General features: G+C 60.7%; 101 protein-coding genes and 7 tRNA genes (2 of these 108 running past the window's edge). 36 read left to right on the top strand and 72 right to left on the bottom strand.

The features are described 5' to 3' along the window. The 9 genes from rplB to rpsL all read right to left on the bottom strand — a co-directional run. Window positions 1-821, bottom strand: the 5' portion of a protein-coding gene (gene rplB, locus J3R84_RS05465; protein ID WP_025426667.1) for a 50S ribosomal protein L2. Its footprint begins 19 nt before the window's first position; the window shows 821 of its 840 coding nt (coding positions 1-821); it begins with the start codon at window positions 819-821; its stop codon lies beyond the left edge, outside the window. Window positions 822-864: 43 nt separating this feature from the next. After that, window positions 865-1,158 (bottom strand): 50S ribosomal protein L23, encoded by a 294-nt coding sequence (locus J3R84_RS05460; RefSeq protein WP_025426666.1) that lies wholly within the window; start codon window positions 1,156-1,158, stop codon window positions 865-867. Further along, window positions 1,155-1,775, bottom strand: a complete 621-nt coding sequence (rplD, locus tag J3R84_RS05455) for a 50S ribosomal protein L4 (RefSeq protein ID WP_025426665.1) — start codon at window positions 1,773-1,775, stop codon at window positions 1,155-1,157. Before rplD ends, J3R84_RS05460 begins: the two co-directional genes overlap by 4 nt. Window positions 1,776-1,787: 12 nt before the next feature. Next, window positions 1,788-2,474: a 50S ribosomal protein L3 gene (gene rplC, locus J3R84_RS05450; RefSeq protein WP_025426664.1), complete on the bottom strand. Its 687-nt coding sequence runs from the start codon at window positions 2,472-2,474 to the stop codon at window positions 1,788-1,790. 140 nt (window positions 2,475-2,614) lie between these two features. After that, a complete protein-coding gene (gene rpsJ, locus J3R84_RS05445) occupies window positions 2,615-2,923 on the bottom strand; it encodes a 30S ribosomal protein S10 (RefSeq protein WP_003507767.1) in 309 nt (102 codons plus the stop codon). A gap of 316 nt (window positions 2,924-3,239) precedes the next feature. Next, entirely contained in the window at window positions 3,240-4,415 is a 1,176-nt protein-coding gene (gene tuf, locus J3R84_RS05440) for an elongation factor Tu (protein ID WP_025426651.1), read from the bottom strand. Between the two features lie 72 nt (window positions 4,416-4,487). Then, window positions 4,488-6,587, bottom strand: a complete 2,100-nt coding sequence (gene fusA, locus J3R84_RS05435; protein ID WP_025426663.1) for an elongation factor G — start codon at window positions 6,585-6,587, stop codon at window positions 4,488-4,490. Window positions 6,588-6,616: 29 nt separating this feature from the next. Continuing rightward, a complete protein-coding gene (gene rpsG, locus J3R84_RS05430) occupies window positions 6,617-7,087 on the bottom strand; it encodes a 30S ribosomal protein S7 (RefSeq protein ID WP_025426662.1) in 471 nt (156 codons plus the stop codon). Between the two features lie 79 nt (window positions 7,088-7,166). After that, complete coding sequence (gene rpsL, locus J3R84_RS05425) at window positions 7,167-7,538, bottom strand: 30S ribosomal protein S12 (protein ID WP_003507760.1); 372 nt, start codon at window positions 7,536-7,538, stop codon at window positions 7,167-7,169. A 562-nt stretch (window positions 7,539-8,100) separates the two neighbouring features. Here rpsL and J3R84_RS05420 point away from each other — a divergent pair. Next, window positions 8,101-8,397, top strand: a complete 297-nt coding sequence (locus J3R84_RS05420) for a hypothetical protein (protein ID WP_025426661.1) — start codon at window positions 8,101-8,103, stop codon at window positions 8,395-8,397. A gap of 119 nt (window positions 8,398-8,516) precedes the next feature. Here J3R84_RS05420 and rpoC read toward each other — a convergent pair whose 3' ends face one another. The 9 genes from rpoC to J3R84_RS05375 all read right to left on the bottom strand — a co-directional run bounded on the left by rpoC (window position 8,517) and on the right by J3R84_RS05375 (window position 20,960). Further along, entirely contained in the window at window positions 8,517-12,722 is a 4,206-nt protein-coding gene (gene rpoC, locus J3R84_RS05415; RefSeq protein ID WP_025426660.1) for a DNA-directed RNA polymerase subunit beta', read from the bottom strand. A 186-nt stretch (window positions 12,723-12,908) separates the two neighbouring features. Further along, a complete protein-coding gene (gene rpoB, locus J3R84_RS05410) occupies window positions 12,909-17,048 on the bottom strand; it encodes a DNA-directed RNA polymerase subunit beta (protein ID WP_025426659.1) in 4,140 nt (1,379 codons plus the stop codon). Window positions 17,049-17,314: 266 nt separating this feature from the next. Next, a complete protein-coding gene (gene rplL / locus J3R84_RS05405; RefSeq protein WP_025426658.1) occupies window positions 17,315-17,692 on the bottom strand; it encodes a 50S ribosomal protein L7/L12 in 378 nt (125 codons plus the stop codon). A gap of 58 nt (window positions 17,693-17,750) precedes the next feature. Further along, window positions 17,751-18,269, bottom strand: a complete 519-nt coding sequence (gene rplJ / locus J3R84_RS05400; RefSeq protein ID WP_025426657.1) for a 50S ribosomal protein L10 — start codon at window positions 18,267-18,269, stop codon at window positions 17,751-17,753. A 332-nt stretch (window positions 18,270-18,601) separates the two neighbouring features. Continuing rightward, the gene (gene rplA / locus J3R84_RS05395; protein ID WP_025426656.1) at window positions 18,602-19,300 is read right to left on the bottom strand and encodes a 50S ribosomal protein L1; all 699 of its coding nucleotides are present in this window, start codon (window positions 19,298-19,300) and stop codon (window positions 18,602-18,604) included. Between the two features lie 4 nt (window positions 19,301-19,304). After that, the gene (rplK, locus tag J3R84_RS05390) at window positions 19,305-19,733 is read right to left on the bottom strand and encodes a 50S ribosomal protein L11 (RefSeq protein ID WP_025426655.1); all 429 of its coding nucleotides are present in this window, start codon (window positions 19,731-19,733) and stop codon (window positions 19,305-19,307) included. A 208-nt stretch (window positions 19,734-19,941) separates the two neighbouring features. Continuing rightward, window positions 19,942-20,472, bottom strand: a complete 531-nt coding sequence (gene nusG / locus J3R84_RS05385; protein ID WP_025426654.1) for a transcription termination/antitermination protein NusG — start codon at window positions 20,470-20,472, stop codon at window positions 19,942-19,944. Between the two features lie 16 nt (window positions 20,473-20,488). Further along, the gene (gene secE, locus J3R84_RS05380; protein ID WP_025426653.1) at window positions 20,489-20,689 is read right to left on the bottom strand and encodes a preprotein translocase subunit SecE; all 201 of its coding nucleotides are present in this window, start codon (window positions 20,687-20,689) and stop codon (window positions 20,489-20,491) included. Window positions 20,690-20,884: 195 nt separating this feature from the next. Continuing rightward, window positions 20,885-20,960: transfer RNA gene (locus tag J3R84_RS05375), tRNA-Trp, on the bottom strand. Window positions 20,961-21,236: 276 nt separating this feature from the next. Between J3R84_RS05375 and J3R84_RS05370 the strand changes: the two genes are divergently transcribed. After that, entirely contained in the window at window positions 21,237-21,779 is a 543-nt protein-coding gene (locus J3R84_RS05370; RefSeq protein WP_025426652.1) for a GrpB family protein, read from the top strand. Between the two features lie 8 nt (window positions 21,780-21,787). On the opposite strand, the gene tuf (J3R84_RS05365) is transcribed toward J3R84_RS05370, so the two are convergent. The 3 genes from tuf (J3R84_RS05365) to J3R84_RS05355 form a co-directional block, all read right to left on the bottom strand. After that, window positions 21,788-22,963 carry an elongation factor Tu gene (gene tuf / locus J3R84_RS05365; protein WP_025426651.1) on the bottom strand — a complete coding sequence of 392 codons (1,176 nt, stop codon included), beginning with the start codon at window positions 22,961-22,963 and terminating at the stop codon, window positions 21,788-21,790. Between the two features lie 272 nt (window positions 22,964-23,235). Beyond that, window positions 23,236-23,309: transfer RNA gene (locus J3R84_RS05360), tRNA-Gly, on the bottom strand. Window positions 23,310-23,332: 23 nt separating this feature from the next. Beyond that, window positions 23,333-23,417 (bottom strand) — tRNA-Tyr (locus J3R84_RS05355). A 218-nt stretch (window positions 23,418-23,635) separates the two neighbouring features. Between J3R84_RS05355 and J3R84_RS05350 the strand changes: the two genes are divergently transcribed. Next, window positions 23,636-24,511: a TrmH family RNA methyltransferase gene (locus J3R84_RS05350; protein WP_025426650.1), complete on the top strand. Its 876-nt coding sequence runs from the start codon at window positions 23,636-23,638 to the stop codon at window positions 24,509-24,511. A gap of 179 nt (window positions 24,512-24,690) precedes the next feature. On the opposite strand, the gene J3R84_RS05345 is transcribed toward J3R84_RS05350, so the two are convergent. Further along, window positions 24,691-24,987, bottom strand: a complete 297-nt coding sequence (locus J3R84_RS05345) for a hypothetical protein (protein WP_025426649.1) — start codon at window positions 24,985-24,987, stop codon at window positions 24,691-24,693. A 129-nt stretch (window positions 24,988-25,116) separates the two neighbouring features. Beyond that, complete coding sequence (locus J3R84_RS05340; protein ID WP_025426648.1) at window positions 25,117-25,737, bottom strand: FMN-dependent NADH-azoreductase; 621 nt, start codon at window positions 25,735-25,737, stop codon at window positions 25,117-25,119. Between the two features lie 138 nt (window positions 25,738-25,875). Between J3R84_RS05340 and J3R84_RS05335 the strand changes: the two genes are divergently transcribed. Then, a complete protein-coding gene (locus tag J3R84_RS05335) occupies window positions 25,876-26,817 on the top strand; it encodes a LysR family transcriptional regulator (RefSeq protein WP_025426647.1) in 942 nt (313 codons plus the stop codon). 119 nt (window positions 26,818-26,936) lie between these two features. Here J3R84_RS05335 and J3R84_RS05330 read toward each other — a convergent pair. After that, window positions 26,937-27,012 (bottom strand) — tRNA-Thr (locus tag J3R84_RS05330). Window positions 27,013-27,171: 159 nt separating this feature from the next. On the opposite strand from J3R84_RS05330, the gene J3R84_RS05325 reads away from it, so the two are divergent. Both J3R84_RS05325 and J3R84_RS05320 read left to right on the top strand, forming a co-directional pair. Next, complete coding sequence (locus tag J3R84_RS05325) at window positions 27,172-27,945, top strand: NAD kinase (RefSeq protein ID WP_057211412.1); 774 nt, start codon at window positions 27,172-27,174, stop codon at window positions 27,943-27,945. Window positions 27,946-28,058: 113 nt separating this feature from the next. Further along, window positions 28,059-28,568 carry a hypothetical protein gene (locus J3R84_RS05320; protein WP_025426645.1) on the top strand — a complete coding sequence of 170 codons (510 nt, stop codon included), beginning with the start codon at window positions 28,059-28,061 and terminating at the stop codon, window positions 28,566-28,568. Between the two features lie 142 nt (window positions 28,569-28,710). Here J3R84_RS05320 and prfB read toward each other — a convergent pair. From prfB to J3R84_RS05305, 3 genes are all read right to left on the bottom strand, one after another. Further along, a protein-coding gene (gene prfB / locus J3R84_RS05315; RefSeq protein ID WP_107027587.1) for a peptide chain release factor 2 occupies window positions 28,711-29,842 on the bottom strand; the annotation gives its coding sequence in 2 pieces (ribosomal slippage) (window positions 28,711-29,772 and window positions 29,774-29,842; 1,131 coding nt in all). 97 nt (window positions 29,843-29,939) lie between these two features. After that, window positions 29,940-32,393, bottom strand: a complete 2,454-nt coding sequence (locus J3R84_RS05310) for a penicillin-binding protein 1A (RefSeq protein WP_025426643.1) — start codon at window positions 32,391-32,393, stop codon at window positions 29,940-29,942. A gap of 357 nt (window positions 32,394-32,750) precedes the next feature. Beyond that, window positions 32,751-33,992 carry an N-acetylmuramoyl-L-alanine amidase gene (locus tag J3R84_RS05305; RefSeq protein WP_057211414.1) on the bottom strand — a complete coding sequence of 414 codons (1,242 nt, stop codon included), beginning with the start codon at window positions 33,990-33,992 and terminating at the stop codon, window positions 32,751-32,753. A 759-nt stretch (window positions 33,993-34,751) separates the two neighbouring features. Between J3R84_RS05305 and J3R84_RS05300 the strand changes: the two genes are divergently transcribed. Then, complete coding sequence (locus J3R84_RS05300) at window positions 34,752-37,562, top strand: Rne/Rng family ribonuclease (RefSeq protein WP_057211416.1); 2,811 nt, start codon at window positions 34,752-34,754, stop codon at window positions 37,560-37,562. A gap of 163 nt (window positions 37,563-37,725) precedes the next feature. Here the strand turns inward: J3R84_RS05300 and J3R84_RS05295 are convergent, their stop codons facing one another. Then, entirely contained in the window at window positions 37,726-38,838 is a 1,113-nt protein-coding gene (locus J3R84_RS05295; RefSeq protein WP_051509202.1) for a pyridoxal phosphate-dependent aminotransferase, read from the bottom strand. 536 nt (window positions 38,839-39,374) lie between these two features. Between J3R84_RS05295 and J3R84_RS05290 the strand changes: the two genes are divergently transcribed. The 5 genes from J3R84_RS05290 (at window position 39,375) to aat (ending at window position 43,175) form a co-directional block, all read left to right on the top strand. Beyond that, window positions 39,375-40,142, top strand: coding sequence for a DsbA family protein (locus tag J3R84_RS05290; RefSeq protein ID WP_025426639.1), 768 nt, complete (start codon window positions 39,375-39,377; stop codon window positions 40,140-40,142). 118 nt (window positions 40,143-40,260) lie between these two features. Further along, window positions 40,261-40,707 carry a type II 3-dehydroquinate dehydratase gene (gene aroQ / locus J3R84_RS05285; RefSeq protein WP_025426638.1) on the top strand — a complete coding sequence of 149 codons (447 nt, stop codon included), beginning with the start codon at window positions 40,261-40,263 and terminating at the stop codon, window positions 40,705-40,707. 23 nt (window positions 40,708-40,730) lie between these two features. After that, on the top strand, window positions 40,731-41,195 hold the full coding sequence (gene accB, locus J3R84_RS05280; RefSeq protein WP_025426637.1) for an acetyl-CoA carboxylase biotin carboxyl carrier protein: 465 nt from the start codon (window positions 40,731-40,733) through the stop codon (window positions 41,193-41,195). 12 nt (window positions 41,196-41,207) lie between these two features. Then, window positions 41,208-42,551, top strand: a complete 1,344-nt coding sequence (accC, locus tag J3R84_RS05275; RefSeq protein WP_025426636.1) for an acetyl-CoA carboxylase biotin carboxylase subunit — start codon at window positions 41,208-41,210, stop codon at window positions 42,549-42,551. Window positions 42,552-42,560: 9 nt separating this feature from the next. Next, on the top strand, window positions 42,561-43,175 hold the full coding sequence (aat, locus tag J3R84_RS05270) for a leucyl/phenylalanyl-tRNA--protein transferase (protein WP_025426635.1): 615 nt from the start codon (window positions 42,561-42,563) through the stop codon (window positions 43,173-43,175). Window positions 43,176-43,532: 357 nt separating this feature from the next. On the opposite strand, the gene J3R84_RS05265 is transcribed toward aat, so the two are convergent. The 5 genes from J3R84_RS05265 to gatB form a co-directional block, all read right to left on the bottom strand. Next, on the bottom strand, window positions 43,533-43,985 hold the full coding sequence (locus J3R84_RS05265; RefSeq protein WP_025426634.1) for a DUF2155 domain-containing protein: 453 nt from the start codon (window positions 43,983-43,985) through the stop codon (window positions 43,533-43,535). 127 nt (window positions 43,986-44,112) lie between these two features. Then, window positions 44,113-44,508: an NADH:ubiquinone oxidoreductase subunit NDUFA12 gene (locus tag J3R84_RS05260; protein WP_025426633.1), complete on the bottom strand. Its 396-nt coding sequence runs from the start codon at window positions 44,506-44,508 to the stop codon at window positions 44,113-44,115. A 108-nt stretch (window positions 44,509-44,616) separates the two neighbouring features. Beyond that, on the bottom strand, window positions 44,617-45,087 hold the full coding sequence (locus J3R84_RS05255) for a GNAT family N-acetyltransferase (protein ID WP_025426632.1): 471 nt from the start codon (window positions 45,085-45,087) through the stop codon (window positions 44,617-44,619). Window positions 45,088-45,220: 133 nt separating this feature from the next. Next, complete coding sequence (locus J3R84_RS05250; RefSeq protein ID WP_025426631.1) at window positions 45,221-45,718, bottom strand: GNAT family N-acetyltransferase; 498 nt, start codon at window positions 45,716-45,718, stop codon at window positions 45,221-45,223. Window positions 45,719-45,721: 3 nt separating this feature from the next. Then, entirely contained in the window at window positions 45,722-47,224 is a 1,503-nt protein-coding gene (gene gatB, locus J3R84_RS05245) for an Asp-tRNA(Asn)/Glu-tRNA(Gln) amidotransferase subunit GatB (protein WP_025426630.1), read from the bottom strand. Window positions 47,225-47,373: 149 nt separating this feature from the next. Between gatB and J3R84_RS05240 the strand changes: the two genes are divergently transcribed. Continuing rightward, window positions 47,374-47,685 (top strand): DUF1294 domain-containing protein, encoded by a 312-nt coding sequence (locus J3R84_RS05240; RefSeq protein ID WP_025426629.1) that lies wholly within the window; start codon window positions 47,374-47,376, stop codon window positions 47,683-47,685. Window positions 47,686-47,858: 173 nt separating this feature from the next. After that, the gene (locus J3R84_RS05235; protein ID WP_025426628.1) at window positions 47,859-48,113 is read left to right on the top strand and encodes a YjhX family toxin; all 255 of its coding nucleotides are present in this window, start codon (window positions 47,859-47,861) and stop codon (window positions 48,111-48,113) included. An 89-nt stretch (window positions 48,114-48,202) separates the two neighbouring features. Here the strand turns inward: J3R84_RS05235 and J3R84_RS05230 are convergent, their stop codons facing one another. The 4 genes from J3R84_RS05230 to J3R84_RS05215 all read right to left on the bottom strand — a co-directional run bounded on the left by J3R84_RS05230 (window position 48,203) and on the right by J3R84_RS05215 (window position 51,488). After that, window positions 48,203-48,706, bottom strand: a complete 504-nt coding sequence (locus J3R84_RS05230) for a GNAT family N-acetyltransferase (protein WP_025426627.1) — start codon at window positions 48,704-48,706, stop codon at window positions 48,203-48,205. 127 nt (window positions 48,707-48,833) lie between these two features. Further along, the gene (gatA, locus tag J3R84_RS05225) at window positions 48,834-50,315 is read right to left on the bottom strand and encodes an Asp-tRNA(Asn)/Glu-tRNA(Gln) amidotransferase subunit GatA (protein WP_025426626.1); all 1,482 of its coding nucleotides are present in this window, start codon (window positions 50,313-50,315) and stop codon (window positions 48,834-48,836) included. A gap of 70 nt (window positions 50,316-50,385) precedes the next feature. Next, window positions 50,386-50,673, bottom strand: coding sequence for an Asp-tRNA(Asn)/Glu-tRNA(Gln) amidotransferase subunit GatC (gene gatC, locus J3R84_RS05220; RefSeq protein ID WP_025426625.1), 288 nt, complete (start codon window positions 50,671-50,673; stop codon window positions 50,386-50,388). 110 nt (window positions 50,674-50,783) lie between these two features. Continuing rightward, complete coding sequence (locus J3R84_RS05215) at window positions 50,784-51,488, bottom strand: metal-dependent hydrolase (protein WP_025426624.1); 705 nt, start codon at window positions 51,486-51,488, stop codon at window positions 50,784-50,786. Window positions 51,489-51,570: 82 nt separating this feature from the next. On the opposite strand from J3R84_RS05215, the gene ruvX reads away from it, so the two are divergent. Then, on the top strand, window positions 51,571-52,059 hold the full coding sequence (gene ruvX, locus J3R84_RS05210; protein ID WP_025426623.1) for a Holliday junction resolvase RuvX: 489 nt from the start codon (window positions 51,571-51,573) through the stop codon (window positions 52,057-52,059). Here the strand turns inward: ruvX and J3R84_RS05205 are convergent. Continuing rightward, window positions 52,002-52,346, bottom strand: coding sequence for a DUF6105 family protein (locus tag J3R84_RS05205; protein ID WP_025426622.1), 345 nt, complete (start codon window positions 52,344-52,346; stop codon window positions 52,002-52,004). The genes ruvX and J3R84_RS05205 overlap by 58 nt on opposite strands. Then, window positions 52,343-52,498, bottom strand: a complete 156-nt coding sequence (locus J3R84_RS05200) for a hypothetical protein (protein ID WP_156407888.1) — start codon at window positions 52,496-52,498, stop codon at window positions 52,343-52,345. The genes J3R84_RS05205 and J3R84_RS05200 overlap by 4 nt, the downstream gene beginning before the upstream one ends. A 239-nt stretch (window positions 52,499-52,737) precedes the next feature. On the opposite strand from J3R84_RS05200, the gene J3R84_RS05195 reads away from it, so the two are divergent. Further along, window positions 52,738-53,673, top strand: a complete 936-nt coding sequence (locus tag J3R84_RS05195; RefSeq protein WP_203527276.1) for an AEC family transporter — start codon at window positions 52,738-52,740, stop codon at window positions 53,671-53,673. On the opposite strand, the gene J3R84_RS05190 is transcribed toward J3R84_RS05195, so the two are convergent. Next, entirely contained in the window at window positions 53,655-55,307 is a 1,653-nt protein-coding gene (locus J3R84_RS05190; protein WP_025426620.1) for an acyl-CoA dehydrogenase family protein, read from the bottom strand. The genes J3R84_RS05195 and J3R84_RS05190 overlap by 19 nt on opposite strands. Before the next feature lie 157 nt (window positions 55,308-55,464). Here J3R84_RS05190 and J3R84_RS05185 point away from each other — a divergent pair, with 157 nt between their 5' ends. The 10 genes from J3R84_RS05185 to rpmG all read left to right on the top strand — a co-directional run bounded on the left by J3R84_RS05185 (window position 55,465) and on the right by rpmG (window position 67,556). After that, window positions 55,465-56,406, top strand: coding sequence for an aspartate carbamoyltransferase catalytic subunit (locus tag J3R84_RS05185; protein WP_025426619.1), 942 nt, complete (start codon window positions 55,465-55,467; stop codon window positions 56,404-56,406). Continuing rightward, the gene (locus J3R84_RS05180) at window positions 56,403-57,695 is read left to right on the top strand and encodes a dihydroorotase (protein ID WP_025426618.1); all 1,293 of its coding nucleotides are present in this window, start codon (window positions 56,403-56,405) and stop codon (window positions 57,693-57,695) included. The genes J3R84_RS05185 and J3R84_RS05180 overlap by 4 nt, the downstream gene beginning before the upstream one ends. A 27-nt stretch (window positions 57,696-57,722) precedes the next feature. Next, window positions 57,723-58,334 carry a glycerol-3-phosphate 1-O-acyltransferase PlsY gene (gene plsY / locus J3R84_RS05175; RefSeq protein WP_025426617.1) on the top strand — a complete coding sequence of 204 codons (612 nt, stop codon included), beginning with the start codon at window positions 57,723-57,725 and terminating at the stop codon, window positions 58,332-58,334. Next, window positions 58,334-59,485, top strand: a complete 1,152-nt coding sequence (dprA, locus tag J3R84_RS05170; RefSeq protein ID WP_203527278.1) for a DNA-processing protein DprA — start codon at window positions 58,334-58,336, stop codon at window positions 59,483-59,485. The genes plsY and dprA overlap by 1 nt, the downstream gene beginning before the upstream one ends. A gap of 266 nt (window positions 59,486-59,751) precedes the next feature. Further along, window positions 59,752-62,421, top strand: a complete 2,670-nt coding sequence (topA, locus tag J3R84_RS05165; protein ID WP_203527280.1) for a type I DNA topoisomerase — start codon at window positions 59,752-59,754, stop codon at window positions 62,419-62,421. A gap of 2 nt (window positions 62,422-62,423) precedes the next feature. After that, on the top strand, window positions 62,424-64,793 hold the full coding sequence (rnr, locus tag J3R84_RS05160) for a ribonuclease R (protein ID WP_025426615.1): 2,370 nt from the start codon (window positions 62,424-62,426) through the stop codon (window positions 64,791-64,793). Between the two features lie 141 nt (window positions 64,794-64,934). Beyond that, window positions 64,935-65,396 carry a DUF983 domain-containing protein gene (locus J3R84_RS05155; protein WP_107027590.1) on the top strand — a complete coding sequence of 154 codons (462 nt, stop codon included), beginning with the start codon at window positions 64,935-64,937 and terminating at the stop codon, window positions 65,394-65,396. After that, a complete protein-coding gene (locus J3R84_RS05150; RefSeq protein ID WP_025426613.1) occupies window positions 65,393-66,097 on the top strand; it encodes an NUDIX hydrolase in 705 nt (234 codons plus the stop codon). Before J3R84_RS05155 ends, J3R84_RS05150 begins: the two co-directional genes overlap by 4 nt. A gap of 13 nt (window positions 66,098-66,110) precedes the next feature. Continuing rightward, a complete protein-coding gene (locus J3R84_RS05145) occupies window positions 66,111-67,295 on the top strand; it encodes an MFS transporter (protein WP_025426612.1) in 1,185 nt (394 codons plus the stop codon). Between the two features lie 93 nt (window positions 67,296-67,388). Further along, a complete protein-coding gene (gene rpmG / locus J3R84_RS05140; protein WP_007626161.1) occupies window positions 67,389-67,556 on the top strand; it encodes a 50S ribosomal protein L33 in 168 nt (55 codons plus the stop codon). Between the two features lie 543 nt (window positions 67,557-68,099). Here rpmG and J3R84_RS05135 read toward each other — a convergent pair. Both J3R84_RS05135 and J3R84_RS05130 read right to left on the bottom strand, forming a co-directional pair. Then, complete coding sequence (locus J3R84_RS05135) at window positions 68,100-69,467, bottom strand: PleD family two-component system response regulator (protein ID WP_025426611.1); 1,368 nt, start codon at window positions 69,465-69,467, stop codon at window positions 68,100-68,102. A 17-nt stretch (window positions 69,468-69,484) separates the two neighbouring features. Continuing rightward, window positions 69,485-69,856: a response regulator gene (locus J3R84_RS05130; RefSeq protein WP_025426610.1), complete on the bottom strand. Its 372-nt coding sequence runs from the start codon at window positions 69,854-69,856 to the stop codon at window positions 69,485-69,487. Window positions 69,857-70,012: 156 nt separating this feature from the next. Between J3R84_RS05130 and J3R84_RS05125 the strand changes: the two genes are divergently transcribed. The 4 genes from J3R84_RS05125 (at window position 70,013) to J3R84_RS05110 (ending at window position 73,800) form a co-directional block, all read left to right on the top strand. Next, window positions 70,013-70,285 carry a DUF3572 domain-containing protein gene (locus J3R84_RS05125; protein WP_025426609.1) on the top strand — a complete coding sequence of 91 codons (273 nt, stop codon included), beginning with the start codon at window positions 70,013-70,015 and terminating at the stop codon, window positions 70,283-70,285. A gap of 2 nt (window positions 70,286-70,287) precedes the next feature. After that, window positions 70,288-70,929 carry a hypothetical protein gene (locus J3R84_RS05120; protein ID WP_081788849.1) on the top strand — a complete coding sequence of 214 codons (642 nt, stop codon included), beginning with the start codon at window positions 70,288-70,290 and terminating at the stop codon, window positions 70,927-70,929. Between the two features lie 162 nt (window positions 70,930-71,091). Next, window positions 71,092-72,384, top strand: coding sequence for a DNA polymerase IV (locus tag J3R84_RS05115; RefSeq protein ID WP_057211418.1), 1,293 nt, complete (start codon window positions 71,092-71,094; stop codon window positions 72,382-72,384). A 183-nt stretch (window positions 72,385-72,567) separates the two neighbouring features. Continuing rightward, the gene (locus J3R84_RS05110) at window positions 72,568-73,800 is read left to right on the top strand and encodes a L,D-transpeptidase family protein (protein ID WP_057211517.1); all 1,233 of its coding nucleotides are present in this window, start codon (window positions 72,568-72,570) and stop codon (window positions 73,798-73,800) included. A 100-nt stretch (window positions 73,801-73,900) separates the two neighbouring features. Here the strand turns inward: J3R84_RS05110 and dnaE are convergent, their stop codons facing one another. Then, on the bottom strand, window positions 73,901-77,398 hold the full coding sequence (gene dnaE, locus J3R84_RS05105; RefSeq protein WP_057211420.1) for a DNA polymerase III subunit alpha: 3,498 nt from the start codon (window positions 77,396-77,398) through the stop codon (window positions 73,901-73,903). On the opposite strand from dnaE, the gene J3R84_RS05100 reads away from it, so the two are divergent. From J3R84_RS05100 to J3R84_RS05090, 3 genes are all read left to right on the top strand, one after another. Then, on the top strand, window positions 77,324-77,785 hold the full coding sequence (locus tag J3R84_RS05100) for a hypothetical protein (RefSeq protein WP_162174733.1): 462 nt from the start codon (window positions 77,324-77,326) through the stop codon (window positions 77,783-77,785). The genes dnaE and J3R84_RS05100 overlap by 75 nt on opposite strands. 73 nt (window positions 77,786-77,858) lie before the next feature. Next, entirely contained in the window at window positions 77,859-78,428 is a 570-nt protein-coding gene (locus J3R84_RS05095) for a hypothetical protein (protein ID WP_025426604.1), read from the top strand. Window positions 78,429-78,508: 80 nt separating this feature from the next. Further along, complete coding sequence (locus J3R84_RS05090) at window positions 78,509-78,976, top strand: DUF5680 domain-containing protein (RefSeq protein ID WP_025426603.1); 468 nt, start codon at window positions 78,509-78,511, stop codon at window positions 78,974-78,976. Window positions 78,977-79,039: 63 nt separating this feature from the next. On the opposite strand, the gene J3R84_RS05085 is transcribed toward J3R84_RS05090, so the two are convergent. From J3R84_RS05085 to J3R84_RS04965, 25 genes are all read right to left on the bottom strand, one after another. Continuing rightward, window positions 79,040-79,726 carry an ABC transporter ATP-binding protein gene (locus J3R84_RS05085; RefSeq protein WP_025426602.1) on the bottom strand — a complete coding sequence of 229 codons (687 nt, stop codon included), beginning with the start codon at window positions 79,724-79,726 and terminating at the stop codon, window positions 79,040-79,042. A gap of 16 nt (window positions 79,727-79,742) precedes the next feature. Then, window positions 79,743-81,053 carry a lipoprotein-releasing ABC transporter permease subunit gene (locus J3R84_RS05080; RefSeq protein WP_025426601.1) on the bottom strand — a complete coding sequence of 437 codons (1,311 nt, stop codon included), beginning with the start codon at window positions 81,051-81,053 and terminating at the stop codon, window positions 79,743-79,745. Window positions 81,054-81,073: 20 nt separating this feature from the next. After that, window positions 81,074-82,402 carry a proline--tRNA ligase gene (gene proS, locus J3R84_RS05075; protein WP_025426600.1) on the bottom strand — a complete coding sequence of 443 codons (1,329 nt, stop codon included), beginning with the start codon at window positions 82,400-82,402 and terminating at the stop codon, window positions 81,074-81,076. A gap of 780 nt (window positions 82,403-83,182) precedes the next feature. After that, the gene (locus J3R84_RS05070; protein WP_025426599.1) at window positions 83,183-83,452 is read right to left on the bottom strand and encodes a DUF1467 family protein; all 270 of its coding nucleotides are present in this window, start codon (window positions 83,450-83,452) and stop codon (window positions 83,183-83,185) included. Window positions 83,453-83,684: 232 nt separating this feature from the next. Then, window positions 83,685-84,089, bottom strand: a complete 405-nt coding sequence (mce, locus tag J3R84_RS05065) for a methylmalonyl-CoA epimerase (RefSeq protein WP_025426598.1) — start codon at window positions 84,087-84,089, stop codon at window positions 83,685-83,687. A 69-nt stretch (window positions 84,090-84,158) separates the two neighbouring features. Beyond that, window positions 84,159-85,826: a ribonuclease J gene (locus J3R84_RS05060; RefSeq protein ID WP_025426597.1), complete on the bottom strand. Its 1,668-nt coding sequence runs from the start codon at window positions 85,824-85,826 to the stop codon at window positions 84,159-84,161. Between the two features lie 24 nt (window positions 85,827-85,850). Beyond that, the gene (locus tag J3R84_RS05055) at window positions 85,851-86,615 is read right to left on the bottom strand and encodes a biotin--[acetyl-CoA-carboxylase] ligase (RefSeq protein WP_162249774.1); all 765 of its coding nucleotides are present in this window, start codon (window positions 86,613-86,615) and stop codon (window positions 85,851-85,853) included. Next, the gene (nuoN, locus tag J3R84_RS05050; protein ID WP_057211423.1) at window positions 86,615-88,060 is read right to left on the bottom strand and encodes an NADH-quinone oxidoreductase subunit NuoN; all 1,446 of its coding nucleotides are present in this window, start codon (window positions 88,058-88,060) and stop codon (window positions 86,615-86,617) included. The genes J3R84_RS05055 and nuoN overlap by 1 nt, the downstream gene beginning before the upstream one ends. Before the next feature lie 19 nt (window positions 88,061-88,079). Then, window positions 88,080-89,591, bottom strand: a complete 1,512-nt coding sequence (locus J3R84_RS05045; RefSeq protein WP_057211424.1) for an NADH-quinone oxidoreductase subunit M — start codon at window positions 89,589-89,591, stop codon at window positions 88,080-88,082. After that, window positions 89,591-91,585: an NADH-quinone oxidoreductase subunit L gene (nuoL, locus tag J3R84_RS05040; RefSeq protein WP_057211425.1), complete on the bottom strand. Its 1,995-nt coding sequence runs from the start codon at window positions 91,583-91,585 to the stop codon at window positions 89,591-89,593. Before nuoL ends, J3R84_RS05045 begins: the two co-directional genes overlap by 1 nt. 7 nt (window positions 91,586-91,592) lie before the next feature. Next, a complete protein-coding gene (gene nuoK / locus J3R84_RS05035) occupies window positions 91,593-91,901 on the bottom strand; it encodes an NADH-quinone oxidoreductase subunit NuoK (RefSeq protein WP_025426592.1) in 309 nt (102 codons plus the stop codon). A 28-nt stretch (window positions 91,902-91,929) separates the two neighbouring features. Beyond that, window positions 91,930-92,544 (bottom strand): NADH-quinone oxidoreductase subunit J, encoded by a 615-nt coding sequence (locus tag J3R84_RS05030; RefSeq protein WP_025426591.1) that lies wholly within the window; start codon window positions 92,542-92,544, stop codon window positions 91,930-91,932. 137 nt (window positions 92,545-92,681) lie between these two features. After that, window positions 92,682-93,173 (bottom strand): NADH-quinone oxidoreductase subunit NuoI, encoded by a 492-nt coding sequence (gene nuoI, locus J3R84_RS05025; protein WP_025426590.1) that lies wholly within the window; start codon window positions 93,171-93,173, stop codon window positions 92,682-92,684. A 64-nt stretch (window positions 93,174-93,237) separates the two neighbouring features. Next, the gene (gene nuoH, locus J3R84_RS05020; RefSeq protein ID WP_025426589.1) at window positions 93,238-94,281 is read right to left on the bottom strand and encodes an NADH-quinone oxidoreductase subunit NuoH; all 1,044 of its coding nucleotides are present in this window, start codon (window positions 94,279-94,281) and stop codon (window positions 93,238-93,240) included. A 20-nt stretch (window positions 94,282-94,301) separates the two neighbouring features. Then, window positions 94,302-96,374 carry an NADH-quinone oxidoreductase subunit NuoG gene (nuoG, locus tag J3R84_RS05015; protein ID WP_057211426.1) on the bottom strand — a complete coding sequence of 691 codons (2,073 nt, stop codon included), beginning with the start codon at window positions 96,372-96,374 and terminating at the stop codon, window positions 94,302-94,304. Between the two features lie 103 nt (window positions 96,375-96,477). Continuing rightward, window positions 96,478-97,152, bottom strand: a complete 675-nt coding sequence (locus tag J3R84_RS05010) for a helix-hairpin-helix domain-containing protein (RefSeq protein ID WP_057211427.1) — start codon at window positions 97,150-97,152, stop codon at window positions 96,478-96,480. Window positions 97,153-97,158: 6 nt separating this feature from the next. After that, window positions 97,159-98,463: an NADH-quinone oxidoreductase subunit NuoF gene (gene nuoF / locus J3R84_RS05005; RefSeq protein WP_025426586.1), complete on the bottom strand. Its 1,305-nt coding sequence runs from the start codon at window positions 98,461-98,463 to the stop codon at window positions 97,159-97,161. A gap of 11 nt (window positions 98,464-98,474) precedes the next feature. Continuing rightward, on the bottom strand, window positions 98,475-99,602 hold the full coding sequence (locus tag J3R84_RS05000) for an NADH-quinone oxidoreductase subunit E (protein WP_025426585.1): 1,128 nt from the start codon (window positions 99,600-99,602) through the stop codon (window positions 98,475-98,477). 16 nt (window positions 99,603-99,618) lie between these two features. Further along, entirely contained in the window at window positions 99,619-99,873 is a 255-nt protein-coding gene (locus tag J3R84_RS04995) for a hypothetical protein (RefSeq protein WP_025426584.1), read from the bottom strand. Then, a complete protein-coding gene (locus tag J3R84_RS04990) occupies window positions 99,873-101,063 on the bottom strand; it encodes an NADH-quinone oxidoreductase subunit D (protein ID WP_025426583.1) in 1,191 nt (396 codons plus the stop codon). The genes J3R84_RS04995 and J3R84_RS04990 overlap by 1 nt, the downstream gene beginning before the upstream one ends. Window positions 101,064-101,120: 57 nt before the next feature. Further along, the gene (locus tag J3R84_RS04985) at window positions 101,121-101,726 is read right to left on the bottom strand and encodes an NADH-quinone oxidoreductase subunit C (RefSeq protein ID WP_025426582.1); all 606 of its coding nucleotides are present in this window, start codon (window positions 101,724-101,726) and stop codon (window positions 101,121-101,123) included. A gap of 18 nt (window positions 101,727-101,744) precedes the next feature. Next, the gene (locus J3R84_RS04980; protein WP_025426581.1) at window positions 101,745-102,323 is read right to left on the bottom strand and encodes a NuoB/complex I 20 kDa subunit family protein; all 579 of its coding nucleotides are present in this window, start codon (window positions 102,321-102,323) and stop codon (window positions 101,745-101,747) included. Then, window positions 102,314-102,679, bottom strand: coding sequence for an NADH-quinone oxidoreductase subunit A (locus J3R84_RS04975; protein ID WP_025426580.1), 366 nt, complete (start codon window positions 102,677-102,679; stop codon window positions 102,314-102,316). Before J3R84_RS04975 ends, J3R84_RS04980 begins: the two co-directional genes overlap by 10 nt. A 295-nt stretch (window positions 102,680-102,974) precedes the next feature. Next, a tRNA-Asp gene (locus J3R84_RS04970) sits at window positions 102,975-103,051 on the bottom strand. A 75-nt stretch (window positions 103,052-103,126) separates the two neighbouring features. After that, window positions 103,127-103,203: transfer RNA gene (locus J3R84_RS04965), tRNA-Asp, on the bottom strand. A gap of 471 nt (window positions 103,204-103,674) precedes the next feature. Between J3R84_RS04965 and J3R84_RS04960 the strand changes: the two genes are divergently transcribed. Continuing rightward, window positions 103,675-103,750: transfer RNA gene (locus tag J3R84_RS04960), tRNA-Val, on the top strand. Window positions 103,751-104,048: 298 nt separating this feature from the next. Here J3R84_RS04960 and J3R84_RS04955 read toward each other — a convergent pair. The 3 genes from J3R84_RS04955 to J3R84_RS04945 are packed head-to-tail and all read right to left on the bottom strand — an operon-like array spanning window position 104,049 to window position 109,238. After that, window positions 104,049-104,447: a (R)-mandelonitrile lyase gene (locus tag J3R84_RS04955; RefSeq protein ID WP_025426579.1), complete on the bottom strand. Its 399-nt coding sequence runs from the start codon at window positions 104,445-104,447 to the stop codon at window positions 104,049-104,051. A gap of 52 nt (window positions 104,448-104,499) precedes the next feature. Continuing rightward, window positions 104,500-107,961, bottom strand: coding sequence for an ATP-binding protein (locus J3R84_RS04950; protein ID WP_203527282.1), 3,462 nt, complete (start codon window positions 107,959-107,961; stop codon window positions 104,500-104,502). Then, the gene (locus tag J3R84_RS04945) at window positions 107,961-109,238 is read right to left on the bottom strand and encodes a metallophosphoesterase family protein (protein ID WP_057211429.1); all 1,278 of its coding nucleotides are present in this window, start codon (window positions 109,236-109,238) and stop codon (window positions 107,961-107,963) included. Before J3R84_RS04945 ends, J3R84_RS04950 begins: the two co-directional genes overlap by 1 nt. 376 nt (window positions 109,239-109,614) lie before the next feature. On the opposite strand from J3R84_RS04945, the gene J3R84_RS04940 reads away from it, so the two are divergent. Further along, complete coding sequence (locus tag J3R84_RS04940; RefSeq protein ID WP_025426576.1) at window positions 109,615-111,453, top strand: HAMP domain-containing methyl-accepting chemotaxis protein; 1,839 nt, start codon at window positions 109,615-109,617, stop codon at window positions 111,451-111,453. Window positions 111,454-111,636: 183 nt separating this feature from the next. Continuing rightward, the gene (locus J3R84_RS04935) at window positions 111,637-112,110 is read left to right on the top strand and encodes a MarR family winged helix-turn-helix transcriptional regulator (RefSeq protein WP_025426575.1); all 474 of its coding nucleotides are present in this window, start codon (window positions 111,637-111,639) and stop codon (window positions 112,108-112,110) included. A gap of 94 nt (window positions 112,111-112,204) precedes the next feature. On the opposite strand, the gene J3R84_RS04930 is transcribed toward J3R84_RS04935, so the two are convergent. Then, on the bottom strand, window positions 112,205-113,951 hold the 3' portion of the coding sequence (locus J3R84_RS04930) for an esterase-like activity of phytase family protein (protein ID WP_057221474.1). It continues 449 nt past the right edge of the window; the window shows 1,747 of its 2,196 coding nt (coding positions 450-2,196); its start codon lies beyond the right edge, outside the window; it ends in the stop codon at window positions 112,205-112,207.

Raw genomic sequence — 113,951 nt, 5'->3', positions numbered from 1 at the left:
CGCGACCGCATGATGAACTTGTCGGTCGACTTGTTGGAGCGCGTCCGCTTGCCCTTCGTCGGCTTGCCCCAAGGGGTAACCGGGTGGCGACCACCGGACGTACGGCCTTCACCACCGCCGTGCGGGTGGTCAACCGGGTTCATGACGACGCCGCGAACGTGCGGCTTCTTACCGCGCCAGCGCGAACGACCAGCCTTACCGTCATTGATGTTGCCGTGATCGGGGTTCGATACAGCACCGATGGATGCGAGGCAAGAGCCGTGCACGAGGCGCTGTTCACCCGAGTTCAGGCGAAGGATTGCCATGCCCTGGTCACGACCAACGAGCTGCGCGTAGGTACCGGCCGAGCGAGCCAGCTGGCCGCCCTTACCCGGCTTCATTTCCACGTTGTGGATGATGGAGCCGACCGGGATGAACTGCAGCGGCATGGTGTTGCCGGGCTTGACGTCGACTGCTGCCTTTTCCGAAGCGATCACCTTGTCGCCGGCAGCGAGACGCTGCGGAGCGAGGATGTAGGCCTGTTCGCCATCGGCGTAGGTTACCAGCGCGATGAACGCGGTGCGGTTCGGGTCATATTCCAGACGCTCGACGGTGCCTTCTACGTCGAACTTGCGACGCTTGAAGTCGACCAGACGGTAGGTCCGCTTGTGACCGCCGCCCTGGAAGCGAACGGTGATACGGCCGAGGTTGTTGCGACCGCCCTTGGAGTGCAGACCTTCGGTCAGCGCCTTTACCGGCTTGCCCTTGTAGAGGCCGGACCGGTCAACGATGACCAGCTGGCGCTGGCTCGGGGTCGTCGGATTGAAACTTTTCAATGCCATTTTATTGTTCCCTTTTGGGTTTTTACCCTAATGGGCCTATCCGTTAGAGACCGGTGGAGACGTCGATGGACTGACCGTCGGCGAGCGTGATGATCGCCTTCTTCACGTCCTTCTGCTTTCCGGTAAAGCCGCGGAACCGCTTGGTCTTGCCCTTGCGGACGAGCGTGTTCACGGCCGTAACCTTGACGCCGAACAGAGCTTCGACAGCAGCCTTGATTTCAGGCTTCGAAGCACCCTTGGCGACGTTGAAGACGATCTGGTTCTGTTCGGAAACCAGCGTCGACTTTTCAGTGATCGAGGGAGACACGATCACGTCGTAGTGGCGAAGATCCGTCATTTGAACCGCTCCTCCAGAGCTTCCACGGCAGCCTTGGAAAGCACGAGCTTGCCACGGCGCAGAATGTCGTAAACGTTGATGCCCTGAACCGGCAGAACGTCCACATTCGGGATGTTCTGAGCGGCGAGCTTGAAGTTGTTCTCGATTTCAGCGCCGCCGATGATCAGAGCATTGGTCAGACCGAGCGAGGCGAATACGCCAGCCAGGGTCTTCGTCTTTGCTTCTGCGGCAACGAGATCATCGAGAACGATGATGTTTTCAGCCTTCAGCTTGGCAGACAGAGCGTGGCGAAGGCCGAGTGCACGAACCTTCTTCGGCAGGTCATGGGCGTGGCTGCGAACAACCGGGCCATGAGCCTTACCACCGCCACGGAACTGTGGAGCACGAGCGGAGTGGTGGCGGGCGCGGCCCGTACCCTTCTGCTTGTACATCTTGGCGCCGGTGCGCGAAACTTCCGCGCGGCCCTTGGCCTTGTGTGTGCCCTGCTGCTTCTTAGCGAGCTGCCAGCGAACGACGCGGGCGATGATGTCTTCACGGGGTTCGAGACCGAAAATGGCGTCCGAAAGGGAAACCTTTCCCGCGTCCTTGCCCTCGAGGGTTTTGACGGTGAGATCCATTATTCGGCTCCCTTACTTCGATGCTTCGGCGCGCACGGCCGCGGGGCGCGGTGCGCCTTCCGGGGTGCCCGACTTGATGGCGTCACGAACGACGATCCAGGCACCCTTGGAGCCGGGGACAGCGCCCTTGACCAGGATCAGACCGCGGTCTTCATCGGTCGATACGACTTCGAGGTTCTGCGTGGTGACGCGCGTCTGGCCCATGTGACCAGCCATGCGCTTGCCCTTCCAGACGCGGCCCGGATCCTGGTTGGAACCGGTCGAACCATGCGAACGGTGCGATACGGAAACGCCGTGCGTTGCACGCAGACCGCCGAAGTTGTGGCGCTTGATGGCGCCGGCAAAGCCCTTACCGATCGTGGTACCGGTGACGTCGACGAGCTGGCCCGCAACGAAATGGTTGGCGGTCAGTTCGGAGCCGATGTCGATCAGATTGTCCGCGGAAACGCGGAATTCGACGAGCTTCGCCTTCGGTTCGACGTTGGCGGCAGCAAAGTGGCCGCGCATCGCCTTCGGCGTGTTCTTGACCTTGGCAGTGCCGGCGCCCAACTGGACAGCGGTATAGCCGTTCTTGTCGTCCGTGCGCTGGGCTACCACCTGGCAGTTTTCCAGCCGCAATACTGTTACCGGGATATGCTCGCCGGCGTCGTTGTAGACGCGCGTCATTCCCACTTTCTGTGCAATCACACCTGAACGCATCGGTTCATTCCTCTTGAGAGTTAACGTCGGGGCGAACCCCTTCGCATCTCTTGTTTAAGGTCTCCCTCTGATCCTTGCGGAACGCCGGGTCGCCCGTTTCTGGAAGCCGTTGGACCGAAGCCCACGTACCTTCCTTGTTATTAAAGCTTAATTTCCACGTCGACGCCGGCAGCGAGGTCGAGCTTCATCAGCGCGTCAACGGTCTGCGGAGTCGGATCTACGATATCGAGAAGGCGCTTGTGGGTACGCATTTCGAACTGTTCGCGGCTCTTCTTGTCGACGTGCGGCGAACGGTTGACCGTAAATTTTTCAATGCGCGTCGGCAGCGGTACTGGACCGCGCACGCTGGCACCGGTGCGCTTGGCCGTCGAGACGATTTCGCGTGTCGAGGCATCGAGGATCCGGTGATCAAACGCCTTGAGGCGGATGCGGATGTTCTGGCCGTTCATACGACTTATCCTTGTTCATGTTAGTTGCGGTTTCCGTGGAGAAACGCGCATTGAACTTCGTTTGATGTTCGGCCAGTCCGCTAATTTTTCAAAGATCGGAGGGACAAGGTTTCCCCTGCCCCTTCCTATTTGAGCGGCCGTGGCCGGCCTGTACTTTCGCGATCGCACTATGCCGACGCACCATGCAAATCACGCTTGCGCGCCATTTGCACTATTTCGGCGTCGTCGGCAAGCCGTGCGACCAACTAAATCATGCTGGGCGGCTATGTCCGAGGCGCATAACAATGCGCCTCGCCTCATTCCGCCCGTTCGCCGATTACTCGACGATCGAAGCGACGATGCCGGCGCCGACGGTACGGCCACCTTCGCGGATAGCGAAGCGCAGCTTTTCTTCCATCGCGATCGGAACGATCAGCTCAACGGCAACCGTGACGTTGTCGCCAGGCATAACCATTTCCGTGCCTTCCGGAAGCGTAACGATACCCGTCACGTCCGTCGTGCGGAAGTAGAACTGCGGACGGTAGTTCGTGAAGAACGGCGTATGACGGCCGCCTTCTTCCTTCGTCAGGATGTAGGCTTCGGCCATGAACTTCTTGTGCGGCTTGACCGAACCCGGCTTGCACAGGATCTGGCCACGCTCAACGCCGTCACGGTTAACACCACGGATCAGCGCGCCGATGTTGTCGCCGGCCTGGCCCTGGTCGAGCAGCTTGCGGAACATTTCAACGCCGGTAACCGTCGTCTTCGACGTGTCGCGGATGCCGACGATTTCAACTTCTTCGCCAACCTTGACAATGCCGCGCTCAACGCGACCGGTCACAACCGTACCACGGCCCGAGATCGAGAACACGTCTTCGATCGGCATCAGGAACGGCAGGTCGATCGGACGCTCAGGCGTCGGGATGTAGGCGTCAACAGCGGCCATCAGCTCGCGGATCGCGTCTTCGCCGATCTTCTTGTCCGAATCTTCAAGAGCAGCAAGTGCCGAACCCTTGATGATCGGAATGTCGTCGCCCGGGAATTCGTAGGACGACAGCAGTTCGCGAACTTCAAGCTCGACGAGCTCGAGAAGCTCGGCGTCGTCAACCTGGTCGACCTTGTTGAGGAACACGACGATGGCCGGAACGCCAACCTGGCGAGCAAGCAGGATGTGCTCGCGGGTCTGCGGCATCGGGCCGTCAGCAGCCGAGCAAACCAGGATCGCGCCGTCCATCTGCGCTGCACCGGTGATCATGTTCTTGACGTAGTCGGCGTGGCCGGGGCAGTCGACGTGCGCGTAGTGACGGTTCGCCGTCTCATACTCAACGTGAGCCGTCGAAATCGTGATACCACGGGCCTTTTCTTCCGGAGCAGCGTCGATCTGGTCGTACGCCTTGTACTCGCCGAAGTACTTCGTGATCGCTGCAGTCAGCGACGTCTTGCCATGGTCAACGTGGCCAATCGTGCCAATGTTAACGTGCGGCTTGTTGCGCTCAAATTTGCTCTTTGCCATTTTCGGCTCTCCGTTTCCTGTCCCCTGTCGGGGAAACCTTATCTATCTGTTTTCAGCGAAAGGGTATTCCGGTCACTTCTGACCGGAATACTTTGCCTGGATTTCCTGTGCGACGTTCGACGGGACCGGCGAGTAATGATCGAAGGTCATCGTGTACTGGGCGCGGCCCTGAGACATCGAGCGCAGGTTGTCCACGTACTTGAACATGTTCGCCAACGGGACGTTCGCATTGATGACGACGGCAACACCGCGTGCTTCCTGGCCCTGGATCTGGCCACGGCGCGAGTTCAGGTCGCCGATAACGTCACCGACGTAATCTTCCGGCGTTACGACTTCGACCTTCATCATCGGCTCGAGGAGCTGAGCGCCGGCCTTCTTGGCTGCTTCACGGAAGCAGGCACGCGAAGCGATTTCGAACGCCAGAACCGACGAGTCGACGTCGTGGAAGGCACCGTCGATGAGCGTCGCCTTGACGCCCAGCATCGGGAAGCCAGCCAGCGGACCCGAAGACAGAACGCTTTCGATGCCCTTCTGGACGCCGGGGATGTATTCCTTCGGAACAGCACCGCCAACGATCTTGGACTCGAACTTGAAGTCTTCGCCATCCGGGTTCGGTTCGAAGACGATCTTGACGCGCGCGAACTGGCCGGTACCACCGGACTGCTTCTTGTGCGTGTAGTCTTCTTCGTGCTGACGCGTGATGGTTTCGCGGTAGGCAACCTGCGGCGCGCCGACGGTTGCTTCGACCTTGAATTCGCGACGCATGCGGTCAACCAGGATGTCGAGGTGGAGTTCACCCATGCCTGCGATGATCGTCTGGCCGGACTCTTCGTCGGTCTTGACGCGGAACGACGGGTCTTCTGCAGCCAGGCGGTTGAGCGCGAGGCCCATCTTTTCCTGGTCGCCCTTGGTCTTCGGCTCGATCGCGATCTGGATAACCGGCTCCGGGAATTCCATGCGCTCGAGGATAACCGGCTTCAGCGGGTCGCAGAGCGTATCGCCAGTGGTGGTTTCCTTGAGGCCAGCCAGAGCAACGATGTCGCCAGCAAAGGCTTCTTCGATGTCTTCACGGCTGTTGGAATGCATCTGAAGCATACGGCCGACGCGCTCGCGCTTTTCCTTGACCGTGTTCATGACCGACGTGCCCTTTTCGAGCTTGCCGGAGTAGATACGGGCGAAGGTGAGCGAACCGACGAAGGGGTCGTTCATGATCTTAAAGGCGAGCATCGAAAGCGGCTCGCTGTCGTCAGCGTGGCGCTCGGTCTCGGCTTCGGTCTTGACGTCGATGCCCTTGATCGCCGGGATGTCCATCGGCGACGGCAGGTAGTCGACAACGGCGTCGAGAAGCGGCTGAACGCCCTTGTTCTTGAACGCGGTGCCGCAGAACATCGGGTGGAACTTCACGTCGATGGTGCCGCGGCGAACGAGCGCACGGATCTGGTCGTTATCAGGCAGGTTGCCTTCGAGATACGCTTCAGTCGCAGCTTCATCGATCTCGACAACGGTCTCGATCAGAAGTTCGCGGTACTTCTGCGCTTCTGCCTTCATGTCATCAGGAATTTCGACGACGTCCCACTGGGCGCCGAGCGATTCGTCGCGCCAGATGAGAGCGTTCATCTCGATCAGGTCGATGACGCCCTTGAACTCGGTCTCAGCGCCGATCGGCAGCTGCATGACGACCGGGATCGCACCGAGGCGCGACTTGATCATCGAGACAGAGCGGTAGAAGTCAGCGCCGGTCTTGTCCATCTTGTTGCAGAAGATCATGCGCGGAACGTTGTACTTCTCAGCCTGACGCCAGACGGTTTCCGTCTGAGGCTCAACACCGGCGTTGGCGTCGAGCAGCGCGATGGCGCCGTCGAGAACGCGCAGCGAACGCTCGACTTCGATGGTGAAGTCAACGTGGCCGGGGGTGTCGATGATGTTGAAGCGGCGGGTCTTGCCATCACGACCCTTCCAGAAGGTCGTGGTCGCAGCAGACGTGATAGTGATGCCGCGTTCCTGCTCCTGCTCCATCCAGTCCATGGTAGCGGCGCCGTCGTGGACTTCGCCGATCTTATGGGACTTACCGGTGTAGTAGAGAATACGTTCGGTCGTCGTCGTCTTGCCGGCGTCGATGTGCGCCATAATACCGAAATTGCGGTAGTCTTCGATTTTGTATTCGCGAGCCATAGGGACTCCCTTTCGAAATTGGTCGTCGATTACCAGCGGTAGTGCGAGAATGCACGGTTGGCGTCGGCCATCTTGTGCGTGTCTTCGCGCTTCTTGACGGCGCTGCCACGGTTGTTCGCAGCGTCCATGAGTTCGCCGCAGAGGCGATCAACCATGGTCGTTTCGTTGCGCTTGCGGGCAGCAGCAATCAGCCAGCGGATGGCGAGCGCCTGACGGCGTTCCGGACGAACGTCGACGGGAACCTGGTAGGTTGCACCACCAACGCGGCGCGAACGGACTTCGACGTGCGGAGCGATGTTGTCGAGGGCCGAATGGAACACGGCGATCGGCTCCTGCTTCAGCTTGCCCTGAACGGCATCGAAGGCACCGTAAACGATGCTTTCAGCAACCGACTTCTTACCATGAAGCATGATGGCGTTCATGAACTTGGTGACAACCAGATCGCCGAACTTCGGATCCGGGTTGATCTCGCGCTTTTCTGCACTGTGACGACGTGACATACGTTTTGTCTCTCAACTGTTGACTGGCGCCTTAACACGCGGAGAACCTCGCGCAGCGCCGAATTCGTGAAACCCGAAATTACTTCGGACGCTTCGCACCATACTTGGAGCGGCGCTGCTTGCGGTTCTTGACACCCTGCGTATCGAGAACGCCACGGATGATGTGGTAACGGACACCCGGAAGGTCCTTTACGCGGCCGCCGCGGATCATGACAACCGAGTGTTCCTGAAGGTTGTGACCTTCACCCGGGATATAGCCGATGACCTCGAAACCGTTGGTCAGGCGAATCTTGGCAACCTTACGCAGAGCCGAGTTCGGCTTCTTCGGGGTCGTCGTGTAGACGCGGGTGCAAACACCACGCTTCTGCGGGTTTTCCTGCAGAGCAGGAACCTTGTTGCGCTTTACCTGTGCCTGACGCGGCTTGCGGATCAGCTGGTTTACGGTAGGCATGTAACCATCCCTTGCAAAATCTTGTCTCGTTACCCTTGCGGGCGGATCGTTGCCGTCTCCGGCGATACGGACACCTGTAAAATGCGCAAACGAGGACCGATCCGCTTTGTCGCGGATGGCCCTACAAAAAGCAGAGGACACAGCATTTCGCGCGTCATGCGTGCAGCATTTTTTGTAGTCAGCGTGCGTTTCGAACCTTGTTTGAGGCGAACTCCAGAACGCGACGTTCCGAACCAGCCAGCCTCACATGGGCTCCGATGCGGCGGGGTGTACTGATTTCAAGGCCGACAGTCAAGGGCAATTAACAAATATTCTCCCGCCAACAGACCCGCCATGCCCGGAAAACAAGGCTTTGGCGGGTGTCGGGGTGGGTCCTGGCGACCCTGTCTGCACTTGAACACAGACAGCTTCGAACAGGGTTAAGGAATCGGCAACCAGTTTGTGACGGTTTTCCACCGCCATGATTCTGCCGAGTCGCCAAAGCCTGTGGCCTCGCAGCTATTTCTTTCGCGCTGCACTGAAAAGGGCGCTAAAGTCGGCCGCGCACTCGAAAGGATATTCAATGAGCGTCACGCCTGACAACGACAATGCACCGGACGAGCCGATGGTCTTCATCATCATCGGCAAGGCCTATGAGACCGACGGAGACGACGAAGGCGTGGACATTCACGTGATGTTGCGCGCACCCGACGACGATACGGCCGTGCGCGAGGCGCTGAACGCGCTCGCCGAGGAAGGCTTCCTGGAGGCCGACCTCGATCAGATCGGCACACTGACAGACGTGCCGAACGAGGAGCCGCATGCCTCGGCCTACCAGGGCGCCCTCGAAGGCGAAGTTGCGATCATCCGTTTCAGCTGAGGCCGTCGACGCCCCAACGTCGCCTCCCCTTCCAGCCTACCACAATGAAAAAGCCGCCCGGATCGCTCCGGGCGGCTTTTCTGATTTGAGGAAACGAGGGCGAGAACGCCCTCCTCCCATTATTCGGCCGCTGCGTTTTCCTTCGCGAGATCGGCGAGCATCGGGGTGGCAACATCTGCGCCCGTACCCTTGCGACGCTCTTCGAGAATCATCTCGTCGCGCGCCGTCGCGATGCGGCGGATCTGCGTCATCGTTCCGCCGGTACCAGCCGGGATCAGACGGCCGACGATGACGTTTTCCTTCAGACCCTGCAGGCCGTCGACCTTGCCGGCGATCGCCGCTTCGGTCAGCACCTTGGTGGTTTCCTGGAACGACGCCGCCGAGATGAACGACGGTGTCTGCAGCGAGGCCTTGGTGATGCCGAGCAGGACCGGATCGCCGTATGCCGGCTTCTTGCCCTGTTCGATCAGGCCGTCGTTGACGTCTTCGAGCTCGATGCGATCGACATTGTCACCGACGATGTAGGTCGAGTCGCCGGCATCGGTGATTTCCACCTTCTGCAGCATCTGACGAACGATGACTTCGATGTGCTTGTCGTTGATCACAACGCCCTGCAGTCGGTAGACTTCCTGGATTTCGTTGACCAGGTAGGAAGCGAGTGCTTCCACTCCCTTGATCGCCAGGATGTCGTGCGGCGCCGGGTTGCCGTCGAGGATGTAGTCGCCCTTTTCGATGTAGTCGCCATCCTGAAGATGGAAGGGCTTGCCCTTCGGGATCAGGTATTCGACCGGCTCAACACCGTCTTCAGCAGGCTCGATCAGAACGCGACGCTTGTTCTTGTAGTCGCGGCCGAAGCGGATCGTACCATCGATCTCAGCGATGACGGCGTGATCCTTCGGACGACGTGCTTCGAACAGTTCGGCAACGCGCGGCAGACCACCGGTGATATCCTTGGTCTTGGCGCTTTCCAGCGGCGAACGTGCCAGCACGTCACCCTGGGAAACCTTCGTGCCCGGTTCAACCGAGAGAATGGCGTCAACCGAAAGCATGAAGCGGGCGTCACCACCACGCGACAGCTTCAGGACCGCGCCGTTCTTGTCCTTGATGACGATCGCCGGCTTCAGGTCGGTACCGCGCGGCGTCGAACGCCAATCGATAACCTGACGCTTGGTGATGCCGGTGGACTCGTCGGTCGCTTCGAGCACGGAGATGCCGTCGACGACGTCTTCGAAGTGAACGGTACCTTCCACTTCCGTCATCATCGGACGGGTGTAGGGGTCCCACTCGGCAAGACGCTGACCGCGCTTCACCTTGTCACCATCGTCGACGAAGATCTTCGAACCGTAGGCGACACGCTGCGAGGAGCGCTCGACACCACGTTCGTCGAGGATCTGGACGGCCATGTTACGACCCATGGCGACAAGGATGCCGTCAGAGTTGCGCAGCATGTTGCGGTTCTTGATCTGTACCGTGCCTTCGTAGGACGCTTCCAGGAACGACTGGTCGACCACGGTCGCCGTACCGCCCAAGTGGAAGGTACGCATGGTGAGCTGGGTGCCCGGTTCACCGATCGACTGTGCAGCGATAACGCCAACCGCTTCGCCCATGTTGACCGGCGTACCACGTGCCAGGTCGCGGCCGTAGCAGACGCCGCAAACGCCCGTCTGGATTTCGCAGGTCAGCGCCGAACGGATGCGGATCGACTGGATACCAGCCTTTTCGATCTCGATGACGTCGGGTTCCAGGATCATCCGGCCGGCGTCGACGAGACGAACGCCCGTGACCGGGTGATCGATGTCGTCCAGAGCCGTACGGCCAAGAATACGAGCGCCAAGCGAAGCCACAACCTGACCGGCATCGACGATCGCCGTCATGGTGAGGCCATTCTCGGTGCCGCAATCGACGGAGTTGACGATGCAATCCTGCGCCACGTCGACGAGACGACGCGTCAGGTAGCCCGAGTTCGCGGTCTTCAAGGCGGTGTCGGCCAGACCCTTACGGGCACCGTGGGTCGAGTTGAAGTACTCGTTAACGGTCAGACCTTCCTTGAAGTTCGAGATGATCGGCGTCTCGATGATTTCACCCGACGGCTTGGCCATCAGGCCGCGCATGCCGCCCAGCTGACGCATCTGGTTCGGAGAACCACGGGCGCCGGAGTGCGACATCATGTAGATCGAGTTCATCGGCTTCTGACGGCCGTTGTCGTCAAACTCCACAGCCTTAATGCGGGCCATCATTTCGTCGGCGACCTTCTCGGTAGCCTTGCCCCAGGCGTCAACGACCTTGTTGTACTTTTCGCCCTGGGTGATGAGGCCGTCATTATACTGCTGCTCGTATTCCTTCACGAGCGCTTCAGTATCGCCGACGATCTTCACCTTGGTGTCCGGAATGACCATGTCGTCCTTGCCGAACGAAATGCCGGCGCGGCAAGCATGGGCAAAGCCGAGCTGCATGATGCGGTCGCAGAAGATGACCGTGTCTTTCTGACCGCAGTGACGGTAGACCGTGTCGATCATCTTGGAGATGTTCTTCTTGGTCATTTCCTGGTTGCAGGTCTCGAACGGCACGTTGACGTTGCGCGGCAACAGTTCACCGATGATCATGCGGCCAGGCGTGGTTTCGTAGATCTTCGAAACCGGGTTGCCCTCGGCATCGACGGTCTTGAAACGGCCACGGATCTTGGCGTGCAGTGTCACGGACTTGGTTTCGAGCGCGTGATGCAGCTCGCCCATGTCAGAAAACGCCATGCCTTCGCCGGGCTCGTTCTGGTTCAGGATCGACAGATAGTAGAGACCCAGAACCATGTCCTGCGACGGAACGATGATCGGCGCGCCGTTAGCCGGGTGCAGAATGTTGTTCGTCGACATCATCAGCACGCGTGCTTCGAGCTGCGCTTCGAGCGACAGCGGCACGTGAACGGCCATCTGGTCGCCGTCGAAGTCGGCGTTGAAGGCCGTGCAGACGAGCGGGTGCAGCTGGATGGCCTTGCCTTCGACCAGGGTCGGTTCGAAGGCCTGGATGCCCAGGCGGTGCAGCGTCGGTGCGCGGTTCAACAGAACCGGATGCTCGCGGATGACCTCGTCCAGGATATCCCAGACTTCCGGCTTTTCCTTTTCGACGAGCTTCTTGGCCTGCTTGACGGTCGAGGAATAACCCTTGGCGTCGAGGCGAGCGTAGATGAACGGCTTGAACAGCTCGAGCGCCATCTTCTTCGGAAGACCGCACTGGTGCAGCTTCAGCTCCGGACCGGTCACGATAACCGAGCGGCCGGAGTAGTCGACGCGCTTGCCGAGCAGGTTCTGACGGAAGCGGCCCTGCTTGCCCTTGAGCATGTCGGACAGCGACTTCAGCGGACGCTTGTTGGCGCCGGTGATGACGCGACCGCGACGGCCGTTGTCGAACAGCGCGTCCACAGATTCCTGCAGCATGCGCTTTTCGTTGCGGATGATGATGCCTGGAGCGCGCAGTTCGATCAGACGCTTCAGACGGTTGTTACGGTTGATCACGCGGCGATAGAGATCGTTCAGATCCGACGTCGCGAAACGGCCGCCGTCGAGCGGCACGAGCGGGCGCAGGTCCGGCGGGATCACCGGAACGACCTTCATGATCATCCATTCCGGGCGATTGCCGGAATCCATGAAGTTCTCGACGATCTTCAACCGCTTCATCAGCTTCTTCTGCTTCAGATCCGAGGTGGTCTCGGCCAGATCCGAACGCAGATCGCCAGCGATCTTCTCGAGGTTCATCGAAGCGAGCATTTCATAGATCGCTTCAGCACCGATCATCGCGGTGAACTGATCTTCGCCGAACTCGTCGACGGCGAGCATGTAGTCTTCTTCGCTGAGGAGCTGGTTTTCCTTCAGCGACGTCAGACCGGGCTCGGTGACGATGTAGTTCTCGAAGTAGAGAACGCGCTCGACATCCTTCAGCGTCATGTCGAGCAGCGTCGAAATGCGGCTCGGCAGCGACTTCAGGAACCAGATGTGGGCAACGGGAGCGGCGAGCTCAATATGGCCCATGCGCTCACGGCGAACGCGCGACAGCGTAACTTCAACGCCGCACTTTTCGCAGATGATGCCCTTGTACTTCATGCGCTTGTACTTGCCGCACAGGCATTCGTAATCCTTGATCGGACCGAAGATACGAGCGCAGAAGAGACCGTCACGTTCCGGCTTGAACGTACGATAGTTGATCGTCTCCGGCTTCTTGATCTCACCGTAAGACCAGGAAAGAATCTTCTCCGGCGAGGCGATCGAAATCCGGATGGAATCGAAAGTCTGTGCAGGCACCTGCGGATTGAAAAGATTCATGACCTCTTGGTTCATGCCTGTCTCCTTTACGGGCTTAACGCCCTGAGCTTGGCGAGAGTGCCGACAAATCCCGGGCGCCGGCCCCTCTGCCCCATAAACAGCTAAAACCGCATTTGATGCGGCCCCGTTCCTCTCGCTTGCCAATGAAGCCTTGCGGAGGAAGCGGTGCGCGCCGCGACGCGGCACGCACCTTGATGTTTCTTATTCGGCTGCGTCAGGCAGCTGCGCTGCACCGAGTTCGTCGACCTTGGTGTTCTCGAGTTCGACCGAGAGGCCCAGCGAGCGCATTTCCTTGACGAGAACGTTGAAGCTCTCGGGAATGCCCGCTTCGAAGGTATCGTCGCCACGGACGATCGCTTCGTAGACCTTCGTACGACCGGCCACGTCGTCCGACTTCACCGTCAGCATTTCCTGCAGGGTGTAGGCGGCGCCGTAGGCTTCGAGCGCCCAGACTTCCATTTCCCCGAAGCGCTGACCGCCGAACTGCGCCTTGCCGCCCAGCGGCTGCTGGGTGACGAGCGAGTAAGGACCGATCGAACGGGCGTGGATCTTGTCGTCGACAAGGTGGTTCAGCTTCAGCATGTAGATGTAGCCGACGGTCACCTGGCGGTCGAATTGATCGCCGGTACGGCCATCATAAAGCGTCGACTGACCGGTTACCTTCAGGCCCGCCTGCTCCAGCATCTCGTTGACGTCAGCTTCGACAGCACCGTCGAAGACCGGCGTCGCGATCGAAACGCCACGACGGGTCTGCTCGGCAAGCCGTACGATCGACTCGTCGTCGTACTGCTTGATCGGCTCACCCTTCGGGCCCGACCCGATGACGCTGTCGATGGTGTCGCGCAGCGGCTGGATATCGGCACCTGCCTTGTAGGCATCGAGCATCGCGCCGATCTTCTTGCCCATGCCGGCGCAAGCCCAGCCAAGATGGGTTTCGAGGATCTGGCCGACGTTCATGCGCGAAGGCACGCCGAGCGGGTTCAGAACGACGTCGACGTGCGTACCATCTTCCAGGAACGGCATGTCTTCGATCGGCACGATACGCGACACGACACCCTTGTTGCCGTGACGGCCGGCCATCTTGTCGCCCGGCTGGATCTTGCGCTTAACAGCGACGAAGACCTTGACCATCTTCATGACGCCCGGAGGCATTTCGTCGCCGCGCTGGACCTTTTCGACCTTGTCCATGAAGCGCTGTTCAAGGCGCGACTTGGATTCGTCGTACTGGGCGCGAAGCGCTTCGATCTCGCCCTGAGCCTTCTCGTCTTCGATGGCAAACATCCACCACTGCGAGCGGGGATATTCGCTGACGACGAGGTTGGACAGCTCAGTGCCCTTCTTGAAGCCCTTCGGACCTGCAACCGCGGTGTGACCGCGCAGCATGTCGACGAGACGTGCGTAGACGTTACGATCGAGGATCGCCTGTTCGTCGTCGCGGTCCTTGGCCAGTCGTTCGATTTCCTCGCGCTCGATCGCCATCGCGCGCTCGTCCTTCTCAACGCCGTGGCGATTGAAGACGCGAACTTCGACGACGGTGCCGAACGTGCCCGGGGGCATGCGCATGGACGTGTCGCGCACGTCGGAAGCCTTTTCACCGAAGATGGCGCGCAGAAGCTTTTCTTCCGGCGTCATCGGGCTTTCGCCCTTCGGCGTGATCTTGCCGACCAGGATATCGCCCGGCTGAACCTCAGCACCGATGTAGACGATGCCGGCTTCGTCGAGATTACGCAGCGCTTCTTCCGAAACGTTCGGAATGTCGCGGGTAATTTCTTCCGGACCCAGCTTGGTGTCACGCGCCATCACTTCGAATTCTTCGATGTGGATGGAGGTGAACACGTCGTCACGCACGATGCGCTCGGACAACAGGATCGAGTCTTCGTAGTTGTAGCCGTTCCACGGCATGAACGCGACGAGCGCGTTGCGGCCGAGTGCCAGATCGCCGAGATCGGTCGACGGACCATCAGCAATGATGTCGCCCTTGTTCAGAACGTCACCGACGGTGACCAGCGGGCGCTGGTTGACGCAGGTGTTCTGGTTCGAACGCTGGAACTTCTGCAGACGGTAGATATCGACGCCCGACTTCGACGGATCGAGGTCTTCGGTGGCGCGGATAACGATACGGGTCGCATCGACCTGGTCGACGACACCGCCACGACGGGCTGCAATGGCAGCGCCGGAGTCGCGGGCAACGACCGGTTCCATGCCGGTACCGACGAACGGAGCTTCGGCGCGCAGCAGAGGCACGGCCTGACGCTGCATGTTCGAGCCCATCAGTGCGCGGTTGGCGTCGTCGTTCTCCAGGAACGGGATGAGCGCCGCGGCGACCGAAACGAGCTGCTTCGGCGAAACGTCCATCAGGTTGATGTTGTCACGCGGTGCCAGCATAACTTCGCCGGCATGACGGCAAACGACGAACTCTTCCGAGAACGCACCATCGCTATCGAGAACCGAGTTTGCCTGGGCGACGTGGTACTTCGCTTCTTCCATTGCGGAGAGATAAACGACGTCGTTCGTCACCTTGCCGTCAACGATCTTACGGTACGGGCTTTCGATGAAGCCGTACTTGTTGACGCGGGCAAAGGTTGCAAGCGAGTTGATCAGACCGATGTTCGGGCCTTCCGGCGTTTCAATCGGGCAGATACGGCCGTAGTGCGTCGGGTGAACGTCACGGACTTCGAAGCCTGCGCGCTCGCGGGTCAGACCACCCGGGCCAAGTGCCGAAAGACGGCGCTTGTGGGTGATTTCCGAAAGCGGGTTCACCTGGTCCATGAACTGCGACAGCTGCGAGGAGCCGAAGAATTCGCGGACGGCGGCGGCAGCCGGCTTGGCGTTGATCAGGTCCTGCGGCATGACGGTATCGATTTCGATCGACGACATGCGTTCCTTGATCGCGCGCTCCATGCGCAACAGACCAAGGCGGTACTGGTTTTCCATCAGTTCGCCGACAGAACGAACACGGCGGTTGCCGAGGTTGTCAATGTCGTCGATTTCGCCCTTGCCGTCACGCAGCTCGACCAGCATCTTGACGACAGCCAGGATGTCTTCCTTGCGCAGGATACGAACGGTATCAGCCACTTCAAGGTCGAGACGCATGTTCATCTTCACGCGACCGACGGCCGAGAGGTCGTAACGCTCGGCATCGAAGAACAACGTGTTGAACATGGCTTCCGCAGAATCCATGGTCGGCGGTTCGCCCGGACGCATTACGCGGTAGATATCGAACAGAGCATCCTGACGGTTCTCGTTCTTGTCTACGGTCAGCGTGTTGCGGATGTAGGCGCCGACATTGATATGGTCGATGTCGAGAACCGGGATTTCGTCGAAGCCGGCCGACAGGATGACGGGAAGCGTCTTCTCGTCGATCTCGTCGCCTGCTTCGAGGTAGATTTCACCGGTCGAGAAGTTGACGATGTCTTCGGCAAGGTAGTTGCCATAGAGGTCGTCATCGGTCGCTTTCAGGGCCTTGAGACCCTTGTCCTGCAACTGGCGCAGCAGGCGCGGCGTCAGCTTCTTGCCAGCTTCGACAACCACTTCGCCGGTATCGGCGTCGACCATCTCGGTGATCGCCTTCTGGCCCTTCAGCGCATCCGGCTGGAACGGCACGCGCCAGCCAGCGCCGTCGCGCTGGTAGAGCGACTTCGTGTAGAAGGTGTCGAGGATCTCCTCGCCGTCCATGCCGAGCGCCATCAAAAGCGAAGACACGGGGATCTTGCGGCGGCGGTCGATACGGGCGTGGACGATATCCTTGGCATCGAACTCGATGTCGAGCCAGGAACCGCGATACGGGATCACGCGGGCAGCGAAGAGCAGCTTGCCGGAAGAGTGGCTCTTGCCCTTGTCATGGTCGAAGAACACGCCCGGAGAGCGGTGCATCTGCGAAACGATAACGCGCTCGGTGCCATTGACGATGAAGGTACCGTTGTCGGTCATGAGCGGCATATCGCCCATGTAGACGTTCTGTTCCTTGATGTCCTTGATCGACTTCGCGCCGGTATCCTCGTCAATATCGAACACGATCAGGCGCAGGGTCACCTTGAGCGGTGCTGCGTAGGTCAGATCGCGCTGACGGCATTCTTCGACGTCGAACTTCGGCTGTTCGAATTCGTAGGACACGAACTCGAGCATCGAAGCGCCGGAGAAATCCTTGATCGGGAAAACCGATTTGAAAACGGCTTGAAGGCCCTCATCAGGGCGTCCGCCCTTGGGCTCTTCAACCATAAGAAACTGGTCGTAGGATGCCTTCTGAACCTCGATGAGGTTCGGCATTTCTGCGACTTCTGGAATTTTACCAAAAAACTTGCGTACGCGCCTGCGACCGTTAAACGAAAGGGTCTGAGCCATCGTCGCTCCTTGTCAATCTTGCATCCGGGCCTGCAACGGACGGGAACCGATGGCCAGTCGACCCCGTCAATCAATGAGTAGTTCAATCTCGTCTAACTTGCGGAAAACGCCCAGCGCGGATTGCTGTGCTGAATTCCGTTCGAGACCATCCTCTTGAAGAACCCATTACCCAAAAGCCGTTTTGCGACAGGCTTTTGGGTAATATGTTCTAAAAACGGTCAAAGAGAGGCGGCCGAAATGGCCACCTCCCCTTGCAAAATGCCGAATTACTTGACGTCAACCTTGGCGCCAGCGTCTTCGAGCTTCTTCTTGAGGTCAGCAGCTTCAGCCTTCGAAACGGCTTCCTTGACCGGCTTCGGAGCGCCTTCGACCAGGTCCTTGGCTTCCTTGAGGCCGAGACCGGTGATGGCGCGGACTTCCTTGATGACGTTGATCTTGTTGGCGCCAGCGTCAACGAGGATAACGTCAAATTCGGTCTTTTCTTCTTCGACCGGAGCAGCAGCACCGGCGCCGCCAGCAGCAGCAACAGCTACCGGAGCAGCTGCAGAAACGCCCCACTTCTCTTCGAGCAGCTTGGAAAGCTCAGCAGCTTCCAGGACGGTCAGCGAGGAGAGGTCTTCAACGATCTTTGCGAGATCAGCCATTTTACTTTTCCTTTTGTTCGGTTCGAACTGGTTTTAAATACAACAGCGAAAATCCGCCTTAGGCGGCTTCGTCCTTCTTGGCATAGGCGGCGAACACGCGGGCAAGCTGGCTTGCCGGTGCTGCAACAACCGTAGCAACGCGGGTTGCCGGGGCATTGAGAAGGCCCAGCAGCTTTGCGCGCAGCTCGTCCAGCGAAGGCAGGGTCGCAAGCGACTTGACTGCTTCGGCGGTGAGCGTGGTTGTTCCCATGGAACCACCGAGAACAACGAGCTTGTCGTTGGTCTTGGCGAAATCCATGACGACCTTAGGAGCCGTGATCGGGTCTTGGCTGAATGCGATCAGCGTCTGACCCTTGAAGAGATTTGTCATCCCTTCCGACTCGGTGCCCTGAAGAGCGATCTTGGCCAGGCGGTTTTTCGCGACTTTGACGGTGCCGCCAGCAGCGCGCATCTTCGAACGGAAGTCGTTCATCTGCGCAACTGTGACACCAGCATAGTGGGCCACGACAACCGAACCGGAAGCCTTGAAGACTTCGTTCAGCTCCGTGACGAATTCGCGTTTTTCCGCTCTTTCCACTGTCTGTCTCCAGTTGACAGGGTTGCATGAACTGCAGCCCCTGCCGGGTTTGCCTTTGTCACCAGGGATCTCAAAAAAGATCCCAAGTAACGCTTGAGGATCCTGTCCCTTGGCGTTCCCGGAAAGCCGGGTCTGACACAAGGCAAGCGAGGCTCGAACCGAATTTCGACGCCTCCGGCGTCATCGTGAAATTCAGATCTTACCCGTCTCATGCAGGCCGAAGTGATTAAGGTAAAACCACCCGCAATCTCGGACAGGAGTTCCGGATCGAGATCCGGATTTCCGGCCCCGAAGGGCCGGAAATTATTGCTCGGGCCGAAGCCCGAAATTCATTAGGCGACGCTGAGCGTTGCCGGGTCGATCTTCAGGCCCGGGCCCATGGTCGACGAAATCGCTACGCGCTTGACGTAGTTGCCCTTGGCGCCAGCAGGCTTCGCCTTGACGACCGCGTCAGCGAAGGCGCGGATGTTTTCTTCCAAAGCCTTGGCGTCGAACGAAGCCTTGCCGATGCCGGCGTGGATGATACCAGCCTTCTCGACGCGGAATTCGACGGCGCCGCCCTTGGATGCCTTGACGGCACCGGCAACGTCCATGGTGACCGTTCCGACCTTCGGGTTCGGCATCATGCCGCGCGGGCCGAGAACCTTACCGAGGCGGCCGACGAGCGGCATCATGTCCGGGGTCGCGATGCAACGATCGAAGTCGATCTTGCCGCCCTGAACGATTTCGACGAGCTCTTCAGCGCCGACGATGTCTGCACCGGCAGCCTTGGCTTCATCAGCCTTGGCACCACGTGCGAACACGGCAACACGAACCGTGCGGCCCGTGCCGTTCGGCAGGTTGACGACGCCGCGAACCATCTGGTCGGCGTGGCGCGGGTCAACGCCAAGGTTCATCGCGACTTCAACAGTCTCGTCGAACTTGGCAGTTGCACGTTCCTTGACCAGCGATACGGCTTCGGTGAGGCCGTAGATCTTCGTCGGGTCGATGCCCTCGCGGGACTTCTGTACACGCTTTGCAATCTTCGCCATGGTCTTAGCCCGCCACTTCCAGGCCCATGGAGCGGGCAGAGCCCTCGACCATTGCCATTGCGCCTTCGATATCGGCCGCGTTGAGGTCCTTCATCTTGGCCTCTGCGATCGTGCGGATCTGAGCCTTGGTGATCGAGCCAGCCTTGGCCTTACCTGGGGTCTTCGAACCGGACGTGATCTTCGATTCACGCTTCAGGAAGTAGCTGACCGGCGGCTGCTTCATGACGAAGGTGAACGACTTGTCCTGGTAATAGGTGATGACGACCGGGATCGGCATACCCTTTTCCATTTCCTGCGTGGCGGCATTGAACGCCTTGCAGAATTCCATGATGTTAATGCCACGCTGACCGAGTGCAGGACCGATCGGCGGGGACGGATTGGCCGACCCTGCCTTCACCTGCAGCTTGAGCTGGCCTGCAACTTTCTTAGCCATTTCTCTCTGCCTCTCATTGCCTCGTCGCGACGGATCGAAACGAGGAACTGTTGCGCCGGTTTCCCGGCATGTAGCCGATCAGGGATCGGCGGCTGCGGTTGCGTGGTGCGGACCCTTCGTCCCGGCTAAGGCCGACGTCCTTCCACGCGCATGCGGATTTCTCCGCCAGGGCAGGCCTAAACGACTTGCCCAATCTCTTTTGATCTTCTCAGACCTTCTCGACCTGGCCGTATTCCAGTTCGACCGGGGTCGCACGACCGAAGATCGAAACCTCGACCTTCAGGCGCGACCGCTCCTCGTCGACATCCTGAACGATGCCGTTGAACGAGGCGAACGGACCATCCGAGACGCGAACCTGCTCGCCGATCTCAAAGGAGACGGACGGCTTCGGACGCTCGACGCCATCCTGGACCTGGCCGAGGATACGATCGGCTTCATGATCCGGAATCGGAACCGGCTTGCTGTCGGTCCCGAGGAAACCGGTGACCTTCGGCGTGTTCTTGATGAGGTGAAAGGCCTCATCCGTCAGGTTGGCGCGCACCAGGACGTAACCCGGGAAAAACTTGCGCTCGGCATCAACCTTGCGGCCGCGGCGAATCTCGACAACCTTTTCGGTCGGAACAAGGATCTTCTCGAACAGATGCGAAAGACCTTTTTGCTTGGCCTTTTCCTCGATCGATTCAGCTACCTTCTTTTCGAAATTCGAATAGGCGTGAACAATATACCAGCGTGCAGCCATACTACCCTCCACCCAATCAAGCGCCAGCGTTGAGGACTAGGCCAATCAGCCAACCCATCAACTGGTCCGCAGCAAAGAAGAAGGCAGCGGCAAAAAAGACCATGACAAAAACCATCAGCGTCGAGATCATCGTCTCGCGCCTGGATGGCCAAGTTACTTTCGACGCCTCTGAGCGAACCTGCTGCAGAAACGTAAACGGATTCGTTTTGGATGCCATGTAATGCTCACGCCATTACGGCGCGTAAAGCCGATGATTCAGCCCCACGCACCGCGTGTCTGTTTGGACCCTACATAAAGACCGATTCTACAAATCACAAGAGGCATTCGGTCTTTTCTGTGAATTTCGATGGTCGGCTTATCCGACCTCCTTCCACCTTACCCGGCTTTGAGCCGCTTGCAAAGGCGAAGGCAATGGCAGGGGCAGCCGGGCTTGAACCGACGACCTGCGGTTTTGGAGACCGCCGCTCTACCAACTGAGCTATACCCCTAGATCGCTTCAGCCGGTCATTCTCGAACCGGTCAGCGCATCAAGTCAGCGGCTTATTATTCAGTTTATCGGGCGATGACAAGCGTCTTTGACGGAAAAGAGCAAAAATCCTCAATCAAGTCTTCCCCCCTCCGCCCAGACGGCCGCTCGCCCGCCATATGACCTAGCGAAAACGCATTGTTTTCAATGATGCCACCTCCTCCTCTGCGATTTTCGAGCACCGTTTCGAAGCCAACAGATAGGATTGCGAATCGGTCGAGTGCGACAAGGCAAACCTATGACTGATATCCGCCTGGTTGAATATGATCCGTTCTGGCCAGAGGATTTTGCAGCGCGTCGCCGCGTCATCGCAGGCCTCCTGGCGCCACTCATTGCCGACATTCAACACGTTGGCAGCACAGCCGTACCCGGACTGGCGGCCAAGCCGAAGATAGATATCGACGCCGTCCTTCAATCTGAAGGCGACATTCCGGTAGCGCTCGAAAGCGCGGCTACGGCCGGCTATCACTTCCACGGAGATCCCTACGGCAATGGCCTATGGACACTCACCATGAGCGGGGCGCCCTATGGTACCCGCCTCTATATATGCGGGCCTGACAACCACGCGCATCAAGCGCGCATCCTGTTTCGCGACTACCTGCGCCGACACACGGGAGTCGCGCGACAGTACGAACTGCTCAAACGGAAACTGATCATCCAGGCAAGAGGCAATTGGGACATCTACGCCAGCGGAAAGAGCGAGTTCATCGCCGGCGTCCTGCGTCGGGCTCAAAACGAAAAGCCCCGCTGTTTCCAGCGGGGCCTTTTTGAAGCGAAATAATCCTGAGATTACTCGACGATCGAAGCAACGATGCCGGCGCCGACGGTACGGCCACCTTCGCGGATAGCGAAGCGCAGCTTTTCTTCCATCGCGATCGGAACGATCAGCTCAACGGCAACCGTGACGTTGTCGCCAGGCATAACCATTTCCGTGCCTTCCGGAAGCGTAACGATACCCGTCACGTCCGTCGTGCGGAAGTAGAACTGCGGACGGTAGTTCGTGAAGAACGGCGTATGACGGCCGCCTTCTTCCTTCGTCAGGATGTAGGCTTCGGCCATGAACTTCTTGTGCGGCTTGACCGAACCCGGCTTGCACAGGATCTGGCCACGCTCAACGCCGTCACGGTTAACACCACGGATCAGCGCGCCGATGTTGTCGCCGGCCTGGCCCTGGTCGAGCAGCTTGCGGAACATTTCAACGCCGGTAACCGTCGTCTTCGACGTGTCGCGGATGCCGACGATTTCAACTTCTTCGCCAACCTTGACAATGCCGCGCTCAACGCGACCGGTCACAACCGTACCACGGCCCGAGATCGAGAACACGTCTTCGATCGGCATCAGGAACGGCAGGTCGATCGGACGCTCAGGCGTCGGGATGTAGGCGTCAACAGCGGCCATCAGCTCGCGGATCGCGTCTTCGCCGATCTTCTTGTCCGAATCTTCAAGAGCAGCAAGTGCCGAACCCTTGATGATCGGAATGTCGTCGCCCGGGAATTCGTAGGACGACAGCAGTTCGCGAACTTCAAGCTCGACGAGCTCGAGAAGCTCGGCGTCGTCAACCTGGTCGACCTTGTTGAGGAACACGACGATGGCCGGAACGCCAACCTGGCGAGCAAGCAGGATGTGCTCGCGGGTCTGCGGCATCGGGCCGTCAGCAGCCGAGCAAACCAGGATCGCGCCGTCCATCTGCGCTGCACCGGTGATCATGTTCTTGACGTAGTCGGCGTGGCCGGGGCAGTCGACGTGCGCGTAGTGACGGTTCGCCGTCTCATACTCAACGTGAGCCGTCGAAATCGTGATACCACGGGCCTTTTCTTCCGGAGCAGCGTCGATCTGGTCGTACGCCTTGTACTCGCCGAAGTACTTCGTGATCGCTGCAGTCAGCGACGTCTTGCCATGGTCAACGTGGCCAATCGTGCCAATGTTAACGTGCGGCTTGTTGCGCTCAAATTTGCTCTTTGCCATGGGTACGTTTCCTGTGGTCAAGTATGATTGATCAGCCGGCGGGGCCGGTTTGTGGAGCCGTTTAAGGGTTTCAAGGGATTTGCGCAAGACTTAATTGCGTACGCCCGGACCGGCCACGGCCGCCTTTTCCTACCTCATGTAAGAATGGCGCATCGAAGATGCAAGCCGGGCAGATTCCCGAATCACTTCGTCGCGTGACGAAAGAACAAACAACAGCTTACGATGAGCAGTTGAAGCGTCGCATTAAAAAGGAGAAAACGTCAGCGCGCTGCTGGAGCGGGTAGCGGGAATCGAACCCGCGTATTCAGCTTGGAAGGCTGCTGCTCTACCATTGAGCTATACCCGCGGGCCTTCGATCCAGAAGCAGAATGGTGGAGGGAGTTGGATTTGAACCAACGTAGGCTGAGCCAACGGATTTACAGTCCGTCCCCTTTAACCACTCGGGCATCCCTCCATTATTCTGTCGGGATCAAGTCGACCAAGCATTTGAGATCGTGAGACATCCAGCGATTTGTCGTTGCCGCCTCTCGATCTGCGCCGGGTATATGACGGCCCGCCTTGCTCCTGTCAACACGCCAGAACGGAAAATTTGTGAAATTCTCCACAGGTCCGCTTTGTCCACCACTATCGAATTCCGTTCCCAGGCCAAGCGAAGCGCTCTATAAGGCAGGCATGAGCAAAGATGATACGGGCGACAAGAGCGCCAAGAACACCCATTACGCCACTCTCAGACGCGCCCACCGCGACGCCAAGCGCGAGCGCGGAGAAATTCCGACGCCAAAGCAGGATCGCTGGCGCAAGCAGCCGGGCGACTGGAAGCCGCCCGTGCTCGCACCCGAACAGGTGCTGCTCTATGGCCTGCATACCGTTCGCGCGGCACTCGACAACCCGGCGCGCAAGATCGTTCGCCTGTGCGTGACCCAGAACGCTGCGACGCGTCTGGAGCTCGGCGAGTTCTCCGAACTTCCCTTCCCGGTCGAGACCGTGGCGCCGCAGGACCTCGACAAGATCCTCGGGCCCGACGCCATTCACCAGGGCGTGATGCTTGAAACCAAGCCGCTGCCGCTGCGCAAGCTCGAGGCACTCAGCGAATCCAGGCTCATTCTCGTGCTCGACCAGGTCACCGATCCGCACAATGTCGGCGCGATCATGCGTTCGGCCGTTGCGTTCGATGCTGGCGCCTTGATCACCACCATCCGTCACAGCCCGACCGAATCAGGCGTTCTTGCGAAATCAGCCTCCGGCGCCCTGGAAATGATCCCCTATATCCAGATCACCAATCTCGCCGACACGATCGACGAACTGCACCGCCTCGGCTTCCACACGATCGGGCTCGATTCGGAAGGACCGGCCCCGCTCGAAGGCACCTTCGCCGGCGACAAGGTCGCGCTGGTGCTTGGTTCGGAGGGCAAGGGTCTCAGGCAGAAGACACGGTCGACCGTCAAGGCGCTCGCCCGCCTCGACATGCCCGGCGCAATCAAGTCGCTGAATGTGTCGAATGCGGCAGCGATCGCCATGTATGCGGCGCGTCAGTTCCTGAGCAAATAAGACGGCCGGTCGTTAAGATCGCCAAACACCTGTGAAGCTCTCCGGCTACTTGAAGCCGGAGAGGCTAGCCCGCCGAATAGAGCCATTGATTGGCGATACCGGAAGCATCCGCGGGTGTCTACCTCGACGCTGGGGAACCGATCCCCGTGTAGCAGCTGCGATGCACGCCGTTGCTGTCGTCAGAAACGCGTCGCTATATCTTCGTCAACTCGAAGCCATAGGCTCTGATTGCTCGCCGTCGGGCATCCGTCGCGAAGCTTCTTCCAGGTGGTGACGTTGAGGTTCATCTCGCAGCGCGCAAGATAGGAAATGCCGCCGACGCGCAGGCAGGCGATCTGCCCGAGCTCGTATTTCGAGCCATCGCGATTGCGGCAGGTGCAGCGCGTGTCCGGCGGCGACGCATACCCGACATCGGCGGCCACCAGCGCGACCACCGCAGCGATGACAGCCAAGGGCCTTCTCCGCCGGTCTTTCATGAGCGCATCATAATACAGATCCGCTGACACGAAAACGGACAATGCCGGCTGCATGCTCAACCGGCACCGTCCGCAATGGGGCCAACGCCCCTTCATCGGACCACTGACGTGATCCGATGAACTCTTGTTTTAGCTGGCCAGACGAAGGACAGTGCCTTCGGCAATGGTCTTTTCTGCCTCGGCGATCGCGAACTGCTTGGAGTCGGCGCTGAGGTTCAGGCCCTCGGCGCGCACAAATTCGACGTCTGTGATACCGAAGAAGCCGAAGACCGTCTTCAGGTAGGATTCCTGATGATCCATCGCCGAAGCCGGGCCGGCGGAATAGTGGCCACCGCGGGTCGAAGCAATGATAACCTTCTTGCCCTTGGCGAGGCCTTCCGGGCCAGATTCGGTGTAACGGAAGGTCTTGCCGTTCACGGCGAGACGGTCGATCCAGGCTTTGAGCTGGCTCGGAATGGAGAAGTTGTACATCGGCGCGCCGACGATGACAGTGTCGGCAGCCAGGAATTCTTCGAGCATCTCGCGGCCGATCTTGACTTCGGCAGCCAGGTCGGCGTCAACACCTGCGAGATCGGCAGGCGCCATGATCTGTGCGCCGGTCAGATGCGGGATCCGGCTGGTGGCGAGATCGCGGTAGGCAACTTTGGCATCCGGACGGTCTGCCTTGATCTGAGCGGTGATCGCCGCCGTCAGGCGACGGGAAACGGAGTGATCACCCAGAATACCGGAGTCGATGTGAAGGACGTTCATGTGAAGCACCTTTGTGTTGGCGTTGCGGTGCATCACATATGATTGGAAAACAATCGCGCGATAAGTCAGCGGTTATTTGACATACTGTTTCCGGATAGAAACAGTGAGACCGCGATCGGCGATGGGAGACGGAAATAGATGCAGGACCTGAACGACCTCGCCCTCTTCGCGGCCGTCGTGCGCAACAACGGCTTCAGTGCCGCGGCGCGTGATCTGAATATCCCCAAATCCAAGCTCAGCAAACACGTGGCGCGCCTCGAAGAGCAGCTCGGCGTCCGGCTGCTGGAGCGTTCGACGCGCAAGCTTCGCGTTACCGAGATCGGACGCGTCTTCTACGAACATTGCCAGAGCCTGCTCGATGGCGTTGCCGTGGCAGAGGCCGAGATCGCCGCCGTCAAGGCCGAGCCGACCGGTACGGTCAGGCTCGCCTGCCCGCTCGGCTTCACGCCGATGCTCGCCGACATCCTGCCTGCGTTCCATCGCCGTTATCCCGGCGTTCGCCTGCTGATTACTGCCACCAACCGGCGGATCGATCTGATCGAGGAAAGGATCGACGTGGCGTTGCGCGCCCGCGATCAACTGGACACCGACAATCAGCTGATCATTCGCAGGTTCGGAGAAGTGCGCCAGAGGTTGGCGGCGAGCCCCACCCTGCTCACCCGCTTCGACGACGTCACCATCGAAAATCTCAACGAGATGCCGACACTGTCGATGAACGAGCAGCACGCCACCGACGTCTGGCGCCTCGTCGATAGCGAAGGCAACACCACCGAAATTTCGCACCGGCCGATCATCGGCTGCAGCGATTTCCTCATCCTCGAGCGCGCAGCGATCGAGGGCATGGGCGTAGCGTTGCTGCCCGACCACATCTGCGAACGCGCCTTCCGCGCCGGCGTGCTTGCCCCGGTGCTGCCAGAATGGAGCTCGGGCGACGTCGTCGTCCACCTCGTCTTCCCCTCACGCCACGGCATGCTGCCGGCGACGCGCGCCCTGATAGACTACCTCGCCGACAATTTGCTGAACGCCCTGCAAAAATGCAGAGAGATCACGCCCCGGGGCGCTGGGACGTTCGATATCTGAAACGCTGTGCCAACCGGCCGACAAGTCGCGTGGTGCCTGGCCGCAATAGCGGTGATTTCGCCAAAAAGCACACGACCGCCTCATGAGGCGGTCAAAAATCCAGCAAGTAATTGAAAAAGTGGTGCCCCCACCAGGACTCGAACCCGGGACCCCCTGATTACAAATCAGGTGCTCTACCAACTGAGCTATAAGGGCACTTTCAGCGGTGGGAGTTATCATAATCTCACAGCGTGTAAAGCAAAATTGCGAATTCTCCCAATTTTTCAGATGCGTTTAGGGTCAGGCCGTGCCAGAAACGAAGCCTAGGCTCGGCCACCGCGGCGATGCTCAACATGTTGAACGGACTGAAAATTCATGGCTCGCACGTTCACTTCCCTCGCATTCCTTGCCTCTCCAGCGGAAGAGGCGCAAAAGGCGGCGGCTGATCTGAAGGCCATCTACGGCGATCATGAGGCCGACAAGGCCGACGTGATCGTCGCGCTCGGCGGTGACGGCTTCATGTTGCAGACGCTGCACCAGACGATGAATTCGGGCAAGCTCGTCTATGGCATGAACCGGGGGTCTGTCGGGTTCCTGATGAATCGCTACAGCACCGAAAATCTGACGGCGCGCATCTGCAATGCCGTCGAGAATGCCTTTCACCCGCTGGAGATGCAGACCACTGACGGTGAAGGCGCGACATTCACGGCGCTCGCCATCAACGAGGTCTATCTGTTCCGGCAATCCTACCAGGCAGCCAAGCTGCGCGTCGTCATCGACGGCAAGACCCGGCTCGAGGAATTGACCTGCGACGGATTGCTGCTGGCCACGCCCGCCGGCTCCACCGCCTATAATCTCTCGGCCCATGGTCCGATCCTGCCGCTGGAAGCCCCTCTTCTGGCGCTGACGCCCGTCAGCCCGTTCCGTCCGCGGCGGTGGCGCGGCGCCCTGCTGCCAAACCATGTCACCGTCGAGATCGAAATCCTCGAGGCCGACAAGCGCCCGGTCAACGCCGTTGCCGACCACCAGGAGGTCAAGTCGGTGGCGAAGGTGCGTATCGCCGAATCGGAAAACATGACCGCCCGCATTCTCTCGGATCCCGATCATTCCTGGTCGGACCGCATCCTGGCCGAGCAATTTTCCAATTGAGCCGACGTTCTGAACGCGCGATATGGTATGATTTCCGCGATCGCCGGATCATCGGCGAAGGACCAATTTTGCAGCCAGCGCCGCGTCGCAGTTCGAACGGGAAATCAAAAGCAATGCACAAGCCTCTCCTCCTTGCGCTTCTTCTCGCCATGGCCGGCGCGAACGCCCATGCCGAGGATGCGAGCGTGGTTTCGCCCGAAGTGACCTTTGTCACCAGCACAGGCTACTGGGAAGAAAGCGGCGATCGGCTTTCGGCGCTGGACCCGAACGGCACGCAGGCGGAAGCAACCACTAAGCCGAAGAGTGCCGAAGGCGCACGGCGCGGCTACTACAAGCTGATCGCGCTGCGGCAACAGGACGGCACCGCACATATTCACCTGCAGCAGATCGAGGCGACGCCCGCTGGGCCGGAAGTCGTCTCATCCGCCGAACTCGAGGAATTCTCGTCGCTGAGGGCTTATGTCACGGACATACGGCCGGAAACATCCACAGGCGTGACCGCGCAGCCCGGCATGTTCGCGACCGTTTATCTGAAGACCGACCCTGCCGCCCGCGAGCCGGAGAGTTGGACGGTCCTGATCGACGATCTCGGCGACATCAAGGTCGAGCGGGCATCGAACTGAAGCGCATCGCGATCTCCAATGACCGCGCGCACTTTGCGTGCCACGCTCTAAGCCAAAAACAAAGGCCGGATGAAAACACCCGGCCTTCTTCGTCCCGTACGTCCTACGTCATGCCGGCACACGAGCGCCGAGCAGTGCCAGACTAGTTCAAATCATCCACGACGGCATCAGCACCACCGCTGACGCGGTGGGCAAGGGCTGCCTCCATGAACTCGTTCAACTCGCCGTCCAGTACATCACCCGGCGCCGTGCTTTCGACGCCGGTGCGCATGTCCTTGACCAGCTGGTAGGGCTGCAGCACGTAGGAGCGGATCTGGTGGCCCCAGCCGATATCGGTCTTCGATGCTGCTTCGGCGTTGGCCGCGTCTTCGCGCTTCTTCAACTCGGACTCGTAAAGGCGGGCGCGCAGCATGTCCCAGGCTTTGGCCCGGTTCTTGTGCTGAGAACGTTCTTGCTGGCACTGTACGACGATACCGGAAGGCATATGCGTGATGCGCACCGCAGAGTCGGTGGTGTTGACGTGCTGGCCGCCGGCGCCCGACGAGCGATAGGTGTCGATACGGCAATCGCTCTCGTTGATGTCGATCTGGATCGAGTCGTCGACAACCGGATAGACCCAGATCGAAGAGAACGACGTATGGCGACGCGCGTTGCTGTCATAGGGCGAGATGCGAACCAGGCGGTGGACGCCCGATTCGGTCTTCAGCCAACCATAAGCATTGTGGCCCTTGACGAGCAGTGTGGCCGATTTGATGCCAGCCTCTTCGCCGTCCTGAATTTCCATCAGTTCGACCTTGTATCCCTGGCGCTCGGACCAGCGGGTGTACATGCGCAACAGCATGTTGGCCCAATCCTGGCTCTCGGTGCCGCCGGCACCGGAATGCACTTCGAGATAGGTGTCGTTCTGGTCCGCTTCGCCGGACAGCATCGCCTCGACCTGCTTCTTGGCCGCTTCATTGCGCAGTTCGCGCAACGCCTGTTCGGCGTCGGCAACGATGGCGGCATCGCCCTCTTCTTCACCGAGCTCGATCAGTTCGATGTTGTCGCTGAGCTGCTGCTCGAAACGGCGCAGGCCGTTGATGCCATCGTCGAGTTGCTGGCGCTCGCGCATCAGCTTCTGCGCTTCGGCCGCATCATTCCAGAGCGACGGATCTTCCGCCTTGTTATTCAACCAGTCCAGTCGTCTTACCGCCTGATCCCAGTCAAAGATGCCTCCTCAGCAGGCTTATGGCCTGCTTGATTTCGTCGACAATGTTCTCGATTTCGCTGCGCATGATCCTGCTTCTTGTGAACCCGATTTAACGTGAGCGTCAAATAGCGATGCCCGCCGCTGATGTAAAGGCGGCGGGCATCGGGAGACTGGGAAAGGGCCTAGAACAGGCCGTTGGAACCGGATGTGACAGCCTGGTTTGCCTGCGGGGAATTCTTCAAAATTTCCTCCGGCGGCACGTACTGGTCGAGGCCGCCGATGACCGAGAAGGTATCGGCCGGGCCGGTGCCAGGCTTGAAGGCTTCGATGATCGTGTCCGGCTCGCCCTCGTAGGCCGCCATGCCGGTCTTGCGGTTGACGGCGATCATGTTCATGCCTTCCGGCACCACGAACTTGCCCGGGCGCGAACCCTTGACGGCTTCCTGCATGAAATTGTTGAAGATCGGCACGGCAAGGCTGCCACCTGTCGCGCCGCGACCGAGCGGGGCCGGATTATCGAAGCCGAGGTAGAGGCCGGCGACAAGATCAGGCGTGTAGCCGACGAACCAGGCGTCCTTCTCGTCGTTGGTGGTGCCGGTCTTGCCGGCAACAGGGCGATCGAGCGTGATCTTGCCGGCGGCGGTGCCACGCAGGACCACCCCCTCCATCATCGAGGTGATCTGGTAGGAGGTCATCGGGTCGAGAACCTGTTCGCGGTTGTCGGTCAAGACAGGTTCTTCCTGGTTGCCCCAATCAGCCGCGTTGCAGTTGTCGCAGGTCCGGTCTTCATGACGGAAGATCGTCTTGCCGTAGCGGTCCTGGATCCGGTCGATCAGCGAAGGCTTGATCTGCTTGCCGCCATTGGCAAGAACCGAATAGGCCGAAACCATGCGCAGCACCGTCGTTTCGCCCGAGCCCAACGACATCGCCAGCAGCGGTGGCATCTTGTCGTAGATGCCGAAGCGTTCGGCATATTCGGCAACGATGTTCATGCCCATGTCGTTCGCAAGGCGAACCGTCATCAAGTTACGCGATTTCTCGATGCCGAGGCGCAGCGTCGACGGGCCGGCCGAGCCGCCGCCATAGTTCTCAGGGCGCCAGACCTGGCCACCGGCAACGATTTCGATCGGCGCATCGAGAATAACGGATGCGGGCGTATAGCCGTTGTCGAGCGCAGCAGCATAAACGAACGGCTTGAACGAGGAACCCGGCTGGCGCATCGCCTGGGTCGCGCGGTTGAATTCCGACTGACCGTAGGAAAAGCCGCCGACCATCGCCAGCACGCGGCCGGTCTGCGGATCCATCGCGACGAGGCCACCCTGGACCTTCGGCGGCTGACGCAGGCGGTATTCACCCTTTTCTGCCAACGGCTCGACATAGACGACGTCGCCCGGGCCCAGCACACCTTCAGGCGACTTGGCGGATTTGCGTTCGCCAGCGGCCGAGCGATAGGCCCACTGCATGTTCTTTGCGGAGATATGACCGGTCACGCGTTCTGCGATGATCTTGCCGGAGGCTTCCTTGTCCGGCTGGATGCCGATCTCGACACCCTGACCATCGGCCGAAAGCACGACAGCGAGCTTCCATTCCGGCACGTCGGCCAAGGACACGACCTTGCCGAGCGGCTCGCCCCAGTCGCCGCCGATCTCGATCGACTTGACCGGACCGTGGAAACCGCGGCGTTCGTCATAGCTGAGCAGCCCGTCTTGCAGCGCCTTGCGCGCGGCGATCTGCATGCGCGGATCGAGTGAGGTACGGACCGAAAGGCCACCTTCATAAAGCGCGTTGTCGCCGTACTTCTGAATGATCTGCCGACGCACTTCCTCGGCAAAGAAATCGGATGCGAAGAGATGTGCGCCACCGCGGCGAGGATTGACGCCGAGCGGCTGCTTCTTGGCGTCTTCGCCGTCGGTCTTGGTGACGTAGCCGTTCTCGACCATACGGTCGATGACCCAGTTGCGTCGCTCGATCGCAGCATCCACCTTGCGGAAAGGATGGTAGTTGGCCGGACCCTTCGGCAGAGCCGCAAGGTACGCAGTTTCTGCGATGGTCAGTTCTGTCACCGATTTATCGAAATAGGTGAGTGCTGCACCGGCGATGCCATAGGAATTGAGGCCGAAGAAGATCTCGTTGAGATAGAGTTCGAGAATACGGTCCTTGCTATAGGCCTGCTCGATACGGAAGGAGAGGATCGCTTCCTTGACCTTGCGGTCGATCGTCTGGTCCGACGAAAGCAGGAAGTTCTTGGCCACCTGCTGCGTGATCGTCGACGCGCCGACGGGGCGGCGACCCGATCCGAAATTCTGGAGATTGACGGTGATGGCACGCGCGAGACCGGTGATGTCGACGCCCGGGTGCTGATAGAAGTTCTTGTCTTCGGCCGAAATGAATGCCGCCTTGACACGGTCCGGGATCGCCTGGATCGGCAGATAGAGACGCCGCTCGCGGGCGTACTCCGCCATCAGCGCGCCGTTACCGGCGTGAAAGCGCGTGGTGACCGGCGGAGAATACTTCGCCAATACCTCGTAATCCGGCAAATCTTTGGTGACGCTGCCGAGATAGATGGCAACGGCCGCGGCGACACCGAGCAGCAAGAACGCACCAATGCCGAAGAAATATCCAATCAGTCTGATCATCAGTCAGATACCGGTACCTTATTATCGTCCAATCGCCAGGCCGCAAAAGCCAATCGAGACGCTTCCCGTCCCAACGGTCCGCATTTCGTCGGCCTGGCCAAACGCTTCTATCAGAAATCGTCTGGCATTGCGGCTACACGCGCCCACCCAGTTCCTCATATGGCGAGGGCCACCGGGCATCAACACTGTTTCCCAACAAATCCGGGCGCAATTCGGGTTAGGTCCCGGATTGTGCGTAAAATAGGGCTTGTTTCCGATTATCGAGTGCGCATCCTGTTGAAAAGCATATCGCTGTTACCGAGGCGACACAAATCACATCGTATGCTGCGCCGTCAAACAGATCATCGCGACCGGATCTCAGCCGCCGTTTGCGACAGCCTGTTCGCGGTAGCGCTTCACGGCAACGGCGAGCAGGCCGGACACTTTCTTGCGCCATTCCGGATCGAGCAGCAGCTTCTCATCGTCCTTGTTCGACATGAATCCGAGCTCGAGCAGGATCGACGGAACATCCGGCGCCTGCAAGACACGGAAGCCCGCGTGACGGTGCGGATTGTTGATGAGGTTGATCTGCCCCTCGAAGGACGACACGACAGTGCGTGCCATGTTGACCGAGAAAGCCTGGGTCTCGCGGCGCGTCAGGTCGATCAGGATATCGGCGACTTCGGCCGGCTCGCTCTGGAGCGGTACGCCAGCGATCTCGTCCGAAAGGTTTTCGCGCTGCGCCAGGTCGGCCGCCAGATGGTCGGACGCCTTGTCGGAAATCGTATAGACGGTGGCGCCGCGAATGTCCTTCTGTCTCAATGTGTCGGCATGGATCGAAATAAACAGATTGGCGCCTTTGTTGCGGGCGATCTGCACGCGTTGCGGCAGCGACAGGAAAACGTCCTTGTCGCGGGTCAGAAAAGCTTCGATGCCGCCTTCGCGGTTGAGCGTGGCGACAAGCTCCTGCGCGAAGGCAAGCGTGACATGCTTTTCCTCGGTCTTGGTGCCGCTGCCGATCGCGCCGGTGTCGATACCGCCGTGGCCGGCATCGATCGCAATCACGAATGCACCGGTCTTTTGCGCAGGTGCAATTGTCGGCCGATCCGTTTTTGCCGAGACCACCGAGCCCGTCCACTGCTGATCCCCAAGAAGCGCGTCGAACCGGGTTTGGTCGACCTTCTCGGCATCGATGACCAGGCGATAACTCTTACCGCCCTCTTGCTCGATGACTTCGGCATGGGTGACCGCTACCGGCCCCTTTGCCGACAACACGAGGCGAGAACTGCCGGCGCCCATGCCGCCATAGCGGATGGCCTCGAACAATCCCCGCGGCTCGAGGCTCTCGGCCTTCAGGCCAAAGGCGGTTTCCGGCAGATCGACGACGACACGCACGGGGTTTGCCACATAATGAATGGAAAAGTCGGGTTTGCGGTCGAACTCGACCACGACACGTGTGCGCGCGTCGTCACCGGCAACCCGTGCGCCGAATGCCAGAAACGGTGCCGACTCGGCGGCGTATGCTATCGGTCCGGTCATCATCAAGACGCCTGCAACGAACACTGAAGCCGCGACGCGCGCGCCGCCGCGCAGCAGTGTCGACAACAGTGAAGCGTGCATATGATTAGCCGAAGGCTTCACCCGGTCTCTCCGTCAATCCACGAAATTCGAGCGGTCAAAGCGCCGGGCGTCCGCCCACACATACCGCGACATCCCTTGATCAATGAACCCTTATGGTTAACCAAAGCTTGACAGCGCTCCTTACGCAACGCGGCCAAGGCATATGATTCGCCGTTCCCCGACCTACTCTACCGGGGCAAGCGAATCGATCATTATTGTGGCGGCACAGGCTTTTCCCTTGCCAATGTGACATAGAAAACATAAAAGCATCACAAGGAGAAAGTGTTGACGGGATAGAATCGTGGGCCGGGCAGCCGGAGCTTTCCAGAGCTTGGCGCCAGGGAGTGATCGAGCCGGAATTGCCGGTTGCAACCGTATCATCTTTCCGCGGCCGCAAGGTGTTCATCCGCCGTCGCTGCATTTCCTCCCCGTACACTGGATCGTAAATTTCCGGCGGTGGCCGGAGTTCTTAGCGGTGATTTTTCACCGGCAAGCCCGCAAGCGGGCGCATTCATCGGGTCTTTATGAGGCCTTTGACATTGGCATTCTTGTTTGGTCATTGATGTTGACTCAGCGGTATCGGTCAGAAGTAAAGAGGCCCCGGAACGTAACCGTTCCGGCTGCCATCTGGCTGCTGCACCATCACCTGCACCAGACAGGACCTTTCACATCCGGCGCAACCTCTGACGCGAGTGGCAGTCTTCCCATGGAAGAACGTCTGCCGCCCGTTCCGTTGTCGCGCCGAGGAGCACAACTTAGATGGCAGAGAAAATGCTTATCGATGCGTCTCACTCTGAAGAGACGCGCGTCGTTGTCGTTCGCGGGAACCGCATAGAAGAATTCGACTTCGAATCGGAACACAAGAAACAGATCCGCGGCAACATCTACCTGGCAAAGGTAACGCGAGTGGAGCCTTCGCTCCAGGCGGCCTTCGTCGACTACGGCGGCAATCGCCACGGATTCCTGGCCTTCGCCGAAATCCATCCCGACTACTACCAGATCCCCCTCGCCGACCGTCAGGCGCTGTTGAAGGCGGAAGCCGAAGAAGCGCGCCGCGACGACGATGTCGAGCACGTTGAGACGGCAACGCCGACCCAGAGCGGGCTCAGCGTTCCGGTCGATCTGGAAATCGCCGCTGAAACGGAAGTCGTCACCGAGACGGCAGCCGAAGCTGTCGTCGAGGTCGATGCGCCCGCCGAGAAGCCCAAGGCAAAGCCGAAGCGCCCACGCCGCACCAAGGCGAGAATCGCCGAAGAGGCCGCTGCAGCTGCAGCGACCGAAGAGGCCGATGCCGGCGAAGAAAGCAATGGTGGCGAGATGGCCGCCATGGTCGACACCGATTCGGTCTCGGAAGACGTCGACAGCCGCCGCCGTCGCGATGACGACGACGATGATGACGACAACCACGACGGCGAAAAGGAAATTATCGAGTCGGTCGGCGCCGAAGACGCGATGGAAGAGGTTCCGGATCGTCACGTCCGCAAGCCGCGCAAGCAGTATCGCATCCAGGAAGTCATCAAGCGTCGCCAGATCCTGCTCGTTCAGGTCGCCAAGGAAGAGCGCGGCAACAAGGGCGCAGCGCTGACGACCTACCTGTCGCTCGCCGGTCGCTACTCGGTGTTGATGCCGAACACGGCCCGTGGTGGCGGCATTTCCCGCAAGATCACCAACCTGCAGGACCGCAAGCGCCTGAAAGAAATTGCGCGTGGCCTCGAAGTGCCGCAGGGCATGGGCGTCATCCTGCGCACGGCCGGTGCCAACCGCACCAAGGTCGAGATCAAGCGCGACTTCGAATATCTGATGCGCCTTTGGGAAAACGTCCGCACGCTGACGCTCAACTCCACGGCCCCCTGCCTCGTCTACGAGGAAGGCAGCCTGATCAAGCGCTCGATCCGCGACCTCTACAACAAGGACATCAGCGAGATCGTCGTTTCCGGCGAGGAAGGCTACAAGGAAGCCAAGGGCTTCATGAAGATGCTGATGCCGAGCCACGCCAAGGTGGTCCAGCCGTACCGCGACGTGCATCCGATCTTCTCGCGCTCCGGTATCGAGGCGCAGCTGGACCGGATGCTGCAGCCGCAGGTGACGCTGAAGTCGGGCGGCTACATCATCATCAACCAGACGGAAGCCCTGGTTTCGATCGACGTGAACTCCGGTCGGTCGACCCGCGAGCATTCGATCGAGGACACGGCGCTTCAGACCAACCTGGAAGCCGCCGAAGAAGTGGCCCGTCAGCTGCGGCTTCGCGACCTTGCTGGCCTCGTCGTCATCGACTTCATCGACATGGAAGAAAAGCGGAACAACCGCTCTGTCGAGAAGAGGCTGAAAGATTGCCTGAAGAACGATCGTGCCCGCATCCAGGTCGGCCGCATCTCGCACTTCGGTCTGCTCGAAATGTCGCGCCAGCGCATTCGCGCTTCGGTGCTCGAATCGACGATGCAGACCTGCCCGCATTGCAACGGCACGGGTCACGTCCGCTCGCAGTCTTCGGTCGCGCTGCATGTCCTGCGCGGTATCGAAGAGCATCTGCTCAAGAACACCACCCACAACATCACCGTTCGCACGATCCCCGATATCGCGCTCTATCTGCTCAACCAGAAGCGCGCCACGATCATGGATTACGAACAGCGCTTCGGCGTCTCGATCATCATCGAGGCTGACGCCCATGTCGGCGCGCAGCATTTCGCGATCGATCGCGGCGAGCCGGTCGAAAACCCGGTCAAGATCGAACAGATTCTGCACTTCGAGCCCGAGCCCGAAGAAGACGATGACATCGTGATCGAAGAGGATCTCGACGAGGAAGAAGCAGAAGAAGTCGTCGTCGAACAGCGCCAGGAGCAGCCGAAGGCTGCGGCCCAGGCCGACGATCAGAACGGCCGCAAGCGCAAGCGTCGTCGCCGCCGTCGCGGCAAGGGCAGCCAGCAGGCGGAAGGTGCGACCGCACAGGACGCCGATGCGACTGAAGATGCCGATGACGCATCCGAAAGCGATGCCGACGAGGACGAAAACGATACGGATGCGCTGACCGCCGATGGCGAACAGAAGCGCAAGCGTCGCCGTCGCGGCAAGCGCGGTGGCCGTCGCAACCGACCAGAACTCGGCGAAGGTGAAGTCGAAGGCGAGGAGCAGGCTGCTGCATCCGGCGACGGCGAAGCGGGCGAGCAAGGCGACGCGGAAGCACCCGTAGAAGCCGAGGTCGAAGCGGTAGCCGTCGTTGCCGAAGCCGAGACCGTCGCGGAAGCAGTGGAACCGGTCGTCGAGAAGGCCGCCAAGCCGAAGCGTACACGCAAGAAGGCCGTCAAGGCTGAGGAGCCTGTCGTCAGTGCCGACGAGGCAGCACAGACCGCGGTCGAAGCACAGCCGGAAGCGGCTGAGCCGGTGCCGGCAGCAATCGAAGAAACGGCCGCTGACCTCGAAGAAGGCAAGCCTGCTCGAGCGAACCGCGACCTTTCGACGATCGCATCGGAACCGGTGCTGACCTCGACGGTCACGAACAAGAACGAAGGCACCGAAGAAGACCAGTCCAAGCCCAAGAAGGGCGGATGGTGGCAGCGCCGCGGCTTCTTCTAAGCCGCGCCTGAACTTCGGACGAACAGAAAAGCCCGGACCTTGGTCCGGGCTTTTTTCGTTTCCGTTTGGAGACAATCGAAAGCGTGTATTCGCTGCGAGTTTGAATCAAGGGCTTCGCAAAAAGAGTCTGGAAAAGGCCGCAACTCGATGAAACCACAGAGGATCAGGCGATCCAGCGGGCGATCCGCTCCATCGCTTCGGTCATGTCGGCTATCGATCCGGCATAGGAGAACCGCATCGTACGATGCCCTTCAAGCGGATCGAAATCGAAGCCGGGCGTTGCCGCCACGTTGATTTCCGCCAGCATCCGCCGGGCAAATGCCATGCTGTCATTGGTGAAGCGACTGACATCCGCATAGGCATAGAAAGCGCCATCCATCGGTGACGCGATCGAAAAGCCGATCTCCGGCAGGCGCTTCAACAGCATATCGCGATTGGCCGCATAGGCCGCCTTGTAGCCATCGAGCTCAATCTGCGCACCGAGCGCCGCCTCCGCCGCGATCTGCGACAGCTCCGGCGGCGAAATGTAGAGGCTCTGGGCGATACGCTCAAAGCCGCGAACCTGCAGTTCCGGCAGCACCATCCAGCCGATACGCCACCCGGTCATGCAGTAGTATTTGGAGAAGGAGTTGATGACGAAGACGTCGTCGGTCACCTCCAGTGCACTTGCCTCTTCACCGGCGAAGGTCAGCCCATGATAGATTTCGTCGGAGATGAAGGCGATGTTTTCGGCGCGGCAGTAGTCGGCAAGCGCCTTGAGCCCCGCTTTGCCCGTGACCGTTCCTGTCGGATTGGCCGGGCTCGCCAGAAGCACGCCCTTCAGCGGGCGCCCGATCTTCGCGGCAGCACGCGCCAGGTTTTCCGGCGTCAGCGTGAAGCCGCTCTCGGCATTGGCCTCGACCTCCACGACCGTCAGGCCGAGCGCTGCGAGAATGTTGCGGTAGGCTGGATATCCGGGTCGCGCGATTGCGACGCAATCGCCGGGGTCGAAAAGCGCGAGGAAGGCAAGATTGAACCCGGCTGACGACCCGGTGGTCACGGCAATGCGCTGCGGGTCAAGCGCTATACCGTGGCGCTTTTGATAGTGCCGGGCGATCGCGGTTCTGAGAGACAAGGTGCCAAGTGCGTCGGTGTAGCCGAGCCGGCCATGCTCGAGCGCCTTGCGCGCCGCATCCAAAGCCGCCTTCGGCGCAGGATGCGCCGGTTGGCCGACAGCCATCGAAATCACCGGATGGCCGGCGTCGCGTCGGCGCGTTGCCTCGGCCAGCACGTCCATGGCATGAAAGGGTTCGATAGCACTGCGGTTCGACAATTCTACCAAGGTAATATCCTCAAGAAGCGGCCTATACCAACCTGCGCTGATATTGACCTATTGTTTGGGACCGTGTGCGGTCATCCGGGCGGGAGCGTACCGCCGAGCGATGCCTTGGCATCGGTCGAGGATTGTGAAGCTGCCGTGGCCGGCACAAGGCCCGCCCGAAGGGCCGGGCGCTTCTGGCCTCCGGATAGCGTCGACAATCCTCACCGGACCACATGGTGTCTCCTCGCCAGAAACCAAGATCGCTCCGACGCAATGGGTCAATATCAGCACAGATTGGTACTACATGCCGCCCCCTTGCCCGATCGTTTAAAGCTTCACAAGTGCGCGAGCGCCGTATTTCCGCCGATTTTGCCGTTTCGTTTCGCCGGAGCCCACCCTATGCTGCCCGCGTGTTGCGGTGTTGGAGATTCCTGTTGTCTTTTACAAGCGCGCATTGACGCCGTATCGCGACATGGACGACAGACAGGGCAGGCAGAGACAACGAGGTAGAAATGAATTTCAGCACGAAAATGATTGCCGCCGGAACGCTCGCCGCGTTCATGGCAGGGGTCAGCTTGCCGCAAAGCGCACTCGCGCTCGACCAGAAACAGAAGGAAGAGTTTGGCGCCTTCATCAAGGAATACCTGCTCGCCAATCCGGAAATCATGCTCGAAGTCCAGGAGGCGCTGGCTACAAAGCAGCGCGCCAAGCAGCAGGAAGCAGCTGAAGGTGCGATCGCCGAAAACAAGAAGGCGATCTTCAACTCAGACTACGACATGGTACTCGGCAATCCTGATGGAGACGTCACCGTCGTCGAGTTCTACGACTACAACTGCGGCTATTGCAAACGTGCGCTGACGGACATGGACGAGATCCTGTCGAAGGACAAGAACATCCGCTTCGTGCTGAAGGAATTGCCGATCCTCGGCCCGGATTCGCTGGCTGCCCACAAGGTCAGCGCTGCATTCCGTCTCGCCGCGCCGGAGAAGTACGGCGAGTTCCATCGGGCCCTGCTCGGCGGCGAGGACCGCGCAACCGAGGAAACGGCGATTGCCGTTGCCGGCAAGCTCGGCGTCACCGAAAAGCAGCTGCGCGCCAAGATGGAAAAAGAGCCGCATGATGCCGCGGTACGCGAGGCCTACACCCTTGCCAACGATCTCGGCATCACCGGCACGCCCTCCTACGTGATTGGCAACGAGGCGGTGTTCGGAGCCGTCGGTGCCGAGGAAATCAGCACCAAAGTGTCCAATATGCGCAGCTGCGGCAAGACCGCCTGCTGACCGCCTGCATTGGCCGTCCCGTCCCAACTGTGGACAAATCCCGCGAGGACCCAAAGGGCTTTTCCTCGCGGGACCATCAGTCTATAGGTAACCCTCTATCACTGGACCGGAATCCCGCATGCCCACCAAAATTTTCGTGCTGAACGGCCCCAACCTCAATGCGCTCGGCAAGCGCGAACCGGGGATTTATGGCGGCCAGACACTCGCCGACATCGAGGCGATGTGCACCACGGAAGGCAAGACGCTGGGACTGGAGGTCGATTTTCGGCAATCCAACCACGAAGGCACGCTTGTGGACTGGCTGCATGAGGCCGGCGAAAAGGCGGCGGGCGTCGCTATCAATCCGGCAGCCTACGGCCATACGTCGATCGCGCTGCACGATGCCATCCGCGCAATCGGCATCCCGGTGGTCGAACTGCATCTTTCCAACATCCACGCGCGTGAAGAATTCCGCCACAAGTCGATGATCGCCCCGGCGGTCAAAGGCGTCATCTGCGGTTTCGGCGCGCAGAGTTACATTCTGGCGCTGCATGCGCTAAAGAACCTGACAGAAACGTCGAAATAAAAAGAACACGAGGCTCATATCCCATGGCTGACAAGAAACCCGGTATCGACCAGGCGCTGATCCGCGATCTCGCCAATATCCTGAACGACACGGATCTCACCGAGATCGAAGTGGAGCAGGAAGACCTCCGCATCCGCGTATCGCGCGCCGGCACGCCGGTCGCCATGTCGATGCCGACCTACCAGGCCCAGCCGGCCGTCCACGCTGCGCAGCCCGCTGCAGTTGTCGCTCCGGCCGAGACCAGCCGCAATTCCAAAAACGCCTTAACGGCTCCGATGGTCGGTACGGCCTACCTCGCGCCGGCCCCAGGCGCCCGCCCGTTCATCGAGGTCGGTACCGTGGTCAAGGAAGGTCAGACGGTCCTGATCATCGAAGCGATGAAGACCATGAACCAGATCCCTGCCCCGCGTTCGGGCAAGGTGACCGAAATCTTCGTCCAGGACGCAGCCCCCGTCGAGTATGGCGAGCCGCTGATCGTAATCGAATAAGGCGGCGCTGCGATGATCTCGAAAATTCTCATTGCCAATCGCGGCGAAATCGCCCTTCGCGTACTGCGCGCCTGTAAGGAACTCGGCATCGCGACGGTGGCCGTCCATTCCACGGCTGACAGCGACGCCATGCATGTGCGTCTGGCCGACGAAAGCGTCTGCATCGGTCCTCCGCCGTCGCGCGATAGCTATCTGAACATTCACCAGATCGTCGCCGCCTGCGAAATCACCGGCGCTGACGCCGTGCACCCGGGTTACGGCTTCCTGTCGGAAAACGCCAAGTTCGCCGAAATCCTCGACGCCCACGACATCACCTTCATCGGTCCGACGGCGGAACATATCCGCATCATGGGCGACAAGATCACCGCCAAGAAGACGGCGCAGGAACTTGGCATCCCCGTGGTTCCGGGCTCCGACGGCGAAGTGAAGCCTGAGAACGCCCTCGAAGCCGCGCGCAAGATCGGCTTCCCGGTTCTGATCAAGGCGACCGCCGGCGGCGGTGGCCGCGGCATGAAAGTCGCCAAGACCGAGGCTGACCTCGACGAGGCCGTGTCAACCGCTCGTTCCGAGGCGCTTGCGGCCTTCGGCAATGACGCTGTTTACATGGAGAAGTATCTCGGCAAGCCGCGCCACATCGAAATCCAGATCGTCGGCGACGGCGAAGGCAATGCGATCCATCTCGGCGAGCGTGACTGCTCCTTGCAGCGGCGCCACCAGAAGGTGTGGGAAGAGGCAAACTCCCCTGCCCTCAACGTCGAGCAGCGCATGAAGATCGGCCAGGTTTGCGCCGATGCGATGAAAAAGCTGAAGTACCGCGGCGCAGGCACGATCGAGTTCCTCTACGAGAATGGCGAGTTCTATTTCATCGAAATGAACACCCGCCTCCAGGTGGAGCATCCGATCACCGAAGCGATCACCGGCATCGACCTGGTGCACGAACAGATCCGCGTCGCATCGGGTGGCGGGCTTTCGGTCAAGCAGGAAGACATCGTGTTTTCCGGCCACGCGATCGAGTGCCGTATCAATGCCGAAGATCCGCGCACCTTCGTCCCCTCGCCGGGCACAATCACGCATTTCCACGCACCGGGCGGTCTCGGCGTTCGCGTCGATTCTGGTGCCTATCAGGGCTACCGTATCCCGCCTTACTACGACAGCTTGATCGGCAAGCTCATCGTCCATGGCCGGACCCGTGTCGAATGCATGATGCGCCTTCGTCGCGTGCTCGACGAATTCGTCATCGATGGTATCAAGACGACGCTGCCGCTGTTCCAGGACCTGATCAACAATCAGGATATCGCGAACGGCGAATACGACATCCATTGGCTGGAGCACCATCTGGCCACGACGTCCGAATAGGACCGTGCATTGAAAGGGACGCGCAGCAAGCAACCCGACGTAACACCGGACATGCTGCTGCGCGCCTATTCCATAGGCCTGTTTCCGATGGCCGATTCGGCTGACGATCCAGAGCTTTTCTGGGTCGAGCCGGAAATCCGCGGCGTCATTCCGCTCGATGGCTTTCACGTCTCGCGCAGTCTTGCAAAGACAATCCGCAAGAGCCACTTCGACATCCGCTTCAACACCGCCTTCGAGGCCGTGATGGAAGGCTGCGCCGCGCCGGCGCCGGATCGCCCGACCACCTGGATCAACAACAAGATCCGCTCGCTTTACGCCACGCTTCACTCGATGGGCTACGCGCACAGCGTCGAAGCCTGGGAGGACGATGCGCTGGTCGGCGGTCTCTACGGCGTCTCACTCGGCTCGGCATTTTTCGGCGAAAGCATGTTTTCCAGACGCACCAACGCGTCCAAGATCTGCCTCGTGCATCTGGTGGAGCGCCTGCGCGCCAAGGGCTTTGAATTGCTGGACACCCAGTTCACGACCGAGCATCTCAAGTCCTTCGGTGCGATCGACGTGCCGAAGGCGGAGTATGAGATCATGCTCGCCAATGCGATGAACTCTCCGGATCTATCGTTTTGAGCTCATCGTCGACCTGAGCCCCCGGTGCAAACGCCCATTTCCACCCCGTCTCAGACCCTTCAAAGTGCCCAGGGATGTCCGCGCCAGAGCATCGCCCGCTCACAAAAGGAGTCGCGCAACCGCTCTATCGCTTTGTTTTGCCAAATTTATTTGCGGGAGCTATTCTACTGGACTTCCAAGACATTACGGACGGCTTGTCACGGCATGGCCGGTGCGGACGTCCGCGAAGCGAAACCATCACGAGATGGTCCACCGCCGCCCGTTGTGCACGCTCGTTCCGGCGCACCGAAGAGCGGGTTGGCACAGAAAAATTGAGGGCATATCGCAGCCGCGTTCAAGGGCGCCTGCCAGGCAAGGCTACCTCTTGGAGGCAGTATCCGGTGGCGGCAGGTCCGACGTCGCTTTGCAGGACTGCAGCCAGACATCATAGACGGGGTGCTCGACGGCGTTGAGGCCGGGGCTGTCGGCAAACATCCAGCCGGTAAAGATCCGCCTGATCTTGCGGTCAAGCGTAATCTCGTCGACCTCGACGAAGGTGGTGATCTTCTGAGCTTCCGTGTCGTCCCTGTTATAGCAGACGCGCGGCGTTACCTGCAGGGCGCCAAACTGGACGGTCTCACCGATATAGACGTCAAAGGTCGTGATGCGGCCGGTGATCTTGTCGATGCCGGAAAACACGGCGACGGCGTTGTTTACCCGCGCGGCCTCGGCCGTACCGGCCGAGGAAATCATCGGCAGCGCGGCAAGCGCAGCGACACAGAGCCGGCTCGACATCTGGCCGATTGTTTTCCGCAGATAAGAACCCGCCATTCCCGCCTGTCTCCCGCGCGCTTCGCATTCACCGTTGATGGATATCAGGCGCTAAACATGAAATGTGGCCGCCCCGTGGTCATCGGACCATTTCGCGGGCGGCGCGCCTTGTCCGACGACAAGCGTCTCAGGAGCCCGGCGTCCAGGCGTCATAATCACCCGTTACGCGCGGACGCGCACCGGTACCGGCGATCGAACCCTGCGGCCGGTAAGCGTTGGCCGTACCAGTCGGGTTCGGACGATGTGGCTTCTGCCACTCGCGAGCGACGTATTTTTCGTCAGCCGGCGAAACGTCGGTGCGGTGATGCATCCAGCCGTGCCAGCCGGCCGGAATAGCAGAGGCTTCGGCATAACCGTTGTAAATCACCCAACGGCGCGTCCGGCCTTCGGAGTCCTTACCGCCCTGATAATAGACGTTGCCGAGCTCGTCTTCGCCGACACGTTGACCGTTACGCCAGGTATGAAACCGCGTTCCGATCGTCTGTTGGTTCCACCAGGTGAAAATCTGCAGCAGGAGCTTCATGGATGCCGTCCTCAACCGACCGTTGGGAAGGCGGCCGGATACCAAAACTATGTCCCCGCTTATGCCCCGCCACTCCAGGCTTGTCCAGTGATTCCGAGGCAAACACAGTCATTTCAGCGGCATGTGGAACCCGAAATGGCTGCGTACAAAACCGAGACGTTCGTAGAAGCGATGCGCGTCGGTGCGCGTCGCATTAGAGGAGAGCTGGACCTTTGCTGCCCCCTCCTCGCGCGCACGCTCGATCGCATGACGTATCATGCGTGCGCCTATGCCACGGCCGCGCATGTCTTTACGGGTTTGCACGGCCTCGATCAGCAGTCTTGGCCGGCCGCGTCCAGGAAGCGAGGTCAATAATGTTGCCTGGAAAGTGCCGACCACTTCTTCACCGAGGCGGGCGACATAAAGGGTTTGAAGCGGTGATGCCTCGATGCGCGCGAAGGCCGCGAGATAGTCGTCGAAAGCCTCCGGCTCGACCGTGTCACCGTGTCCGCCAACGTCGTCGGCGGCAAAGAGCGCGATGATCGCCGGTAGATCAGCCCGCTCGGCCTTGCGGATATCCAAGTCAGTCAGCGCGTGCATGTTTTCCTCCGGGCGTCACCATCAGCACCGAGCATCAATCATCAGAAGGCTAGCGTTTCGCGACAGCCAACCCTAACCGCGCGATCTTCCCCGGAGGAAGGCGACGGCCGCTAACCTCAGAGGAACGACGGCGTCAGACCAACGGTTTTTCGAGGATGAGTGCCAGAAGCCCCGACTGGTCGTCGCCGCAATCGCTGGTTTGACCGACTTCGGAAAAGCCGTGAGTCCGGTAGAATGCGAGGGCATGAAGGTTCTGCGGCTCGACCTCGACCCGCATGCGCTCGGCATCCGGGAAGCAGGTTTCGAGTTCGGCGAAAATGTCGCGGCCGATGCCCTGCCTCTGCAGTTTCGGCAGGACGTAAAGCTGGTGGAGCACCACGGTCTTCTTCAACGTATCTGACATGGACGCATAGCCCATGCCGCCAATGCTGCGACCATCGTCGGCAACCAGGAATTCCGCGTCCTTGCGCTCTAGCCGGACCTTGAGCGCCGGTAGCGAATGCCAGCGGCCCGTCAGTTCGTTGACCTTCTCGACGCCATAGAAGGTGTCATAGGTCGCGTGCCACGTCTCGACGAGCAGCGCGCGAACCTTTTCCAGATCGCGCTCGCTCGCCGTGCGGACGAAGAACATCGTTTATTCCTCGATGCCGAGCTTGGCCTTGACCAGTGCCTGAACGGCCTGCGGATTAGCCTTGCCGCCGGTCGACTTCATCACCTGGCCGACGAACCAGCCAGCGAGCGAAGGCTTTGCCTGCACCTTGGCAACCTGGTCCGGGTTGGCGGCGATGATCTCGTCGACCGCCTTCTCGATGGCGCCGGTGTCTGTTACCTGCTTCATGCCACGCGCTTCAACGATCTCGGCAGGATTTCCGCCTTCGTTCCAGACGATTTCGAAGAGGTCCTTGGCGATCTTGCCGGAAATCGTCTCCGCCTTGATGAGATCGATGATGCCGCCGAGCTGGGCAGGGGAAACCGGAGTCTCTTCAATAGCTTTGCCGGCTTTGTTCAAGGCGCCGAGCAAGTCGTTGATGACCCAGTTTGCAGCGATCTTGCCGTCACGGCCTTCGGCCACAGCCTCGAAATAGTCGGCAATCGACTTTTCGGAAACGAGCACCGAGGCGTCATAGACCGACAGGCCCATGGCGCTGACAAAGCGTTCCTTCTTGTCGTCAGGCAGTTCCGGCAGGTCGGCTTTCAGCGCATCGACGAAGGCCTGGTCGAATTCGAGCGGCAGCAGGTCCGGGTCCGGGAAGTAGCGATAGTCGTGCGCGTCTTCCTTGGACCGCATGGAGCGTGTCTCGCCCTTGTTCGGGTCGAACAGGCGCGTTTCCTGGTCGATAGAGCCGCCGTCTTCCAGAATTCCGATCTGACGGCGCGCTTCATATTCGATCGCCTGACCGATGAAGCGGATGGAGTTGACGTTCTTGATTTCGCAGCGCGTGCCAAAACCTTCGCCGGGGCGACGGACCGAAACGTTGACGTCGGCGCGCATCGAACCTTCGTCCATGTTGCCGTCACAGGTGCCGAGGTATCGCACGATCGAACGCAGCTTGGTCATGTAGGCCTTGGCCTCGTCGGACGACCGCATGTCGGGCTTTGAGACGATTTCCATCAGCGCCACGCCGGAGCGGTTGAGGTCGACATAGGACATCGACGGATGCTGGTCGTGCATCGACTTGCCGGCATCCTGCTCGAGATGCAGGCGCTCGATGCCGATCTCGACGTCTTCGAACTGGCCCTGGCGATCAGGCCCGACGGAAATGATGATCTTGCCTTCGCCGACGATCGGATCCTTGAACTGCGAGATCTGATAGCCCTGCGGCAGGTCGGGATAGAAGTAGTTTTTGCGGTCGAAGATCGAGCGGTTGTTGATCACGGCCTTGAGACCGAGGCCGGTGCGGACCGCCTGCCTGACGCATTCCTCGTTGATGACGGGCAGCATGCCAGGCATGGCCGCATCGACAAGCGACACGTTGGCGTTCGCCGGCTTGCCGAATTCGGTCGATGCACCCGAGAACAGCTTCGAATTGGAAAGCACCTGGGCATGGACCTCCATGCCGATGATAACCTCCCAGTCGCCAGTGGCGCCAGGGATGAAGCGTTTGGAATCGGGAGTGCGGACGTCGACAATGCTCATATCATGCTCTTCTTTGAAGCCTGAATTCTTGGTTTCTCGGTAGAGCAATTGCCGCAATGGTGCAAGTTGTTAGGCGCGATCAGCCGCCCCGCGATGACGTGGCGCACGGTTTAACCGCCGCTTAGCGGTCGCTATGGCAAAAGGTGGACATGGCCCTCACCGCTGCCAGTCTCCTGTGTTTCCTTGTCGCGATCAACATCACGAGCTTCTGCCAATTCTGGTACGACAAGCACGCGGCGCGATCAGGCTGGCGCCGCATCAGCGAGCGGACGTTGCTGCAATCGGCATTTTTCGGCGGCAGCATCGGTGCGATGGCCGGTCGCCAGGTCTTCAGGCACAAGACACGCAAGGAGCCGTTTCGAACACATCTCATTCTGATCGTCCTGTTCCAGATGATTGTGGCGGTTGCCTGCGCAATCTTTGCGAGCGGATATATTGACGCTTTCGTCGGTCTCTTCTAGGAAGCGTTCGTTCGAATGGAGTTTTGATGTTCACATCGTCTGAGTCCCGGTAAGGGCCCCTGCCCGCTTTCTCATAGATTGCGCGCACGGGCCGGAAACGTAACCCCGCTTTTCCCAAGATTTGCGGAACGTTTTTCTGCGTTCTCACGAACGCTATTCCGGAACATTCAGATATGGATATCTCACGCGCTGAGCAGCGCATTCTTCATCATTTGGCCCAAGGCGGCCGTATCGAAATTACCCGCGACGACAAGACGATCATCGACATCAGATGCTTCACGCGCGACGGATGGGTCTATCCGGGCTTCGACCTCGAACTCTTCCGCAAGCTGAAGCGCAAGAAAGCGATCTCGTCATCGGCCGGCAAACCCTATCGCATCACCGAGCGGGGCTTGCGCCTGGTCCGGTCGGAACTCAACAATCGCTGATCGGCGAAACCATGAGGATGCCGGGTATCGCCCGGCATTTTCTCCAGCCCTTACGGTATGCCGCGATTAGGGATCGTATCTCTTATCACCTAGCGGCCGTAAAGGCCGAGATCGGTAACAGCAAGCGGCTTGCCCAGCCCGATGTACTCGACATCGCGATCAAGCTTGGGCGCATAGGAGGTCGACAGCCAGGTGACCCCGTAGCCGTGTTTGCGGAAGAAGCCGATGGCTGCTGTGTTCTTGGCGTGCGTCTTGGTTTTCGCTGCGTCGAAGCCGTCGTTTGAGATGCGAAGCTCAATGTCGGCGAGCAGACGACCGCCGAGCCCCCGCCTCTGGGCTTCCGGCTCGATCCACAGATCGGAGATCATCTCGTCGAAGTTCTCGCGAGCGGCCCAGCCACGCGGCCGGCCATCAACTTCGATCAGCGAAACGGAGAGCCAATGATTGGCAAGAAAATCGCCAAAGGCGTTCTCCGCCAGGCGCCTCATCCGACCGACATCGGCAAGGCCGACAATCGCCCCTTCCCAGGCGCGAAGGCCTACGGCCGTGAGAGCACCAACCTCATCCTCTCGAGCATGACGGATCACGGGCATGGCGCGGCCCCCCTCTCCGCGTCACTGAAGCGTCGCGCGTCATGTGTGACGCGTCAAGGACGCTGGCTGACACACCAGTCGCGGCGATCGCGGCGCAGCACGCTTGCGGTGCTGCGCCGTTAGCGTTTTACCACCACTTGGTGGGCGCGAAACGACCGGCTGCCTGCTCGATCACATGGGCGGTCTTGAAGAGGGTCTCTTCCTCGAACGGCTTGCCGATCAGTTGCAGACCAAGCGGCAGGCCCTTGTGATCGACGCCGCCGGGAACGGCGATGCCCGGCAGGCCGGCCATGTTGACCGTCACCGTAAAGATGTCGTTGAGGTACATCTTGACCGGATCCGATGCGAGATCCTCGTCGGCGATGCCGAACGCGGAGGACGGTGTCGCCGGCGTCAGGATCGCGTCGACGCCCGCATGGAAAGCGAGTTCAAAGTCGCGCTTGATCAACGTGCGAACCTTCTGGGCGCGCAGGTAGTAGGCGTCGTAATAGCCGGCAGAAAGCACATAGGTGCCGATCATGATGCGGCGCTTGACCTCCTGGCCGAAGCCGGCTGCGCGGGTCTTCTCGTACATGTCGACGATGTCCTTGCCGTCGACGCGCAGGCCGTAGCGGACGCCATCGTAGCGGGCAAGATTCGAAGACGCTTCGGCCGGAGCGACGATGTAGTAAGCCGGCAGCGCGTATTTGGTGTGCGGAAGCGTGATGTCGACGATCTCGGCACCGGCATCCTTAAGCCAGGCGATACCCTGCTGCCACAGGGCTTCGATCTCTTCCGGCATGCCGTCTACCCGGTATTCGCGCGGAATACCGATCTTCATGCCCTTGATCGACTGTCCGATCGAAGCTTCGTAGTTCGGCACCGGCAGATCGACGGAGGTCGTGTCCTTGGCGTCGACGCTTGCCATCGACTTCAGAAGGATCGCGGCGTCGCGCACGTCACGGGCAATCGGGCCGGCCTGATCGAGCGACGACGCAAAGGCGACGACGCCCCAGCGCGAGCAGCGGCCATAGGTCGGCTTGATGCCGACGGTGCCGGTGAAGGCGGCCGGCTGACGGATGGAGCCACCGGTATCGGTTGCGGTCGCACCGGCGCACAGATGCGCGGCGACGGCAGCGGCCGAGCCGCCCGACGAGCCGCCCGGGACCAGATCGAGGTTGGAGCCCTTGGCGCGCCAGGGGTTCTTCACGGCACCGTAGTAAGAGGTTTCGTTGGAGGAGCCCATGGCGAACTCGTCCATGTTGAGCTTGCCGAGCATCACGGCGCCGTCGTTCCAGAGGTTCTGGGTCACGGTCGATTCGTAGCGCGGGGCGAAACCATCGAGAATGTGGCTGCAGGCCTGCGTGTGCACGCCTTCGGTACCGAACAGATCCTTGATGCCCAGCGGAATGCCTTCGAGCGCGCCGGCCTTGCCGGCCGCGATGCGCGCGTCCGATGCCTTGGCCATTTCGCGCGCCTTGTCCGGCGTGACGGCGATATAGGCATTGATCGCTTCATTGGCGGAATCGATCGCCGCGATATAGGCGTCGGTCAGTTCAACGGCGGTGATTTCCTTGGCGACAAGCTTGGTGCGGGCTTCGGCGATCGTAAGGCTGGTGAGTTCGGTCATGATGAAATCGGACTTTCGCAATCAGGGACGCCGGGCGCAATCAGGGACGCCGGGGCGGCAGGTGGTCGGATTATTCGACGACCTTCGGGACGAGGAAAAAGTTGCGATCGGTATTGGGAGCATTGGCAACGATATCGTCGGCCTTGCTGCCATCGGACACGACGTCAAGGCGCTTCTTCATGTCCATCGGCGTCACCGACGTCATCGGTTCTACGCCATCGACATTCACTTCGGAGAGTTGCTCGACGAAACCAAGGATGCCGTTGATTTCGCCCACCATTCGCGTGGCTTCATCTTCACTGACGGCGATGCGGGCGAGGCGCGCGACGCGCTTCACGGTGGCAAGGTCTACGGACATGGTCGTCTCCGGTATCTGGAACTTTCCCCCGCTATAATGGTGCGCGGCGAGGCGCGCAACGGGGGAATCGCCCGATCGCTCGCCTGCCGCGGTGCTGACGGCCTTCGCCGTCAGACGGTCACTACGCCACCGACGGCCGGTGTTGCCACTTTGGTCGAGGCGCTGTCCATGCCGACGACGAAGTTTTCCGGCGTCTGATCGATGATCGGGAAGGATCCGTAGTGGCAGGGAATGGCGGTCGAGAACTTGAAATAGCGCTGGCAGGCAAGTGCGGCCACGGCGCCTCCCATGGTGAACCGGTCGCCGATTGGAACGAGGCCGATCTCCGGCTGGTGCAATTCCTCTACCAGAGCCATGTCCGAAAAGATGTCCGTGTCGCCCATATGGTAGAGCGTCGGTTCATCCTCGAAATGCAGAACGAGGCCGTTAGCACTGCCGAGCGAATGCGAAACGCCGTCTTCGGTAATCTGTGCCGAAGAATGCAGCGCATTGACGAAAGTGGCGGAAAAGCCGGCGAGATGAATGGTGCCGCCGGTGTTGCCCGGCTCCATCGCCGAAACGCCCTGGCGCCCAAGCCACATGCAGAGATCGAAGTTCGCAACGACCACGGCTCCCGTTTCCTTGGCGATTGCGACGGTGTCGCCGACATGATCGCCATGACCGTGCGTCAGCAGAATATGGGTGAGCCCGGTCGTCACCTCCTTGCGCTCGCTGTCGAGGAAGGCCGGGTTGCCGGTGAAGAAGGGATCGATCAGGATCTTCGACGTTGCCGTTTCGATGTGGAAAGCGGAATGGCCGAGCCATTTGATCTTCATGACATTCTCCCAGATGATTTGCGCCTTGGACCAGCTATATGGAACGGATCGAACACCTGCAAAGATCGAATCGGCAAATCAAATGACAATTCTGACCATCGAAGAGCTCGCGAGCCAGCTTCAGCCCAACCAGGCCATCGCCGGCCTCGATCTCGGCACCAAGACGATCGGCATCTCGGTGTCCGACCTTGGACGCCGGATCGCAACGCCGCGCGAGGTGATCCGGCGGGTCAAATTCGGCATCGATGCGGTGACGCTTCTGGCAGTGGCCGAGAAGGAACGGGTTGCGGCCCTTATCATCGGCCTGCCGGTCAACATGGACGGCAGCGAAGGGCCCCGGTGTCAGGCGACCCGCGCTTTCGTGCGAAACATGGTCGAGAAGACGCCCCTGCCCTTCGTCTACTGGGATGAGCGGCTTTCGACCGTCGCGGCCGAACGGGTGCTGATTGAAATGGACGTATCACGCAAGAAGCGGGCCGAGCGCATCGACTCGGCTGCCGCATCCTTCATTCTTCAAGGGGCGCTCGACAGGCTGGCGTCCCTTGCCAGGGACGGCGCTTCGGCCGACTGAGCGGCCACTGCACCAAAGCAGCGGCGATACCAGACTGCAAGCTCACGACGCTTGCGGAAGGCGATGATGCCGAAAACGATGAAGCTGTCGACAATGATGGCGCGGGCGACGAGCGGCGGAATGCTTTCCGGCGGAATGCCGAGCACGTTGCCGTAGACCTGGAAGACCAGGTCATGGGTCTGGCGCGTCAGCATGAAGAATCCGAAGCTCATGTCGTAGTAGGAAAGGCCGTACCAGGCGGCCAAAAACATGACGGGGCATGCCCACAGGATCAGAAACCACTTCATGCGGCCCCCCTTTCCGATATGCGTCGATAGAACAATGGATAGATCGCGCGGTCTGCCAGTACCAAGGCAAGCAGAACCATTGCGGGAACCACGATATCGAGCGCCAGTCCGGCGAAAAACATCATCATGATGATCAAAAGACCAGTTCTCACCGAACCGCTCCCTTCCGGATCTCTTTGCGTTACCCAACCACTGTCCACGCTCGCCGGCGGTCACGCAATGTAAACCACTTGTTAAGGTTAATTTTCACAGGCTCCTGTCCGACTGCAGCCAGCCCGACCCGCCAAGGCGCTGCAAAGCTTGAAACGCACGGCGCGATTTCGTCTTAAATTGATTCCGGCTCGAGGGATTATGCAGTAACGGTGGGCTCCTCTCCCGCTCAGGCCCCGTCATGATCATCGTCTTTGAAAGTATCCTTCCCATCTTCCTTCTGGTGCTGCTCGGCGCATGGCTGAAACGCACGACGCTGGTCGATCAGAACCTTTGGCTGGGCCTCGAACAGTTCGGCTATTACATTCTCTTCCCCGCCCTCTTGTTCTCCACGCTGGCCCAGGCCGATTTTTCCGGCATGAAGGCGGACGCCAGGGCGATCGCCACGATCGGCAGTGTCAGCCTGATGTCGATCTTTGTCCTCTTCCTCTGGCCGCTGTTTCGAAACAGAGAGGTTTCGGGCGCCTCCTTCACCTCGGTCTTCCAGACGGCGACGCGGTGGAACGGCTTCATGGCACTGGCGATCGCACAGAAACTCTATGGACCGATCGGGCTGACGCTGACGGCGCTGGTGATGACCCTCGTGATCATCCCGATCAATCTCTACAACGTCGGCGTGCTGGTTTGGTTCGGGGGCGGCAACCGGGATTTCCGGCGTTTCTTTGCCAAGATCGCTACCAATCCGTTAATCGTCGCATCGGTGCTGGGCATCGTGTTCAACCGGATGGGCATAACTGTCTACGGGCCGGTGATGACGACCATCGACATGCTGGCAAGCGCCTCGCTCAGCCTCGGGCTCGTTATGGTCGGTGCCGGATTGCGGGTGTCGGACGCACTGAAGCCGAGTGGATCGGCGATGTTGGCAGTCTTCCTGAAGCTGATCACGATGCCGGTGTTCATGGTGGGTGCCAGCTTCCTGCTCGGCATCCGCGGCGATGCGTTGTGCGTCATTGCGCTCGGCGCTGCCGTTCCGACCGCGATGAACGGCTATCTGCTCGCCAAACAGATGGGCGGCGACGCAGAGCTCTACGCGGCGGTGGCGACGGTTCAGACCGTCGTCTCCTTCTTCACGATCCCGCTGGTGCTGTCGGTGACCGCCTATGTGGCGGCCGGATAGAGCAGGTCGAGGATGTAGGCCGAATCGAAGCGCGAATCGAGCATGCCGTAGGTGGACCGCCAGCCGGCGGCAAGGCGCGATTCGAGGAAGGCGTCGGCGATGCGGCCGGCCCCGAGCCGATAGAGTTCGGCAGCCGCCGCTGCCAGAGCCAGTTGCTCGACCAGCATGCGGGCGGCCCCTTCGTCGCGCTCGCAGAGCGACATCGCCGCACGCAGCACGTCGATCGTCTTGCGACCGGCAGGCCCGAGATCGCGGCTCAGCACGGCAAACAGCTGTTCGAAGAGATCCTTGCGCTTAAGCAGAACGCGAAGCACATCCAGCGCCATGACGTTGCCCGAGCCTTCCCAGATCGCGTTGACCGGCGCCTCGCGATAATGCCGCGCCAGCGCCCGCTCTTCGACGTAGCCGTTGCCACCGAGGCATTCCATCGCTTCATAGATCAGCGCCGGGGCGATCTTGCAGCACCAGTATTTTGCGACCGGCGTCATGATGCGCGCATAGGCCGCCTCTTCGGCACTGCCGTGCGCCTTGTCGAAGGCATCGGCGAGGCGGAACGACAGGGCACTGGCGGCGGCGACGTCGAGCGCCATATCGGCGAGGACCCGGGTCATCATCGGCTGGCCGACGAGCGGCTTGCCGAAAACCTTGCGGCCACGCGTGTGGTGGACGGCCTCGGCGAGCGATGCCCGCATGATGCCGGCGGACGCCAGCGCGCAATCGAGACGCGTCAGCGTCACCATGTCGAGAATAGTGCGGATACCGGCATCGGGCGCGCCGAGCACGAAACCGAATGTGTCGGAAAACTCGACTTCGGAGGATGCGTTGGAGCGGTTGCCGAGCTTGTCCTTCAGGCGTTGGAAGCGCAGGCCGTTGGCGCTCCCGTCTTCAAGCAGCCTCGGTACAAGGAAGCAGCCGAGCCCGTCGCGGGTCTGCGCCAGCATGACGAAGGCGTCGCTCATCGGCGCCGACATGAACCACTTGTGGCCGTTCAGGCGGTAGATACCCTCGCCGACACGCTCTGCGGTCGAAGTGTTGGCGCGCACATCGGTGCCGCCCTGCTTTTCCGTCATGCCCATGCCGACGGTAACGGCAGACTTCTGCATCCACGGCTTGTTGGACGAATCGTATTTGCGCGACAGGATCTTCGGCGCCCATTCCTTCTGCACGGCGGGCGAGGCGGTGATCGCGGCAAGCGATGCACTTGTCATCGTCAGCGGGCAAAGATGGCCGCATTCCAGCTGGGCCGTCAGGTAGAAACGGATCGCCCGCGTCTTGTGCGACTGATTGCGCTCGTCAGGCAGGTTCTCCCAGGCGGATGCGTGCAGGCCCGAGGTCATGGAGCGTCGCATCAGCGCATGCCAGGCCGGATGGAACTCGACGACATCGAGGCGCTCGCCGCGTGGGCCATGCGTCTTCAGCTTCGGTACGCCTTCGTTCGCCATGCGCGCGAGTTCCTGCGCCTCCGGCGAGGTCACGTAGCGCCCGAGCGTACCGAACTCGTCGCGCAGGGCCTTCGGCATGCCCGACGTGATGTCCACGACCAGCGGATCGGAACGATAGGCATTGATGCCGGACCAGGGCTTGGGCTGGTTCAGCTCGGCGAGTTTCTGTTCGGTCCGGTTCATCTGATTCATGGGCCGGTTCTAGCGCAACTTTGCCGACCACGAAACGGGGCCAGGGAAAGATAGGATGCCGCACCCAAGTTTTCTGCGGAAGGGCCCGCGCAACGCTTGCCGTGCCGGGGGTCACGTCTTATAGAGCGAGCCACATTCCAGAGCGCAAGGGCGGCCCATGACCACTTTCCCGCATCGCCACCTGCTCGGCATCAAAGGTCTTACGGAGCAGGATATCACCTACCTGCTCGATCGTGCCGATGAAGCCGTCAAGATCTCCCGTCAGAGAGAGAAGAAGACGTCCACCCTTCGAGGGATGACGCAGATCAATCTCTTCTTTGAAGCGTCCACCAGGACGCAATCCTCCTTCGAGCTAGCGGGCAAACGGCTCGGCGCCGACGTGATGAACATGTCGGTCGGCAACTCGTCGGTGAAAAAGGGCGAAACGCTGATCGATACGGCGATGACGCTCAACGCCATGCACCCCGACGTGCTGGTCGTGCGCCATTCGTCCGCGGGTGCGGCCGCACTTCTGGCCCACAAGGTTTCCTGCTCCGTGGTCAATGCCGGCGATGGCCAGCACGAACATCCGACCCAGGCCCTGCTCGATGCACTGACGATCCGCCGCATCAAGGGCAAGCTCTCGCGCATCATCGTGGCGATCTGCGGCGACGTGCTGCATTCGCGTGTCGCCCGCTCCAACATCCTTCTGCTCAACCAGATGGGCGCGAGGGTGCGGGTCGTCGCACCGGCAACGCTGCTTCCCTCTGGGATCGCCGACATGGGCGTTGAGGTCTACCACTCGATGGCCGAGGGACTGAAGGATGCAGATGTGGTGATGATGCTGCGCCTGCAGCGCGAGCGCATGGCCGGCTCCTTCGTGCCTTCGGTGCGCGAATATTTCCACTACTACGGCCTCGATGCCGAAAAGCTCAAGGCAGCCAAGGACGACGCGCTCGTCATGCACCCGGGCCCAATGAACCGCGGCGTCGAGATCGCGTCCGAAATCGCCGATGGGCCGCAGAGCGTAATCGAGCAGCAGGTTGAAATGGGTGTCGCCGTGCGCATGGCGGTGATGGAAACGCTTCTTCTTTCGCAGAACCAGGGGCCGCGCGTATGACCAGACCGCTCGTTCTTAGGAACCTTCGCATCGTCGATCCGTCCCGCAACCTCGACGAAACCGGCACGATCATCGTCGGTGATGATGGCCGTATCCTGGCCGCAGGCAAGGATGCCCTCAATCAGGGAACGCCTGTTGGCGCCTTCGTCAAGGATTGCGACGGACTAACGGCCGTTCCGGGCCTCGTCGACGCGCGCGTCTTCGTCGGCGAGCCGGGCGCCGAGCACCGCGAAACGATCGAATCGGCTTCGCGCGCAGCAGCCGTCGGCGGTGTGACCTCCTTCATTTCGATGCCGGACACGGATCCTGTCATCGACGACATCGCGCTTGTCGAATTCATGCAGAAGACGGCCCGCGACAAGGCGCTCGTCAATGTCTATCCGGCGGCCGCGATGACCAAGGGTCTCGCCGGCGAAGAGATGACCGAGTTCGGTCTGCTGCGGGAGGCAGGTGCGGTCTGCTTCACCAACGGACGCAAGGCGATTCACGATACGCTGATGCTGCGCCGCGCCATGACCTATGCCCGCGAGTTCGGCGCGGTGATCGCGCTCGAAACGCGCGACAAGTATCTCGGCGCCAACGGCGTGATGAACGAGGGCCTGCTTGCCAGCTGGCTCGGTCTTGCCGGTGTGCCGCGCGAGGCGGAAATCATCCCGCTCGAGCGCGACCTGCGTATCGCCGGCCTCACCAAGGCCGCCTACCACGCCGCCAACATCTCGGTTCCCGAATCCGCCGAAGCCGTTCTGACCGCCCGCAACCGCGGCGCCAACGTCACCTGCGGCATCTCTATCAACCATCTGACGCTCAACGAGAACGACATCGGTGAATACCGGACCTTCTTCAAGCTCTCGCCGCCGCTGCGCCGCGAGGACGACCGCGTCGCGATGGCGGAAGCTCTTGCCAACGGCACCATCGACATCATCGTTTCCTCGCATGATCCGCAGGATGTCGACACCAAGCGCCTGCCCTTCTCCGACGCGGAAAATGGCGCGATCGGGCTCGAGACGATGCTAGCCGCAGCGCTTCGCCTGCATAACAGCGGCCAGGTTCCGCTGATGCGCCTCATCGACGCGATGTCGACGCGTCCGGCGGCGATCTTCGGGCTTGATGCCGGCTCGCTGAAGCCGGGTGCCAAGGCCGACATCACCGTCATCGATCTCGAAGAGCCTTGGGTCCTCTACAAGGAAGCGATCGTTTCACGATCGAAGAACACGCCATTCGAAAATGCGCGCTTTACCGGACGGGTTGTGCAAACCTATGTTGCCGGCAAGCTTGTGCATTCGGCATAAGCGACAGCAGTCGCGCGGGAGGAATCGGTGGATCTTTTTTCCTGGCAGCTTGGACTGCCTTCGACAGCCTTGAGCCTTGCCTTCGGCTATCTGCTCGGCTCGATCCCCTTCGGGCTGATCCTGACCCGCATGGCCGGCCTCGGTGACGTTCGCAAGATCGGCTCGGGCAATATCGGCGCCACCAATGTCCTGCGAACCGGCAACAAGAAGCTTGCCGCGGCAACCCTGCTGCTTGACGCCCTGAAAGGCACGGCGGCAGCCGCTATCGCATCGCTTTGGGGTGTCGAAGCCGGTATCGCCGCAGGTCTTGCCGCCTTCCTCGGCCATCTCTACCCGGTCTGGCTCGGCTTCAAGGGCGGCAAGGGCGTCGCTACCTATATCGGCGTGCTGCTGGGCCTCGTGCCCTGGATGGTTCTCGTCTTTGCGGCGATCTGGCTGGCGATGGCGAAAATTAGCCGTTACTCTTCGCTATCGGCGCTGGTTGCAACTGCAGTCATTCCGGTTGTACTCTACCTGACAGGACACGAGAAAGTCGCCCTGCTGTTTGCGGTCATGACCCTGATTACATGGGTGAAACATCGCGCCAATATCCAGCGGCTCATCGCGGGCACCGAAAGCAGGATCGGAGACAAGGGATAATGTTGAACGTCAGTGCAAAGCGAACCGGAGTTGCACTGACCGAACGACAGAAGATTTCCTGGCTGCGGCTGATCCGCAGCGATAATGTCGGCCCCGTAACGTTCCGCGATCTCATCAATCACTTCGGCACGGCTGACGCCGCACTTGACGCCTTGCCCGAACTATCGCGGCGCGGCGCCGGGGCGCGGACGTTCCGCGTCGCCACTATCGCCGAAGCGGAACGGGAGCTCGAAATAGCGCACCGCTTCGGCGCGACCTTCGTCGGTATCGGCGAACCAAATTATCCTTTCGCCCTTCGCCAGATCGATGGCGCTCCACCGCTTCTGGCGGTCAAAGGCAACCTCGACGCCGCGGCACGATCGTCTCTCGGCATCGTCGGCTCGCGCAACGCCTCGGTCAGCGGTGCCAAGTTCGCAGCGATGATCGCGCGCGATGCCGGTCGTGCCGGTTATGTGATCACGTCAGGGCTGGCGCGCGGCATCGACACCGCCGCCCATCGAGCAAGCCTGGAAAGCGGAACGATCGCGGTGCTTGCGGGCGGTATCGACCGACCCTATCCACCGGAAAATGTCGGGCTGCTCAACGATATCATGTCAGGCCAGGGCCTGGCCGTGAGCGAAATGCCGTTCGGCTGGGAGCCGCGGGCTCGCGATTTCCCGAGGCGCAACCGTCTGATCGCCGGCATCAGTCTCGGCGTGGCGATCGTCGAGGCAGCCAACCGCTCGGGCTCACTGATCACGGCCCGCTACGCCGCCGATTTCGGCCGACTGGTATTTGCCGTTCCCGGCTCGCCGCTCGACCCACGCTGCCACGGAACCAATGGTCTGCTCAAACAGGGCGCGATCGTCACGACGACGTCGGACGATGTTCTCGACGCCCTTGCGCCTCTCAGCCAATACAGGCTGCCCTTGGCGGCAGGGGCCGAAGAGCCCGGCCATGCAGCCCCGTCGAGACAGCCGGTGCCGCTCGCTGACGGCGACCGGGCAACGATCATCGACGCGCTCGGCCCGACACCGGCCGAAATCGACGATGTCATCCGCCACACTGGACAGCCTGCAGCGGAAGTCTACCTCGTGCTGCTCGAGCTTGACCTTGCCGGACGCCTCAGCCGCCATGCTGGCGGACTGGTGTCGCTCAATGCGGAGCAATAAAACTTCTTGTTTGCGCACGATCCAGTCGGCAACCGGCAACACAAAAGCACATTCGCAGATACGAAGAAAACACGAGCGACTCAATCGGAAAGAGATATAATTATCTATTCTCGCAATGGCTGCATAACGCAGCCCTGTCGCTATTTTGAATGAAACCCCTTGACCCCGCTCGAATCCCTGTCCATTTCGGGGCATCGATATTCGGCGATGCTCAGTGCAAACCGCGCTGACGCAGGACCAAACCCGGTTGTCTCAGAAAAATGACGATGAATGTTGTAGTGGTGGAATCGCCTTCGAAGGCAAAGACGATCAACAAGTACCTCGGCCCAGGCTACAAGGTTCTTGCCTCGTTCGGCCATGTGCGGGATCTGCCTGCCAAGGACGGCTCGGTTCGTCCTGACGAAGATTTTGAGATGTCCTGGGAGGTCGACGCCGCGTCGGCCAAACGCATGAAGGATATTGCCGATGCCGTGAAGGCAGCGGACGGCCTCATCCTCGCGACCGACCCGGATCGCGAAGGCGAAGCGATCTCCTGGCATGTGCTCGATCTTCTCAGGAAGAAAAAGGTGTTGGGTGACAAGCCGGTCAAGCGTGTGGCCTTCAACGCCATCACCAAGAAGGCCGTGCTTGACGCGATCGCCCATCCGCGTGACCTCGATATTCCGCTTGTTGATGCGTATCTGGCGCGCCGTGCACTCGACTATCTCGTCGGCTTCAACCTGTCGCCGGTACTTTGGCGTAAGCTCCCCGGCGCCCGCTCTGCCGGCCGCGTTCAGTCCGTCACGCTGCGGCTGGTCTGCGATCGCGAAGCGGAAATCGAACGGTTCATCTCCGAAGAATACTGGAACCTGTCGGCGCTCTTGAAGACGCCGCGCGGTGACGAGTTCGAGGCACGGCTCGTTTCGGCGGACGGAAAGCGACTGGCTCCACGTGCGGTCGGCAACGGCGAGGAAGCCAACCGGCTAAAGACCCTGCTCGATGGCGCAACCTATGTCGTCGACAGCATCGAGGCAAAGCCGGTCAAGCGGAACCCCTCGCCGCCATTCACCACTTCGACGCTACAGCAGGCTGCGTCATCGAAGCTCGGCTTCTCCGCCTCCCGCACCATGCAGGTTGCGCAGAAGCTCTATGAAGGTGTTGATATCGGCGGCGAAACCGTCGGTCTGATCACCTACATGCGTACCGACGGTGTGCAGATGGCGCCCGAATCGATCGAGGCCGCACGTGAGGCGATCGGCAGCCAGTTCGGCAACCGCTACCTGCCGGAAAAGCCACGCCTCTACTCTACCAAGGCGAAAAACGCCCAGGAAGCGCACGAGGCCATTCGCCCGACCGACTTCAACCGGACGCCCGACCAGGTCCGCCGCTTCCTCGACGGCGATATGCTGAAGCTTTACGATCTTGTCTGGAAGCGCGGCATCGCCAGCCAGATGGCGTCTGCCGAGATCGAACGTACGACCGCCGAGATTACCGCCGATAACGGTGGCAACAAGGCTGGCCTGCGCGCCACCGGTTCGGTCATTCGTTTCGACGGCTTCATCGCCGCCTATACGGACGCCAAGGAAGACGGCGAGCAGACCGATGACGGCGACGAAGATGGTCGCCTGCCGGAGATCAACGCGCGCGAAAGCCTGGCAAAGAAGAAGATCAATGCTTCGCAGCATTTCACCGAGCCGCCGCCGCGCTACTCGGAAGCAACGCTGATCAAGAAGATGGAAGAGCTCGGCATCGGCCGTCCATCGACCTATGCCGCGACGGTAACGACGCTGCTCGACCGCGACTACATCACCAACGACAAGCGCAAGCTCGTGCCCCAGGCCAAGGGACGGCTCGTCACGGCGTTTCTCGAAAGCTTCTTCACGCGCTACGTCGGGTACGACTTCACGGCGTCGCTCGAAGAAAAGCTCGACCAGGTCTCGGCTGGCGAGGTCAACTGGAAGGACGTTCTTCGCGACTTCTGGAAGGATTTCTTCGCGCAGATCGAGGAAACCAAGGAACTGCGCGTAACCAACGTGCTCGACGCGCTGAACGAGGAACTGGCACCGCTGGTGTTCCCCAAGCGCGAAGACGGCAGCGATCCGCGCATCTGCCAGGTTTGCGGCACCGGCAAGCTGTCGCTGAAACTCGGCAAGTACGGCGCCTTCGTCGGCTGCTCGAACTACCCCGAGTGCAACTTCACCCGCCAGCTTTCGTCCGACGGCAACAGCGATGCCGAGGCTTCGGTCTCGAACGAGCCGCAGGCGCTCGGCAAGGATCCGCACACCGGCGAGGAAATCACGCTGCGCAGCGGCCGTTTCGGTCCCTATGTCCAGCGCGGCGACGGCAAGGAAGCCAAGCGTTCGAGCCTGCCCAAGGGCTGGACGCCATCCTCCATCGACCATGAGAAGGCCGTCGCCCTGCTCTCGCTGCCGCGCGATATCGGCGCGCACCCCGAAACCGGCAAGATGATCTCGTCGGGTCTTGGCCGCTACGGACCCTTCGTGCTGCATGACGGCACCTATGCGAACCTCGAATCGATCGAAGACGTCTTCTCGATCGGTCTGAACCGCGCCGTTTCCGTGATTGCCGACAAGCAATCCAAGGCCGGTGCCGGTCGTGGCCGTGGCGCCGCGGTCGCGCTGAAGGAACTGGGCGACCATACGGAAGGCGGCGCAATCACCGTCCGCGACGGCCGCTACGGGCCCTATGTCAACTGGGGCAAGATCAACGCGACCTTGCCGCAAGGCAAGGATCCGCAATCGGTAACGGTCGAAGAGGCGCTCGCCCTCATTGCCGAGCGTGCAGCCAAGAGCGGCACCGGCAAGGGCAAGGCGACGAAGGCAAAGACGACGAAGTCTTCCAAGGCTGCGACAGACGGCGCCACCAAGAAGACGACCAAGGCCAAGGCGCCTGCCAAGGCAAAACCAAAGACGGCCGCGAAGGCCAAGAAGGACTGACCTTGACCAGAATACCGCGCGACCCGACCGAAAGATCCGGAAAAGGCTCCGGCAGGAAAGAGGGCCGCGCGGCAAAGGCCGCGCCGGCGTCGGAGAAAACCTCGATCATCCACGGTGCGGTTCCCCCGCGCGATGTGCTGATGCGCTTCATCGCCGAGAATCCGGAACGCGCCTCCAAGCGAGAAATTGCCAAAGCATTCGGTCTCAAGGGCGACACGCGCGTCGAACTCAAGGCGCTGCTGCGTTCGTTGGAAGCAGACGGGCTGGTCGAGAAGAAGCGCAAGTCGCTCGTGCGTCCGGGCGCCCTTCCCCCGGTTACCGTGCTCGATATCACCATGCGCGACGTTGACGGCGAACTGATCGGCCGCCCGGCCGAATGGCTGGATGACGATGGCGTCGCACCGGCAGTGCTGATCAAGCAGTCGACTGTCGGCAAGGACAAGGGTAAGACGCCGGTCGGCGGCCTCGGCGACCGCGTGCTTGCAAAGATCTTCCCGGCCAAGGACCGTGGCGGCCCAGCCTATACCGCACGCATCATCAAGGTGCTCGATAAGCGCCGGGACGCCGTCCTCGGCGTCTTCCGCGCCACGCCGGGTGGCGGCGGGCGCCTGATGCCGATCGAAAAGCGCGGCGAGGAAATCCTTGTTGATCCGGACTTCGTCGGCGACGCCAAGGACGGCGATCTCATCGAAGTCCAACTGACGCGCCTTGGCCGCTACGGCCTGCCGCGCGCTCAGGTTCAAAACGTCGTCGGTTCGGTCGCTTCGGAAAAGGCGATCTCGATGATCGCCATCTATGCCCACGGCATCCCGCACGTCTTTCCGGAACGCGCTCTGAACGAAGCGGAAGACGCCGGCCCGGCCACCATGGCGCATCGGGAAGACTGGCGCTCGCTGCCGCTGATCACCATCGACCCGGCCGATGCGAAGGACCACGACGATGCTGTTCACGCGGAGCCGGACCCGTCGGAGGACAATCCGGGCGGCGTCATCGTCACCGTCGCGATTGCCGACGTCTCCTGGTACGTCCGGCCGAAATCGGCACTTGACCTCGAAGCGTTGAAGCGCGGCAACTCGGTCTATTTCCCGGACCGAGTCGTTCCGATGCTGCCGGAGCGGATCTCCAACGACCTCTGCTCGCTCAAGGAAGGCGTCGACCGGCCGGCGCTCGCCGTGCGCATGCGCTTTTCCAAGGAGGGCCGCAAGGCGGGCCACACCTTCCATCGCATCATGATGAAGAGCGCGGCCAAGCTTTCCTACCAGCAGGCCCAGGCCGCCATTGACGGCAATCCCGACGACAAGACCGGCCCGATCCTCGACACGATCCTGAAGCCGCTGTGGGAGGCCTATCGCACGCTCACGCGCGGTCGTGACCGCCGCCAGCCGCTCGAGTTGAACATGCCCGAGCGCAAGATCATCTTGAAGCCCGACGGCACCGTCGATCGCGTCTTCGTGCCGGACCGCCTCGACGCGCACAAGCTGATCGAAGAAATGATGATCCAGGCGAACGTCGCCGCCGCCGAGACGCTCGAGCAGAAGCGCCAGGTGCTGATCTACCGGGTGCACGACCAGCCGTCGCTGGCCAAGCAGGAGAGCCTGCGCGAGTTCCTGGCCACGCTCGACATCGCGCTGGTCAAGGGCGGCAACATGCGCTCGAACCACTTCAACGGCATCCTGTCCAAGGCCGAAGGCAAGCCGTTCGAAACCATGGTCAACGAGATGGTGCTGCGCTCCCAGAGCCAGGCGATCTACAGCCCTGAGAACATCGGCCATTTCGGCCTCAACCTGTTGAAATATGCGCATTTCACTTCGCCGATCCGGCGCTACGCCGATCTGATCGTGCACCGAGCGCTGGTCGCCTCGCTCGGTCTTGGCGAAGGCGGTCTCACGCCGCAGGAAGAGGCGGTGCTCGACGATATCGCCGCTGAGATCTCGACCTTCGAGCGCCGGGCCATGGCCGCCGAGCGCGATACTGTCGACCGGCTGATCGCCCATCATCTGAACGGCCGCATCGGCGAGGAATTCGAAGGCCGTGTTGCCGGCGTCACCAAGGCGGGACTTTTTGTCACCCTGCCGGCCTATGGCGCCAACGGGTTCGTACCTATATCTACGCTCGGACGAGACTACTTCATCTATGATGAAGCGCATCAGGCCCTTTCCGGCGAAAAGACCGGTCTCGGCTTTCGTCTCGGCGATCAGGTGCAGGTCAAATTGGTCGAAGCCGTACCGCTTGCCGGCGCGCTTCGCTTCGAGATGATCAGCGAAGGACGGAAAATGCCGACCGCCACGCGCTCCTTCCACAAATCGGGGCGTCGTGATCGCTCGAGCCCGCGCAAGACGCCGGGTACACGACCGCCGCGCGGAAAGCGCTAGAGCATGTCGCGCAAAAGTGTTCATCGCTTTTGCGATGACGGCATGCGCAAAAACAAGAGCTTAAAGCGCAGCAAGCGGATCTGAAAGATCGCGATGCGCTTTAGGCCACGACATGTGGCCGGCGGCTTCGACAAGGAGAGAATGCAGATGATGGCAACGGACAAGGAAACGCTTCACCTCGGTGGTCATGCAGCCGATGAACGTCCCGTCGGTCGATCCATGCGTCGCGGCTTTTTCGGCACGTGCCCGGCCTGTGGCAGCGGCAAGCTCTTCCGCAGCTATGTCAAAGCCGTCGATGCCTGCGCGGCCTGCGGCGAGCGTATGGACCACCAGCGCGCCGACGACTTTCCACCCTATATCGTCGTCACCATCGTCGGCCATCTGGTGCTTGGCGGCTACATGATGACCGACTTGATCCTGCCGCTGACGACGTGGCAGCACCTTGCCATCTGGACGCCGATTACGCTGATCAGTTCGCTTGCGCTGCTGCAGCCGATCAAGGGCGCTGTCATCGGCCTGCAATGGGCGCTGAGGATGCACGGCTTCGGTGGACAGGAGGACACGCCCGAGGACGTCCTGCCTGTGCGAGATCCCTCCGCATGACGTCAGGACGCGAAAGCGTCACCTTGGCCCCCGACACGCCTGAGCGGCGCGCAAGGCCGCGTGACGCAGCGTCGATCATGCTGCTCGACCGCTCCGGCGACGGCGTACGCGTGCTGATGGGCCGGCGCAGCAGTGCGCATGTCTTCATGCCCGATCTCTATGTCTTTCCCGGCGGGCGCCGAGACCCGACCGACCATCGCCTCGCGTTCTCCAGTGATCTCAACCCCGCCGTCCTGCAGGCGCTGAAAAGCGTCCGGGGGGCACCCGTAAGCGACTCTCGTGCAAGAGCACTGGCGCTGGCGGCGCTCCGAGAACTCTACGAGGAAGCCGGTGTTCCCTTGGGCACGCCGCATGCAAAGGCGGAAGCGCCACTGCCCTTTCTTCCAGATCTCGCAAACTTGCGCTATATGGCTCGGGCCATTACTCCTCCGGGACACTCGAGGCGGTTCGATACACGCTTCTTCGCGATCTTCGCGGACGAAGCCGAAGTCGATACATCACGGGTTCTGGAAAGCCGGGAGCTCCAGGATTTGCAGTGGATCGATGTCAACGACCTCCCCTCGCTCCGGATACCGGAGATAACCGCAATCATCCTTTCGGATTTGAGAAGCGGCCTTAACACGGACCCGACGCTACCCTATGAGCGCTCCGTGCCCTTCTATTTCGCGCGCCGTGGGCGGCTCATCCGCACGCTTCTCTAAGGACCACCGTCGCATGTCACAGCCGACGCCCGGGTGCCCAGCACCGGTTGAGGAAATTCACTGGCCGTCGCTGATCGCGGCGGTCTCCGCCATCAGCGCCGTCGGCATCGCCATCGGCCTCGGCCTACCGCTGCTTTCGAGCATCATGGAGAACCGCGGCATCTCGTCGACGCTGATTGGTCTCAATTCGGCGATGGCCGGCGTGGCCTCCATGGTCGCGGCTTCCTTCACGACCAAATTCGCCCATCGCCACGGTGTTGCGCCGACGATGCTCTGGGCCGTCCTGCTCGCCGCAATCAGCGCCTTCGGCTTTTACTACATTACCAACTTCTGGCTCTGGTTTCCGCTGCGGGTCGTCTTCCATGGCGCCATTACCGTACTCTTCATCCTCTCCGAATTCTGGATCAACGCCACCGCCCCGCCAGCGAAACGGGGCTTCGTCCTCGGCATCTACGGCACGGTTCTATCCCTCGGCTTCCTGAGCGGGCCGCTGCTCTTCTCGATCCTCGGCAGCGAGGGTGTCTTGCCCTTCGTGGTCGGCGCCGGTGTCATTCTGCTCGCGGCCGTGCCAATCTTCCTCGCGCGGGACGAGAGCCCTGTCATCGACGAAAAGCCCGACCGCCATTTCATGCGCTACATCTTCCTGGTGCCGACCGCGACCGCCGCCGTCTTCATCTTCGGCGCGGTCGAATCGGGCGGGTTGTCGCTCTTTACGGTCTACGGGACACGATCGGGGTTCACCGAATCACAGGCGGCGCTGCTGCTGACCGTGATGGGCATCGGCAATTTCATCTTCCAGATTCCGCTCGGCATGCTGTCAGACCAGATCAAGGATAAGCGCACATTGCTGACGGCCATGACCGTTATCGGCCTCATTGGCGCCCTCTGTCTGCCGATGCTGGTGGAAAGCTGGTTCCTGATGGCGATCATTCTGTTGTTCTGGGGGGGCTGCGTCTCTGGTCTCTACACGGTCGGCCTCAGCCATCTCGGCTCGCGCCTGCAGGGCTCCGACCTTGCCGCGGCCAATGCGGCGTTCGTTTTCTCCTATGCGGTCGGCACGGTGGCCGGGCCGCAGGTGATCGGCGCATCGATGGATGTGGCTGGCAACAACGGTTTTGCCTGGGCGATTGCCGGGTTTTTCGGCCTTTACGTCGCGCTTTCGGTTGTAAGGATCGTTTTGAATCCAAAACGGTCTTGACTTTTCGGCCGCGATTTGTAGTTTCGCGCCAACCTTGCCCGTGGCCCGCAACCGGTTGTCCACGGCTTTCAATTTCATAAAGGCAGGACGACCATGGCAAAAGCCACCACCATCAAGATCAAGTTGCTGTCGACAGCCGACACGGGTTTCTTCTACGTCACGACCAAGAACAGCCGTACGATGACGGACAAGATGACCAAGACCAAGTATGATCCGGTCGCCAGAAAGCACGTCGAGTTCAAGGAAACCAAGATCAAGTAAGATCTGACGTTTCGTGGGATCAAGGGGCGCCAACCGCAAGGTTTGGCGCCCCTTTCCGTTGGTGCGCCAAGAAGCGGCCGCCGACTGTTCGGAGGCCGTCCCGCCTGCGTGTGCGCACAGGCAAGAATCAAAAAGCGCTGTCCCTTCCGGAACAGCGCTTTGAATGGGGGTCGGCTGGCTACTGACCGCGGCACGAGGATTCCGCAGGTGTCAAAAGCCAACCGACCGACCCCACGACCCAGGAGATGCGGCGGACCTGAGCATCATGGGGTAACCGAAGCTGATGGAAGCTATGCCCCCGCATTTATCAGCATCACCTGAAAATAGAAAAAAATCAATGAATTCTTAATGCGCGAAGCGGTGTCGCTCGGCGCATGGTTAATTCCGTATCACATCGGCACATGTAAATGCTTGCGCGCCGCCGCTACCAAACCCCTCGGTAGCATCGTTGCGGCGGTGAATACAACTTTAAAGGCATATCGCAAGAGGGATCCGGAATTTCATCAAGCCACCAGCAGGTGGTGACAGGCTCGGTTCTTTCCGTCAGGCTGCAGCCGCCACCACTCTGTTGCGACCCTCGTTCTTCGCCTGGTAGAGCGCCATATCTGCGCGCTTCAGCAAAGCTTCTGTCGTGTCGCCTTCCAGTTTCAGGCCGGCAATGCCCATGGACGCGGTGATGACCAGCGCGCCGTCCGCATGCGGTATCGAGAATGGCTGACTCTCGATGATATGCCGCAACCGCTCGGCAACGGCGGCCGCCATCTCCGGCGGTGTGTCGGGCATGACCACGACGAACTCTTCGCCGCCAAAGCGGCAGGCCAGATCGGCGCCGCGGACGGTGGAGCGGATGCGGTTGGCAAATTCGCGCAACACCTCATCACCAACATCGTGACCATAGGTGTCGTTGACCTGCTTGAACCGATCGATGTCGGTCATGCAGATCGACAACGGGCGACCGCGTGCTCCCGCACGATCGAGCAGCAGCTTCAGATGATTGTCGAGATAGCGGCGGTTGTGCAGCCCTGTCAGGCCATCGGTGACCGCCAGCTCGATCGTCTGCTGCACGCTCTTTCTCAGCATGTCGTTGCAATGCTTGCGCCTGATCTGGGTCAACGAGCGGGCAACAAGCTCATTGGGATCAACCGGCCGGATGATGTAGTCGGTAATACCGAGATCGAGCGCACGCACGATCATCTCGTCATTGCCCTGCTCCGTGATCAGCAGGATCGGAATGAAACGTGTGCGCTCCAGCGATCGCAACTGCGAGCACAATCGCAAGGGATCGTAATCGTCGAAGTTGGCGTTGACGATGACGAGGTCGAAATTGTTCTCGGCCGCCTCGAACAGCGCCGCCTGCGGGTCGGAGATAACAGAGACATCGGCAATCGGCTTGAGCGTGCGCTGCAGCCGCTCCTGAGAGGAGCCGCGGCCATCGACCAGGAGGATATTGCCCGGCTCGTCCGGACGGTCCTGACGGGCCAGTTCCTGCAGGCCGATAGTCTGCGCCGTCTGGGCCCGCAGCCGCAATTCGTCGCTGACGTTCTTCAGGCGGACGAGGCTCTTCACCCGCGACATCAACTGAAGATCGTTGACCGGCTTCGTCAAGAAATCGTCGGCGCCGGCCTTTAACCCGCGAACCCGATCGGACGGCTGGTCGAGTGCCGTCACCATGACGACGGGAATATGTGCTGTGCGTGCATTGGCCTTCAGACGTTCGCAGACCTCGAAGCCGTCGATGCCGGGCATCATGATGTCGAGAAGCACCAGGTCGACCGGTGTCGTCTCGCAGAGCGTCAGCGCCGTATGGCCATCACCCGCCGTCAGCACATCGAAATACTCAGCGAGCAGACGCGCTTCGAGAAGCTTAACGTTGGCAGGCACGTCATCGACAACAAGAATGCGCGCAGTCATATCAATTTTCCCGCCAGTTAGGCATCGCCAAGGTAGGTCTTGATCGTCTCAATAAACTTTGGCACAGAAATCGGTTTTGAAACATAGGCTTCGCATCCGCCCTGACGGATACGTTCCTCGTCGCCCTTCATGGCGAAGGCAGTCACGGCGATCACCGGGATGACGTGCAACTCATCGTCTTCCTTCAACCACTTCGTGACTTCGAGCCCGGAGACCTCCGGCAGCTGAATGTCCATCAAAATCAGATCGGGGCGATACTTCCGCGCCAGCTCGAGCGCCTCCATACCGTTGCGCGTCTGGATCGTCGCGTAGCCGGAAGCCTCAATCAGGTCTCGGAAGAGCTTCATGTTCAGCTCGTTATCCTCAACAATCATTACCTGTTTGGGCATGTCGATCCCTTGCTGTCCGTCGTCTTCTTGCAAGTCTTCTCAAGACATCTAAGTTGCAGAACCAACGACTCGACCCATTTCCTCAAGTTCACCGATAAACCTATTTGGTTGAAAAATAGGTAATTCCGGGCGTAAAAACAGTAGGAGGCCAAGACATTGAAGAGCGCCGACGAAATCGCCATCGACATTCTCTCCTGGCTTGCCGGCGAGCCGGACCTGCTGTCCCGATTTCTGGCGCTGACCGGCACGGACCCGTCCTCCCTGCGCAACGCGATCGGCGAGCCGGGCTGCATGGGTGGGCTCATCGCCTTTCTTATGGACCACGAACCAACGTTGATCGCTTTCTGCGATGCAACAGGGACAGCCCCGCAGGATGTCGTGCGTGCGCATGAGAAGCTTTCCGGCGCCGCCGATCTGCAGGACAGCTGAGCTTGAGCAACACCGTCTTCGAAGATGAAATCCGCCTTAGCAACCGCCCGCTTGTTATCAGCGACATCGATGAAGTCGTGCTCGAATTCCTGGATCCATTCCGGTCCTTTCTCGAAAGCCGCGACCACGTCCTCTTGCCGCGCTCCTTCCGGCTGACCGGCAACATCATCCATCGCGCAACGGAGCGGGCAGCGAGCGAGGCTGACGTCAAGGACATGCTCGATGCCTTCTACGCCACGCAGGATCGCTGGCAGACGCCGACTGCCGGCGTTGTCGAGACTCTCCGTGAATTGTCCAAGCAGGCTGACATCGTCTTCCTGACGGCCATGCCACCGCGCCATGCGGCCGCGCGTCGTGCTCTGCTCGACCGGCTCGATCTTCCCTATCCACTGCTCGCATCCGAGGAACCCAAAGGGCCGATCGTTCAGCGCCTGCATGCCGGACGGGCGCTTCCCGTTGTTTTCATCGACGATATCGCGCGCAACCTGCAATCGGTGCAGGAGCACGCGCCATCCTGCCTGCTGATCAATCTGATGGCGAACGCCGAGTTTCGGGCGCTCGCGCCTCAACCGGCGGACTGCGTTCACATTGCTAGCGACTGGGTCGACGCTGCGAATGCCATTCGCGCGCATTTCCAGCGATAGCGGCACCCGGACCAGCAGATCGAGACCTGCAAGACGACGCGCAAAATCCGACCAGCGGCTTGGCGTCGGCAACCTGACATGCAAGGCAATTTCCAACGCGGCCTCCCTTGAGACTCGTTAGCGTAGAGCGTAAAGTCCCAATGTTCAACATTTGTTCCAGATATGCTCGACAGTGGTTCTCAAACTCCAGGCTTCTGCCGTGACTGCCTCAGGGAACAGACCGCGACGGCGCGACGCTGCCTTGCCTGCGGCAGCCCCCGTCTGTTGCGTCATGCCGAGCTCTACGACCTGACTCTAGCCCATATCGACTGTGATGCGTTTTACGCCTCCGTCGAGAAGCGGGACAATCCGGAGCTTGCCGACAAGCCAGTGATTATCGGCGGCGGCAAGCGCGGCGTCGTCTCGACGGCTTGTTACATCGCCCGCATTCACGGCGTGCGCTCGGCAATGCCGATGTTTAAGGCGCTTGAGGCCTGCCCGCAGGCGGTCGTGATCAAGCCCGAGATGGAAAAATACGTTCGCGTCGGCCGCGAGGTCCGCACGTTGATGCAGGAGCTGACACCGCTGGTGCAGCCGCTCTCCATCGATGAGGCCTTCCTGGAGCTCAGCGGCACCCAACGGCTGCACCACGATCCCCCCGCGCGCACCCTCGCCCGCTTTGCCCGCCGTGTCGAACAGGAGATCGGCATTACCGTCTCCGTCGGCCTTTCCTACTGCAAGTTCCTCGCCAAGGTTGCCTCCGATCTGCAGAAGCCTCGCGGCTTCTCGGTAATCGGCCAGGCCGAGGCGCTCGAATTCCTGAGAGAAAGGCCGGTGACCTTGATCTGGGGCGTCGGCAAGGCGTTCGCCGCCACGCTGGAGCGCGATGGCATTCGCACGATCGGTCAGCTTCAGACGATGGAGGAAGCCGACCTCATGCGCCGCTACGGCACCATGGGCCAGAGGCTCTACCGCCTGTCGCGCGGCCTCGACGAAAGAACGGTCGAGATCGACGGCGAGGCGAAAAGCGTATCGTCAGAGACGACATTCAACGACGATCTCGCCCGCTACGACGATCTCGTCACGCATCTGCGTCGGCTGAGCGAACAGGTCGCCCACCGCCTGCGTAAATCCGAACTCGCCGGCCAGACCGTCGTTTTGAAGCTGAAGACTGCCGACTTCAAGACCAGGACTCGCAACCGCCGCCTCGACAGTCCGACGCGGCTCGCAGACCGTATCTTCCGCACCGGGCTGCAGCTTCTGGAGAAGGAAGTTGACGGCACGAAGTACCGGCTGATCGGCATCGGAGTCAGCGATCTTTCCAGCCCCGATCTCGCAGATCCCCCCGATCTGGTCGATCCAGCCGCAACCCGTCGTGCCGCCGCCGAGGACGCCATCAACAAGCTGCGCGACAAGTTCGGCAAGGCCAGCGTCGAAACCGGCTACACCTTTGGCAGCCGCAAGCGCGATCACTAGTGCGTTATCGGCGGCGGCTTGACGTATCCTGCAAGGATAAAAACATGCAGCAATTCAAAGTGCTACAGCGACCTTTGCGCGTCTAATAAGACGCGCGGCGCTGTAGGTCGATCGGGACAAATTCTTTAAAGATTTCAGCGTAAGCTTGTCGGCCAGTTTACGTGTTGGGATGAGTGTATGGTATTGCGTTTCGCTCTCACGGCCAGCGTCGTCGTCTTCTTGTTTTCGCCTGCGGTCGGCTTTGCCGGCAGCAACGCACCGCTGCAGATCATCGTTTCGAAGAACCAGCAATCCCTCGTCGTCTATGACGGCGACGCGGTGATCGCAACGTCGGCAGTCTCTACCGGCAAGGCCGGCCATTCCACACCGACGGGCATCTTCTCGATCCTTGAAAAACGCCGTCACCACAAATCCAACATCTATTCGAATGCGCCGATGCCCTTCATGCAGCGACTGACCTGGTCAGGCATTGCGCTGCATGGCTCCAATCACGTGCCGGCCTATCCGGCTTCGCACGGTTGCGTGCGCCTGCCGAGCAAGTTTGCCGCCAGCCTCTTCAAGATGACGTCGCGCGGCGTGCATGTCCTGATAACCGATCGGCAGGTCAGCCCCACCGAAGTGTCGAGCGCCGTGCTCTTCCAGCGCAACCCGGCGCCCGGCGAGAACCCCGCACCGCTGTCGGATGTGCCCCTCCGCCCGGCGATCAGCCAGACCGAGACCATGCCGGTCGAAGTGGCGATGACCGAGGCATCGACCGCCAACTCAGTCATCAAAGCAGAAGACCGCGAGCCGATCCGCATGCTGATCACCCGACGCGGCGAGCGCGATATCAAGCGTGCAGTCCAGTCGGCGCTGAACCAACTCGGCTATGTCGCCGGCGTGCCGGACGGCCACATCGGCCCGGACACGACCGCCGCCATCAACGCGTTCCAGACTGCCGAGGGATCGACCGTCGATGGCAAGCTGACGCCGGAGCTGACTGAGGCGATCTTCAGGAAAGCGGGCCGCGACGTTCCCCCCAACGGGGTGATCCTTGTCCGCCAGGGTTTCAAGCCGATTTTCGAGGCAGGCGTCACGATCGACAAGCCGGAGCAGGCGCTCGGCACGCATTTCCTGCAATTTCAAGAGATTGACGAGGGAAAGAGCGAAGGCAAGTGGTACGGCGTACCGCTCGAAAACCATCTGCCGTCATCGGTGAAGAAGCGCCTCGGGATCGCCGCCGACGCCGACGCATCAGCCTTCAATGCCGTCCAGCGCACGCTCGGGCGCCTGACGGTCTCCGACGACGTCCGCGAACGGATCGGCGGCCTGCTTGCAGACGGTTCGTCGCTGTCGATTTCGGACATGGAGAGCGGGCTCGAAACCGGCGACGGGACCGATTTCATCACAATCACCCGCGCATCCCCGCGGGGCTGATGCCCTGCGCAGTCGATCCGATACTCAAAAGCTGCGCTGCAGCCGCGCCTGACGTTCCGTATCTTTATACGCCGCCGGCTCAAGCAATCATGCAGCGCGGTCAGACGAGTTCAACGTCGACCACACCCGGAGCCGAGCGAAGTGCTGCGGCAATCTCCGGCGAAATCCTGAACTTCTCGTTGAGTTCGACCTCGATCTCGCGCTGGCCGTTATCCTTGATGACGATGAAGGAAACGAGACCCTCGCCCCTCGCATTCAAATGGGCGGCGATCGACTTCAGTGGTCCTGAATCGCGCACATAAACGCGCAGCGCCTTCTGCATCTGCAGCGATTCTTCCTCGAGCGAGCGCAGGGTCTGGATGCGAAGGCCGATGCCTTCCGGCCGCTCCTCCGCCTGAACCGTCATCACCAGCGATTTGCCGGGCTCAAGCAGGTCGCGATACTGGTGCAGCATTTCCGAAAACAGCACGGCCTCGAACTGACCGGACGAATCCGAGAAAGCGATGATGCCCATCTTGTTGCCGGTTCGGGTCTTGCGCTCCTGTCTGGAGGTAACGGTGCCGGCGAGACGTCCCGCCGTTGCGCCCTTCTTCACCGCTCCGGCGAAATCGCCGAAGGTCTGGACGCGCATCTTGGCGAGCAGCGGGTTGTAGGTGTCGAGCGGATGGGCCGAGAGATAGAAGCCCAGCACCTGAAACTCGCGGTGCAGCTTTTCTGAGGCGAGCCACGGCGTGTAGGTGGGAAGCGAGATCCGTTCCGGTCCGGTCGCGGCCCCCGCACCGAACATATCGCTCTGTCCGCTCGTCTTGTTTTCCTGCGCGCGCTGGGCAAAGCCGAGGATGCGATCGAGACCGCCGACCAGCTCGGCACGGTCGTAACCGAAGCAATCGAAGGCGCCGGCCGCGATCAGGCTTTCGAACACACGCCGGTTGAGCAGCTTCGGGTCGATCCTCAGGCAGAAATCCTCAAGGCTCGCAAACTCGCGGTCGCCGCGAACGGCAACGATATGCTCGACTGCCGATTCGCCGACACCCTTGATGGCGGCCAATGAGTAGTAGATGCGCTTGTCGCCGGTCTGGAAATGCCGGAAGGAGGACTGGACCGACGGCGCAATCACCTGGATGCCGAGGCGCCCGGCATCCTGACGGAAGTCGTTGACCTTCTCCGTGTTGGCCATATCGAGCGTCATCGACGCCGCCAGGAACTCGACCGGATAGTGCGCCTTCATATAGGCCGTCTGATAGGAGACGATGGCGTAGGCGGCAGCGTGCGACTTGTTGAAGCCGTAGTTGGCGAACTTGGCGAGAAGATCGAAGATCAGATCGGCCTGCGGCTTCGATACCTCGTTCTTGACCGCGCCGTCGACGAAACGGGCGCGCTGCTTGTCCATTTCCTCCTTGATCTTCTTGCCCATGGCGCGACGCAGAAGGTCGGCTTCGCCGAGCGAATAGCCCGACAGGACCTGGGCGATCTGCATCACCTGCTCCTGGTAGACGATAACGCCCTGCGTTTCCTTGAGCAGATGGTCGATCTTCGGATGGATCGATTCGATCTCTTCTTCGCCGTGCTTGCGGGCGTTGTAGACCGGGATATTCTCCATCGGGCCCGGACGATAAAGCGCCACCAGCGCAATAATGTCCTCGATGCAGTCTGGCCGCATACCGATCAGCGCCTTGCGCATGCCGGCACTTTCCACCTGGAACACGCCGACCGTCTCGCCGCGCGACAGCATCTCGTAGGTCTTCTCGTCGTCGAGCGGAATGCTGGCGAGATCGACCTCGATGCCGCGCAGCTTGACGAAGTCGACGGCGACCTTCAGCACGGTCAGCGTTTTCAGGCCGAGGAAGTCGAATTTTACCAGGCCGGCCTGCTCGACCCATTTCATGTTGAACTGCGTCACCGGCATATCGGAACGCGGATCGCGATACATCGGCACGAGCTTTGACAGCGGCCGGTCGCCGATCACGATACCGGCTGCGTGGGTCGAGGCATGGCGATAGAGACCCTCGATCTTCTGCGCGATGTCGAGAAGACGGGCGACGACGGGTTCCTTTTCCGCCTCTTCCTGCAGGCGCGGTTCTTCCTCGATCGCCTTTGACAGCGGCGTCGGGTTGGCCGGATTGTTGGGCACGAGCTTGCAGATCTTGTCGACCTGGCCATAGGGCATCTCGAGCACGCGGCCGACGTCGCGCAGCGCCGCGCGCGCCTGAAGCGAACCGAAGGTGATGATCTGGGCCACCTGCTCGCGGCCGTATTTCGCCTGGACGTAGCGAATGACTTCTTCGCGCCGGTCCTGACAGAAGTCGATGTCGAAGTCGGGCATCGATACGCGTTCCGGATTGAGGAAGCGTTCGAACAGCAGTGAGAACCGCATCGGGTCGACATCGGTGATCGTCAGCGCATAGGCGACGAGCGAGCCCGCGCCCGAACCGCGTCCCGGGCCGACGGGGATGTCCTGCTGCTTGGCCCATTTGATGAAGTCGGCAACGATCAGGAAGTAGCCGGGGAACTTCATGCGCTCGATGACGCTGAGTTCGAACGCCAACCGCTCGCGGTACTCTTCCTCTGTATAGCCGGGCGCCATGCCGAGCTTGCGCAACCGATCGTCGAGCCCCTCTTCCGCCTGCCGGCGCAACTCGCTGGACTCGGCACGCTCGGCCTCCTCCGGATCGTCCGAGGCGCCGGTGAAGCGTGGCAGGATCGGCCCGCGCGTCTTCAGCATGAACGAGCAGCGCCGCGCGATCTCGATGGTATTTTCGAGCGCCTCGGGCAGGTCGGCAAAAAGTGCCGCCATTTCCTTCCGGCTCTTGAGATAATGATCCGGCGTCAACCGGAACCGACTGTCGTCGGAAACCATGGCGTTGTGAGCGACCGCCATCAGCGCGTCGTGCGCGTCATAGTCGGATGGCGAGGGAAAGAACGCCTCGTTGGTCGCAACCAGAGGCACATCGAACTTGTACGCCAGATCGATCATCCGGCTTTCATGTCGGCGGTCAAAGTTTCCGTGCCGTTGCAGCTCGATATAGAGCCGATCGCCGAAGAGATCCTTTAGGGCTTCCAGGCGTGCCTCGGCCAAGGCCGTCGAGCCGGATTTCACCGCCATGTCGATCGGGCCGCCGCCTGCGCCCGAAAGGGCGATCAGCCCGTCGGTGCCGGCCTCCACGAGCCACGACCGCGTGATCCTCGTGACCTGGCTGCCTTCGCCGCCGAGATAGGCGCGGCTTACCAGATCGACCAGTCGTGTGTAGCCGTCGTCCGTCGCGGCGATCAGGACGATGGCCGGCAGCTTGGCGAGCTGCTGGGCATGGCTGCGACGTTCGCCGTCACCGTCGTCTTCCATGTCGATCGACAACTGACAGCCGGTCAGCGGCTGCAGGCCGTCCTCGGCCGCCTTCTGGGAAAATTCAAGGGCTGCGAAAAGATTGTTGGTGTCGGCGATACCGATCGCCGGCTGAGCATCGGCCACAGCCTTGCCGATCACCTTCTTCAAAGGCAGTGCGCCTTCGAGCAGCGAAAAAGCCGAGTGAACACGCAAATGCACGAACTGCGGATCCGCAGTCGTCTGATCGTTCCGTTCCCCGCTGCCGTGATCCGCCATCTCTACATCCTGATTCCTGTCAGGGTGTCAGGATATCCCGTTTATCACCCGCCATGTCCAGTTTTGCATCGTGGGCCGGCGTTCTTTTCAACGGTGCTGGTGTCGGGGGTGCTGTGCCGGGATAATATCGAGCGACCCCGCATCGGGGTCGCGCAGCATCTTGAGTATGCCCAGGGATCAAAGTCCGAGAGCGATGAAGGCAACGCTGGCGACAAACAGGCCCATCGATGTGAAGGCGGCGAGGTCACGAACAAAATCAGTCATAACATGGCTCCTTTTCCGTTATGTATCCACTTTGTTCTTTTTTTGTTCTCTCGTCAATCGCTGTTGAGCACACCGCCCGCTTTCCACCGCGCATGGTTAACCGCATCAACAAAGAGCGTTTGAGGTAATTAACCGAAACCTTGAGCGCTCCGTCCATCGCGCCTATGACTGGACCAACCACACGGAGCACAACGACATGACTGCACGCCTGACCCTGCCTCTCGTTTTTCTGCTTCCTTCCCTCGCCCTTGCCGCCGAGGCGATTGATCCCGGCCGCATTGTCCCGGCCGCGACAGGCGACTGGGACAAGAATGGTGCTGGCGATCTGGCGCTGCTGGTGAAGCCCGATGACGGGACAGACGAGAACAATGCCGTCTATATCTATCTCGCCGGCGAAGACGGCCCGCTGGCGCTCAAGTCGGCCGTTCCGAACAAGGTCTGGGGGCAATACGGCATGGCCGGCCAGGCACCGTCCGTCACGGCGCTTCCGAATGGTTCGCTGGTGATTACCACCCACAACGATTCGGTCGGGCGTGACCGTTGGGAACAGAAGCTGACGATCGCCTATCGCAATTTCGACTTTGTCGTCGGCGGCTACACCTACTCGTCCTATGACACGCTCAATCTCGACAATACCTCGCACTGCGACCTGAATGTGCTGACGGGCAAGGGCAAATCGAACGACAAGCCCGTCAGCGCCAAAGGCGAGCTTGTGCTTCTCGATGACTGGAACGACGACCGCGGCCAGCACGCCTGCGGCATCTAATCGAGCTATTTGTTCCCTTTTTGTTCTTTACATCGACGGAATGTCGCGGCATGCTGCCAGGGAACAAACAAGGTGTTCTCATGGCCAGCATCGAGCAGCTCAAAGACTTCATCGTGGAAGCCAAATCGAAGACATATGTCGGTGGCGGGATAACAAGCCCGCCATCGCGCGCGGGCTCGCGCGATATCGGCTACCAACGCGACCGGTGGCGGTATCTCGACAGTTACTTCGGTGGGACCGATTTCGCAGGACAGGAAACCGTCTGGTTCGAGGACGACACCCGCTGGGCCATGAATTATTTCGGCCGCGTCATCCGGCCCGATCTGATCGATGCGGAACGCGCCGGCATCGTCATCAAAGCCGCGCTCGATACCATGTATCGCGAGAAGCGGCACTTTCTCGGTGGAATGGAATATCGCCACGCCTACGGCTACTACATCGACAACAGCCGCGGCGACACCGGGCACTTTTCCGGACGTGAAGTCATCTTTGTCGACGGCGACGAAGCCTACGAACTCGACTATCGAGGTGGCCTCATCGTGCCTTAAACTAAAGGTTTCGCATCACATTGATATCGCGCGCTCCATTGGAAACGGGCTTTGACGCGAGCGTTATTTCAGCTCGACGACCTTGCCGTCCTCGATCGTCACCCGCCGGTCCATAAGCGATGCCAGCTCGTGATTGTGCGTGGCGATCAGGGCTGCAAGACCGGACTGGCGAGCCAATGCTTCGAGCGCTTCGAAGACGTATCCCGCAGTTTCCGGATCGAGATTGCCGGTCGGCTCATCGGCCAGCAATACCAAGGGAGCATTGGCAACGGCGCGGGCGATCGCCACGCGCTGCTGTTCGCCGCCTGAAAGCTCCGACGGGCGGTGATCGGCGCGGTGGCCGATACGCATGTAGTCGAGCAGCGCCCGCGCACGCTCGGCGGCCTCAGCCTTGCCAAGGCCGGCGATCAGCTGCGGCATCATGATGTTTTCGAGAGCGGTGAACTCCGGAAGCAGATGATGGAACTGGTAGACGAAACCGATCTCGTTGCGACGGATAGCGGTGCGCCTGTCGTCGTTGAGACCGTCGCAGGTCACGCCGTTGACCACGACCTTTCCGCCATCCGGCCGCTCCAGCAGGCCCGCAACATGCAGAAGCGTCGACTTGCCAGTGCCTGACGGCGCCACAAGCGCAACGGTCTCGCCGCTTTTCAGCGTGAAGTCCGCGCCCTTGAGGATCGAGAGGAAGGTGTCCCCCTGCCCGTAATTACGCTCGATGCCCGAAAGCTGCAGTGCCACGCGCGCATTCATTCAGATGATGTCCTTGTCATTCGTACCGCAGGGCCTGCACGGGATCGAGGCGCGAGGCGCGCCATGCCGGAAAGATCGTGGCAAGGAACGACAGGCTGAGGGCCATGACGACGACGAGGATCGTCTCGTCGGCGTTCATATCTGCCGGCAACTGGCTGAGGAAATAGAGCTCGGGGCTGAACAGCGTCGTGCCTGAAATCCAGGAGAAGAATTGGCGAATGGACTCAATGTTCAGGCAGACGACGACACCGAGCAGCACGCCGGCAACGGTTCCCGCCGCACCGATGGCAGCTCCAGTCATGAAGAAGATGCGCATGACGGAGCCGGAGGTCGCGCCCATCGTGCGAAGGATGGCGATGTCGCTCCCCTTGTCCTTCACCAGCATGATCAGTCCGGAAATGATGTTCAGCGCCGCGACCAGAACGATCAACGTCAGGATCATGAACATCACATTACGCTCGACCTCGAGCGCCGAGAAGAACGTCTTGTTGCGGTCGCGCCAATCGGTGATGAAGATCTGCCGCTCGGCAGCGTCCTCGACCGGCTTGCGCAAATCGTCGACCATATCGGGGTGCTCGACGAAGATCTCGATCTGCTGGGCCAAGCCTTCGGCATTGAAGAACAGCTGCGATTCCTCAAGCGGCATGAAGATGATCGACGCATCATATTCCGACATACCGATCTCGAAGATTGCCGAGACCGTATAGGCCTTGACCCGCGGGTTCATGCCCATCGGCGTGACGTCGCCGTTCGGCGATGTCAGCGTGATCGTGCCGCCCACCTGAATGCCGAGCTGCTCAGCCATACGTGAACCGATCGCCACGCCGGTGCCGGCGGCGAAGCCGACGAGATCGCCGGATTGAATATGGTCGGAGACCGACTTCATCTTGCTGAGGTCATCGGCGCGGATGCCGCGCACGAGCGCACCGGTCGAAGAATCGCCGACGCCCTGGGCCAGAACCTGGCCTTCGACCAGCGGGATCGCCATCGTCACACCCTTCACACCGGAAAAGCGGGTGGCGAGGTCGGGGTAATTGTTGAGCGGACCGTCGATCGGTTGCACGATCATGTGGCCATTGATGCCGAGGATGCGCGAGATGAGCTCGGTGCGAAAACCGTTCATCACCGCCATGACGATGATCAGCGTCGCGACGCCGAGCATGATGCCGATGAAGGAGAAGCCGGCGATCACCGAAATGAAGGCTTCCTTGCGCCGCGAACGCAGATAGCGCCAGGCGACCATGCGCTCAAAGGCGGAAAAAGGGCGGCTGGCGGACTTTGCAGACTGGCCAGCGGCCTGCACCTGATCTTCCGTCACGGCGGTCATCCTGCCTCCCCTTGCCTCACTTACTTCGTCGCGATCAGCTTGTTGAGGGCTGCCTCGACAGTCATGGTCTCGCGCTCACCGGTCTTGCGATCCTTGAGCTCGACTTCGCCGTTGGCGATAGAACGCGGTCCGACGATGATCTGGACAGGTACGCCGATAAGATCGGCAGAGGCGAACTTGGCGCCGGCGCGGTCGTCCGTATCGTCGAGCAGCGCATCGAATCCTGCGGCGCCGAGCTTCGAATAGAGCGTCTCGCAGGCTGCGTCGCAAGCGGCATCGCCCGCTTTCATGTTGATGATCACACCATCGAACGGCGAGATCGACTTCGGCCAGATGATGCCGTTGTCGTCATGCGACGCCTCGATGATCGCCGGAACCAGCCGTGTCGGGCCGATGCCGTAGGAGCCCATATGGACCGCGTGTTCCTTGCCATCCGGACCGAGAACCTTCGCGCCCATCGCCTCGGAATACTTGGTGCCGAAGTAGAAGATATGGCCGACTTCAATGCCGCGTGCCGACAGGCGATCGCCTTCGGCGACTTCGTTGAACGCCGCTTCGTCGTGCATTTCGGACGTGGCCGCGTAGCGCGAGGTCCACTTGTCGAAGATCGTCTTCAGACCAGCGACATCATCGAAATTGGTGTCTTCGCCGGGAATATCGAAGCCGAGGAAGTCCTTGTGGCAGAACACTTCGGATTCACCGGTTTCGGCGAGAATGATGAATTCATGGCTGAGATTGCCGCCAATCGGTCCGGTGTCGGCACGCATCGGAATGGCACGCAGCCCCATGCGCGAGAAGGTGCGCAGGTAAGCGGCGAACATCTTGTTATAGGCGTGCTCGGCACCTTCGCGGTCGAGATCGAAGGAATAGGCATCCTTCATCAGGAACTCGCGCGAGCGCATGGTGCCGAAGCGCGGACGGATCTCGTCGCGGAACTTCAGCTGGATATGGTAGAGATTGAGCGGCAGATTGCGGTAGGACTTCACGTAGGAACGGAAGACATCCGTGATCATTTCCTCATTGGTCGGACCATAGAGCATCGGCCGATCCTGGCGGTCCTTGATGCGCAGCATTTCCTTGCCATAGGCGTCATAACGGCCGCTCTCCTGCCAAAGCTCGGCGGACTGCAGCGTCGGCATCAAAAGCTCATTCGCGCCGGTGCGGTTCTGCTCTTCGCGAACGATCGCATTGACCTTGTCGAGAACCCGCTTTCCGAACGGCAGCCAGGTATAGATCCCCGAGGACTGCTGCCGGATCATGCCCGTCCGGAGCATAAGACGGTGGGAAACGATTTCCGCTTCCTTCGGATTTTCCTTCAAGATGGGCATGAAAAAGCGGGACAGGCGCATGACGGGTTCCAGAACTTGATGAACGTCGCACTATCGACGGATTCGGGCGAAATGACGTTGAGCTCAGGTACGCCGGTCTCGCCGAAAACAGGCAAAGGCGACCATTGCTTCTTGGGGTCGGCTCTCAAATTTCCGTCACCGACAAGTCGGCAGGAACCTTTCCGAGCCCTGCGTTCATAGCCGCTTCGCGCCCGGATGAAAACCCTGCTTGCAGAAGGAACCACACAGAGTGGATCGAGAGATTCGAAGGAGAACCGACAAGCCAAAAGCTGCGTCAAAAGAGCACGGTAGTAACAGTATTGCGACGATGCTTGTCAACGGAGAAATTTTATCCAACTGTAGCAAAAATGCAAAAAAATAAGGTGACATCGCCCAATGTTTGGGCTAATTTCGGCTCACAAAACAGGCATGAAGTCTAAATTCTTGCCGACTTTCGCGGTCAAGTCTTGGGAGGATAAGATCTTAGGCGCGCTTCGTCGCTGCCGCCGGAAACGGATTAAAGATCACGCGATACTTGAAAAACAAGGCTTTTAGCCTTGTTTTTTTTTGCCTTTCGCCAAGCGAACCCTCATCGGAGCACCCGGGCTTTCTTGAACTATGTCAATTTCGGGGCGGTCAATCGTAGGATTGCCCGGGTTTCGCGCAGAGAGGCACCCGAGAGAACTCTACGGGCCTGTGCAGCGGTAAATCGATAATACTTAACTGGGGATTGTGAGGAAGCGGACACGATCACTCGATATCCCTAGACGCCGAGCGCCCACATGCTTGCCGATGCTTGGCTCAATAGAACTTCGGATAGAAGCGCGGAATGCTGTCGATGCCGTAGCCGAGCCGCACCGACACAATGTACCAGGCAAGCTGGATGACCGCCGCGATTGCAGTTGTCAGCAGGATGACCCGTTTGGCACGGAACCGCGCCGGCGCGCTTTCGACAGTGCCGGGCACCACCTCGTTTTCCTCCGCCTGCGTGCGCACGCCAAGCGGCAGCACTGCAAACAGCGTCAGCCACCAGATAATGAAGTAGATGGCAAAGGTTGAAAAAAGCGGCATTTCCGGCTCCTGATGAAGACCTGTCCCGAACTGGCTACTGGCCCTCAACGGAACGATCCTCGCGATATTCTACTGCATAATTCCTTAAATCGGCATCGATTTAAGGAGAAAATTATGCAGCAAGTTTAAAGTGTTACAGCGTGCTGAGCGCGTCAAACTTGACGCGCGGCGCTGTAGCCCGCTTATAACGCCACCGGCGCGATCACACAAACCGGCATCGCGCGGTCAACTGTCACACCTGTTCAAGCTCGATCAACGTGCCTTGAAAATCCTTCGGGTGCAGAAAAAGCACCGGCTTGCCGTGAGCGCCGATCTTCGGCTCGCCGTCACCGAGAACCCGCGCGCCGGACGCCTTCAGCGTGTCACGGGCAGCAATGATGTCCTCGACCTCGTAGCAAATGTGATGCATGCCGCCGGACGGGTTCTTGGCGAGAAACGCCGCAATCGGCGAGGCATCGCCGAGCGGCTCCAGCAGTTCGACCTTGGTGTTGGGAAGCGCGACGAAAACGACGGTGACACCGTGCTCGGGCAAGGCTTGCGGCTCGGTCACCGAAGCGCCGAGCGTCACTCGGTAGCCCTCAGCAGCGGATGCCAGATCCGGCACGGCGATTGCCACATGGTTTACACGTCCAAGCATCGCGATCCTCCAACCTTCGGGCTGTTTTCAAGCCCCCGGACGTCTACAGCGCCGGGAGCCTGAAGGAAATCAGACTTTGGTGACGAACACGGTCACCACGGGCTTCTTGCCCCAGATCTGGTTGACGGTGCTACGCACGGCGCGGCGCACCGCCTCCTGCAGCATGGCCAGATCCTTGCGCTTGGCACGCGGGATGCTTTCGACAGCACCGAGCACGGCGTCATAGAGCGTGTCTTCCATGTCCTCGCCCTCGTCGTCGAACTCGGGCAAGCCGATGGCAACGAGGTCAGGATCACCGAGGAAATCGTAGCGGTTGTCGAGCACGACGTTGACTGAGACATGTCCGGCAAAGGAGAGCTTGCGCCGCTCACCGATGCCCATTTCCTCGAAATCACCGATCAGCGAGCCATCCTTGTAGATCCGGCCATGCGGCGCAGTGTCGATGACTTCGGCCGGACCTGGCGCCAGCCGCAGCATATCGCCGTTGCGAAGCCGCGGAACGCTGGCGATACCCGACTGCAGGCCAAGTTCGGCATGCGCCGTCAGGTGTGCGGCCTCACCATGCACCGGCACGAGGATCTGCGGACGGACCCACTGGTACATCTGCTGCAGCTCGCTGCGACGCGGGTGGCCCGACACATGCACCAGCGCTTCACTGTCGGTGATGATGTGAATGCCCTGCTCGATCAGGCCGTTCTTGATGTCGTTGATCGCCTTCTCGTTACCGGGAATGGTACGCGACGAAAACACGACCGTATCGCCGGCGGAAAAGGCGACGTTGCGCATCTCGTCGCGGGCGATCTTGGCAAGTGCGGCACGGGGTTCGCCCTGGCTACCGGTCAGGATCACCACGACCTTGTCGCGCGGCACATAGCCGAACTCGTCTTCGGCGAGGAAAGGCTTGATGCCTTCCATCAGGCCGAGATCGCGGGCGACGGCGACGACGCGCTTCATCGAGCTGCCGAGAAGCAACACCTCGCGGCCCGCCTCTTCCGCAGCTTCCGCAATCGAACGGATGCGCCCGACATTGGAAGAGAAGGTGGTGATCGCCACACGTCCTTCAGACTTGGAGATGATCTGCGTCAGGCTTGCCGAAACCTCCTGCTCGGACGGCGAGACCCCGTCACGAAGCGCATTGGTCGAATCGCAGACCAGCGCCAGCACGCCCTCGTCACCGATCTTGCGGAAGCGCTGCTCGTCGGTCAGGGGCCCGAGCGACGGCTGAAGATCGATCTTCCAGTCGCCGGTGTGAACGATCGCGCCAAGCGGCGTGCGGATGATCAGCGACATCGGCTCGGGGATCGAGTGGTTGACGCCGACCGCTTCGATTTCGAACGGGCCAACATTGATGCGGTCGCCCTGCTTGAAGATCGTTATCGGGATTTCGCCGCGGCTCCTTTCGAAGTCGCGTTTCGCCTCAAGCATGCCCGCGGTAAACGGCGAGGCATAGACCGGTACGTTCAACCCCGGCCAAAGATCGTTGAGACCACCATAGTGATCCTCGTGGGCATGGGTGATGATGATGCCCTTGAGATTGCGGCGTTCTTCCGCCAGGAAACTGATATCGGCCAGAACCAGATCCACTCCCGGCAGCTCCGGCCCCGGGAAGGTGACGCCGCAATCGACCATTATCCACTGTCGATGACCGGGTTTGCCATAGCCATAGAGGCCGAGGTTCATCCCGATTTCACCGACGCCGCCGAGCGGCAAGAACACCAGTTCTTCTTCTTGCGCCATGTTTTTGATGCGCCCTTGTTTTGATTATCCGAAAAATACGTCGCCGGCGGCGATCGTCTGCATCGTGTCCGAGCCCGTATCGAGCATCAGCCGGCCGTCCTGATCAATACCGGCAAAGCGGCCGGAAAGCGACCGATCCGGCAGGTTCACCGTAATGGTCTCGCCGATGCCGCGCGCTGCCGCCCGCCATTGGTCTATGATGTGTGCCACACCCCTGCCCTGGTCCCAAACGGAGAGCGTTTCGGCCATGGTCAGGAAAAGGTGGGCAAACAAGTCGTCCGGCGATACCGACGCCCCTTCGTTGCGAAGCGAAGTCACCGGGTAGAGTGCCTCGTCGGGCATGACGGCGATGTTGATGCCGCAGCCGATGACCAGCGCGCGACGTCCGTCTGCAAGACTCTCGCCTTCAAGCAGGATGCCGCAAGTCTTCTTGCCGTCGATGAGGATATCGTTCGGCCATTTGATCTCGACCGGAGCGCCGGCCAGCGGCATTACCTGTCGGATGGCCCTGTGAACCGCCACTGCCACTGCCAGCGGCAGCGAGTGCAGCAGCTCGATCGGAGCCGGCTCGATCAAGAGGAGCGAAGCATAGAGATTGCCGGGCTCTGAAAACCAGGCCCTACCGCGTCGACCACGTCCACCTGTCTGGCGGGCGGCGGTGATCCAGAGATTTCCCCTGTCCCCCTCGCGCGCCCGCACCAGGCATTCGCTGTTGGTCGAACCGACTTCATTGAGAGCGACGTGCCGGAAATCGTCGAGCGAAACCCGGCCGCCGCCTTCAAGGCCTATCAAAAGAAGGTCCGAGCCGCGACTTCAGCGGCGTTGCCGAGCGGACCACCGATCAGGACGTAGCCAAGCACGAACAGGCCCGAGAGACCGAAAACCAGGCGAAGCTCGCCGGCCGTCCGGGCAAACTCGCCCTTGGCATCGTCGAACCACATCACCTTGATGACACGCAGGTAGTAGTAGGCGCCGACGACCGAAGCGAGCACGCCGATGATGGCAAGCGCATAGAGATGGGCTTCGATAGCCGCCATGAACACGAAGTACTTCCCGAAGAAGCCTGCCATCGGCGGGATGCCGGCGAGCGAGAACATCAGGATGGTAAGGACCGTGGCCATGAAGGGGTTGGTCTGCGACAGGCCAGCGAGATCGTCGACGCTTTCGACGTTCTCGCCATCCTTGCGGCGCATGGCGAGGATGCAGGCGAAGGTGCCGAGCGTCATGACCATGTAGATGAGCATGTAGAGCAGAACGCCGCGAACGCCCGCCATAGAGCCGGCGGCGAGACCGACGAGCGCGTAGCCCATGTGACCGATGGAGGAATAGGCCATCAGGCGCTTGATGTTCTTCTGGCCGATCGCCGCAAAGGCTCCGAGCAGCATCGAAGCGATCGAGATGAAGACGACGATCTGTTGCCACTGGACAACGACCGGCTCGAACGCGTTGATGACGATGCGAACGAAGATGGCCATGGCGGCAACCTTCGGGGCCGCGGCGAAGAATGCGGTGACCGGCGTCGGCGCACCTTCATAAACATCCGGCGTCCACATGTGGAACGGAACGGCAGAAATCTTGAATGCAAGGCCGGCAAGGATGAAGACCAGTCCGAAGATCAGGCCGAGCGACGGCGTGCCCGTAGTCGTCAATGCAGCGGCAATCTCGTCAAAGCCGGTGTGGCCGGTGAAGCCGTAGACCAGCGACATGCCATAAAGCAGCATGCCCGAAGACAGCGCGCCGAGGACGAAATACTTCAGGCCGGCTTCCGTCGAACGGATGCTGTCACGGTTGATGGCGGCTACGACGTAGAGCGCCAGCGACTGCAATTCCAGCGACAGGTACAGCGACATCAGGTCGTTGGCCGAGATCATCAGGAGCATTCCGAGGGTGGCGAGCACCAGCAGCACCGGGAACTCGAAACGATCGATCTGCGCGGAACGGGCATGGCCGACCGTCATCACCATGGCGGTGATCGAGCCGATCAGCGCCAGCACCTTCATGAACTTGGCGAAGGGATCGGACAGGAAGGCGCCGCCGTAAGCTTCGCCCTCGCCCGTCTTCAGGACGAGCCAGAGGCCGGCGATGATGAGAAGGGCAACCGCAAGGCCGGTGACGGTCGAGGTCGACTTTTCACCGGCGAACACGCCGATCATCAAGAGCGCCATCGCGCCGACCGCGAGGATCAACTCGGGGATCGAGAGCTGCAGGCTAGCGAGGAGGATTTCAGCAGTCATGTCCAATCACGTCCTGTGGTCATTGCACCGAAAGCGCAACGTTTTGCGCTGCCTGCAGGGCTGCGGAGTAGTTGTTGACGAGCAGATCCACGGAGGCTGCGGTCGCATCGAAGATCGGCGCCGGATAGACACCGAAGAAGATCGTCAGGATCACCAGCGGGTAAAGGATCGCCTTCTCGCGAGCCGAAAGATCGAGCAGAGCCTTCAGGCTTTCCTTTTCCAGCGCACCGAAGATCACTCGGCGGTAGAGCCAGAGCGCGTAGGCAGCCGAGAGAATAACGCCGCTCGTTGCAAAGAACGCAACCCAGGTATTGACGCGGAAGACGCCGACGAGCGTCAGCACTTCGCCGACGAAGCCTGATGTGCCGGGTAGGCCGACGTTGGCCATGGTGAACACCATGAAGGCGACGGCGTATTTCGGCATGTTGTTGACGAGGCCGCCATAGGCCGAGATCTCGCGGGTGTGCAGCCGGTCATAGACGACGCCGACGCAAAGGAAGAGCGCGCCGGAGACGATGCCGTGCGACAGCATCTGGAAAATCGCACCCTGAACACCCTGCGTATTGGCCGCGAAGATACCCATCGTCACGTAACCCATATGTGCGACGGACGAATAGGCGATCAGTTTCTTGATGTCGGTCTGCATCATCGCCACCAGCGAGGTGTAGATGATCGCGATGACCGACAGCGTGAAGACGAAGGGCGCGAAATAGTCGGACGCCAGCGGGAACATCGGCAGCGAGAAGCGCACGAAGCCGTAACCGCCAAGCTTCAGGAGGATGGCGGCCAGGATGACCGAACCCGCCGTCGGCGCCTGAACGTGCGCGTCGGGAAGCCAGGTGTGCACCGGCCACATCGGCATCTTCACCGCGAAGGAAGCGAAGAAGGCGAGCCATAACCACGTCTGCATCTCACGCGGGAAGTTGTAGGCGAGAAGTTCAGTGATGTCGGTGGTACCGGCCTGCCAGTACATCGCCATGATGGCGAGCAACATCAGCACCGAGCCGAGCAGCGTGTAGAGGAAGAACTTGTAGCTCGCATAGACGCGATCCTTGCCGCCCCAGACACCGATGATGAGGAACATCGGAATGAGGCCGGCTTCGAAGAACACGTAGAACAGCACGATGTCGAGCGACACGAACACGCCGATCATGAACGTTTCCAGGATCAGGAACGCGATCATGTATTCCTTCAGCCGCTTTTCGACCGAGAACCAGCTTGCGAGCACGCAGAACGGCATCAGGAAGGCAGAGAGAACGACGAAGAGCACCGAGATGCCGTCGACGCCGAGATGATAGGAAATCCCGGTGCCGAGCCATTCGTGCTTCTCGGTCATCTGGAAACCCGGGTTCGAGCTATCGAACTGGTACCAGATATAGACCGACACGGCGAACGTGAAGAGCGTCGTCAGCAGCGATACGTTCAGGATGTTGCGGCGGCCGTAGGCGCTGTCTTCTCTTGTCAGCAAGAGAAGCAGGACGCCGACGAGCGGCATGAAGGTGACCGCGGAAAGTACGGGCCAATCGGTCATCAGAAGGAACTCCCGAGCATCATCCATGTAACGAGCGCAGCAATGCCGATCAGCATGGCGAACGCGTAGTGATAGAGGTAACCGGTCTGCAGCCGGACCACACGATCGGTGACATCAAGCACGCGTGCCGCAATTCCGTTAGGGCCAAGGCCGTCGATGACCCGGCCGTCGCCTTCCTTCCACAGGAAGACGCCGAGGCGCTTGGCCGAGCGTACGAACAGGAAGTCGTATAGCTCGTCGAAGTACCACTTGTTGAGCAGGAACTGGTAGAGGCCGCGATGCTGTTCCGCCAGGTACTTCGGCAGCTCAGGCCGACGGATGTACATGTACCAGGCCGTGAAGAGACCAAGCGCCATGGCGCAGAACGGGCTCCACTTAACCCACAGCGGAACGTGGTGGTACTCATGGAGGATTTCGTTTTCAGCCGAGGTGAACAACGCACCCTTCCAGAACTCGGCATAGCCCTCGCCGAAGAAGTGGTCGTGGAACAGGAAGCCTGCGAGCAGAGCACCGGCAGCCAGGATGTAGAGCGGCACCAGCATGACCTGAGGTGATTCATGGACGTGATGCATGACATCCGACGAAGCGCGTGGCTTGCCGTGGAAGGTCATGAAGGTCAGGCGCCAGGAATAGAAACTGGTGAACAGAGCGGCGATCACCAGCATCGCAAAGGCAAAGCCCGAAACGATGCTGTGCGAAGCGAACGTCGATTCGATGATGGCATCCTTCGAGAAGAAGCCGGCCGTACCGATGACGGTGCCGGGGATGCCGACGCCGGTGAGCGCGATCGTGCCGATGAACATCATCCAATAGGTGACCTTAATATGCTTCCGCAGGCCACCCATGTAACGCATATCCTGTTCGCCATCGACGGCGTGAATGACCGAACCTGCACCCAAGAAAAGGAGAGCCTTGAAGAAGGCGTGCGTGAACAGATGAAAGATGGCCGCGCCATAGGCGCCGACGCCGAGGGCCACGAACATGTAGCCAAGCTGCGAACAGGTCGAATAGGCGATGACGCGCTTGATGTCGTTCTGGACCAGACCGACGGTTGCGGCGAAGAAGGCCGTGATCGCGCCGATCAGCGTGACGACCGTCAGTGCAGTCGGCGACAGCTCAAACAGCGGCGACATGCGAGCGACAAGGAAGACGCCGGCGGTGACCATGGTTGCGGCGTGAATGAGGGCCGAAACCGGGGTCGGGCCTTCCATCGCGTCCGGAAGCCAGGTGTGCAGCAGGAACTGAGCCGACTTGCCCATCGCGCCCATGAAGAGCAGCAGGCATGCGGCCGTGATGGCATCTGCCTTGTCGAGGTGCATGCCGAACAGCGTAACAACCGCCTCCCCTGCTGCGGCACCTTCGGCCGGCAGGTAGGTCTGGGCTGCTGCAAAGATGGTTTCGAGGTTGACCGAACCGAACAGCACGAAGACGAGGAAGATGCCAAGCGAGAAACCGAAGTCGCCAACGCGGTTGACGATGAACGCCTTCATCGCCGCCGCGTTCGCCGACGGCTTCTTATACCAGAAGCCGATCAGCAGGTAGGATGCGAGACCCACGCCTTCCCAGCCGAAGAACATCTGCACCAGGTTGTCCGACGTGATCAGCATCAACATCGCGAAGGTGAAGAGCGACAGATAGGCGAAGAAACGCGGACGATGCGGATCGTGGTGCATATAGCCGATCGAATAGACATGCACGAGCGTCGACACTGTGTTGACGACCACGAACATGACTGCGGTCAGCGTGTCGACGCGGAACGCCCATTCGACGTCGAAGCCGCCGGACTGGATCCAGCGCAGCACCGAAACCTTGATCAGTTCCTGCTCGCCCATCGCGACGTCGAAGAAGACGTACCACGACAATGCGGCGGCGATGATCATCAGTCCGCTGGTGACATATTCAGAAGCCTTGGCGCCGATCGAAGTGCCGAAAAGGCCGGCGACCAGAAAGCCAATCAAAGGCAGGAAGACGATAGCCTTGATGATGGTATCCATAGCCCAATCAGCCCTTCATCATGTTGACGTCTTCAACAGCGATCGAGCCGCGGTTGCGGTAGAAGACGACGAGAATTGCAAGCCCGATGGCGGCTTCCGCGGCCGCGACGGTCAGAATGAACAGAGCAAAGACCTGGCCAGTGATGTCGTTCAGGAACGACGAGAAGGCGACCATGTTGATGTTGACCGCAAGCAGGATCAGTTCGACCGACATCAGGATGACGATGACGTTCTTCCGGTTCAGGAAGATGCCGAAGACACCAAGCGTGAACAGGATGGCGCTGACGGTGAGATAGTGGGAAATTCCGATTTCCATTTTTTGGTTCCTCGACCTCGCGTCCGAATTAAATGCCCTGCCCGGGCTTGACCGTGATCACCTCGACGGCGGTCTCGGGCGTGCGGGCAACCTGCTGCGGAATGCTCTGGCGCTTGATGTTCGTGCGGTGGCGCAGCGTGAGGACGATGGCGCCGATCATGGCGACCAACAGCACAAGGCCCGCGATCTGGAAGAAGTAGACGTAGTGGGTATAGAGCACGTCGCCGAGTGCGGCGGTGTTCGTCCGGTCGGCAACCGCCGGGATCGGCATCGAGATGCCCTTGGCAATCTCCGGCGAGAAGGTCGCGCCGCCGACGACGATGATCAGTTCGGCAGCCAGGATCAGACCGATCAGCGCACCGACGGGCGCATATTCAAGCACGCCGGCTCTGAGTTCGGCGAAATCGATATCGAGCATCATGACGACGAACAGGAAGAGCACCGCAACCGCGCCGACATAGACCACGAGCAGGATCATCGCCAGGAACTCGGCGCCAGCCAGCAGGAACAGGCCCGCCGAATTGAAGAAGGTCAGGATCAGGAACAGCACCGAATAAACGGGGTTCCTGGCCGCAATGACCATAAATGCCGATGCCACCGCGATGAAGGCAAAGAGATAGAAAAAAAGAACCTGCAGACCCATGATCGGTGCCTTTTTCGTCTTGCACGGCGTGAGGCTCTTGCAGCCCCCACTCCACTGGCAAAGCCGGACTGATGTCCGGCCTTTGCCCCAAACTGTTTCACATGTGCCGCCTTGAAGGGCGACACCACGCATCGGCCTCAGCGATAGGGCGAGTCCATTGCGATGTTGCGTGCGATTTCCCGCTCCCAACGGTCGCCATTGGCGAGGAGCTTGTCTTTGTCGTAGTACAGCTCTTCACGCGTCTCGGTGGCGAATTCGAAGTTCGGTCCCTCGACGATGGCGTCGACCGGACAGGCTTCCTGGCAGAAACCGCAATAGATGCACTTCACCATGTCGATGTCGTAGCGCACCGTGCGGCGGGTGCCGTCGTTGCGGCGCGGGCCGGCCTCGATGGTGATGGCCTGGGCAGGACAGATCGCCTCGCAGAGCTTGCAGGCGATGCAGCGCTCTTCGCCGTTCGGATAACGGCGCAGGGCGTGTTCGCCACGGAAGCGCGGGCTGACCGGCCCCTTTTCGAAGGGGTAGTTCAACGTCGCCTTCGGCTTGAAGAAGTAGCGCATCGACAGAAAGAACGCGCCGACGAATTCCTTGAGGAACAGCGAGCTGACGGCTTGCGAAAGACCGGCCATCATTTACCTCCAGACTTGCCGGCCTGGGAGCGGCCAGCGGTATGCAACCGAGCGAAAGCCAGCATCATGCAGCTCCCGTCAGCTTGAGAACGAATGCAGTGATCACGACCATTGCCAGAGAAATCGGCAGGAAGACCTTCCAGCCGAGACGCATCAGCTGGTCGTAGCGGTAACGCGGAACGAAAGCCTTCACCATCGCGAACATGAAGAACACGAAGGATGCCTTGAGAACGAACCAGATGATGCCCGGGACCCAGTTGAGGAACCAGACGTCAACCGGAGGCAGCCAGCCGCCGAGGAAGAGAATGGTCGTCAGCGCGCACATCAGGCAGATGGCGGCATACTCGCCGAGCATGAACATCATGTAAGGCGTGGAGCCGTATTCGACCATGAAGCCGGCGACGAGTTCGGATTCCGCTTCCGGCAGATCGAAGGGCGGGCGGTTCGTTTCAGCCAGCGCCGAAATGAAGAACACGATGAACATCGGGAACAGTGCGAGCCAGTGCCAGTCGAGGAACGATGCGGGCAGACCCAAGTTCGTACCGATGCCGTTGCTCTGCGCATTGACGATATCAGTCAGGTTCAGCGAACCCACGCACAACAGGACGGTGACGATGACGAAGCCGATCGAGACTTCGTAAGACACCATCTGCGCGGCAGAACGAAGCGCGCCGAGGAAGGGATATTTGGAGTTCGACGCCCAGCCACCCATGATGATGCCATAAACTTCAAGAGAAGATATGGCGAACACGAAGAGGATGCCGACGTTGATATTCGCGATCACCCAGCCGGCATTGAGCGGAATAACCGCCCAGGCGGCGAGCGCCAGCGTCACGGAGACGAGCGGCGCGAGCAGAAAGATTGCCTTGTTTGCGCCAGCCGGAATCACCGGCTCCTTGAAGACGAACTTCAAAAGGTCGGCAAAGGACTGGAAAAGACCCCAGGGGCCCACCACATTCGGACCACGGCGAAGCTGGACAGCAGCCCAGATCTTGCGGTCGGCCAGCAGAACGTAGGCGATGAAAAGCAGCAGCGCGACCAGCAGCAGCAGCGACTGGGCGACCATGATGATCGCAGGCCAGACATAGGTCGAAACGAAAGCGTCCATGATACTCTATTCCCTCGCGCTCATTCCGCCGCAGCTTTGAAGTTGTTGCGTGCCAAAGCCGAGCATTCGGCCATGACGGCGGATGCGCGCGCTATCGGGTTCGTCAAATAGAAGTCTTTGACCGGAGACGCAAACACGGATTTGCCCATCTCACCGGCTTTTTGAGCAAGTGCGGCAATTTCGTCGCCACTGCCGACGGCAATCGCGTCGACATCGGCGAAATGCGGCTGCGCGGCGTAAAGCTTCGAGCGTAATTCGCCAAGCGAATCAAAGGGCAGCTTCTTGCCGAGAACGTCGGAGAGCGCACGGATGATCGCCCAGTCCTCGCGGGCGTCGCCCGGAGCGAAGCCGGCACGGTTGCCGATCTGCACGCGGCCCTCGGTGTTGACCCAGGTGCCGGATTTTTCGGTGTAGGTGGCGGCGGGCAGGATGACGTCGGCAGCGTGGGCGCCATTGTCGCCATGCGAACCGATATAGACAGTGAAGCCGGACTTGCGGCCAGCAAGATCGATCTCGTCGGCGCCGAGCAGGAAGAGAACGTCAGTGGCCGAAACCATTTCGGCGGCCGTCTTGCCGTTCTTGCCCGGGACGAAGCCGAGGTCGAGACCACCGACGCGGGACGCTGCGGTGTGCAGAACGGCAAAGCCGTTCCAGTCGGCCGTCACTGCGCCGACAAGCTTGGCGGCAGCGGCGAGAACGGCGGCACCGCCCTCCCCTGCAACGGCGCCCTGGCCGATGATGATCATCGGACGCTGCGCCTTCTTCAAGGTCGCAGCGAACTTGCCCTTGCCGGACACGAGTTCGGCCAGCGTGTCGGTGCCTGCACCGAGGTATTCGTATTCGTAGCGCAGTTCACCCCGCTCGCCGATGACGGCGATCGGGAAATTGCCCATCCGGTAACGCTTGCGGATGCGTGCGTTGAGAACGGATGCTTCGAAGCGCGGGTTCGAGCCGATGATCAGCAGCGCGTCGGCGCTCTCGATCCCCTGAATGGTCGGGTTGAAGATGTAGCTGGCGCGGCCGAGCGACGGATCGAGCGCTGCACCATCCTGGCGGCAGTCGACGTTTTCGGAACCGAGCGAAGCAAGCAGTTCCTTCAGCGCGTACATTTCTTCTACGGAAGCAAGGTCACCGGCGATGGCGCCGATCTTGTCGCCGGAGGTCGCTGCAACGGCAGCCTTGACCGCCTGGAACGCTTCGCTCCACGTTGCAGCCTGCAGACGGCCGTCCTTCTTGACATAAGGACGGTCGAGACGCTGAGTCTTCAGGCCGTCCCAGATGAAGCGGCTCTTGTCGGAGATCCACTCTTCGTTGATGTCCTCGTTGACGCGCGGCATGATGCGCATCACTTCGCGGCCACGGGTATCGACGCGGATGGCCGAACCGAGCGCGTCCATCACGTCGATCGATTCGGTCTTGTTCAGTTCCCACGGACGCGCCGTGAAGGCGAACGGCTTGGAGGTCAGCGCACCGACCGGGCAGAGGTCAACGACATTGCCCTGAAGCTCGGAGGTCATGGCCTGTTCAAGATAGGTAGTGATCTCGGCGTCTTCGCCGCGGCCGATCAGGCCGAGTTCGGCAATGCCGGCCACTTCCGTGGTGAAACGGACGCAGCGCGTGCAATGGATGCAACGGTTCATCACCGTCTTGACCAACGGGCCGATATACTTGTCTTCGACAGCGCGCTTGTTTTCCTGGTAGCGCGAACTATCGATGCCGAAGGCCATCGCCTGGTCCTGCAAGTCGCATTCGCCACCCTGGTCGCAGATCGGGCAATCGAGCGGATGGTTGATCAGCAGGAATTCCATGACGCCTTCGCGCGCCTTCTTGACCATCGGTGTGGTCGTGAAGACTTCCGGCGTCTCGCCGTTCGGACCCGGACGAAGGTCGCGCACACCCATGGCACAGGAGGCGGCGGGCTTTGGTGGCCCTCCCTTCACCTCGATCAGACACATGCGGCAGTTGCCGGCGACCGACAGCCGCTCATGGAAACAGAAGCGCGGAACCTCGGCGCCGGCTTCTTCGCACGCCTGAAGCAGCGTGAAATGATCCGGGACCTCGATCTCTTTTCCGTCGACTTTCAGCTTTGCCATCTTCGTACTCAATCCTGTCTTCCATCCGTCCACCTTGAGGCGACGGACAATTCCAACACAGCCATGCTGCTTGCCGGTGGCGACCTCTGCCGGTCACCGCCTCTTATTCTTTTGCGCCTTTCAGCGCCTTTGCCTGCTTTACCCAGTCGTCGCGCAGAATACGTCCGCCAAAGCCCAGTTCGTCGTCGAAGCGGGCAATGTCGGCGTCACTCCAGGCGGCGATATCGGCGAACCGGCGAATGCCCTTGCCGTTCAGGACCTGCTCGAGCTTCGGGCCGATGCCGGAAATCCGCTTGAGGTCGTCGGCGGTGCGGGTCTTGGACCGCGAAGCTGCCGGCGCCTTCACGCGCTCCGCCAGCTTGTTCTCAGCCTTCGGCTTTGATACCGCGCCTTTCTTGGCGACTACCGGCTTCACCGTCTCTTGCGGCATTGCTTCTGCCTGAACCGGAGCTGCTTGGGTCGGAACGACCTCAGCCGGGGCGTCTGCCTGCATCTGGCCAGCCAAGGCCGAGCCCTTCTGCAGCGCTTCGACGGCGCCCTGCATCGCGCCGAACATAACGCCGGCGATGTGGCTCGACAGACCGAAACCAAGCGCGGTGGCAGCTGCCACGGCGCCTGCCGGATGCGCCATCAGCGGATGCAGCGGCACTTTGGGCATGGTCTTCATCCATTCGGCCATGCCGAACGGATCGGCCGGATCACTGCCAAGCGGACGTGCGGACGGAATGCCGCTCTCGGCCTCTCCCCTCACCTGTCCATCCTTGCGTGTGCCGGCCATGGCCCGTTACTCCGCCGCTTCCAGCACCGCGCCGTGCGACGTCGCGTTGCGGGTGTATTCGTCGATGCGCTTTTCGATCTCCGGACGGAAGTTGCGGATCAGGCCCTGGATCGGCCAGGCGGCCGCATCACCCAGAGCACAGATCGTGTGACCTTCGATCTGCTTGGTGACGTCGAACAGCATGTCGATCTCGCGCTTCTGGGCGCGGCCCTGCACCATGCGTTCCATCACGCGCCACATCCAGCCGGTGCCTTCGCGGCACGGCGTGCACTGGCCGCAGCTCTCGTGCTTGAAGAAAGCCGAGATGCGGGCAATTGCCTTGATGATGTCCGTGGAGCGATCCATGACGATGGCAGCCGCCGTGCCGAAGGACGATTTGACTTCACGAAGCCCGTCGAAATCCATCGGGCAGTCAATGATGTCTTCCGCCTTGACCACCGGGCACGATGCGCCGCCGGGAATGACCGCCAGCAGGTTGTCCCAGCCGCCGCGAATGCCACCGGCATGCTTGTCGACGAGTTCACGGAAGGTGATGCCCATCGCTTCTTCGACCGTGCACGGCTTGTTGACGTGACCGGAGAGCATGAACAGCTTGGTGCCGACGTTGTTCGGACGGCCGATCGACGAGAACCAGCCAGCGCCGCGGCGCAGGATCGTCGGGGCAACTGCGATCGACTCGACGTTGTTGACGGTCGTCGGGCAGCCGTAGAGACCCATGTTCGCCGGGAACGGCGGCTTCAGGCGCGGCTGGCCCTTCTTGCCTTCAAGGCTTTCGAGCAGCGCGGTTTCTTCGCCGCAGATGTAGGCGCCGGCGCCGTGGTGGACGTAGATGTCCATGTCCCAGCCCAGCTTGTTGTTCTTGCCGAGCAGGCCGGCGTCGTAGCATTCGTCGATCGCAGCCTGCAGCGCCTCGCGCTCGCGGATATATTCACCGCGCACGTAGATGTATGCGGTGTGCGCACCCATGGCGAAGCTGGCGATGACGCAGCCTTCGATCAGGGTGTGCGGATCGTGACGCATGATGTCACGGTCCTTGCAGGTGCCCGGTTCGGATTCGTCGGCGTTGACGACCAGATAGTGCGGACGCCCGTCGCTTTCCTTCGGCATGAAGGACCACTTGAGACCGGTCGGGAAGCCTGCGCCGCCACGACCGCGAAGACCCGAAGCTTTCATCTCGTTGACGATCCAGTCGCGACCCTTTTCGAGGATCTGCTTGGTGCCATCCCAATGGCCGCGGCTCATCGCGCCCTTGAGAGACTTATCCTTGAGGCCGTAGATATTGGTAAAGATGCGATCTTCATCTCTGAGCATGGTTCACCTCTTTACCGCGGCTTCTTGCCGAAAACTCTGATGTATTCGGCTTCGCCACCCTTGGCGAGCGCCTTGGCCTGCTTGACCCAATCGTCACGTTCGATCCGGCCCTTGAAATTGAGATAGCTGTCGACCCATTCGCGCTCGGCCTTCTTCCACGACGCGACTTGCGCGAACGTGTAGATGCCGAGTTCGTGCAGCGTGCCTTCGATCTTCGGGCCAACGCCGGAGATCAGCTTGAGGTCGTCGACAGCCGCCGGCCTAGCGATGCCTGCCGGGCGGTTCTTGTCTTCAAGCGACGGCTTGCCGGAAACGTCGGCCGCCCTGGCGGGCTTCGACTTGTCGGCGGTGTCGCCCTCGACCTTGGCGTTTGCCGCCGCTTCCTTCTTCGCCGTCGCCGGCGTCTTCACGGCGGCGTTGGTTTCGCTGGCAGCGGTCTTTGCCCGTGCAGCGTTCGATGGCGGAACGCTGACAACAGGCGCATCGCTGACCTTCTTCGCGCTCGCGGGAGCCTTCCTGGCCGGCGCGTCCGGCGTCATGAGCGTGGTCGGGCCACCTTCCGGCGCCGAGAAGACACGATCGATCTGCGGACCGGTGGCGACTTCGGCACCCTTGCCTGCATCGAAGCGGTCGATGATCTGCTCGAGCTGCTCGGGCGTCAGGTCTTCATAGGTGTCCTTGAAGATCATGACCATCGGCGCATTCACACAGGCGCCCTGACATTCCACTTCTTCCCAGGAAAGCGTGCCGCTCTCGTTGAGGGTGAAAGGATCGTGGGCGATCTTGCTCTTGCAGACCCGGATCAGGTCTTCGGCGCCACGCAGCATACACGGCGTCGTGCCGCAGACCTGCACGTGAGCGCGCGTTCCGACCGGCTTCAGCTGGAACTGGGTATAGAAGGTCGCAACTTCGAGCACGCGGATATAGGCCATGCCGAGCATGTCAGCGATCGATTCGATCGCGGCCTTCGTTACCCAGCCGTCCTGCTCCTGCGCCCGCATCAACAACGGAATGACCGCGGACTGCTCACGGCCTTTCGGATACTTCTGGATTGTCTTCTTTGCCCAAGCGGCGTTTTCGCGATTGAACGCGAATGCGGCCGGCTGAACATTGTCTTCGGCTAGTCGACGAACAGACATTCTTCACGACACCTTATCAGTTAATCGACCCACACCGCGATTTCGTCACCGAAACGAATTCGCAGGCATAGGCTGACTGGTCTTTTTGTAAAAATACGATGTAGCGCGTGCCGTTGGCCACGGCCGCCTTGATCTCGTAGCCCTTGGCCACGAGATCGGCCATCGAGCCCCCACGCATCGCGGCAGACGCTTCGCTGTTGACGGAATCCTGTGCGGATGCCGCCGTCGCAAGCATAAGAAATCCTGCCATTGCCAGGGGCGCGAAACGCATCAGCGATCCACCTCACCGAACACGATATCGAGGGAGCCCAGCACGGCTGACACGTCGGCAAGCTGGTGTCCGCGACAGAGGAAGTCCATCGCCTGCAGATGCGCGTAGCCCGGGGCACGGATCTTGCAGCGATAGGGCTTGTTGCTACCGTCGGAGACGAGATAGACGCCGAATTCGCCCTTGGGCGCTTCAACGGCTGTATAAACCTCGCCGGCCGGCACGTGGTAGCCTTCGGTGTAGAGCTTGAAGTGGTGGATCAGCGCTTCCATCGAGCGCTTCATCTCACCACGTTTTGGCGGAACGATCTTACCGTCCATCGACGAGACCGGGCCAATCTTGGCATCGCCGAGCAGACGGTTCACGCACTGACGCATGATCTTGGCCGACTCGCGCATTTCGATCATGCGGATGAGGTAACGATCGAAGCAGTCACCGTTCTTGCCGATCGGAATGTCGAAATCCATGTCCGAATAGCATTCGTAGGGCTGCGAACGGCGCAGGTCCCAGGCAGCGCCGGAACCGCGAACCATCACGCCCGAGAAACCCCAGGCCCAGGCGTCTTCCAGCTTGACGACGCCGATGTCGACGTTGCGCTGCTTGAAGATGCGGTTGCCAGTCAGAAGCTCGTCGATATCGTCGACGGTCTTGAGGAACGGGTCGATCCACTTGCCGATATCCTCGACCAGCTCATGCGGCAGATCCTGGTGCACGCCGCCGGGACGGAAATAGGCCGAGTGCATGCGCGCGCCGCAGGCACGCTCATAGAACACCATCAGCTTTTCGCGCTCCTCGAAGCCCCAGAGCGGCGGCGTCAGCGCGCCGACGTCCATGGCCTGCGTGGTCACGTTCAGAAGATGCGACAGGATACGGCCGATTTCCGAATAGAGAACGCGGATCAGCTGGCCGCGGATCGGAACTTCGGTTCCGGTCAGCTTTTCCACTGCAAGCGCAAAAGCATGCTCCTGGTTCATCGGCGCGACGTAGTCGAGCCGATCGAAATAGGGAATCGCCTGCAGATAGGTCTTGGTTTCGATCAGCTTTTCGGTGCCGCGATGCAGCAGACCGATATGCGGGTCGACACGCTCGACGATTTCGCCATCAAGCTCGAGCACCAGACGAAGAACGCCGTGCGCCGCCGGATGCTGCGGACCAAAGTTGATGTTGAAATTGCGGACGTTATGTTCGGTCATACCGATTGCTCCAGGCCGGACGGCGCCCTCAAAGGGTCGCCGCGGGCCGACTTAGTCTCACCGTGCTTTCGCCTTCTCGTCGCCGGGCAGGACGTATTCCGTCCCTTCCCACGGGGAGAGGAAGTCGAAGTTACGGAATTCCTGCTTCAGTTCAACGGGCTCATAGATGACGCGCTTGGCTTCGTCATCATAGCGAACCTCGACAAACCCGGTGACCGGGAAGTCCTTGCGCAGCGGATGCCCTTCGAAACCGTAGTCCGTCAGGATGCGACGCAGGTCCGGATGGCCGGTAAACAGAATGCCATACATGTCGTAGGCTTCGCGTTCGAACCAGTCGGCGCCCGGAAAGACGCTGGTGGCCGACGGCACAGGCTCGCCTTCACCGGTCGCAACCTTGATGCGCACGCGGAAATTCTGGCGTGGCGACAGCAGGTGGTAGACGACATCGAAACGGTCCGGCCGCTGAGGCCAGTCGACACCGCAAACATCGACGAAGTTGATGAAGGCGCACTGCACGTCGTCGCGCAGGAACGTCAAGAGCTCGATCAGGTTTGCAGCCGTCGTCGTCAGCGTCAGTTCGCCGTAGTTGATGGCGGCATCCGAAATCAGCTGGCTGCGCGTCTCGCGCAGATAGGAGGCAAGCTCGTTCAGGGCTTCACTCATGTTAAGGACCCCCTACCCTTAGCGTTCGATCGTGCCGGTCCGGCGGATCTTCTTCTGCAGCAAAAGCACGCCGTAAAGCAGCGCTTCTGCTGTGGGAGGACAGCCTGGCACATAGATATCAACGGGCACGACACGGTCGCAGCCACGCACGACGGAATAGGAATAGTGATAGTAGCCGCCGCCATTGGCACACGAGCCCATCGAGATCACGTAACGCGGCTCCGGCATCTGGTCGTAGACCTTGCGGAGCGCTGGCGCCATCTTGTTGGTCAGGGTGCCGGCGACGATCATCACATCGGACTGGCGCGGTGAAGCGCGCGGCGCGAAGCCGAAGCGCTCGGCGTCGTAACGCGGCATCGACATCTGCATCATCTCGACGGCGCAGCAGGCAAGACCGAAGGTCATCCACATCAGCGAACCAGTGCGCGCCCAATTGATGAGCTCGTCGGTCGACGTAACCAGAAAACCCTTGTCGGCGAGCTCATTGTTGATCTCGCCGAAGAATGCATCATTGCTGCCGATCGGCTTGCCGGTCGAGGGATCGATGATCCCCTTCGGCTTGGGCGCAACGAGCGTGGTGCCGGATGCTAGTTCCATTCCAGCGCTCCCTTCTTCCATTCATAGATAAAGCCGATCGTCAGCACACTGAGGAAGACCATCATGGACCAGAATCCGAACCAGCCCAGCTGGTGGAACGAGACGGCCCACGGAAAGAGGAAGGCGACTTCCAAGTCGAAGATGATGAAGAGGATCGACACAAGATAGAAACGAATGTCGAACTTCATTCGAGCGTCGTCGAACGCATTGAAACCGCATTCGTAGGCCGACAGCTTTTCCGAATCAGGCGCCTTGAACGCGACGGCGAAGGGGGCAATCAAAAGTGCCACGCCGATCACAAGTGCGATTCCAATGAAAATCGCGATCGGAACATAGGAACCGAGAAGTTCAGTCATTGTTATCCGTCCCTGCCTGCGGGAGGGCGCATGGGAGAGCGCCAAACAACAAATCTCGCAGGCCGAAAAATATGTTGCAACGCCAGAGTGGTTAGCGCAGCCCGCGCTTGCGCGCAAGCCTTCGAGGGCCATTTAAACCGGTTCGCGGCACAGGATTGGACGACGTGTCGCGGCAAAGCGCTGATTTGCAGGCACGGGCAGACTTTACGGTAAAAGCGACGCCAGAAGGACAGATTGCCGCACTGCAAAAAACAGAATTTGCAGTGACGTTGTATCGGAGGAATCAAGAGGTAAATGGCGCGAGTGACGGGGCTCGAACCCGCGACCTCCGGCGTGACAGGCCGGCACTCTAACCGACTGAGCTACACCCGCGCATATGACCCAAGGGGTCAGTATTACCACCATCGGCGCTTCGTGAGAATGCCTCAAGTCAAACCATGTCAAGAATGGCGCGAGTGACGGGGCTCGAACCCGCGACCTCCGGCGTGACAGGCCGGCACTCTAACCGACTGAGCTACACCCGCATCATCTTGAAGTGGCTGGAGCGTTTCCGCCCCGGCACCGAGCGGGCTTGCCCGTTCGATGAGCGGCTAACTAAGCGGTTCGCATTTGGGTGTCAAGCGTGTTTGGAGACAAATCCATAACGGAGCCAATTTTGATCCACAGGCAATGTCAAAGCCGCCCTCGACCTCCCCTTAAGAGAGAGGGCCCCTGCCCTTTGCGCAGCAGCCGGCTCTGGCGTGAGGAAAGACAATGCACAGATACATGCCAGCGACTGATGGATTCGGATGAAAGTCGTCGCGTGGCCAATCACCTTTTTCCACAGTCGCCGCTCTCCGCTTTTTTCCACAATGTGAAAACCCGGCAACTCCTGCACTTTTGTCGCCTCGTGCAAAAAAAATCAAAAAAACGACGGAAATGCTCTTGCGGTTTTTTTCGGTTACGCCTAGATCACGGCCACCGACGCGGCGGACACATCCGGTCCGAACGCTGAAGGGCGATTAGCTCAGTTGGTAGAGCGCCTCGTTTACACCGAGGATGTCGGGAGTTCGAGTCTCTCATCGCCCACCATTTTTTCCTTGGAACTTCCACCGCCGACTCAACAAGCGCATTTGCGTTCATGTTTTCACTGTCGAACTGTCCGTGGCCAAAATTCTGCGCTTCCTGTGTTCAGGCGTTCATCAGATCGAGCTGTCGGTACCGTGACCCAAGGCAAACGCCCGCACAGGCTTCGACGATAGAGCGACCTGCGCCTTTCGCGCGATGCAACCGAATTTGTTGAAAGCGATCCTTACGCCACGTGCGCTGTGAACGCGCTGGCGACAGATTCGTCACGAATCGCAAAGCAGCAGACGAGCAAAAGAATCAGCTAGCTGCCGCGATACTGTTCGTCGGTGACATGCTCCAGCCAGTCGACCGCCTTGCCGTCGAGCGCTTCCTGGATGGCGAGGTGAACCATGGCCGTGTCAGGCGCGGCACCGTGCCAATGTTTTTCGCCTGGCGGAAACCAGACCACGTCTCCCGTACGAATCTCACGCACCGGCTCGCCCCAGACCTGCGCCAGGCCTCTGCCCGATGTCACCACCAGCGTCTGCCCAAGCGGATGCGTATGCCATGCGGTCCGCGCGCCGGGCTCGAAGGTCACGTTGACGGCGCGCACACGGGCCGGCTCTGCTGCCTCGATGACGGGATCCTGCCTGACTGTCCCGGTGAAGTAGTCGGCCGAGGGTCGTGTCGACGCTCGCGATCCGCTGGGTATGATTTCCATCTGCCGTTCCTCCGGGTTTCCGTCACGATCATTCGCCGACGGCATGTCGGCATCATAACCTGTGGATAGTCACTTCCGGGCACGCCGTTCGGGCAATATCGCAAAGATGCTCGTGGTGCGTCAGGTAGATCACCTGCCCGACGCGGGCCATATCCGCCATCAGCTCGAAGGCGCGACCGGCGCGGCCGTCGTCAAACGTCTCCATGATGTCGTCTGCGATGAAGGGCAAGGTTTCGCGCGCCGCGGCGACCTCGTGATAGCCGGCGATCCTGAGCGACAGATAAAGCTGAAAGCGCGTCCCCTTGGAAAGATCGCGCGCCAGCTTGGACCCGCCAGTTGCGGCGTTGGCAATCAGGAATTCCTGACCCTTGTCGGCCTGCGCCGACAGGCTGGAATATTCTCCACCGCTGATGCGGCTGAAGGTTTCCGAGGCGCGCCGCATCATGCCGCTGCGATGGCGCTCGCGAAAGAGCCGGAGTGCCTGCTCGGCGGCGATCAGGCCGGCTCTCAGCTTGAGATAGCCGAGCGCCTTGGCCTCGATCTCCAGAAGCAGCGTGCGGCGACGCTGATCGAGTGCTGCGACAGCGTCGTCGCCGGCGATATTGGCGAGCGCCCCTTCCTTCGTCCGCATGTCGGCGTGCAATTCACTTACATCACGGTCGCTCTCTTCAAGCAGCGCCTCGACGCGAGCCAGTTCCAGCCGCACCGCTTCGTCGTCAAGCGCAGCCAGCAACGCCTCGGCGTCTTCGCTGCGGGCGACACCAAGGCGCTGCGCAAGGTCGGCCTCCGATTCGGCAATGCGCTGGCGCAGCCGTTCCTGCTCGCGGGAAGCGTCGAGCCGCAAGCCGGCTTCATCCAATGTCTCGCAGTCGAAGAAGTCGAGGACCAGACGTTTGCGGGCAATGTGAAGATCCTGCTCGGCAGCAACGCTGCGTTTCTCCTCCTCAAGGCGGGCAAGCTCCGTCAACAGCGTAGCGCGCCGATCCTCCTGCTTTTCAGCCTCTGCGGCACGCGCCTTCATGGCGGCGAAAATCGCAAGCGTATCTCCGGTGTCGGGCACACCGGCAAGATTTGCGATCGCCGCTTCAAAAGCCACTTGATCCTTGCGCATGCCGGCGACGCGGTGATCGAGATCGGCCTTGCGCTGCACCAGCTTGTCGAGATCCTGCAAGACCGCGAGCATGGGGGCGATTTGATCCGGCAGCAGCTGTTCCGGCCGACCGGCAAGCCAGGTGGTTGAGAGCAGATCGTCCCATTGCTCCCGCCAGGAGCACAGGGCGTCCTCGGCTTGCGCCAAGATCGACTTACGCTGCTCCAGCGCGTCACTGGAACGTCGGACCGCCTCGCGCGCCGCCTTGCCGGCAGAAAAAGCCGCCTGGGCCTGCCCGACAGCATTCTCGGCAAAGGCCATGAGATCGTCGAGCCGTTGCGGCAAACGCTCGGTCACACCGATCTCGGCAAGTGAATCCTTCAGAACATCGCGCGCGTCATTCTCGTCGGCCTGGGCGCGATCGAGCTCCAGCCGCGTAGAACGCTGTTGTGTGCGGACATCGAGCGCCGCGAGCCGGGACACGAGCCAGGCTTCCAGCTGCGTCAACTGCGTGACGTCAGGTAAACCGCTTGCAGAGGCTGTTGCTTTGACCGCCTGTGCAAGTGCAGACGCCTCCTCGGCGAGCGAGCATTGTTGTCGCCCAAGCTCATCAAGACGCGCCCGGCGCTCGGCGATCGACAAAGCGAGCGAGCGCATATCCGCGACCTTTGCTGCCTCGGCGAGCCGCAATGCCGTCGCATCGTCGTCGCGACCCAACGCGTCCTCAAAGATTTCCGCAGTCGTCGCATCCAACCGGACCTTGTGCCGCTCCCAGGCGTGTTGTCGCTGCTGGCGAATCTCGATGGACGCCCGGTCGTCAAGGGCGCCGCCCGAAGCAATCAGGGCCGCGAGGCGAGCTTCCTCTCCGGCCAGTTGTTCAGTTTCGCTCGCGACGCGGTCGGCAAGGCGCAGGCGCCTTTGGTCCTGCGCCGCCGTGTCGCGTCGCCAGGTCTCGATCGTGCCGGCAGCGGGCACAGTCAGGCCAAGCAGATCATCGGCGCTGCCTGAATAGGGTTTCAAAGCCGCCAGCTTGTCGGCAAGCTCTGCATCCAGGCGTTCGAGCACTTGTCGGGTGGCCTGCAGGCGCAGGGAGCAATCATCCTGCCGAACACGCCGCAAGCGCTCGACAAACGCGCTCGGATCGATGGCCGAGCTGCGTTCGGCCTGCAGCCGCGCCAGCTCGTCTGTCGCCTCCCGCTCCATCCGTTTTGCCCCATCCGCCTCCTGTCGAGCCGATGCCGCACGCTCCTGCAACGCGGAATGCCGCCGTGAGAGTTCCTGCAGGCGAGCGCCTGTGGCCGTCGGCAACAGCAGCGATGCCGGATCCTGGTCGCCGCGCTCGCCGAGCCTAACGAGGCAGGCAGAAATTTCGATATTTGTCCGCGACAGTTCGTCGATCCGTGCGGGCATGTCGCGCGCGGCTGTGACGTAACGCGCATCGAGCGCCGTCTCCTGCAGCGCGTTCAAACGTTCCACCAGGATGAGGGCCGCCTTGTCATGCGGCAGGACCTCCAGCTCTTCCTGCCGACGGCGACTTTCGTCCGCGAGTTGACGCAACCTGGTCGCAATTTCGATGTCGCGCCGTCGCAGTGCGGGCAGTTCTGCGGCCCACTCGGCCGGCGCTGGCGGCAAGGCCGGCGCCTTTGCCAGATCAATGCGCAAGCCACACAGGCGCCGGAAGAGCGGCAAGGCATCGATCTGCGCTCGCAGGCGATCGCGCTCCACTCGCAGTTCGACGCGCCGCGCCATGGCCGCGTCGTGGCGCTCGCGGGCGGCAAGAAGCGTCTTGCGCAGCGATGCATATTCACGCGCATTGACGTCCAGCCCGTTGCGCTCGACTTTCAACGCATCGAGTTCGGCCTTCAGCTCGGAAAGCTGATGCTTGCGTGCCTGGGGTCGATAGAAGGCATCCGCCTCGGCGCGCAGGATAGACAGGATCGCAGCGCTGTCCGGCAGACCTGAACTGGCGGAAAAGAGCAGGGAGCCGAGTTCGCCCTCGCTCTTCAGGATCGCCTCCCCTCCCTGCTCGATACTGTCGTCGTCGAGCGAGAACATCATGCGGTAGGTCGCGCGGTCGATCGAGCCGGGCGCGGCGGAAAACAGATTGTCCGGCAACGGCTGATCGTCGGCACCGACCAGCGTGTTGGTCTTGCGCTTTATCCGGAAGGCCTGATGGGTGCGGCCGGCCGCCTCGATCGTGCCGCCAACCCGCATCGTCTGATAGGCGTGCAGAAAGCCGTAGGAGCTGTAATGCTCGATGCCGAAGAGCAGGTCGAGGAAGCCCGAAAACAGCGTCGACTTGCCGGCCTCGTTCGGGCCGTAAACGATATGCAGGTCTGGCCTACCTGATATCGCCGGACCGAAGTCGAGGCGCCGCTCGGTAAACTTGCCGTACCGCACCAGGTCGAGTTCGCGCAGCCGCATCAGCGTGAACCCTCGCCTGCATTGCCATGAAGGTGTGCGAGCACCTCCGCAGCACCGGAGACACCGGCATCGAACGCCAGTCTTTCGACCGCCGCCTCATCCGGCGCCAGAACCTGGCGCAGGTCCGGCGGTAACTGCTGCAGCAATTCCTCGACCGCAGAGCGCACTTCCTGACGGAAACCGTGGGCCGGCAGGACATCGCTGCCGACAAGGGCCGCCAGTTCGTCGACCGGATCAGCCATAACCGCCCCCGCCTCTGCACCAGGACTGCGGCAATCGAGCTCGATTTTCTCGACCCAGCAGCCGCCGTTGCCCGCAGCCACATTGTCGATCTCGGCCCGGAGCAGATCGCCATCACGGCGCATGCGCCAGGAAAGCGGCGTCGCGCCAGTCAGTGTCAGGCGGAAGATCACATTGTCGGCAGCGGTCGTCTCGCGCGACTGCAAGAAAGCGTTCCCGACCGTATCAAGCATATCGCCCCACTCGGAAACGCCGGTGAGGTCAAGGCTGATCCGCTCGAAGGTGGCAAGGCCGATTGCCCGCTCCTCGATCGAAACCCGCCCTTCGTCGGTCACCGTCACCAACGTCACGCCCTTGCTGTCGGCTTCGTTGATGTCGCGCCCCTGCGGCATGCCCGGCATGACGACGAAAGGTTCGCTGGCATGGACCTGACGCTGATGGACATGGCCGAGCGCCCAATAGTCGAAGCCGTGCGCCTGGAGATCCGCCACGCTGCAGGGAGCATAGAGGTCATGGCCGGCAGCGCCGGCGAGGCTCGTGTGCAACATGCCGATATTGATCGCGTCGGCGACCGGTGACTGAAAGGACGGCAGCAAGCTTTCCGACGCATGGGCGTTCGCAAAGCTCACACCATGGATATAGACATCGCGGCCGCTCTCCAGCGTCTTTGCGAGGACTGCCTTGCCGCGGCCCTTGAAGACGTGTGTCGATGGCGAGAGCGTCAGCTCGTTCGTCACTTGCGATTGGGCATCGTGATTGCCGCGGATGATGAAGACCCGGATGCCGGCCTCGTCGAGCCGGCGCAGTTCGCCAGCGAGAAACAGCGCGGTGTTCATCGAGGTCTGGCTGCCATCATAAAGGTCGCCGGCGATCAGCAAGGCATCGACCTCTTCGGCAAGGCAAAGATCGACGATCCTCACAAGCGCTTGCCTGGTCGCACCGCGCACGATGTCGGCGAGCTCGGCATTTCGAAGCGCAAGGCTGCGCAGCGGGGAATCAAGATGAAGATCGGCGGTGTGAACGAAGCGGAAGGACATGGCCGACCATGGCCCGTGGGAGCAGCACCCGTCAATGCGCCGGACACCGTCATCCACGCGGATGCGCCCGTCACTCGCCGTTATTTCAGGGCAGTTAAGTAAAGCCAGCGCTCATACGTAATGACTGGAGTTTCGACTTGAAACGTTCTGCCGCAAAAGCGCGCGCCCCTATGTGCAAATATCAGATTATACTCACTTTAATCGATTAGCGCTTTTGTAAGAACTTGTTGGCTAGGTTCCGCTCGGCTGCATTTTGCGTGCGGCCAAGCACAGGAATGACTCCCTGCTTCGGCATCCGCTCCGTCATGACGATCAAGAGCCGGAACGACTTATTCATGCACAAGCTTTTACGGACGCCGTTCCTCCGGAGTTATTCATGTCGCGCCTAAAGATATCACACACCCTTATTGCCCTTTTCCTGATGGTTGGCCTCATCGTCACCGTTCTGGCCGTCGCCTCGCTTGGCGGCATCAAGATGATGAACGAGCGCAACAACGAGATTGCCACCACGTGGCTGCCGCGTGTCTCGCTCTCGCGCGCACTGGAAACCCAGCTTTCGGACACACGCATGTCGTTTGCCCGGCACCTGATCTCGCTGACCCCCTTCGAGAAGAAGGCGGCCGAGAAGGTCATCGGCGAAACCGTAGATGGCTTCAACAAGCTTTCGGACGAATACGCCGCCCTGATGGTCAACGACGCCGACAAGGCAGCACTTGAAAAGGTCAAGAGCGCCTATGAGGCCTACCTCTCGGTTTCCGCCGGCATGGTCAAGCTCTCCAACAATCTCGAGAATATGAAGGCGCAAAGCGTGTTCAAGGTCGAGATGCGCGAGAGGGAACAGCAGGTCGACCAGGCGATCAAGGAAATGCGCGCGCTCAATCTGGCCGGCGCCGACGCTGCCGTTGCTGACAGCTCCACCACGCACGACCAGATCCGTATGATCGAAATGGCTGTCATCGCGGTTGCGGCTCTCATCGTCCTCGGCGCTATTTTCTACGCAATCCGCGGCATTGCCCGTCCAATCCAGATCATCACCCGCTCGATGGCAGGTCTCGCAAATGGCGATACGGCCACCGCCATTCCCTATGGCGTGCGCAAGGACGAGATCGGCGAGATGGCGCGCGCCGTCGAGGTCTTCCGCGAGGCGGCCATCTCCAATCTTCAGCTCGAGGAAGATGCCAAGGTCCAGCGTTCGCAGGCAGAGGCCGAGCGTCACCGCGTGACCGAAGAGGCCGAGGCGGCCGCACAGCTCCGTCTGCAGGAAGCGACAGCCGGCCTTGCAACCGGTCTTCGCCGCCTGGCGGCCGGCGATCTCGCCTTCCAGCTCAACGAACCTTTCGCACCGGATTTCGAACAGCTGCGTCACGACCTCAACCAGGCCGTTGCCCAGCTGGCCGATACACTGGCTGCCGTCTCCTCCAGCTCGGGCAGCATCGACAGCGGTGCACGCGAAGTCAGCCAGAGCGCCGACGATCTGTCACGTCGCACCGAACAGCAGGCCGCGTCGCTGGAAGAAACGGCAGCCGCCCTCGACCAGATCACGGTCAATGTCGGCAGCTCGTCCAAGCGCACCAACGAAGCCCGCGCCATTGCCAGCCAGGCAAACGAAAGCGCCCACAAGTCCGGCGCCATCGTCTCCGGCGCAATCGACGCCATGGGCCGCATCGAGCATTCGTCGAGCCAAATCTCCAACATCATCGGCGTCATCGACGAAATCGCCTTCCAGACCAACCTGCTGGCGCTGAATGCCGGCGTGGAAGCAGCGCGCGCCGGTGATGCCGGCAAGGGATTTGCCGTCGTCGCCCAGGAAGTGCGCGAACTCGCACAGCGTTCGGCCAATGCCGCCAAGGAGATCAAGGACCTGATCCGCAATTCAGCGGTGGAAGTGCAGAGCGGCGTCAAACTCGTGCGTGAAACCGGCGAGGCTCTGCGCACGATCGAAGGCTTTATCGTCACGATCAACCAGCACATGGACGCGATCGCCGTTTCGGCACAGGAACAGTCCGCCGGGCTTTCCGAGGTCAACACCGCCGTCAACCAGATGGACCAGGTGACCCAGCAGAACGCCGCAATGGTCGAAGAGGCGAACGCCGCAAGCGCGACGCTGGCACAGGAGGCCGGCCGTCTTCGCGAACTGATCGCTCGCTTCACATTGGCCCAGGATTCGGGCCACGGTTACGCGCCTTGGACCGGCTCATCGCGCCGGGCAGCATAGTCCGAACGGGTGAAATTCTTGGCACTACAAGTGAAACGGCCTCCGGAAACGGAGGCCGTTTCTTGCTTGCGGAGGTCGTTACCGTGAAATTGCAGAGGTTTTAGTCGACAAATGTAGCAATTGTAACTATCAATAATGTTGCTGCCATTTGACATGGCACCTCACAATTTTCCAACGATGATCATGAAGAAGACATTCGAAGTTTCCGACAGACTGTTTGAGCTTTATCACCGCGTCCACCGGCTCGTGAACGAGTCGATGACGGAGGAAGGCGTTTCGCTGGCGCGGAGCAAATTCCTGTTCTTCCTGAGCAAGCTCGGCCCCTGTCGCTCGACGGATATCGCCTGCGCGCTGAACTTTGCGCCGCGCACCGTCACCGAAGCGATCGACGGCCTCGAGCGCGACCGATTGGTGATGCGCAAACCCGATCCCGAGGATCGCCGCGCCAAGATCGTCTCGATCACCGACACGGGACGCGTGATCCTGGAGGCAGCCGAACACCCGCGCAAACAGCTGATCGAGGAGATCTTCTCCGCGCTCGACGACAAGGAGCTCGGTCAGCTCTTCGATATCGTCGGCAAACTCGTCGACAAGACCGACGAAATTCGCAAGCGCAAGGATGAGGCCGAAGCAGCACAGATTGCGGTCGCTCGCTAGGCCCGCCCTTCCCCCAGCCTTTACAGATAGCCGAAACAGAAAGAGGCCGGGACGTCATGTCCCGGCCTCTTTCGTTTTTCTCCTGGCCCGACGATTACATCGCGTCGATGGCACCGATGGAGAAGAACAGTGTCTCGCCGGAGGAATCGTCGACGCCGTCATTGTCGGTGACGACATAGCCGTTGCCGGCGGCATCGACGGTGAAGCCTTCGACCTTGTCGACGACGTAACCCTTCAGGGCCCTCAGATCGGGAAGGAGGTCGCGAACCTCTTCCTTCTTGACGACAGGAAGCTCGCCGCCAAGGGCTGCCGGCTTCAGGTCGGCAAGGGCGACACGGTAGAGCTTCTTCAGCTTGGCTGCCTGGCCGATCAGGTTGTCTCGCTCGATGATATAGGCATAATCGCCGTGGACGGAGATTTCCGACAGGCCGACCCAGCCGCCATCCGCCTTCTCGAGCGGATAACGCACAGCACCCCATTCCTCGCTCGACGGCTTGTAGGAGACGAGCTTGACGAAGCCCTTCTCGTCGTCCTTCCATTCGCGCTGGACGGCCATCCAGAGAACCTGATCGTCGCCTTCGCCGACAACCGTTACACCCTCGAAGCCGAAGCGGCTCTCGCCTGCACGCAGAGTTTCGGGCAGGGCGATCTCCTTCTTGATCTCGCCCTTCTTGTTCACACGCAGCAGCGCGTGGCTGTAGAGCTTGTCGGCGTTGCCTTCCGAAGCGAGCCAGAAGCCCCCTTCCCCATCATTGGCGATGCCTTCGATGTCGAGCTTCTGTGCCGGGGCGCCATCGCGGGTGATCCGAAGCGTCTCGGTGATCAACGCCGGCTTCTGCGTCGCATCGATGGTGAAGATGGTCGGCTGCGATGCATAAACCGAATCGTTGACTGCGCGCAGGAAGCCCGGCTTGTCGGCAACGGCTGCGAGGCCCGACAAGGCTCCGAAGCCCACCGGCAGACCATCCTTGTCCGCCGAACGGATCTGCGGATAGGCGGCTTCACCTTCGCCACGCTCGTAGATCATCACATGCGAGCGAGCGCCGCCGTCTTCGCCGAGATCGACCTCGTTGGCGGTCGCAAGCAGATTGCGCGACGGGATCGCGACGGCACCCTCCGGCGAGATGCCCGACGGCAGCAATTGCAGCAGTTCCGGCTCGGCGCCGGTGTCCTTGTAAACGCCGACGACGGATGCACGTTCGGCAAGCACGAAGAACAGATTGTCTTCGCCGAACTTGGCAGCCTCGAGGCCTTCCGGCTCGACGCCCTTGGCCGACGAGCGCTTCTCGGGATAGTGGCCGATCGAAGCGATCTCGTGTTCGAAACTCGCACCCGATTCGAACAGGACCTTACCGGCCGTATCGAAGATGGTGAAGCCGCGCGAACCGCCCTCATAGTCACCTTCGTTGGCGACGACGATGCGATTGTCGTCGAGCCACTTGACGGCGTCAGGCTCGCGCTTGCGGCCCGGTTGCTCGTCCATGAAGGCGATAGCGCCGTCACGCTTGGCGTCGATGTCCCTAAGGTCGACCGCGCCAGCGGAGAAATGCGTCTTTACCGTCGCCGACTTGCCGTCGATGATGACGATGTGGTTGTTCTCCTGCAGCGTCAGCGCAATCTCGTCCTTGCCGTTGAAGGACACGAATTCCGGCTCCGGGTCGTCGCCTGCAACCTCGGCAAGACCGGTGAGGGTCACGTGCTTGATCGTCGCGCAATCGGCACCACCATCCTTCAGAGACAGGATCACCAGGTCGCCGGCAGGCATCTGCGGGATCTTGCCGTCGTTGACCTCTTCATCGCGCTCATTCTCGATCGCGATCGCAGCAATGGTCCGGTCCTTG

Source organism: Ensifer canadensis (assembly GCF_017488845.2).
Taxonomy (GTDB): domain Bacteria; phylum Pseudomonadota; class Alphaproteobacteria; order Rhizobiales; family Rhizobiaceae; genus Ensifer; species Ensifer canadensis.
This window is presented reverse-complemented; position numbering and strand designations above follow the sequence as displayed.

Excerpts from the sequence above, each read along its gene's own strand:
- J3R84_RS05460 (WP_025426666.1), bottom strand. The coding sequence starts at position 1,158 with ATGACGGATCTTCGCCACTACGACGTGATCGTGTCTCCCTCGATCACT.
- rplD (WP_025426665.1), bottom strand. The coding sequence starts at position 1,775 with ATGGATCTCACCGTCAAAACCCTCGAGGGCAAGGACGCGGGAAAGGTT.
- rplC (WP_025426664.1), bottom strand. The coding sequence starts at position 2,474 with ATGCGTTCAGGTGTGATTGCACAGAAAGTGGGAATGACGCGCGTCTAC.
- rpsJ (WP_003507767.1), bottom strand. The coding sequence starts at position 2,923 with ATGAACGGCCAGAACATCCGCATCCGCCTCAAGGCGTTTGATCACCGG.
- tuf (WP_025426651.1), bottom strand. The coding sequence starts at position 4,415 with ATGGCAAAGAGCAAATTTGAGCGCAACAAGCCGCACGTTAACATTGGC.
- fusA (WP_025426663.1), bottom strand. The coding sequence starts at position 6,587 with ATGGCTCGCGAATACAAAATCGAAGACTACCGCAATTTCGGTATTATG.
- rpsG (WP_025426662.1), bottom strand. The coding sequence starts at position 7,087 with ATGTCACGTCGTCACAGTGCAGAAAAGCGCGAGATCAACCCGGATCCG.
- rpsL (WP_003507760.1), bottom strand. The coding sequence starts at position 7,538 with ATGCCTACCGTAAACCAGCTGATCCGCAAGCCGCGTCAGGCACAGGTA.
- J3R84_RS05420 (WP_025426661.1), top strand. The coding sequence starts at position 8,101 with ATGAGCGTCACGCCTGACAACGACAATGCACCGGACGAGCCGATGGTC.
- rpoC (WP_025426660.1), bottom strand. The coding sequence starts at position 12,722 with ATGAACCAAGAGGTCATGAATCTTTTCAATCCGCAGGTGCCTGCACAG.
- rpoB (WP_025426659.1), bottom strand. The coding sequence starts at position 17,048 with ATGGCTCAGACCCTTTCGTTTAACGGTCGCAGGCGCGTACGCAAGTTT.
- rplL (WP_025426658.1), bottom strand. The coding sequence starts at position 17,692 with ATGGCTGATCTCGCAAAGATCGTTGAAGACCTCTCCTCGCTGACCGTC.
- rplA (WP_025426656.1), bottom strand. The coding sequence starts at position 19,300 with ATGGCGAAGATTGCAAAGCGTGTACAGAAGTCCCGCGAGGGCATCGAC.
- rplK (WP_025426655.1), bottom strand. The coding sequence starts at position 19,733 with ATGGCTAAGAAAGTTGCAGGCCAGCTCAAGCTGCAGGTGAAGGCAGGG.
- nusG (WP_025426654.1), bottom strand. The coding sequence starts at position 20,472 with ATGGCTGCACGCTGGTATATTGTTCACGCCTATTCGAATTTCGAAAAG.
- secE (WP_025426653.1), bottom strand. The coding sequence starts at position 20,689 with ATGGCATCCAAAACGAATCCGTTTACGTTTCTGCAGCAGGTTCGCTCA.
- J3R84_RS05370 (WP_025426652.1), top strand. The coding sequence starts at position 21,237 with ATGACTGATATCCGCCTGGTTGAATATGATCCGTTCTGGCCAGAGGAT.
- tuf (WP_025426651.1), bottom strand. The coding sequence starts at position 22,963 with ATGGCAAAGAGCAAATTTGAGCGCAACAAGCCGCACGTTAACATTGGC.
- J3R84_RS05350 (WP_025426650.1), top strand. The coding sequence starts at position 23,636 with ATGAGCAAAGATGATACGGGCGACAAGAGCGCCAAGAACACCCATTAC.
- J3R84_RS05345 (WP_025426649.1), bottom strand. The coding sequence starts at position 24,987 with ATGAAAGACCGGCGGAGAAGGCCCTTGGCTGTCATCGCTGCGGTGGTC.
- J3R84_RS05340 (WP_025426648.1), bottom strand. The coding sequence starts at position 25,737 with ATGAACGTCCTTCACATCGACTCCGGTATTCTGGGTGATCACTCCGTT.
- J3R84_RS05335 (WP_025426647.1), top strand. The coding sequence starts at position 25,876 with ATGCAGGACCTGAACGACCTCGCCCTCTTCGCGGCCGTCGTGCGCAAC.
- J3R84_RS05325 (WP_057211412.1), top strand. The coding sequence starts at position 27,172 with ATGGCTCGCACGTTCACTTCCCTCGCATTCCTTGCCTCTCCAGCGGAA.
- J3R84_RS05320 (WP_025426645.1), top strand. The coding sequence starts at position 28,059 with ATGCACAAGCCTCTCCTCCTTGCGCTTCTTCTCGCCATGGCCGGCGCG.
- J3R84_RS05310 (WP_025426643.1), bottom strand. The coding sequence starts at position 32,393 with ATGATCAGACTGATTGGATATTTCTTCGGCATTGGTGCGTTCTTGCTG.
- J3R84_RS05305 (WP_057211414.1), bottom strand. The coding sequence starts at position 33,992 with ATGCACGCTTCACTGTTGTCGACACTGCTGCGCGGCGGCGCGCGCGTC.
- J3R84_RS05300 (WP_057211416.1), top strand. The coding sequence starts at position 34,752 with ATGGCAGAGAAAATGCTTATCGATGCGTCTCACTCTGAAGAGACGCGC.
- J3R84_RS05295 (WP_051509202.1), bottom strand. The coding sequence starts at position 38,838 with ATGGACGTGCTGGCCGAGGCAACGCGCCGACGCGACGCCGGCCATCCG.
- J3R84_RS05290 (WP_025426639.1), top strand. The coding sequence starts at position 39,375 with ATGAATTTCAGCACGAAAATGATTGCCGCCGGAACGCTCGCCGCGTTC.
- aroQ (WP_025426638.1), top strand. The coding sequence starts at position 40,261 with ATGCCCACCAAAATTTTCGTGCTGAACGGCCCCAACCTCAATGCGCTC.
- accB (WP_025426637.1), top strand. The coding sequence starts at position 40,731 with ATGGCTGACAAGAAACCCGGTATCGACCAGGCGCTGATCCGCGATCTC.
- accC (WP_025426636.1), top strand. The coding sequence starts at position 41,208 with ATGATCTCGAAAATTCTCATTGCCAATCGCGGCGAAATCGCCCTTCGC.
- J3R84_RS05265 (WP_025426634.1), bottom strand. The coding sequence starts at position 43,985 with ATGGCGGGTTCTTATCTGCGGAAAACAATCGGCCAGATGTCGAGCCGG.
- J3R84_RS05260 (WP_025426633.1), bottom strand. The coding sequence starts at position 44,508 with ATGAAGCTCCTGCTGCAGATTTTCACCTGGTGGAACCAACAGACGATC.
- J3R84_RS05255 (WP_025426632.1), bottom strand. The coding sequence starts at position 45,087 with ATGCACGCGCTGACTGACTTGGATATCCGCAAGGCCGAGCGGGCTGAT.
- J3R84_RS05250 (WP_025426631.1), bottom strand. The coding sequence starts at position 45,718 with ATGTTCTTCGTCCGCACGGCGAGCGAGCGCGATCTGGAAAAGGTTCGC.
- gatB (WP_025426630.1), bottom strand. The coding sequence starts at position 47,224 with ATGAGCATTGTCGACGTCCGCACTCCCGATTCCAAACGCTTCATCCCT.
- J3R84_RS05240 (WP_025426629.1), top strand. The coding sequence starts at position 47,374 with ATGGCCCTCACCGCTGCCAGTCTCCTGTGTTTCCTTGTCGCGATCAAC.
- J3R84_RS05235 (WP_025426628.1), top strand. The coding sequence starts at position 47,859 with ATGGATATCTCACGCGCTGAGCAGCGCATTCTTCATCATTTGGCCCAA.
- J3R84_RS05230 (WP_025426627.1), bottom strand. The coding sequence starts at position 48,706 with ATGCCCGTGATCCGTCATGCTCGAGAGGATGAGGTTGGTGCTCTCACG.
- gatA (WP_025426626.1), bottom strand. The coding sequence starts at position 50,315 with ATGACCGAACTCACCAGCCTTACGATCGCCGAAGCCCGCACCAAGCTT.
- gatC (WP_025426625.1), bottom strand. The coding sequence starts at position 50,673 with ATGTCCGTAGACCTTGCCACCGTGAAGCGCGTCGCGCGCCTCGCCCGC.
- J3R84_RS05215 (WP_025426624.1), bottom strand. The coding sequence starts at position 51,488 with ATGAAGATCAAATGGCTCGGCCATTCCGCTTTCCACATCGAAACGGCA.
- ruvX (WP_025426623.1), top strand. The coding sequence starts at position 51,571 with ATGACAATTCTGACCATCGAAGAGCTCGCGAGCCAGCTTCAGCCCAAC.
- J3R84_RS05205 (WP_025426622.1), bottom strand. The coding sequence starts at position 52,346 with ATGAAGTGGTTTCTGATCCTGTGGGCATGCCCCGTCATGTTTTTGGCC.
- J3R84_RS05195 (WP_203527276.1), top strand. The coding sequence starts at position 52,738 with ATGATCATCGTCTTTGAAAGTATCCTTCCCATCTTCCTTCTGGTGCTG.
- J3R84_RS05190 (WP_025426620.1), bottom strand. The coding sequence starts at position 55,307 with ATGAATCAGATGAACCGGACCGAACAGAAACTCGCCGAGCTGAACCAG.
- J3R84_RS05185 (WP_025426619.1), top strand. The coding sequence starts at position 55,465 with ATGACCACTTTCCCGCATCGCCACCTGCTCGGCATCAAAGGTCTTACG.
- J3R84_RS05180 (WP_025426618.1), top strand. The coding sequence starts at position 56,403 with ATGACCAGACCGCTCGTTCTTAGGAACCTTCGCATCGTCGATCCGTCC.
- dprA (WP_203527278.1), top strand. The coding sequence starts at position 58,334 with ATGTTGAACGTCAGTGCAAAGCGAACCGGAGTTGCACTGACCGAACGA.
- topA (WP_203527280.1), top strand. The coding sequence starts at position 59,752 with ATGAATGTTGTAGTGGTGGAATCGCCTTCGAAGGCAAAGACGATCAAC.
- J3R84_RS05155 (WP_107027590.1), top strand. The coding sequence starts at position 64,935 with ATGCAGATGATGGCAACGGACAAGGAAACGCTTCACCTCGGTGGTCAT.
- J3R84_RS05150 (WP_025426613.1), top strand. The coding sequence starts at position 65,393 with ATGACGTCAGGACGCGAAAGCGTCACCTTGGCCCCCGACACGCCTGAG.
- J3R84_RS05145 (WP_025426612.1), top strand. The coding sequence starts at position 66,111 with ATGTCACAGCCGACGCCCGGGTGCCCAGCACCGGTTGAGGAAATTCAC.
- rpmG (WP_007626161.1), top strand. The coding sequence starts at position 67,389 with ATGGCAAAAGCCACCACCATCAAGATCAAGTTGCTGTCGACAGCCGAC.
- J3R84_RS05135 (WP_025426611.1), bottom strand. The coding sequence starts at position 69,467 with ATGACTGCGCGCATTCTTGTTGTCGATGACGTGCCTGCCAACGTTAAG.
- J3R84_RS05130 (WP_025426610.1), bottom strand. The coding sequence starts at position 69,856 with ATGCCCAAACAGGTAATGATTGTTGAGGATAACGAGCTGAACATGAAG.
- J3R84_RS05115 (WP_057211418.1), top strand. The coding sequence starts at position 71,092 with ATGCTCGACAGTGGTTCTCAAACTCCAGGCTTCTGCCGTGACTGCCTC.
- dnaE (WP_057211420.1), bottom strand. The coding sequence starts at position 77,398 with ATGGCGGATCACGGCAGCGGGGAACGGAACGATCAGACGACTGCGGAT.
- J3R84_RS05095 (WP_025426604.1), top strand. The coding sequence starts at position 77,859 with ATGACTGCACGCCTGACCCTGCCTCTCGTTTTTCTGCTTCCTTCCCTC.
- J3R84_RS05090 (WP_025426603.1), top strand. The coding sequence starts at position 78,509 with ATGGCCAGCATCGAGCAGCTCAAAGACTTCATCGTGGAAGCCAAATCG.
- J3R84_RS05085 (WP_025426602.1), bottom strand. The coding sequence starts at position 79,726 with ATGAATGCGCGCGTGGCACTGCAGCTTTCGGGCATCGAGCGTAATTAC.
- J3R84_RS05080 (WP_025426601.1), bottom strand. The coding sequence starts at position 81,053 with ATGACCGCCGTGACGGAAGATCAGGTGCAGGCCGCTGGCCAGTCTGCA.
- proS (WP_025426600.1), bottom strand. The coding sequence starts at position 82,402 with ATGCGCCTGTCCCGCTTTTTCATGCCCATCTTGAAGGAAAATCCGAAG.
- J3R84_RS05070 (WP_025426599.1), bottom strand. The coding sequence starts at position 83,452 with ATGCCGCTTTTTTCAACCTTTGCCATCTACTTCATTATCTGGTGGCTG.
- mce (WP_025426598.1), bottom strand. The coding sequence starts at position 84,089 with ATGCTTGGACGTGTAAACCATGTGGCAATCGCCGTGCCGGATCTGGCA.
- J3R84_RS05060 (WP_025426597.1), bottom strand. The coding sequence starts at position 85,826 with ATGGCGCAAGAAGAAGAACTGGTGTTCTTGCCGCTCGGCGGCGTCGGT.
- nuoN (WP_057211423.1), bottom strand. The coding sequence starts at position 88,060 with ATGACTGCTGAAATCCTCCTCGCTAGCCTGCAGCTCTCGATCCCCGAG.
- J3R84_RS05045 (WP_057211424.1), bottom strand. The coding sequence starts at position 89,591 with ATGACCGATTGGCCCGTACTTTCCGCGGTCACCTTCATGCCGCTCGTC.
- nuoL (WP_057211425.1), bottom strand. The coding sequence starts at position 91,585 with ATGGATACCATCATCAAGGCTATCGTCTTCCTGCCTTTGATTGGCTTT.
- nuoK (WP_025426592.1), bottom strand. The coding sequence starts at position 91,901 with ATGGAAATCGGAATTTCCCACTATCTCACCGTCAGCGCCATCCTGTTC.
- J3R84_RS05030 (WP_025426591.1), bottom strand. The coding sequence starts at position 92,544 with ATGGGTCTGCAGGTTCTTTTTTTCTATCTCTTTGCCTTCATCGCGGTG.
- nuoI (WP_025426590.1), bottom strand. The coding sequence starts at position 93,173 with ATGGCCGGTCTTTCGCAAGCCGTCAGCTCGCTGTTCCTCAAGGAATTC.
- nuoH (WP_025426589.1), bottom strand. The coding sequence starts at position 94,281 with ATGGACGCTTTCGTTTCGACCTATGTCTGGCCTGCGATCATCATGGTC.
- nuoG (WP_057211426.1), bottom strand. The coding sequence starts at position 96,374 with ATGGCAAAGCTGAAAGTCGACGGAAAAGAGATCGAGGTCCCGGATCAT.
- J3R84_RS05010 (WP_057211427.1), bottom strand. The coding sequence starts at position 97,152 with ATGGCCGGCACACGCAAGGATGGACAGGTGAGGGGAGAGGCCGAGAGC.
- nuoF (WP_025426586.1), bottom strand. The coding sequence starts at position 98,463 with ATGCTCAGAGATGAAGATCGCATCTTTACCAATATCTACGGCCTCAAG.
- J3R84_RS05000 (WP_025426585.1), bottom strand. The coding sequence starts at position 99,602 with ATGTCTGTTCGTCGACTAGCCGAAGACAATGTTCAGCCGGCCGCATTC.
- J3R84_RS04995 (WP_025426584.1), bottom strand. The coding sequence starts at position 99,873 with ATGCGTTTCGCGCCCCTGGCAATGGCAGGATTTCTTATGCTTGCGACG.
- J3R84_RS04990 (WP_025426583.1), bottom strand. The coding sequence starts at position 101,063 with ATGACCGAACATAACGTCCGCAATTTCAACATCAACTTTGGTCCGCAG.
- J3R84_RS04985 (WP_025426582.1), bottom strand. The coding sequence starts at position 101,726 with ATGAGTGAAGCCCTGAACGAGCTTGCCTCCTATCTGCGCGAGACGCGC.
- J3R84_RS04980 (WP_025426581.1), bottom strand. The coding sequence starts at position 102,323 with ATGGAACTAGCATCCGGCACCACGCTCGTTGCGCCCAAGCCGAAGGGG.
- J3R84_RS04975 (WP_025426580.1), bottom strand. The coding sequence starts at position 102,679 with ATGACTGAACTTCTCGGTTCCTATGTTCCGATCGCGATTTTCATTGGA.
- J3R84_RS04955 (WP_025426579.1), bottom strand. The coding sequence starts at position 104,447 with ATGGAAATCATACCCAGCGGATCGCGAGCGTCGACACGACCCTCGGCC.
- J3R84_RS04950 (WP_203527282.1), bottom strand. The coding sequence starts at position 107,961 with ATGCGGCTGCGCGAACTCGACCTGGTGCGGTACGGCAAGTTTACCGAG.
- J3R84_RS04945 (WP_057211429.1), bottom strand. The coding sequence starts at position 109,238 with ATGTCCTTCCGCTTCGTTCACACCGCCGATCTTCATCTTGATTCCCCG.
- J3R84_RS04940 (WP_025426576.1), top strand. The coding sequence starts at position 109,615 with ATGTCGCGCCTAAAGATATCACACACCCTTATTGCCCTTTTCCTGATG.
- J3R84_RS04935 (WP_025426575.1), top strand. The coding sequence starts at position 111,637 with ATGAAGAAGACATTCGAAGTTTCCGACAGACTGTTTGAGCTTTATCAC.